The following is a 108,950-nucleotide window of genomic DNA, read 5'->3' as shown; positions in this document are numbered from 1 at the left end:
CGCTGTCCGAAGCGCGCCAGGAGATCGCCGCCCTCGCCAAGCTGGTCGAGGAGCTGGAGGTTCGCACTCTCCTGTCCGGCCCGTACGACGAGCGCGAGGCGCTCGTGACCGTCCGCTCCGGCGCGGGCGGCGCCGACGCCAGCGACTTCGCCGAACAGCTCATGCGCATGTACCTGCGGTGGGCCGAGCGGCACAAGTACCCCACCGAGGTCTACGACGTGTCGTACGCGGAGGAGGCGGGCATCAAGTCCGCCACCTTCGCGGTCAAGGCCCCGTACGTGTACGGGACCCTGTCGGTGGAACAGGGCACGCACCGCATGGTGCGCATCAGCAAGTACGACAACCAGGGACGCCGCCAGACGGCGTTCGCGGCGGTCGAGGTCGTCCCGGTGGTCGAGACCACCGACCAGATCGAGATCCCCGAGGACGAGCTGCGCGTCGACGTGTACCGGGCCTCCGGTCCCGGCGGCCAGGGCGTCAACACCACCGACTCCGCCGTCCGCATCACCCACCTCCCCACCGGCCTGGTGGCTTCCTGCCAGAACGAGCGCAGCCAGCTGCAGAACAAGGCGACCGCGATGGCGGTCCTCATGGCGAAGCTGCTCCAGCGCAAGCGGGCCGAGGAGGAGGCGCAGATCAACGCGCTCCGTGGCGACGTGACCGCGTCCTGGGGTGACCAGATGCGGACGTACGTGCAGCATCCCTATCAAATGGTCAAGGACCTGCGGACGGGCTGGGAGACCAATAACCCCGACGCGGTTCTCGATGGCGAGATCGACGGATTGATCGAAGCGGGCATCCGGTGGCGCAAGAGGCGCGAAGCGGACGCCGCCGCCGAACAGCAGAACGCCTGAGGTGAACTCCTCCGAAAGGAGGAGTAACGCCTAGGCAGTATGAGCGAGTTTCCGGATATCCCCAAGGGGTGTGCTGTGGCTCGCAGTCGGCGCGCGTAGACTCCTGACCCGTGATTCGCCTTGAGCACGTGACCAAGAAGTACGCGCGGGCCAGTCGGCCGTCGATCGAGGACATCAACGTCTCGATCGACAAGGGTGAGTTCGTCTTCTTCATCGGACCGACCGGCGCCGGGAAGTCGACGATCATCAAGCTGCTGCTCCGTGAGGAGACGCCCAACAAGGGCAAGATCTGGGTCAACGACAAGGAAGTCGTCGGCATGCGCTCCTGGCGGGTGCCGGCTTTCCGTCGGTCGCTCGGTTGTGTCTTCCAGGACTTCCGGTTGCTGCCGACCCGCACCGCCGCCGAGAACGTCGCCTTCGCCCTTGAGGTGATCGGCAAGTCCAAGACGGTGGCGCGTCGCGTGGTCCCGGAGGTCCTCGAACTCGTGGGCCTGGGCGGCAAGGAGCACCGATACCCGCATGAGCTGTCCGGTGGTGAGCAGCAGCGCGTGGCGATCGCGCGCGCGTTCGTGAACCGGCCGCTCGTGCTGCTGGCCGACGAGCCCACCGGAAACCTCGACCCGGACACCTCGGTGGAGATCATGCGCCTGCTGGACCGGATCAACCGGACCGGCACCACGATCGTCATGGTCACCCACGACTCCAACATCGTCAACCAGATGCGTCGCCGCGTCATCGAGATGGAGGGCGGGCACGTCGTCCGCGACCAGGCTCGCGGCGTCTACGGCTGACGGTACGGACGGGAGAATAGAGAAGCGATGCGCGCGAAATACGTCCTGTCCGAGGTACTGGTCGGTCTGTGGCGCAATGTCACCATGACCATCGCCATGATCGTCACCATGGCGGTCTCGCTGGCGATGCTGGGTGCGAGCCTCCTGCTGTACATGCAGGTCTCCGACATGGAGGACTACTACTACACCCGCCTTGAGGTCTCCATCTTCTTCACGAAGGAGGCCACGCAGCCGCAGATGGACGCCCTCGGCGCCGAACTCAGGGCCGACCCGCTGGTCGCCGAGGCGAAGTTCGAGACCAAGGATGAGGCCTACAAGCGCTTCCAGGAGATGTTCAAGGAAGCGCCGGACCTGGTGAACGCGGCCAAGTCCGACTCGCTCCCGGCGTCCTACCGGGTGAAACCGGCCGATCCGAACAACTCCCAGGCCATCATCGACAAGTACGGCAAGGGGCGGCAGGGCATCGTCGCCAACGCGGTGGACCAACGCAAGGTCCTCAGCAAGATCTTCGAGATCTTCGGCGGCATGCAGAAGCTGGCGCTGGTGCTGGCCATCGTCCAGGGACTGGCGGCCCTCTTGCTGGTGGCGAACACGATCCAGGTGGCGGCCTTCTCCAAACGCCGCGAAGTGGCGATCATGAAACTGGTCGGCGCGTCGAACTGGTTCGTGCAGGCGCCTTTCGTCCTGGAGGCGGTCTTCGCCGGTGTCATCGGCGCGATCCTGGCCTACCTGACGCTCATCGGGGCCAAGGTCTTCATCATCGACGGGACCTTCAAGAGCCTGTTCCAGAGCACGGTGCTGGCACCGATCCCATGGAGCAACGTGCACCTGATGTTCCCGATCCTGGCCGGCATCGCCGGCACGGTCAGCGCGATCACCGGCTGGGTCACGCTCCGATTCCAGATCAAGGTCTAGGTTTCCAGATCAAGGTCTGACTCATACGAATAGACGATGGCCCGCTCATTCGAGCGGGCCATCGTTTTTGTCCATATCGGGTAGTTCTTCCTATTCGGTCCATATGCGAGTAGGTTATCCACATGCGTCAGCGTTGGTTCCTAGGGTCTCTCGCCACCGTCACCATCGGACTGGTGCTGGCGGCCTCGGCCGCGCACGCCGACCCCGCCGACGACAAGGACCGCGCCGACCGTGAGCTCGCCTCCGCCGAGGCCGCGCTGGAGGGCGCGACCGAGCGTGCGCAGGAGGCCGTCCGGGCGCTCACCGAGGCCAAACAGAAGCTGCCGGACGCCCGTGAGCGCGCCGCCGAGGCGCAGGGCGTGCTGGCCGCCGCGCGCGTGGCCGCCTCCGCCGCCGCCGAGAAGGCCCAGGCCGCCCGGGACGTCTACGACGCGGCCAGCGTGAAGATGGACGAGGCCGAGGTCGCCGTCGACGAGGCGCGCGACGCGCTGAGCACCAGCGTGTCGCAGTCCTACCAGGGCCTGGGCGTGGTCGCCTTCAGCAGCATCCTGAACGCCGGTGGCCCCGAGGAGTTCGTCGACCGGGTCACCTACATGGACCGGCTGGCCGAGAACCAGCGCGGCGAGGTGGACGCGGTCACCCGGGCCCGCCAGAGCGCCAAGGAGCGCCAGAACGAGACCCTGGTCGCCAAGGAGGACGCCGACGAGGCGAAGGCCGCCGCCGACGCCGCGGTCGCCGAGGCGTCCTCGGCCGCGATCGAAGCCGAGAACTTCGAGACAGAGCTGAACCGGCTCATCGACCAGCGCGACTCCGCCGTCCAGGTCGCCGAGGACGAGCGGGACGACGTCATGGCGCGCTACGAGGCCGCCGAGCGGGAGAGCAGGCGCATCGAGGGCGTCCTGCAGGCCGCCGCCAACGACGTGCCGCGCTCGTCACAGGGCTCCTCGGGCTCCCACCACGACGACGGGGGCGGCCGCTTCCTGATGCCGGTGGCCGGCTGGAAGTCCAGTGACTTCGGGATGCGCTACGACCCCTACTACAACGTGTGGCAGCTGCACGCCGGGATGGACCTGGCCGCCGGTGGCGGCGCGCCCATCCACGCCGCGGCCGGCGGGCGCGTCGTCCAGGCCGGCTGGAACGGCGGCTACGGCAACTACACCTGCATCTACCACGGCAAGGGCGTCTCCACCTGCTACGCGCACCAGTCGTCGATCGGGGTGTGGGTCGGGGAGAACGTCGGGCGCGGCGACTACATCGGCGCCGTCGGGACCACCGGCGCGTCCACGGGCAACCACCTCCACTTCGAGGTCCGCGTCAACGGGACGCCCGTCGACCCCGTCAACTGGCTGCCCGGCTGCCTGTGCTGAGCCCGGCCGGGCCGCAATCCGGGTGATCGTCTCGCGCGCCTCGACTACCATGTCCTGATGCCACGGGAGCAGGGCGTCAAGACCATCGCCACCAATCGCAAAGCCCGCCACGACTACACCATCCTGGACACCTACGAGGCCGGGATCGTCCTCACCGGGACCGAGGTGAAGTCGCTGCGGGCCGGTCGCGCGTCCCTCGTCGACGCCTTCGGCGACATCCGCAACGGCGAGGTCTGGCTGCACGGCGTCCACATCGCCGAGTACACCCAGGGCACCTGGAACAACCACACCCCGCGACGCAACCGCAAACTGTTGCTGCACCGCTCCGAGCTGGTGAAACTCATCGGCAAGGTGCACGAGAGCGGGCTTACGCTCGTCCCGCTGTCCCTGTACTTTAAGGACGGCTGGGCCAAGGTCGAGCTGGGTCTGGCCAAGGGCAAGAAGACCTACGACAAGCGCCAGGACCTGGCCAAGAAGGACGCCGAGCGGGAGATCTCGCGGGTCATGGGCCGCCGCGGCAAGGGGATGGCGGACTAGCCCCCGGTCCGAGCCGGTCAGCCGCGGGCACGCGGCCGAGCAGGGAAGAGGCGGATGCGCGCGGAACGCCGCAGGTGGCTGGGTGGATGGCCGTCCATCATCGCGGTCTTCACCGTGCTGACGGTGGCCGCGCTGAGTATCTGGCTCATCACCGGCCGGGCCGAGGCGCCCCGGCCCGACGCCAACAACGACATGCCGATCGTGCCGCAGCCGGTGTCCACGACGCCCTCGGCCGCGCCGTCGCCGGTCACCGGCGGGCGCAAGTCGCCCTCGGCCTCGCCCTCGGCGTCCCCGTCGAGCAAGCCGCCCACGCACACCACCCCGCCCGAGGAGAGCGCGCCGGTGCTCAAGGCGAGCTACGACTCCGCCTACGACTGGTTCAACAACCTCGACTCCGAGATCACCCTGACCAATCCCGGGACCAAGGACGTGGTCGGCTGGACGGTCGTGCTGGTGCTGCCCAAGGGCATGACCGTGATGTCGGCCCGCGACGCCACCTTCAACGTGGACGGCGACACCGTCACCTTCACCCCGTCGACCGACGACACCGTGAGCGCCCACGACGACTTCGTGTTCAGCTTCCACGGCGCCGGGCCCCAGCAGGGCCCGGCGCGGCCGGTGTCGTGCACGGTCAACGGCGTCAAGTGCTAGCTACATCAGCTCCGGCTTGAGCGAGGCGCACGGGCAGTTCGGCTCGTCGGCCATCGCGCCCACCAGCCCGCCGAGGACCGCGCGGACCCGCTCCAGGTTCGCCGAGAACGCCGCCAGGACCTCCTCGTGCGTGACGCCCTCACCCGGCTGGACCCCGGCGTCGTAGTCGGTCACCAGGCACAGCGGCAGGTAGCACAGGCCGAGCTCGCGGGCCAGGATCACCTCGGGGTGGGCGGTCATGCCGATGATCGACCAGCCCTGCGCGGAGTACCAGACCGACTCGGCGCGGGTGGAGAAGCGCGGGCCGGGGATGACCACCTGCGTCCCGCCGTCCACCGCCGTCCAGCCCGCGCTGGCCGCCGCGGTGACGGCCTCGCCGCGCCCGATGGGGCAGTAGGGGTCGGAGAAGGACGCGTGGGCCACGCCGGGTCCGTCGAAGAAGGTCTGCTCGCGGCCGTAGGTGCGGTCCACGATCTGGTCGGGGACGACCAGCGAGCCCGGCGGGATCTCCGGGCGCAGGCTGCCCACCGCGTTGACGCCGACGACCCGGCGGGCGCCCAGGGACTCCAGGGCCCACAGGTTCGCCCGGTAGTTGACCTTGTGCGGCGGGAAGCGGTGGCCCTTGCCGTGCCGGGGCAGGAAGGCGACCTCGCGGCCGCCGAGCGCGCCTACGGTGACGGCGTCGCTGGTGGGGCCGAAGGGGGTGTCGATGGTGCGCTCCTCGGCGTCGTCGAGGAGCGAGTACAGGCCGGATCCGCCGATGACGGCGATGAGTGAAGTCACTCCCGCGAGCTTAAAGGTGGCCGCCGCCGGTGGTCCATACTTGCCGCGTGACCCCACCCGTGCGGCTCATCGCGACCGATCTGGACGGCACTCTCCTGCGCGGCGACCACACGGTGTCCGCCTACACGCTCGACGTGCTGGAGCGGGCGCGCGCGGCGGGGGTGCCGGTCGTGCCGATCACCGCGCGGTCTCCCGACGGGATCGACCGGGTCGCCGAGGGGGCGGGCCTGCGCGGCACGGCGATCATCGCCAACGGCTGCCTCGTCTACGACCTGGACGCCCGCGAGATCGTCTCGGCGGTGAGCCTGCCGGTCGCGGTGGCGCGGAAGGTCGCCGAGGCGCTGCGTGAGGCCATCCCGGAGGCGGCCTTCGCGGTCCTGGCCGGCCGGCGGGTGCACCGGGAGGCGCACTACCGGCACGCCACCCACGTGCACCGCGATCCGGTGATCGTGGACGAGCTGGCGCGCCTGTGGGAGGCCCCGCTGGTGGTGCGGTTGCAGGCGAACTCCGAGGTCACCCCGACCGAGGAGATGATGGTGATCGCGGCCGGGCTGGGGCTGTCCGGGGTGAAGTTCACCCACTCCGGCGACGACACCATGATGGAGATCGTGCCGGACGGGGTGTCGAAGGCTTCGGCGCTGGCGGAGTTCTGCGCCGGGCGCGGCATCGCCCCCGAGGAGGTCGCCGCCTTCGGCGACAACCTGAACGACCTGGAGATGCTGGCGTGGGCCGGGCGTCCCTACGCCATGGCCAACGCGCATCCGGCGGTGCTGGCGGCGGTTCCCGGGCGAGCGCCGTCCAATGTGGACGACGGGGTCGCCCGGGTGGTGGCCGGGCTACTTGGCCTGTAGCTTCGCGCGGCCGGTCCGCTCCAGCCAGTCGCGGAAGGTGAGCAGCCCGGGGAGGATCTCGCGCAGGGCGGGGATGTCGGCCGACCAGCGGGCGAAGGAGCCGGGCTCGGTGGGGACGAGGGCGGCGCGTTCTTCTTTGGGCAGCGACGAGAGGTCGATGTCCTCGCCGGCGGCCTCCAGGAGCAGGCGGACGATCTCGGGGCGCGGCAGGTCGTCCCCGGCCAGTTCGTAGGTCTTGCCGAGGTGGCGTCCGGGGTCGGCGAACATGCGCGCGGCGAAGCGGCCGATGTCCTCGGCGGCGATCAGCTGGACGGTCTGGTCGTCCCCGGCGACGCGGATGACGGGCCAGGGCGAGCGGACGCCGATGCGCGGGTCGATGTGGTTCTCCATGAACTGCACGGGGCGGAGGACGGTGGCGGGCAGGCCGCGGTCGGCGATGTGCTGCTCGATGAGGGCCTTGGGGAACCAGGCCGCGCCGGGGCGTCCGTACGCGCCGTCGGCGGCGCCCACGGAGGTGTAGACGAGGTGCTCGGCCCCGGCGGCGAGGGCGGCGTCGGCGACGTTGACGCCCATGGCGGCCTCGTCGACGAGGGTGCCGAAGTAGTTGGCGGGCTGGACGGAGAAGACGCCGTGGGCGCCTTTGGCGGCGGTGTCGAGGGAGGCGCGGTCGCGCATGTCGCCGACGGCGAGTTCGGCTCCGGCGGTTTCGAGGGCGAGCGCGGCGGGGGCGGTGGTGTCGCGGACGAGGGCGCGGACCCGGTGGCCGTCGGCGAGGAGCGCGCGGGCGGCGGCGCCGCCCTGCTGGCCGGTGGCGCCGGTGACGAGGATGAGGTGGCCGGTCATGTGGTTCTCCCGATAGAGTGGGAAGTGGAGCACTGCTCCGAAGGTAACGGAGCGCTGCTCCGTTTCGCTACGTGAGGACCGTCACATGCCCGAAGCGATCCGTGCCGACGCGCGCCGCAACCGCGACCTGCTGCTGGCCGCCGCCCGCGAGGCCTTCGCCGAGTCCGGCACCGAGGCGTCCCTGCGTGACGTCGCCCGCCGCGCCGGGGTCGGCATCGGCACCCTCTACCGGCACTTCCCCAACCGCGAGGCGGTCCTGGAGGCGCTCACCGGCGAGGACTTCGACCGGCTGGCCACCCGTGGGGCCGAACTCGCTGCGGCCGAGCCATACGGCGCGCTGCTGACGTGGCTGCGCGAGCTGGGCGCCGTCCAGCGCTCGATGAAGGGCCTGCCGGAGTCGGTGCTGGCCGCCACCCGCGACCACGCCTCCGACCTGCACGCCTCCTGCGAGGGCATGCAGAAGGCCGGGGCGTCGCTGCTGGCGCGGGCGCAGGAGGCCGGCGTGGTCCGCGGCGACCTGTCACCGCTGGAGCTGCTGGCGCTGGTCGCCGGGGTGGCCTGGGCGGCCGACTACGCCACCGGCGACGCGTTCTTCGAGCGGCTGCTGACCGTGGCGGTGGAAGGGATCCGGGCCTAGATCCGGCCCTGGCGCCGCGCTGACCGGCGGCCGTGCGTGAAATGTCAGCTCGCGGTCAGCGTCCCCCGCCAATCTCTTCTCGTACCCAGCGATGAGGAGAGAACAATGAGCGCCAAGAACGTCCTGATCTCCGGTGGCAGCATCGGCGGCACCGCCCTCGCCTACTGGCTCACCGAGTACGGATTCAACGTCACCATCGTCGAGGTCACCCCGGAGTTCCGCCGCGGCGGGCAGGCCATCGACGTCCGCGGCCCCGCCCTGGAGATCGCCCGCCGCATGGGCATCGGCGACCGCCTGGAGGCCGAGCGGCTGCGCATGCGCGGCATGTCCATGGTGGACGCCGAGGGCAACGAGATCTACCGCAACGAAGAGCACACCTTCACCGGCGGCGACCTGTCCAAAGGGGACGCCGAGGTGCTCCGCGAGGACCTCGCCCGCATGGCCGCCGACGCCGTCGGCGACCGCGTCGAGTGGATCTACGGCGACACCATCACCGCCGTCCAGCAGGACGAGCTGGGCGTCACCGTCGACTTCCGCGAGCACGACCGGCGCAACTTCGACCTCGTGATCGGCGCCGACGGGCTCCACTCCAACACCCGCCGCCTCGTGTGGGGCGAGGTCCCCTTCACCATGCTCGGCACCTACCTGGGCGTGTGGACCGTGCCCAACTTCCTCGACCTCGACAACTGGCAGATCTTCCACATGGTGCCCGGCGCGAGCTGGGGCGGCGGCATCATCAGCGTCCGCGACAACACCGAGGCCCGCTTCTACGCCGGATTCGAATCCGCCGAGCCCATCGACTACGACTACCGCGACCAGGACGCCCAGAAGCGCCTGCTCGCCTCCCGCCTGGAAGGCGTCGGCTGGATCGTGCCGAAGGCCCTGGAGCTGATGTGGGAGGCCCCCGACTTCCACTTCGACCCCATGGCCCAGGTCCACCTCGACACCTGGTCGAAGGGACGCGTCGCGCTCATCGGCGACGCCGCCCACTGCGGCTCGCCCATGTCCGGCCAGGGCAGCAGCCTCGCCCTGATCGACGCCTACGTCCTGGCCGGTGAGCTGCGCGCGGCGTCCGGCGACCACGAAGTGGCCTTCGCCGCCTACGAGAAGGAACTGCGCGAATACGTCGAGGCCAACCAGCGCCTGGCGATCCAGAACAAGGCCCGCTCCGAGGCCCAGATGCGCGGCGAGGAGCCCGACCTGATCGGCGAGGACTTCTACGAGGTCGTCACCTCGTGGACCGTCAAGGAGTACTGAGCCACCACCACGGGAGGCCCGCGTCCGTGCCCGCGACGCGGGCCCCGTCGGTTAGTCTGCCGTCCATGCTGGACGAGATCCCCGAGCACCGGGTACGCGAGATCTACACCCCGGGCGACACCGCGACCATCGAGTACTCGCCCGACCTGGACGGACTCGCCGACCCCGGCGAGATCGTCTGGTCCTGGGTCCCCTACGAAGAGGACCCCCGCCAGGGCAAGGACCGCCCCCTCCTCGTGGTCGGCCGCCACAACCGCCGCCTCCTCGCCATGATGCTCTCCAGCAAGGACCACGAGGACGACCCCGACTGGCTCGGCCTCGGCACCGGCGGCTGGGACCGCGAAGGCCGCGAATCCTACGTCCGCCTCGACCGCGTCTTCGCCCTCGACGAGGACGACATCCGCCGTGAGGGTTCGGTTCTCGACGCCGACCGCTTCGTGCGCGTGGCGGCGGCGCTGATGCGGATGCACGGTTGGGAGGCGGTACGGGCGGGGGAGAGGGGCTAGCCCGCGAGGTTCCGATCGCAGCGGTCGAGGCGCTTCCGCAGGCGGTCCCGCAGACTCACCGAGTCGATGGGGACGGCCAGGGACTGACGGAGGGCCTTGGCCGCTTCCTCGTATCGGGCGTCCCTGACGAGGTGGACGGTGAGGCGGTCGGCGACCTTCGGGTCGGCCGAACCCGCCTCGACGGCGGCGCACAGGTGGGAGAGGGCGCCGGGCAGGTCGCCCGCCTTCTCCGCGCGCAGGCCCAGGTCACCGGCCAGCACCGCCATGGTGTGCCGGTCGCTCTGCGCGGCGGCCAGCGCCATCAGCTCGCCGCGCAGGCGTTCGCCCTGGGCGGGCGCGAGCTTGCCGTGACGGTCGGTGCCATAAGACATCGCGACGAGTCCGTCGAGGACGCCGGGCCGCACCGCCAGGGGAAGGCGGGCGTAAAGGGCGACGAGGACGGGGACGTAGGGCGCCACCGCGATGTAGTCGAAGAGGGCTTCGGCGGCCTCCGGATCGTGCCGGTCGCAGACCATGGCCTTCACGTAGGACCGGAGGGTGTCGTCGCGGCGGCCCTTCTGATAGCGGGTGGTGCGGGCGAGGGTGAGCCAGGCACGTCCCGTCCGCGGGTCGGAGGCGCGGATGAGCCGGTCCAGGATCTCGCGGACGGTCTTCTCCAGCCGGGGCCAGGCTCTGGTGGGGCGGTCCCAGTCGGCGTCGATGCCGTCGGCCGCCGCTACGGCGTCGTCGAGCGCTTTGCGCGCACCGGCGTCGGCTCCCCGGAAGACCGGTTGCGGCAGGTCCAGGCGCGGCAGCAGCGTCCGGACGAACTTGGCCATGGCCGGGACGGGAATGAACAGCTCCGGCGACAGGCCCAGCGGTCCGGGGTCGAGGGAGAGCACGACCTGGGGCCCGTAGGACTCGGTTTCCTCGATGCGAGCCGGGCAGGCCGGGAGACGGCCTCCATGGTCGGCGGCGAAGCCGAGGATCGCGTGGTGCACCGTCGCCGAGATCTCTCCGTCGATGTGGCCGACCAGGGTCTTCTGGACGTAGACCGGCACCGACGTCGGGAACTCCGAGTGGGCCGGTGCGGGGACCAGCACGGCGACGAGGATGACGCGCGGGCCGGTGGCGGCGAGGAGGCGGGCGATGTCGGTGGCGTGGAAGCTTTCGCCGACGACGTGGACTTCGACCGAGCCGGGAAGCCACGCCGGTTCGGCGGCGAGGCGGGGCTGCCGGGCGGGCGTCTCACTCACCGCGGCCACCATCGTGCGGTCCGGGGCTCTGGTCCCAGGGAAGAGGAGTCATGGCGCGCTCCTGGAATGCGGCTGCTCTCTCCGCCGAATGTAGCGCTCCGCTCACGCCCGCACGCGCTGAATGACCTGCGCTTTCGTGCAGGAAACGAGGCTGAACGCGAGGTCGGCCGGAGCTCACCGCCACCGCGGCCCCGGGGATGGGGAGCTCACCGGGGAGGGACCAACTGGCTCGTGCGACCCACTCAGCGCGGCCACCGTACGTGGGGTCTGGGGCTCGGGCCCCAGGCGATGGGAGTGGCTCGGGCCCCAGGACATGGGAGCGGCTCGGGCCCCAGGAAAGAGGAGACCGGTTCCCCACCGAAGCGGGGAACCGGCCTTCAAGTCATAGGGCGTCGTGGAGCTGCCGGGAATCGAACCCGGGTCCTTCGCCGCTTCAGCAGGGCTTCTCCGTGCGCAGCTCGCTCTGCCTTTCCTCAAGCCCCACCGATCACGCGAGCAAGTCGGTGTGACGGGCTCCAGCCGCTGTTGGTTTCGGGAGAGGGGCCCTGCGGCCATTCCCCATCCCTAGTGTTCTAAATGATGGCGGTACCCGGGACGAACACGGCTCCCGGACCGCCAACTTCACTTATCGCTTAGGCAGCGAGAGCGAAGTCAGTGCGCTTAGAGTTGGCACTTGTTGGTTTCCGACACTGATTAACGAGACACTGTCGGCATCCTCGGCACGCTTCCCCTGCATCGACGTACAAAGTCGAAACCAGTCAGCCCCTATGGTTTTGTCCCCGCCCGTGGGCGGGTTCGCGATGTGCGCCACACGGGCGCGACACCACGGTAAGGGTAACGCGTGGTGGACACCGGCGCATTCCAGATACCGGGTGGGCCTGTGACCTGGGGCTATGTCTCTCCGCCGAGGTCGGAGAAGTACGCCTGGTGGAGGAGGTCGGCGCCTTCTTCGCGGTGGCGGGTGAGCTGGGCGGCGAGGTCGGCGCACCAGCGGCGGACCCAGTCGGGGCGGGCGTGGGCGCTGCGGACCAGCAGGAGGTTGATGGCCGAGCCGATGCGCGCGCTGTCGCGGCGCAGCTCCGCCACGCGCCGGGCGAGGCGGGGCGAGGTCTCGCAGACTTCGCGGTAGAGGCCGCCGGGTGACTCGGAGGCGGCGACGTGTGCGAAGAACGCGTCGCGCAGTGCGGACACGCTGTGCCGCAGGCGGACCCGCCAGGCCTCCTCCCCGTTGCCCGCCAGAGCCCAGTCGTGGCGGTCGGACGACGCGAAGTCGTTCAGCCGTTCGATGTCGGCGATGTAGTCGACTCCGTACCGGGGTGTCACCGTCATGGCGCACCTCCTCGCTGCCTACTGACCGGCCGGCGCGCCGTCCCATCGCGAAGGGAGTCCACACCGAGGCAGTGTCGGTCATACGTCAGTGGGCTTTTATCGATGATTGACCATGTCCGGGGATAATGTCCAGACCCTACGGGGTGTTCATCTGGTGAACACGGAATACGCACGACGTTCTCATGGTTGAAGGTGGTCCCACCCATGAGAATGGAGCTCGATCATGAGCCGCCGCTTCGCTCAGCTCGCCTTCACCCCGGGCGTCCGCCGCCACCAGGCCGCGCACGGCTCCGAACGCGCCTACCGCGGCATGGCCGAGGGGCCGTCGACGGCCGACGCGCTCGGCGACGACGAGCGGCTGTTCATCGGGCGGCGCGACAGCTTCTACCTCGGCACCGTCGGGGAGACGGGCTGGCCCTATATCCAGCACCGGGGCGGGCCGGAGGGGTTCCTGAAGGTCCTGGACGACCACACGCTCGCCTTCGCCGACTTCCGCGGCAACCGGCAGTACATCAGCCGCGGCAACCTCGACCACGACGACCGGGTCTCGCTGTTCCTGATGGACTACGCCGAGCAGGTGCGGTTGAAGCTCCTCGGCCGCGCCAGGGTCGTCGAGGACGACCCGGAGCTGTTCGCGCGCCTCCACACGCCCGACTACCGCGCCAAGGTCGAGCGGGCGATCGTCATCACGGTCGAGGGCTTCGACTGGAACTGCCCCCAGCACATCCCGGTCCTCTACCCCGCCGAGGTCGTCGAACGCGTCATCGGCCGGATCCAAGAGCAGGCCGAGGAGGAGAAGGCCGCCCTGCTGGCCCGCATCGCCGAACTGGAGAGAGTCTTACGGTTCGCGGACGGACGCGCCCAACCCGAGCACCCGGCGTCACCGCGCGCATAACGTGAGCTCATGGCCGAGACCCCGCACGTCCTCGTGGTCGACGACGACCCCACCGTCTCCGACGTCGTCCGGCGCTACCTGGAACACGCGGGCATCACCGTCACCATGGCCGCCGACGGCCCCACCGGGCTGCGCGAGTTCCGCCGGACCGGGCCCGACCTCGTCGTCCTCGACCTCATGCTGCCCGGCATGGACGGCATCGAGGTCTGCCGCGTCCTGCGGTCCACATCGGACGTCCCCGTCATCATGCTCACCGCCCTGGGCGAGGAGGCCGACCGCGTCCTGGGCCTGCGCGTGGGCGCCGACGACTACGTCGCCAAGCCCTTCTCGCCGCGCGAGCTGGTCCTGCGCGTCCAGTCGGTGCTGCGCCGCGCCGGGGCCATCCGCACGCCGAAGGTCACCGAGGTCCTCACCGACGGCGACCTCGTCGTGGACGCCGGAGCCCGCGTCGCCACCCTCGCCGGCGAGCCGCTCCCGCTGACCGTGCGCGAGTTCGACCTGCTCGCCCACCTCATGCGCCACCCCGGGCGCGCGTTCCGGCGCGGCGAACTCCTCGAAGAGGTCTGGGGCTGGACCTTCGGCGACCAGTCGACCGTCACCGTCCACGTCCGGCGGCTGCGCGAGAAGGTCGAGGCCGACCCCGCCGACCCCAGGCGCATCCGTACCGTGTGGGGCGTCGGATACCGCTTCGAACCGGTGGAGGCGACCGGTGCGTGACCTGATCCTCGTCGGCCTGATCGCGCTCGCGGGCTCCCTCGCGATCGCGCTGCCCGGCGCCCTCATCCTGCGTTCCCTGCGCGGGCGCAGCGTCACCGCGCACGTCGGCGGGGTCCTCGCCGTCACCGTCCTGGCCGTGGCCGCCGGGATCGTCAGCACCGCGCTGGCCATGTTCATCAGCTCCCACGACCTCACCGTGCTGCTCATCGTCATCGTCGTCGCGGGCGCGGTGAGTCTGTCGGTGGGCCTGTGGCTGGGACGGCGGCTCACCCGCCAGGCCATGTGGGCCGCCGAGGCGCGCGAGCGGGAACGGTCCCTGGAGGCCGGGCGGCGCGACCTGGTCGCCTGGGTCAGCCACGACCTGCGCACGCCCCTGGCCGGTATGCGCGCCATGGCCGAGGCGCTTGAGGACGGCGTCGTCGTCGACGGCCGCACTGTCGCCGACTTCCACCGCCGCATCCGCGTCGAATGCGACCGGATGGCCGCCCTCGTCGAAGACCTCTTCGAACTCTCCCGCATCAACGCCGGGGCCCTCCGGCTCACCATCGAGGCCCTCTCGCTGCGGGACGTGGTGTCCGACGTCGTCGCCGCCGTCGGGCCCGTCGCCGAGGCCAAACGCGTCCGCCTGCACGCCGTCGACGGCGCCTGGCCCCTCGTGCGCGGCAGTGAGAAAGAGCTCTCCCGCGTCGTGGCCAACCTCCTCCGCAACGCCATCAGCTCCACCCCGGCCGACGGGACCATCACCGTCACCGGCGGGCAGGACGCCGCCTCGGCCTGGTTCGCCGTCACCGACACCTGCGGCGGCATCGACGAGAACGACCTCCCCCGCCTGTTCGAAGTTGCCTTCCGCGGCGAGACCGCCCGCACCCCCGGCGAGACCGCCGGCGGCGGACTCGGCCTCGCCATCGTCGCCGGGCTCGTGGGCGCTCACCAGGGCGAAGTCTCCGTCGCCAATGTCGGGCGCGGATGCCGCTTCACGGTACGGATTCCGGCCGCTACCGTGTGAGCCGTGCGTCCGGTGTCGGTAGAGGTACTGTGCACTGCCCCAATCACCCGCTAACGTGCGTGGGGTAGGGCGACGTACCGCGAAGGGAGGGCACGGTGTCGGAAGAGACCGGAATGATCGACTACCGGACCGTCGCGTCCCTGTCCGGGCGGCTGCTGGTGGCGTCCCCCGTGCTCAAGGACCCCAACTTCGACCGGACCGTGGTACTGCTGCTCGGCCACGAATCCGACGGCGCCCTCGGCGTCGTCCTCAACCGCGCCACCGAGATGCCGGTGACCGACGTCCTCGACGGCTGGGACGGGCTCGTCCCCGAACCCGCCGTCGTCTTCGAGGGCGGCCCCGTGCAGCCCGAATCGGCCATCGCCGTCGCCCGCATCAGACCCGGCGTCGGCAAACCCGAGTGCTTCCGCACCTTCGCCGGCCGCCTGGGCACCCTCGACCTGGCCGCCGACCCCGAACCCCTCGCCGAGGTCATCGACGGGTTGCGCATCTTCGCCGGATACGCCGGCTGGGGACCCGGGCAGCTGGAGGGCGAGATCGACGAGGGCGCCTGGCTGGTCTTCGACGTCCTCCCCGGCGACGCCTTCGCGCCCAACCCCGAGGACCTGTGGACGATGGTGTGGCGACGCCAGGTCGGCCTGCTGGCCGCCGTGGCGATGTACCCGTCCGACCCCAGCCAGAACTGAGCCGGTCGGCCCTCCCTTGCTGTTGACAGCGGGGGCGTTCTGTTGGATCTTGATCGAATCCGTCGATCGGGAGCCGCAATCGTGTACAACCTCGTCCAGATCCGGGACGCCATCGCCGCCCACGAACCCCGCCCCATCCTCACCCGCGCCGACTTCGCCCGCGCGAGCGCCGAGCCCGCGCTCGCCCCGCTGATCGCCGGGATCCGCGCCGAGGCCGCCGCCACCGCGCCACTGCCGGAGCTCACCCGCGAGCTGTGGCGCCGCTACGCCGGGACCGGCGACCGGATGGCCTACGAACGCCGCTATTTCGCCCGTCGCGCCCGTTTGGCCGCCCGAACCGCCGACGCGCTCCTCGAACCCTCCAGCGAGGCCCTGGCGCGGCTGGACGAGGTCCTGTGGCAGATCGCCGGGGAGCACTCCTGGTGCCTGCCCGCCCACGAGCCGCACGCCGTCCTCTTCGGACGGACCGCCGACCTCGGGGTGGACCTCTTCGCCTGCGAGACCGCGCACACCCTCGCCGAAGCCGTCGGCCTGCTGGGTGATCTGCTGCCCGCCGACACGGTGTCCCATGTGGAGTCGGAGGTCCGGCGGCGGGTGCTGGCGCCCTGGCTGGACGACATCCGCCCGCAGCGCTGGGAGACCATGACCAACAACTGGTCGGCGGTCTGCGCCGGCGCGGCGGGCATGGCCGCGCTGTGGCTGGAGACCGACCCGCACCGGCTCGCCGGAGTCGTCGACCGCGTCCTGCGTGCGATGACCGTCTTCCGCACCGGCTTCGCCGGGGACGGCGGATGCGCCGAGGGCGTGTCCTACTGGGTCTACGGATACGGCTACTACGCCTACTTCGCCGAGGCCCTGCGCGAGCGCACCGGCCTCGACATCCTGCCGGGCACCGAGGCGATCGCGGCCTTCCCCGCCGCGGTGGACTTCGGCGGCGGGCGCTCGGTGAGCTTCTCCGACGGCGCCGAGGACGCCTGGATCCCCACCGGGCTGCTCACCCGGCTGCGCGACCGGCTGGGCACCCCGGTCCCCGAACTGGGCGCGGTCACCGCCTTCGCCACCGACCACTGCCACCGCTGGGCGCACCTGTCGCGGGACCTGGCCTGGACCGACCCGGCCGTCCTGGGCGTCCCCGCCGCCGACGGCACCGCCTACCTGCCGGACCTGGCCTGGCTGGTGCGCCGGTCCACCGTGGACGGCCGCCGCGCGGTCTTCGCGGCCAAGGGCGGCCACAACGACGAACCGCACAACCACAATGACCTCGGGCACTTCCTCATCGACCACGACGGCGAGCCGCTGCTGGCCGACCTGGGTGCGGGCCTCTACGACGCCGACTACTTCGGGCCGCGCCGCTACGAGTCGCTCTACCCGTCGGCGCACGGGCATTCCGTGCCGGTCGTCGGGGGAGTGGCCCAGGAGGCCGGGCGGGAGCGCGCGGCGCGGGTGCTGGAGCACGGGGAGCGCGACGGCGTCGTCCACTTCGCACTCGACCTGTCGGAGGTCTACGGCCACGGCGTGACCCGCCGCTTCGCCTGGGACGGCCGCGAGTTGTCCATCGTGGACGGCTTCGCCGCCGCTGGCCTCGACCTGGCCGAGCTCTTCGTGTCCCGGGTCGAGCCGCGGCTGTCGCCGGGATCGGTGGTGTGGCAGGGAAAGCGCGGCCGGGCCGTGCTGACCTATGACGCCGCGGCCTTCACCGCCGAGACCGAGCGCGTCGAGACCGTCGACCACCACCACCAGCGGCCGGACGTCGTCCACCGCGTGCGGCTGACCGGCCGCACCGCGCCCGAGCACCGGTTCCGCGTGGTGGTCGAGCCGGGCGGCGGCGAGGTCGGCCCAATGGGGGAGGCGGTATCCGCCACGGACGGGTGAGTCGTGCACTCGCCCGTGTCGTACGGGTTGACAACCTTGTCGCACGATCGGTAACAGTTTGAGTACCGGCCCGCGTTCACGGCATCGCCACTTGCGAGATCGTGAGCCCCGGCCGGGAGGCGGGTTCTCGGCGCGGTGGGGGCGTCGGGGGCCCGCCGTCATGCTTCGCGCGCCGGTGACCGCGCTCACATAGTCCCGCGATCCCTTGCCGGGCCGGGCTTCCCGGCCTAGCTTCTGTACGAAACCGTTTCGTACACCTCGGCCGAGGTCCTTCGCGAACCACCCACACTGAAGGATTCCCGATGAGCGATCCCTCCCCCATGGACAAGAACCCGCGCCGCTGGTGGGCCTTCGCGGTCATCGCCGGAGCGCAGCTGGTGCTGATGCTCGACGCCGTCGTCGTCAACATCGCCCTGCCGTCCGCGCAGGCCGAGCTCGGCCTCTCCGACGGAGACCGGCAGTGGGTCATCACCGCCTACACCCTCGCCTTCGGCGGCCTGCTGCTGCTCGGCGGGCGGCTCGGCGACCTCTTCGGCCGCAACCGCACCTTCGTGGTCGGCCTCATCGGCTTCGCCGCCGCCTCCGCCCTCGGCGGCGCGGCGACCACCCCGGGCGTGCTGCTGGCGGGCCGGGCCCTCCAGGGCGTGTTCGCCTCGATCCTGGCCCCGACGATCCTCTCGCTGATCGTGCTGACCTTCACCGAGGCCAGGGAGCGTGCGCGCGCCTTCGGCCTCTTCGGCATGGTCGGCGCGGCGGGCGGCTCGGTCGGCCTCGTGCTCGGCGGGATGCTCACCGAGTGGCTGAACTGGCGCTGGACGATGTACGTCAACATCCCCGTCGCGCTGGCAGCCGCCGTCGCCGGGGCCAGGCTGCTGCCCCCGGCCAAGGGCGAGAGCCGCGGGCTCGACCTGCCGGGCACCGTCCTGGGCACCCTCGGCATCGGCGCGCTGGTCTACGGCCTGTCGCGGGCCGAGAGCGACGGCTGGGACGCCCCGCTCGTCCTCGGCCTGCTGGCGGGCGCGGTAGCGTCGCTGGTGCTCTTCGCCGTCTGGCAGACGCGGGCGCGTCATCCGCTGGTGCCGCTGCGGATCTTCCGCGACCGCACCCGCGCCGGCGGCCTGCTGACGGTGTTCCTCATGCTGTGCGGCAACTTCGGGATGTTCCTGTTCAGCACCTACTACATGCAGGGCGTGCTGCACATGACGCCGCTGCGGACCGGGCTGGGCTACCTGCCGATGACCGGGCTGATGATCGCGGTGTCGATGGTGGCGATGCGCCGGCTGACGCACCTGCCGGCGGTCGCGCTGATCGTCCCCGGGCTGGCGCTGGTCGTGACGGGAATGCTGCTGCTGAGCCGCATCGACGCGCACGGCTCCTACGCCGCCGACGTGCTGGCGCCCGCGATCGTGCTGGGCGCGGGCATGGGCCTGGTGTTCGGGCGGGTCATGGCACTGTCCACATTGGGCGTGCGCCCGGCCGACACCGGCGCGGCGGCGGCCATGACCAACGTCGCCCAGCAGGTCGGCGGGTCGGTCGGCCCGGCGCTGCTGAACACGATCGCGCTGACGGTGACGGTGGCGTCCACCGACCCGCTGGAGATCGCCACGGCCGGGTTCCGCACCGGATTCCTGTGGTCGGCGGGCCTGGCGGGCACGGCGCTGCTGGCGGCGGTCCTGCTGATCCGCGCGCCCGGTCAGCCCCGGGCGGCCTCGGTCCCCGAGCGCCAACCCGAACCCGCCGCGGCCTGACACAACGGCATGACGATCGTCTCGATCAGCTCCTCGTAGAACTCATCGTCGGACAGCAGCGGCTCCATCCACCGCCGCCGCGCGCACATCGCGGGGATCACGTCGGGCAGCATCCGCACGCCGAGCACGGCAGGGGACACCTCGCCGCGCTCGGCGGCCCACTCCAGCGCCAGCCGCACCGAGTCCCGGAAAGGCCGCACGAGCTCGCGCTGGACCATCTCGCGCAGCTCGTCGTCGCGCTGCATGGCCGCCGAGATGCCCAGCACGAAGGCGTGGTCGGACTTCTTGCCGGTGACGTGGTCGTGCAGGACCATCATCAGGTCGGTCCGCAGGCTCCCGCTGGACTCGACGAGCGTGGTCGGGGGGTGCATCCGCCGCATGCACTCCAGGGTCAGCTCCGCCTTGCCCTTCCAGCGGCGGTAGATGGTGGCCTTGCTGGCGTGCGCGCGGGCGGCGACCTGGTCGATGCGCATCGCGTCGTAACCGATCTCGGTGACCAGCGCGTGCACCGCGTCCAGGATCGCCGTCTCGCGGTCGGTGTAGGTCATCGTCCAATCCTCGCGGTGGTGCCGAAGCCGCGCCGGTAGGACGACGGGCTGGTGCGCATCGCGCGCGTGAAATGGTGCCGGAAGGTGACCGGGCTGTCGAACCCGACCAGCGCCGACACCCGCGTGACCGGCAGGTCGCCGTCCTCCAGCAGCGGCAGGCTCGCCGCGACGCGCTGCGCGATGATCCACCGCATCGGCGACGTCCCCGTGCGCTTGGCGAAGTTGCGGATGAACGTGCGCGGCGCCATGTGCGCCCGGGCGGCCAGGTCGGCGACCGTCACCGGGCGGTCGAGATGGTCCAGCGCCCACGACATCGCCACGGCCACACCGTCATCGCCGGAATCGTCCACGACCGCCGACTCGATGAACTGGGCCTGCCCGCCCTCCCGGTGCGGGGCCAGGACCAGACGTCGCGCCACCGAGTTCGCCACCCGCGGGCCGTGGTCGGCGCGCACCAGATGCAGGCACAGGTCCAGCCCGGCGGCGCTGCCCGCGCTGGTGAGGACGTCGCCGTGATCGACGTAGAGGACATCGGGGTTGACGTGGACCGCCGGGAAGCGCTCGGCGAGGAGGGCGGCGTAGCGCCAGTGGGTGGTGGCCTCGCGGCCGTCCAGGACGCCGGCGGCGGCCAGGGCGAAGGCGCCGGAGCAGATGGAGACGATGCGGGCGCCTCTGTCGTGGGCTGTTCTCACCGCCTCGCTGATCGCTTCGCCGGGGCCGGTGCGAGGGGTGGGGACGGCCGGGACGATGAGGGTGTCGGCGGCGGCGAAGGCGTCCAGGCCGGCGTGGGCGGTCATGGAGAAGCCGCCGAGCATGCGCATGGGGGTGTCGGGGCGGTCGGCGCAGACGGTGAGGTCGTACCAGGGGATGTCGAGCTCGGGGCGGGGGAGGCCGAAGACCTCGACGACGGAGCCGAACTCGAAGGGGGCCATGCCTTCGGTGACGAGGACGGCGATGCGGTGGGGGTTGGGTGGGGGGAGGGGCGGCGGGAGGGGCATGGCGTGATCTTAGCGGTAGTGGGCGTTCGTGCCACTTTTCGTGATCGACTTCTTTCGGCAGGCTGGGGGCATGACTGGTTTTGAGAGCTCCGGCGCTAACACTGCCGCCAACGCTGCCGCCATCGCTCACTTCAGCCGTCGGCTTCAGTTCGAGACGGATGTTTCGGATGTGCACAGCGCGATTGAGGGCGGGCATCGGGTCACCGTGGTGGACACGCGGGGGCCCTCGTCCTGGGAGGCCGGGCGGCTTCCCGGGGCCGTGCATCTGCCTACGGGGAAGATTCGGCACCGGGCTCTGGGGGTGATTCCCACTGACCGGCCGGTGATCGTTTACTGCTGGGGGCCGGCTTGTAACGGGGCGACTAAGGCGGCGCTGGCTTTTGCGGAGTTGGGGTATGAGGTGAAGGAGATGATCGGGGGGTTCGAGTACTGGGTTCGGGAGGGGTTCGCTTATTACGACGAGGAGGGGCGGCGGCAGGAGGGGTTTGATCGGCTGGTGGCTCCGGCGGGGATGGCTGCTTGTACTTGCTGAGGGGCCCCGGCCCAGCCCCCAGCCCCCAGCCCCCAGCCCCCAGCCGTCGCAGTCTCGCTACCACACCCCCCGTTGCGCACCTCTCCCATCACCCTCACCCCGAGCCCGTCTCCTCGCACTTCTCGCCCCACCCCACGGATCGACCGTCCTCTATTCGCCACATCGGCGCTATTTGACGGTCACCCTCTGGTCAGGGCTTTCAGCCCTGGGACCCGACCAGGGGTGCGGCCCCTGGACGCCGGACCTCTCTCGGGAGGCTCCACCCACGCTCGGCCTTTGCGACGGTGAACGAGGAACCTCGGGGTGTCAAGCCAAAGAACGCGGCTTGACACCCCGAGAACCCTCGTTCGAAGAACCATCCGGCCGACCGAGGGAGGATCCTCTCCTATCCCGAGCGAGCTCCTGCGGATCTGGTCTCGGGGCGGTGTTGTCTTGCGTCCCCGGCTTGTCTTCGGCCCGGCTCTAAAACAACAGGCTCTCGTGCCCACCCGGCTTTTGACCCCGTAGCCAGCCAGTCACCTTGCCCGGGTCTAAAACAACGAGCTTCGTTTGGTGCCCGGGTTTTGACCCCGTTGCCTGCCAGTCACTGTGCCCGGCTTCAAGCCGCGTCGTGCTGCGCATCGCACCCGGCTCTGTCCTGCGTCTCGCCCTTGTCTTCGGGCGGGCTTCGTGCACGGGCTTGCGTGCCCGCCCGGGTCTTGCCTCCATAGCAGGCCGGTAGCTTCGCCCGGCTCAGTTCTGCCGCCCTCGGCTACGCATCGCACGCGGGTCTGCTCTGCGTTGTTCGCTTGTCCTCGGGCAGGCTTCGACCCGGTGCTGTGCCTGCCCGCCCGCCCGGCTTTGCCCTCGTCGCTCGCCGGTCACTTCGCCCCTGCCCTCGTCACCACCCTGCCGGTGCGAATGCCCTTCCCGACCGCCACAGGCGCCAGCCCAGCAGGGTGTACGGCACGGTCTTCGCGGGTGGTTCGTCTATTGGGCACCACATCAGGCCGCCGCATTTGTGGGGTTCGGCGTTCGTTGGTTCGCCGAAGCGTTCTTCGTACTCCGTGTGGAAGAACAGACCCATGCGTCCTGTTCCCTCTGGTGTCCAGTAGTGGAGCAGGTGGGGGTCGTCGAGGTCTTTCGGTCTGATCTTCAGGCCGATCTCTTCTGCGGCTTCGCGGCAGATGGCGGTGTCGACCGGTTCTCCCGCTTCGAGTTTGCCGGATGGGAAGTTCCATAGGCCGTCGGCGTAGCCGGTGTTCTCGCGGAGGGCGAGGAGCACTTCTTCGCCTCGGGTGAGGATCAGGAAGACGTCGACCGGGCTCGTGTAGACCATGTTCGCAGGTTAGGGGCGGGGTACGACATTTCTCCTCGGCACCGGGCAGTCGCCGCAGGCTCCTCCTCTTGGCAGGCGGATGAAGAGGCAGCAGGTGCGGCGTTGGTTCGGGGTGCGGAAGGTGTTCGCGAGGGGTGGGGTCGCCAGGAGTTCTTCGATCAGGTGGGTGGCGGGGGTGCGGAGGGTGGGTGGGAGTACGCGGGGGGTGTTGGCCAGGGCGGAGGCGATGTTGCCCCAGAGGAGGCTCGGGGCCAGCCGGTAGGCCGTGTGCAGGCTTTCGGTGAGGGGCGCGAAATGGGTGTCGAGGAGGGCCGTGCGGAGGTCTTTCGCGTGGCCGGTGGGCTTCGTCGGGACGCCCAGGCGCAGGCCGCCGGTGGGGGTGGTCCACACGGGCAGGTGGTCGGGGTCGATGAGGGGGGCGGTGCCCGTCAGGAGGGTGGCGGCCAGGACGGGGGAGATGAGCTTGGCGGCGAGGCCGAGGTGGGTGACGGAGGCTACTTCGCGTTCGTGGCCGCCTAGGGCGCGGTGGGCGTCGCTGATTTCAGGGCGGGGGTCGGTGTAGAAGGCCGTGGCGGGGCGGTGGTTCCGGGGTGGGTCTGGGTCGAGGGCGAAGAAGCCGCCGAGGGTCGCCGCCGCCGTCAGGCCGTCCGTCATCGCCCGCCTCCATGATCGTCGGCACCGGGTAGCCTCGGTGGGCGTGTGTGCGTGCGTCGCACATCACGGTGCGGAGGAGCCCCCGAGACGCCGACGGTACGGCAAGCTGGATGGGCGCGTCTGCGCGCCACCAGAAGGGACACATGGTCAGCGAGATCGCCCAGCTGCTCAGTTCGCCATGGATGTACGCCCTGGTGATGGTTTCGATCACCCTCGATGTGTTCCTCCCGGTGCTGCCGAGCGGCTCGCTGTTGATCGTCGCGGTCGTGTACTCGGTGCATAACGACGGTGGGACGCCGTTGGTGCTGCTGTTCCTGGGTGGGGCGGTGGCCTCTTCGCTCGGTGACAATGTCGCCTTCCGTCTGGTGCGGCGGGGGACGGGGCCGGTGGAGCGGCGGCTGGCGAAGATGCCGCGGGTTTCGCGGGTCAACGGGCGGCTGCGGAACGCGCTGAGAAGCCGCACGATCGGGACGATGATCTTCGCGAGGCTGGTGCCCACGGGGCGGACGGTGGCGATGGCGGTCGGTGCGACCGACCCGGAGCTGACCTTGAACCGGTACCGGCTGGGCTCGGCCGTTTCGGCGCTGGTGTGGGCGGCGTACACCGTCGGCCTGGGGTATTTGAACGCGATGCTGTTCGACACCGCGTGGGTCAGTGTCGTCACGGGGCTCGCGGCGGCCACCGCGATCGGGCTGGTGCTGGCCCGCAGCCGCCGCGCGTTGGCGCTGACCGGCTCCTAGACTCATTCGGTGCAGATCGACATCGACCGGCTCCGCGACCACCTGGACTCCACCGGCTACACCCCCGAGGGTGTGAGCGCGCGGGTCGGGACGGCCGCCGTGGCCGCGTCCGCGCGGGGGGACCATCGCGCGACGCTCGCCGCCACCGAGGGCCTCGACCCGCTGGACGCGCTGATCCGGCTGTTCACGGTGGGCGTCGCGGTGCCCGTGGCGTCGATCGACGCGGCCGTGCGGCCGCTGGTGGACGCCGAGGGGCGCGCGGCGGTGTCCCTGGAGTTCTACGAGGACTTCCGGGTGCTCTCCGACCTGCCCGCCGCGCCCGGACGCGACCTGGACGGCGAGCACGTCCTGGGCGTCGGCGGTGCCTCGGCGACGCTCGCGGCGAGCACGCTGCGGGAGCCGGTCGGCAGTGCGCTGGACGTCGGGACCGGCTGCGGGGTGCAGGCGCTGCGGCTGGCGGGGCACGCCGCGCGGGTGACGGCGACCGACCTGTCGCCGCGCGCGCTGGAGTACGCGGCGATGAACGCGCGCCTCAACGGGCAGGACTGGGAGCTGCTCGAAGGCGACATGCTGGCGCCGGTCGCGGGCCGCCGCTTCGACCTGGTGGTGTCCAACCCGCCGTTCGTGGTCGGCGCGGGGGAGTCGGCCTTCACCTACCGCGACTCCGGGCGCGCCGGTGACGGGGTGTGCGCCGAGCTGGCCGCGGCCGCGCCGAAGCTGCTGAACCCGGGCGGGACGATGCAGTTCCTGGCCAACTGGCTGCACGTGCGCGGGCAGGACTGGCGCGAGCGCGTGTCCGGCTGGTTCGCGGGCACCGGCTGCGACCTGTGGGTCGTGCAGCGCGAGGTGACCGACCCGCTGGATTACGTGCGCGTGTGGCAGCGCGACGCGTCCGTACACGACCCGGCGGCGCTGGCGGCGTGGCTGGACTGGTTCGAGGCCAATGAGGTCGAGGCCGTCGGCTTCGGCATGGTCACCGCGCGGCTGTCGGGACGCGAGGAGCCCGTCGTCGAGTGCGAGGACGTCCGGCACGCCGTGGACGGGCCCTGGTCGGCGCGCGTCGCCGAACGGCTCGGCCGCTTCGACTACCTCGCCGGTCTGGACGCCGCCGGGCTGCTGGACGCGCACCTGCGCCTCGCGCCCGGCGTCGAGCTGCGGCAGGAGGCCGAGCTGGGCGAGGAGGGCTGGGAGGTCGGGCGGCAGCTGCTCGCCCAGACCACCGGGATGCGCTACGCCGAGGAGATCGACCCGCTGCTGGTGTCGTTCCTCGGCGGCTGCACGGGGCACGCGCCGGTGCGGACGATCGTGCGGCTGCTGGCCTCGGCGCACGAGGCACCCGAGCCGTTGCTGGCGGCGTCGCTGTCGCCGGTGATCAGGCACTTCATCCAGCGGGGATTCCTACTACCCTCGGGCGCATGAAACGTCTCTTACGCGTCTTCGCGATCCTCCTCGTCACGGCGGCCGCGGTTCTTCCCGGCACACCCGCGTCCGCCTACGACGGGGCCTTCTTCCACACGCAGAGCTCCGGCAACCGGGGCGCCGACGTGCTGGCGATCCAGTACCTGCTCCAGGCGGCTGGTCAGTCCGCGCCCGCCGACGGGGTGTTCGGGTCGGGCACCGTCACCGCCGCCAAGGCCTTCCAGACCGCCAAGGGTCTGACCGCCGACGGCATCGTCGGTCCCGCGACCTGGGGCGCGCTCGTCCCGACGCTGCGCGAGGGGGCGTCCGGCGCGGCCGTGAAGGCCCTCCAGGTCCAGCTGAACGCCAAACGGCGGCTGTCACTGGCCGTCGACGGCGTCTTCGGCGGCGGCACCGCCGACGCCGTCCGCGCCTTCCAGTCGCACGCGGGGATCGGCGCCGACGGCATCGCCGGGCCCACGACCTGGAAGAACCTCGTCTGGCACTACGACTACCCCGACTGGTCGGCGAACCTGTGCGACCAGGACCCCGACGGCAACACCTCCGCCAACTGGGCCACCGCCGCCGCCGTCGGCCAGCTCGAAGCCGCCGCCCGCTCCTTCGCCGCCACCGGCCAGGGCAAGGTGCCCTACGGCGACTCCGGCTGGGAGCACGGCGGCTCCATCGGCGGTCACGCCTCCCACGCCGTCGGCCTCGACATCGACATCTGGCCCATCCGCACCGGCTCCGACCAGTGCACCGCCGGCCGCATCACCTGGCAGTCGGCCGCCTACGACCGCGCGGCCACCCGCCAGCTCGTCCAGGCGATCAGGTCGACGGCCTCCGGCCACGTCGCGCTGATCTTCTTCAACGACCCGACCCTCATCAACGAGGGCCTGACGACGCAGTACGCCAACCACGACAACCACCTGCACGTGCGCTACTGCGAGAAGGTGGAGCCGAGTGGCGGGTCCTACGACTGCTAGGTGAGGGCGCGCGGCGGCGGGCTTCGGGCCGTCGCGCGCCAATCCCGCCTGACCCGCCCCCATCGCGCTTAGGCTTACCCAAGCCGAGCCGCAGGGGGTGCCATGTCCGTCCCATCGGGACTCACCGCGACCGAGGTCGCCGAGCGCGTCGCCGACGGCCGGGTCAACGCCGCGCCGCCGAAGCAGACGGCGAGTCCGTGGCAGATCCTGGCCCGCAACCTCTTCACCTTCTTCAACGGGCTCATCGGCGTGCTGACCGTGGTCGCCCTCGTCTTCGGCGGCCCGAAGCAGGCGCTGTTCGGCCTGGTCATCGTGTTCAACTCGGCCATCGGGACGATCCAGGAGCTGCGCGCCAAGGCCGCCCTCGACAAGCTCGCCATCGTCGGGCAGGCGCCCAGCCGGGTGCGGCGCGATGGTGCCGACGCCGAGGTCGCCCCCGAGGAACTGGTCGCCGACGACCTCGTCCTGATCGGGCCGGGCGAGCAGATCCCGGTGGACGGCCGGGTCGCCACCGCCACGGGCCTGGAAGTCGACGAGTCGCTGCTCACCGGCGAGTCCGACCCGGTGGTCAAGAACCCGGGCGACGAGGTGCTCTCCGGCAGCTTCATCGCCGCCGGGTCCGGCTCGTTCACCGTGACGCGGGTGGGCGCCGACGCCTACGCCTCGCGGCTGCTGGCCGAGGCGAGCCGCTTCTCGCTGGCCGACTCGCAGCTCATGGGCGGCATCAACCGCTTCCTGAAGATCATCACGATCCTCATCGTGCCCACCGCCGCGCTGCTGATCTTCAGCCAGAGCCGCAGCGGGCAGAGCCTGCGCGACAGCATCGTCGGGACCGTCGCCGGGATCGTGCCGATGATCCCGGAGGGGCTCGTCCTGCTGACCAGCATCGCCTTCGTCGTCGGCGTGCTGCGCCTGGCGCGGCGGCAGTGCCTGGTGCAGGAGCTGCCCGCCATCGAGGGGCTGGCGCGGGTCGACGTCCTGTGCCTGGACAAGACGGGGACGCTCACCGAGCCCGGGATGGTCCTCAAGGAGGTCATCGGCATCGGCGACGGCGACCCGGAGGCGGTGCTCGCCGCGCTCGTCAAGGCCGATGACACGCCCAACCCGACCATGCAGGCCGTCGCGGCGGCCGTCCCGGCCGCACCCGCGTGGGCGGTGCGCGAGGTCGCGCCCTTCTCCTCGGCGCGCAAGTGGAGCGGCGCCGACTTCGGCGAGCACGGCGCCTACATCTTCGGCGCGCCGGACGTCGTGCTCACCGGTGAGTCGCTCGCTCGGGCGCAGGAGCTGGGCGCCGACGGTGAGCGCGTCCTGGCGCTGGTCGCCGTCCCGTCGCTGGCCGGTGGCCTGGAGGGGGCCCGGCCGCTGGCGCTGGTGGTCCTGGAGCAGCGGCTGCGCCAGAACGTGCACGAGACCCTCGGGTTCTTCGCCGAGCAGGGCGTCACCCTGAAGATCATCTCCGGGGACAACGCGGTGTCGGTCGGCGCGGTCGCGGCCGCCGCGGGCGTCCCGGACGCGCACAAGGTCATCGACGCCCGCGAGCTCCCCGACGACGTCGAGGCGCTGGCCGGGGCGCTGGAGACCTACACGGTCTTCGGGCGGGTCACGCCGCAGCAGAAGCGGTCCTTCGTGACCGCGCTGCACACGCGCGGGCACACCGTGGCGATGACGGGCGACGGCGTCAACGACGTCCTGGCGCTCAAGGAGGCCGACCTGGGCGTGGCGATGGGCTCGGGTTCGGCGGCGGCGCGGGGCGTGGCCAAGGTCGTGCTGCTGAACAACGACTTCTCCAGCCTGCCGCGCGTGGTCGCCGAGGGGCGGCGGGTGCTGGGCAACATCGAGCGGGTCTCGGACCTGTTCCTCACCAAGACGATCTACTCGATTGGGCTGGCGCTGGTGGTGGGGCTGACGGCGATCCCGTACCCGTTCGCGCCGATCCACGTGACCCTGATCGGCGCGCTGACGATCGGGATCCCGTCGTTCTTCCTGGCGCTGGCGCCGAACGGTGAGCGGTTCCGGCCGGGTTTCGTCTCGCGGGTGCTGCGGTTCGCGATCCCGGCGGGCGTGCTGGTCTCCGGCGCGACGCTGCTGGCCTACTGGTTGGCGCGCGACAACGGGGAGTCCTCGCTGCGGGAGGACAAGGCGACGGCGACGATCACGCTGTTCTGCGTGAGCCTGGCCGTGCTGGCCTTCACCGCGCGGCCGTTCACGTGGTGGCGCGGCGGGCTCGTGCTGGTGATGGGCGGGGCGTTCCTGCTGGTGCTGGCGGTGCCGTTCGCGCGCGACTTCTTCGAGCTGGGCTACGGCAACGCGTACAACACGAGCGTCGGACTGGGCATCGCCGCGGTCGCGATCGTGCTGCTGGGGCTGGTCACGTGGTTCGGCAAGAGGCGGGCGGCCGGGACCCGGCCGCCCGCCGCGAGCGCTACTTAGCCAGGGCCGCGGCGACGGCCTCGGTCAGCGTGGTGGTGGGGCGGCCGATGAGCTTCGCCAGGTCGCCGCCGTCGTACTGGAGCTCGCCGCGCGAGACGGCCGCGTCGGCGTCGGAGAGCAGGTTGGCGACGAACTCCGGCAGGCCCGCCCCGAGCAGCGCGGCCTGGTAACCGTCCTGGCCGAGGTCCTGGTAGGACACCGGGGTGCCGGTCTGCGCGGTGTACTCGGCGGCCAGCTCGGACAGGGTGAAGCCGTTGTCGCCGGCCAGCTCGTAGACCTCGGCGGGGTCCTCGGCGAGCAGGACGGCCACCGCCGCGGCGGCGTAGTCGGCGCGGGTGGCGCCGGAGATCTTGCCGTCCAGGGCCGCGCCGTAGACGGCTCCGCCGGCCAGGGACTGGGCGGCGTTCTGGGTGTAGTTCTCGAAGTACCAGCCGTTGCGCAGGAAGGTGTACCGCAGGCCGGAGGCGGCGATGTGCTCCTCGCTGGCCTTGTGGTCGGGGGCCAGGCCCACGGTGTTGGTGTCGGCGCGCAGGAGGCTGGTGTAGGCCAGGAACTCCACCCCGGCGGCCTTGGCGGCGTCGGCGACGGCGGCGTGCTGGCCGGGCCGGTCCACGTGGGTGCTGGAGGAGATGAGCAGGACCTTCGAGGCGCCCTCGAAGGCGGCGGCCAGGGTCTCCGGGCGCGTGTAGTCGGCCAGGCGGGTGGCGACGCCGAGGTCGGTGGCCTTCTCCGGGTTACGGACGGCGGCGACGATGTCCCCGGCGGGGACCCCGGCGTCCAGCAGGCCCTTGATGACGAGGCGGCCCAGGTGCCCGGTGGCGGCGGTGACGACGATCATGGATGACACTCCTCGTTAGTACTAGCGCTTTCGCGGTACGGCGAGAACGATAGTACTTTCTCAGAGTTAGTACAACCCGGGGGAGTATGATCGCGGTCATGAGCGGGACGGACGACAGCGGAGACACCGCCAAGTGGGTGGTCGACGTCTTCGACAAGAACTGCCCCTCGCGGCACACGCACGAGCTGGTGTCCGGGAAGTGGGGCTCACTGGCGCTGGTCGCGCTGCGCGAGGGGACCTACCGGTTCAACGCGCTGCGCCGCCGCGTGGACGGGGTCAGCGAGAAGATGCTGTCCCAGACCCTCCAGGGGCTGGAGCGCGACGGCATGGTCGTGCGCGAGGCGCAGAACACGATCCCGCCGCACGTGGAGTACAGCCTGACCCCGCTGGGACGCCGGGTCGCCGACCGCCAGTTCGCCATCATCGAGCTCCTCGAAGGCGAGTACGACGAGATCGTGGCCGCCCGCGAGCGCTACGACGCGAAATAGGAAGGGCCGGAGGCCATCGGCCTCCGGCCCCGCGTCCGGGCATGTGGATCAGTCGTCCGGCCAGCGCCGGTCGATGAGCCCGCCGATGATCCCGCCGATCGCCAGGTAGACGATGGCGGCCAGGCCGTAGTTCAGCAGTGCCTGGAGCCGGGCGTCGCCGAGGGTGAACATGTTCTTGAACCAGGCGGCCAGGAAGTCCGCCATGTGCTTGACCGTGTTCACGATGGTGTTGGTCTCGTTGGCCGCGAGGAGCACGAACACGATGTGCAGGGCGAGGATGAACGCGATGATGCCGAAGACCGTGGACACCACGCGGGCGGCCACCGAACCGCCGCGATAGCGGTAGCGATACAGCGCCATGATGAGCACCTTTCCGGGGGGTACGTCATCTGCTCATACCCACCCGGTCCACAGTTGACACCGCCCCGGCGGCTCCATACTCTGCGGTCACACCGTTACCTACCGGTAAGTAGGGAGTTGTCATGCGCTTGAGCCGCCTGCTGGCCGTCGCCTCGGCCTGCCTCGTCGCGTTAGTGCCCACGGCCGCACACGCCGCCGATCCCGTCGACTACGTCGCCCTCGGCGATTCCTTCACCGCCGGGCCGCTCATCCCCGGCCAGACCTGGGACGTCCCGGGCTGCCTGCGGTCCGACCGCAACTACCCGTCGCTGCTGGCGCGCGAGACCGGCGCCCGCCTCACCGACGTCTCCTGCTCCGGCGCCACGACCCACGGCTTCTGGTCGCCGCAGAGCACCTTCTGGGGCACCAACGCGCCCCAGCTCGACGCGATCGGCCCCGGCACCGATCTGGTCACCATCGGGATCAGCGGAAACGACGTCGGCTTCATGGACGTCCTGCTCACGTGCCTCTCCAAAGGCCTCGTCGACCCGTGGGGCGACCCTTGCCGCCGCCACTACGTCAAGGACGGGAAGGACGAGCTGCGCACCCGCATCGGGGACGTGGCCGAGGACGTGGCGGCCGCGCTGGACGCCGTCCACGAGCGCGCGCCCGGCGCGCGCGTGCTGCTGGTGGGCTACCCGGCGCTGCTCCCGGCGTCCGGCGGCTGCTGGTGGCGGGCCACCCTCGGCAAGGGCGACGTCCCGTACCTGGACGGCGTCAACCGCGCGCTGAACGACATGCTCGGCCGGGTCGCCGGTGAGCACGGCGCGGAGTTCGTCGACGTGTGGGAGCGCGGCCACGACATCTGCGCCCCCGGCGCCGAGCGCTGGGTCGAGGCCGTGATCCCGACCCGCCCGGCCGCGCCGGTGCACCCGAACGCCTCGGGTATGGCGGCCGTCGCCGAACGGATCGCCGAGGCCCTCTGAGCGAAGACCGCCGGGGCCGTCTAGGCGGCCCCGGCGCGCGCCCAGATGTCGTTGCACTCGGCGCACACCTCTTCGGGCACCAGGCCCAGGCGCATGCCCAGCGCGAAGATCTTGCAGCCCAGGCACAGCGCGAAGGCGGCCTCCAGGAACGCCGCCGCGGCCAGGCCGCCCAGGACGATGTAGGCGGCGGTGGTCGCGCCCACGATCACCAGCACCAGCGCGGCCAGCGACATCGCCGCGCCCATGGCCTGCGCGAAGCGCTTCGGCGGCCCGGGGACGGGCTTCGGCTCGCCCAGGCGCGGCGCGATGACGCGGGTGGCGAGCAGCCCGAGCGGGCTGAAGCGGGGCCCGGCGGCGACGCGGGCGAGGAAGCCGTAGGCGATGACGGCCGTCAGCCACGGGAGATCGGCCGCGATGGTCACCACCGAGAGCAGGACGACGCCGGCGGCCACCACCCGGGCGGCCACCTCGTTCACGGGGTTGGGAAAGGAGAACACGCGCACCTCCGCAGATCACACTGATCCTATCTGTTAACTAGGAAATGCTGCCAGTGGCGGTGCGATCTCGAATCTCGGCGGCCGTGGACGATCACCGATAGCCTCTTTTCCGTGACTTACCTCCCCGATCCCAAGCGATACGACACGATGTCCTACCGCCGGGCCGGACGCTCCGGCCTGCGCCTCCCGGCGGTCTCCCTGGGGCTGTGGCACAACTTCGGCCACGCGCGTCCCATCGAGACCCAGCGCGAGATCATCCTGCGCGCCTTCGACCTCGGCGTCACCCACATCGACCTGGCCAACAACTACGGGCCGCCGCCCGGCTCGGCCGAGGAGAACTTCGGCCGCGTCCTGGACGCCGGCCTGCGCCCGTACCGCGACGAGCTGGTCATCTCCACCAAGGCCGGGTACCTGATGTGGCCCGGGCCCTATGGCGAGTGGGGTTCGCGCAAGTACCTGGTGTCCAGCCTCGACCAGTCCCTCAAGCGCATGGGCCTGGACTACGTCGACGTCTTCTACCACCACCGGCCCGACCCCGACACGCCCCTTGAGGAGACCATGGGCGCGCTGGACGCCGTGGTCCGCGCGGGCAAGGCGCTCTACGTGGGCATCTCCAACTACACCGCCGAGCAGACCGTCGCCGCCGCGGCGATCCTGCGCGACCTGGGCACGCCGCTGCTGATCAACCAGCCCGCGTACTCGATGCTGAACCGCTGGACCGAGCGCGACCGGCTGCTGGACGCGCTGGCCGACGCCGGCGCCGGGTGCATCGCCTACAGCCCGCTCGCGCAGGGCCTGCTCACCGACCGCTACCTGAAGGGCGTCCCTGACGACTCGCGCGTCCGCACCAGCCACTTCCTGAACGAGTCGGCCCTGTCGGAGGCGACGATGGGCATGGTGCGCGGCCTCAACGACCTGGCGGCCCGGCGCGGCCAGAGCCTGGCGCAGATGGCCCTGGCGTGGGCCCTGCGCGACGAGCGCATGACCAGCGTCATCATCGGCGCCAGCAGCGTGGCGCAGCTGGAGGCCAATGTCGGCGCGGTGGCCAACATGGACTTCACCACCGAGGAGCTGAACGCGATCGACGCCCTCATCGTCGACGTCTGAGGCGAAAAGCCGCCCGTCCCGACTCCATGGCGAGGTCGGGGCGGGCGGCTCTTTTGGGGGGAAGGGTGAAGGCTCTAGCGGGCCGGACGGCGGGTGTCGAGCCGGTCGGCGATCCGGCGCAGCGTCCCGGCGGCACCGATGCGCACCCTGCCGGGGCGGCGGGGCTGGCGGGGCGGGACGACGGGCGCGTTCGGCAGGGCCGAGGTCACGTGGCGGCGGGTGGCGTCGACGGCGAGCACACCGAGCGGGTGCAGGTCCATTGAGTGTCAACTCCTCGATGGCGCGGGCCCGGTTGAGGCCCGGACGATCAGTTCGGTCGGCAGGAGCACACGGCGGTCGGCCGTCTCCCGCTTGTTTTCGAGCAGCAGCTCACCGGCGAGCGCGCCCTTGCTGACGGAGGGTTGCCGGACGGAGGTGAGCCCGGCTCGGGCGGCCTCGGGTACGTCGTCGAAACCCGTGACCGAGATGTCGGCGCCCGCGCGCAGGCCGCGAGCGGCCACCGCGTCGAGGGCACCGAGGGCGAGGACGTCGGAGCAGGCCAGGATCGCCGTGGGGCGTTCGGCCCGGTCCAGGACGTGGGCGGCCGCGGCGGCACCGGCGCCCCGGGAGTTCCCTGCGGCGTTGATCAGTGTGACCTCGGCCCAGGGGAAGACCTCGGCGACGCCGTGTGCGCGTTCGCGGTCGACGTAGTAGCGGATGGCGTCGGGGGAGTCCACGCGCAGCGGCCCGGCGGCGGTCGCCGGGGCCATGTCGGCGATCAGCACGGCCACGTCGCGGTGGCCGAGCGCGTGCAGGTGGCGGGCGGCGGCGGCCATCGCGGGCCGCTCGGCGATGCCGACCTGGATCTCGTCGCCGCGGTGGTCGTCGCGGATCTCGGTGGTCACCACGGGCAGCTGCCGGTCGCGCATCGCGGCCAGCGAGGCGTGCCACTCGGGGACGCAGTAGACGCAGAACCCGTCCACCACCGCGTCGGCGACCGCGCGTGCGCTGGCCTCTTCGTCGGTGTTGGACATGGGGATCAGCAGCATGCCGGTGTCGTGGCGTTCGACCGACTCGGCCAGGCCGCGCAGGAACTGCACCGCGTAGGGGTCGGAGAAGGCGTAGGACAGCCCGGTGGTGAACAGGACGCCGATGGCTCCGGCGCGGCCGCGGCGCAGCGAGCGCGCGGTCGGGTTGGGGCCGGCGTAGCCGAGGTCGCGGGCGGCGGACAGGATCCGGTCCCGCAGATCGGTGGACAGCTGATCGGGGCGGCTGTAGGCGTTGCTGACGGTGCTGCGCGAAACGCCGACGGCGTCGGCGACGGTCTGAAGCGTCGGTCGCATGTGGCCACCCCTTTCTGTATCGATCCAGTTCCTCTGTATCGATACAGTACGCGAGCGGCCCGTCCCGGCGCCACTCGATAGGCGGTTCCTTGCGTCACACGGGATCCCTTATGTCGCAAGGGATCCCGTGGCTTCGGCGGGTTATGGCCGGATTAGTCCAGCTGGACGGTGGTCATCTCCACGAAGGGCCGGTAGCCGAGCCGGGTGTTGACCGCGAGCATCGGCGCGTTCTTGCTGTCGTTGTTGGTGAAGGCCACCGTCGCGCCCGCCCCGGCGGCGCCGTGCAGGGCGAGGGCCTTGAGCAACGTGGCCAGCCCGCGTCCGCGGTGGCCGGGGTGGGTGCCGGTGAAGGCGGAGTTGACCCGCTCCCCGGCGCGGTGGATGTAGGTCATGGCGGCCACGTCCTCGCCGATGTAGGCGACCAGGCTCAGGCCGGTGTCCATGCGCGGGTCGGTCAGCAGGAAGTCGCGCCAGCCCTCGAACGGGATGGGCCCGACGGGATTGCCGGGGATGTCGCTCGTGGCGAGGGCGTCGGCGGTGTGCACCGCCCGCAGGTCGGCCACCTCCGACAGCGGGACGATCCGCACGTCCGCCGGGACGTCCGGGGCGGGCGGCAGTTCGGACAGCTCGCAGCGCGAGACGCGGGAGGTGCGCCCGGGCCGCCAGCCGCGCTTTTCGGCCCAGGCCAGGAACTCGGCGTTGCGCACGGCGGCCCGCATCGCGCCGCCGCCGTCCGCGCGGTGGTGGGCGACCAGGCGCTCCAGTAGGGCCGAGCCGATGCCCGCCCGCCGGGCGTCCGGCAGGACGCCGAGGCTGATGGAGCCCTCGCGCTGGGCCGACCAGGCCGGGTATCCGGTCGTGCCCACGCCCACCGCCTCGCCGTCGCGGAAGGCGATGAGGGCCCCGTACCCGCCGACGGTGGCGCGGCTGTGCGCCAGCGACCCGGTGTTGATCACCAGCGCGGGGAAGGCCTCCCGGAAGACGGCGACCATCTGCGGGTCGTAGTCCTCGGTGGCGGTGCGGATCTCGAAGTCGGTCATGGCTTCCCCTTCGGTCGATCGGCCGTCGGGAGCCTAAACCGCCGATGCTCCCGGGGGAAGTCCGGCAAGCGCTTGCCAAGCCGGTTAGGATCGCCGGATGCGCCTGCTCGTCTTCTCCAAGACCACCGGCTTCCGGCACGACTCGATCCCCGCCGGGATCGCCGCCGTGGCGCGGCTGGGGGACGAGCACGGCTTCGCCGTCGACGCCACCGAGGACGCCGCGGACTTCACCCGCGCCAATCTCGCGCGCTATGCCGCGGTGGTCTTCATGTCCAGCTCGGGCGTGGTCTTCGACGACGCCCAGCGCACCGCCTTCCGCGAGTACGTCGAGTCGGGCGGCGGGTTCGTGGGCGTGCACGCCGCGTCCACCACCGAGCGCGGGTGGGACTGGTTCGGCGAGCTCGTCGGCACGTGGTTCACCCGCCATCCCCACGTGCAGCCCGCGGTGATCGGCGTCGAGGACCGCGACCACCCGTCCACCGCCCATCTCGGTGGGACGTGGGAGCGCGTGGACGAGTGGTACGAGTTCGAGGCCAACCCGCGCGGGCGGGTGCGCGTCCTGCTCACCGTGGACGAGGGCGGCTACGAGGGCGCGGCCTTCGGCGCCGATCACCCGATCGCCTGGTGCCGCGAGGTCGGCGAGGGGCGCTCCTTCTACACCGCCCTCGGGCACACCGAGGAGTCCTTCGCCGAGCCGGCGTTCCTCGCCCACCTGCTCGGCGGCATTCGGTCGGTCACTTCACCCCGAGCTGGGTAGGCACCACCACGACGTCCACCAGCGCGCCCTTGCGCAGCAGGGTGATCTGGAGCCGGTTGCCGATGGCGGGCCCGAGCATGAGCCGCTGGAGCGTCTGCATCGAGGTCAGGTGCTCACCGGCGGCCGAGAGCAGGACGTCGCCGAGGTAGATCCCGGCGACCCCGGCCGGGCTCTCCGGGACGACCTCGACCACCCGCAGCCCGTGGCGCTGCCCGAGCCGCTCGGCGGTCTGCGGGGGCAGCGGCACCGGGACCCCGGCCACGCCCAGCCACGCGCGGCGCACGCGGCCGGTCGACATCAGCTCGCCGATGATGCGGCGGGTAGTGGCGTTGACCGGGACGGCCAGGCCCAGCCCGTATCCGGCGACGGCGGTGTTGACGCCGATGACGCGCCCGGCGGAGTCGGCCAGCGCGCCTCCGGAGTTGCCCGGGTTGAGGGCGGCGTCGGTCTGGATGACGTCGTCGATGAGCCGGACGTGCCGTCCGTCCCGCGCGGGGATGGAGCGCCCGAGGCCGGAGACGACCCCGGCGGTCACCGATCCGGCCAGGCCCATGGGGTTGCCGACGGCGATGACGAGCTGCCCGACGCGCAGGGTGTCGGCGTCGCCGAGTTCGGCGGTCGGGGCGGGCGAGCCGTGCGCGCGCAGGACCGCCAGGTCGGACAGGGTGTCGGCGCCGACCACGTCGAAGCGCGAGCTGGAGCCGTCGTAGAAGGTGGCGGTGCCGTGCTCGGCGCCGGTGACCACGTGTGCGCTGGTGAGGAGGAATCCGTCGTCGGTGAAGGCGAAGGCCGAGCCGGAGCCCTGGCCCCGGCGGCCGCGCACGGACAGCGCGGCCACGCTCGGCAGGATGCGGTCGGCGACGGTGGTGACGATGCTGCTGTAGGCGTCCATCGCTTCGGTCATGCCGAGACCAACACGCATAGACGAACTTCTATGCCTCCTGGCAGGAGGGGCACCAGAACAGGTTGCGGGCGGCCAGGTCGGCCTGCGCCACCGGCGTCCCGCAGACCAGGCACGGCATCGACGCCCGCCGGTACACGTAGACCTCGCCCCCGTGGTCGTCCACGCGCGGCGGGCGGCCCATCGCCTCCGGCGTGTGCTCCTCGCGGACGGTGTCGATGCGCGCCGCGCCCACCCCCGCGCGCATCAGCACGACCAGATCGGCCCACATCGCGTCCCACTCGTCCCGCGTCACGTTCCGGCCCTCGCGGTAGGGGTCCACGCCATGCCGGAACAACACCTCGGCGCGATAGATGTTCCCCACGCCCGCCACGACCTCCTGGTTCATCAGCAGGGCCGCGATCGAGGTCCGCGAACGCGAGATCCGCCGCCACGCCCGCTCCGGATCGGCGTCGGCCCGCAGCGGATCCGGGCCGAGCCGGTCCAGGACCGCCTCGCGCTCGGCCTCACCGATCAGCTCGCAGGCCGCCGGGCCCCGCAGGTCGGCGTGACCGTCCGAGGTGGACACCCGCAGCCGCACCTGCCCCACCGCCGCCCCGCCCGGCCCCTCGGCGAAGGCGACCTTGCCGTACAGGCCCAGGTGCACCCGCACCCACCCGGCGTCGCCGAAGCCCAGGAACAGGTGCTTCCCGAAGGCCTCCGCCGCCTCGAAGACCGAGCCGTCGAGCAGCTTCGCGCTCGCCGCGAACCTCCCTTGTGGACTCGTGACCGAGGTCACACGGCCACCGAAGCGGTCGGTGTAAGTCCCGGCCAGGCGATGGATGACGTGGCCCTCGGGCATGGCGCTCCAATGATCGGGCTATCGGACGGTGCCCGGCAAAACTACTCTTTCCCGGACGCGGCTCCGCCGCCGACGAAGCCCCCACATCGCCAGGAGGCCCATATGCCGCGCCCCTACCCGCGATTCCCCACCGTCCACGGCGACACCGTCGTCTTCGGCGCCGATGACGACCTCTGGCGGGTCCCACTGGCGGGCGGCCGCGCCGAGCGGCTCACCGTCGGCCGCGCCACCGGCCCGTCCGCCTTCTCCCCGGACGGCACCCGCCTCGCCTTCGTGTCCACCGCGCGCGGCACCGCCGAGATCCACCTCCACCACCCCGGCACCGGCGAGACCACCCAGCTCACCTGGCAGGGCGCGCCCGCGGTGACCTGGCTCGGCTGGACGCCCGATGGCACCGCCGTGCGCTACACCCTCCCCGCCGCCGTCGGCCTGGCCATGTGGGAGGTGCCCGCCGAGGGCGGAGCGCCACGCCCGGCCGGCACCGGCGGCACCGCCGCCGGGGAACGCTTCGTATGGCACGGCTGGTACGACCCCGCCTACTGGAAGCGCTACCGGGGCGGCGCCACCGGCAAGACCTGGTGGGACCCCCACGGCACCGGCGACCCCGCCCGCGTCCTCACCGGCCTGCCCGGCAACGTCGGCGCGCCCGTCGAGGCCTTCGGGCGGCTGTTCTTCGTCGCCGACCATGAAGGCACCGGCAACGTCTACAGCCTCGGCGCCGACGGCGGCCTGCGCCGCCACACCGACCACGACGACTTCTACGCGCGCGGCCTCTCCACCGACGGCTCCCGGCTGGTCTACCACGCCGGCGGCGAGCTCTACGCCATCGAGACCCCCGACGCCGACGGCCACCCCCGCCGCATCGACGTCGAGATCGCCCTCGGGCCGCGCCCGCCGCGCCTCGTCGACGCCGCCGCCCACGCCCGCGACGCCACCCTCTCCCCGGACGGCACGCGCGTCGCGGTCACCGTGCGCGGCGGGCTCTACGACCTCCCCGTCGCGCCCGGGCCCGTCCGGCGCCTCGGCGACCCCGCCACCCGCCACCACACCGTCCGCCACCTCGGCGACACCATCGCCGCGCTCGCCTGCGACGCCGGTCCCGAGGAGCGGCTGACCACCCTGGCCACCGAGTCGTGGACGGCCGTGGAGGCCGATCTCGGCTCCATCGTGGAGTACGCCGTCAGCCCCGACGGGCGGCGCGCGATCGTCGCCGACCAGCGCTACCGCCTCCACCTCGTCGGCCTTGAGGACGGCTCGGTGCGCGAGCTGGACCGGTCCCCGCACGGCGCCCTGCTGGACGCCGTCTGGCACCCCGGCGGCTCCTGGATCGCCTACCGGTACCCCGAAGAGGGCACCGAACCCGAGGGCGAGGCCCGCGCGAGCGTCCGGCTGCGCAATGTGGACACCGGCGAATGGAGCGCGGCCGCCGAACGGCTCGTGCACGACTCGCGGCCGAGCTTCGACCCCGACGGCCACTACCTGTACTTCGTCTCCGTCCGCGACTTCGCGCCCGTCTACGACGCCCTGCACCTCGACATGGCCTTCCTCAAGGGATCGCGGCCCTACGCGGTGGAGCTGCGGCCCGGCCTCGGCTCGCCCTTCGAGCCCGGCGAGCGCGAGGGCACCGGCGTCGAGCTGGACGGCATCACCGGGCGCGTGCACCGCTTCCCGGTGCCCGACGGGCGCTACAAGCGCGTCCTGGGCCTGCCGGGCGGGCGCGCGCTGCTGCTGTCCGGTGTCGCCCACGACCAGCTGGACCGCCGCCGCCCGGCCGGGACGGTCGCCGACACCCTGGAGCGCCTCGACTTCGCCACCGCCGCGCTCACCAAGATCGCCGACCGCGTCGCCGACGTCGAGGTCTCCCGCGACGGCTCGACGATGCTGTACCGCTCCGGCGACCGCCGCCGCGTCCTGCCGTCCGGCGCCTCCGGCGAAGGCGAGGCCGGGTACCTGGACCTGGGCCGCATCACCGCGCGCGTCCGCGACGCCGACGAGTGGCCGCAGATGTTCCGCGAGGCCTGGCGCGCCCAGCGCGAGCACTTCTGGACCGCCGACATGTCCGGCATCGACTGGGACGGCGTGTGGGAGCGGTACGCGCCTCTGCTGGAGCGCCTGCGCAGCCGCCGCGAACTGCACGACCTGATCATGGAGATGCACGGCGAGCTGGCCACCTCGCACGGCTACGCCGAGTTCGCCCCGCCCCTCGACGGCCTGCGCGAGGCGCCCGCCCACCTCGGCGTCGACTGGGCCGCCGACTGGAGCGTCGAGCGCGTCCTGCCCGGCGACCCGTGGAACCCCGAGCGCGGCTCGCCGCTGCGCGCGGCCGGGATCGTCCCCGGCGACAAGATCACCATGGTCAACGGGCGTCCCGTGTCCACCGGCGGCCCGCCCGAGCTGCTCGTCGGGCAGGCCGGGAAGCCCGTCGAGCTGACCATCGCCGGACGCGGGCCCGTCACCGTCGTCCCCCTCGCCGACGAGACCGGGCTGCGCTACCGCGAGTGGGTGGAGGCCAACCGCCGCCGCGTCCACGAGGAGACCGGCGGGCGCGTCGGGTACGTCCACCTGCCGAACATGATGCCGGAGGGCTACGCCACCTTCATGCGCCACTACCTGTCGGAGTACTGGCGCGAGGCGCTGATCGTGGACGCCCGCTTCAACGGCGGCGGCCACCTGTCGCCGCTGGTGCTGGAGAAACTCGCCCGCCGCCGCATCGGGCAGGTCCAGTTCCGCGAGGGACGCACCCAGCCCTACCCGCTGGAGTCACCCCGCGGACCCCTGGTCGCCCTGGTCAACGAGTTCTGCGGCTCCGACGGCGACATCTTCGCCCAGGCCTTCCGCCTCTTCGGGCTCGGGACCCTCATCGGCACCCGCACCTGGGGCGGCGTGGTCGGCAGCACCCACCGGCAGGTCCTCGCCGACGGCTCCGCGACCACCCAGCCCGCCATGGCCCTGTCCTTCGACACCGTCGGCTGGGGCGTGGAAGGGCACGGTGTCGACCCCGACCTGGAGGTCGTGCTCACCCCCGCCGACCGCGCCGCCGGGCGCGACCCCCAGCTCGCGGCGGGCATCGAGCGCGCCCTGGCGGACCTGGCCGAACGCCCGGCCTACGAGCACGACGTGCGGCCCAAGCCGGTACGGCGGCAGCCACCGCTGCCGCCGAGGGCGGTTGGGTGAGGGTGCTGAGCACGGGTGACGGAGAGTGGGACGCGTACCGCCTTCGCCACCGCGCTCGGCCGAATGACCGCCGGGTGGAGTGAGCGCCCGTGGGCCGTGCCGCTGATCTGCCTCACCCGGGACATCGAGTACCGCGACGGAACCCGGGGAGTGGGCACCCACCGGGGCCTGTTCCCCGGCGAGGCGGGAGTGCACGGCGATGAGGGAGTGCGCGGCGATGAGGTGCACAACCAGGTCTTCTCCTTCGACCGGCCCACCGCTCACGCCTTCGCCGCGACCGGGGAGCCGGGCGAGGTGGCGGCGAAGGCGGCGGATTGGCTCGCGGGACTGCCGGTGTGGGCCGTGTAGGGCCGCTTCGCCACCGGCGCCCGGGTGCCGTCGAGGGCCGCGTGGCGCGCGGCCACCGCCGGTGCCGCCGACGTGCCCGGATGGGCACGTCGGCCCGACCGGCCGACCGTTAGGTCGCGTCCGGCGCGAAAGCCCGTACCTCCTGTGCGCATCGGCAGGCCACGGCCAGCTTCGCCGCCCACTCCAGGGCTTCTTCGCGGGTGGCGACGTCGACGACCGAGAAGCCGCCGACGTGGTTCTTCGCGTCGGCGAAGGGGCCGTCGGTGACGGTGCCGTCGACCGCCACCACGCTGGCCGTCCCGGGGTCGAGGAGACCGCCGCCGAAGACCCAGACCCCCGCGGCCCTGGCCTCGTGGACGACCGCGACGGCGGCCGCTGCGACCTCCGGGAGGTCGGCGTCCGAGATGATCATCTGCCCGTCATTGAACGAGATCATGTATTCGGTCATGATCTGACATCTATCAGGCCCCTGCGACATTTCCCTTCAGCCCGAGCTCGCCCGCCAGGAACGCGATGTGGTCGGCGTGCAGGTCGCGGGCGCGCCCGGCGGAGGAGCCGCCGTGGCCGGATTCGGCCTTGCGGCGCAGGACCGCCTTCGACCCGGCGTCCTGGAGCGCGGCGGTGAGCTTGCGGGCGTGTGCGGGGTCGACGCGGGTGTCGTGGTCGAGGACGGTCAGCAGCGCCGAGGGGTAGCGCACGCCCGGCCGGATCCGGTTCAGCGGGGAGATCGCCACCAGGGCGGCGAAGTCCGCGGGGTCCTCGGCGGTGCCGAAGCCGTCGACCCACTGCCCGCCGACGCCGTACTCCTCGTAGCGGACCATGTCCAGCATCGGCATGTTCATCACCGCCGCCGCGTACAGGTCCGGTGCCTGGGTGATCGCCGCGCCGACGGTCAGGCCGCCCTTGCTGCCGCCGGTGGCGGCCAGCAGCTCCGGGCTGGTCAGGCCGAGGTCGGTCAGGTGGCGGGCGCAGGCGACGAAGTCGTCGATGGGGTTCTGCTGCTCGCGGCGCATCCCGCCCAGGAACCACTCGGCGCCGTACTCGCCGCCGCCGCGCAGGTTCGTCCACGCGTACCGCCCGCCGGACAGTACCCACGCCAGCCGGTGCGCGCGGTACTCCGGCGGCCAGGACACGCCCCAGCCGCCGTAGCCCTCCACGACCGTCGGCAGCGGCCCCTCGGCGCCGGCCGGGGAGAGCACGAACATCGGGACGCGCGTGCCGTCGGCCGAGACCGCGAACTCCTGCCGGACCTCCACGCCGGGGACCGGCACGGGCGCCGGGCCGGGGCCGGGGACGAGCCGGGTGCCGTCCAGGCGCAGCAGGTGCGGAGGCGTGACGGGGTCGGTGAAGGACACCAGCCCGTTCCCGCCGAGCCGCGCGGTGCCCGGGCCGGGCAGGGCGACCGGCACGGGCGGGCCGTCCACGGGGTACAGGGTCAGGCGGCTCACCACGTGGTGCCGGTGGGCGGCCAGGACGCCGCCGTCCAGCACCGCCACGTCGTACAGGACGTCGCCCGACTCCGGGATCAGGTCGCGCCACTCCTCCTCGCCGGCCTCCACGACCCGCCCGTTGGGCGCGCCGTCGGTGGTGAGCAGCAGCAGGCGCCCATCGGCGTCGAAGAAGGCCGTGGACAGCACGTCGCGTCCGATGTGGACGTCGGTGCGCCCGCCGGTGGCCAGGTCGAGCACGAACACGTCGGAGCGGATGTTCGAGCCGTGCACCAGCGTCACCGCCAGGCGCGTCCCGGCGATCGACAGCCGGTACTCCGCCCCGGGCACGCCCTGCCCGGCCAGCACGCGGACGTCGTCGGCCCACGGGGTGCCCGGCGCGTGCCGCCACAGCTCGCCGTCGCGGGAGTAGACGAAGGCCGAGGCGTCCGGCAGCCACGCCACGTCCCCGACCCAGCCGACCGGGTCGGGCGCGTCGACCTCGGCGCCGCTGTCGACGTCCAGGACGCGCAGGGCGCACCGGTCGTCGCCCATCCGGCTGGTGTGCACCGCGATGAGCCGCCCGTCGGGCGAGGGGGAGTGGCCGTCGAGGCCGACGGTCCCGTCGGCGGCCAGCTCCAGCGGGTCCAGCAGCACCCGCTCCTCGCCACCGACTGTGACGATGAGCACGGGCTGCTCGTCCTCGGGCCCGCGCAGGGTGTGGAACCGGCGGTCGCCACCGGCGCGCGGCAGGCCGATCGCCGGACGCTCCAGCGACGCCAGCAGCCGCAGCGGACCGGCGGTGTCCAGCTCGGCGAACCGTGCCGCCGCAAGGGCGTCCTGCGCCTCCTGCCAGGCGGCGGTCTCGGGGTGGGCGGGATCCTCCAGGATCCGGAAGGGGTCCAGAACCCGCACGCCGTGCCGTTCCACGACGGCCTCGGAGCGGGTGATGACGGGGTGGGTCATCCCGACACCCTAGCAACGTCTAGAGGGCGAGTCTGGTTCACTGGTCGGATGGCCACCTCTCCCAAGCTCCGCGCCCTCGCGCACCCGGTACGCCTGCGCATGCTCTCGCTGATGTGGGCGGAGCCGATGTCGGCGGCCGAGCTCGCGCGCGTCCTGGGCATCGGGCACGGCCTGGCCACCCAGCACCTGCGGGTCCTGGACAAGACCGGCTACGTCGAACTCGTCGAGGTCCGCGCCAAGCGCGGCGGGCGCGAACGCCTCTTCAAGGCCGTCCACGGCCTGCCCCTCAGCGAGCAGGCCGCCGAGGGCGGGCTCCCGCTGCTGGTGGAGAGCCTGGCCAACGCCGCCCGCGCGCGCGTCCCCGCGCACACCACCGGACGGCCCCTGCTCGCCGTGGACGGCGAGCTGTGGCTGGAACCGGAGGTGTGGAAAGAGGTCTACGACAGCCTCGTGACCGCCATCGGGCGCATCCACGAGTCCGCCGTCCCCGCCCACACCCCCGGCGCCGAACGCGTCAGCGTCACCGCCATCGCCTTCGCGATGAAGGACGAGGCGGCATCGGCTTCGGGTGCGGTCAGCAGCCGTACCACGGCTCCGCCCGCAGCGAGCTGACCTGCCACCCGAACTCGTCGGTGTCGCCGTCGTACCCGCTGGCGTAGATCCGGTAGTCGCCCCGGTAACCGGCGTCGGCGTACAGACACCAGGTGTAACCGGAGTTGTTCGTCGCCCATGAGATCGCATCGTTCAGTACGCCGCCCGCGGTCTCGTTGAGGTCGTAGGCGCCATTGCTCAGGGACAGTTTGCGTCCATCGGGATTCCACACGCAGAAGCGCTCGGAATCGCAGGAGTCCTCGGTGAGGGCCGCCGACGCCGGTGGCGCCACGGCGATCGCGAGCGCGACGGCCACGGCCCACCCCACGAGGCGCATGGTCTTGGACATGGTTCCCCCAGTTGATCTTGGAACTGACTCGAAAGCTAACGAGCCGCGACCGACTTGGGGGCGCAATCCCAATAGCTGTCGTGAATTCGACCTCGGGAAGCGCTTGCCGCCGAAGTTGCGGCCGCCCCCGCGACCCCGGTCGTACGCGACCCCCGGCAGGTGTCGACTCCGGGACGACGCGCGGGCACGAACCGCGTCCATACCGTGCGGGGCATGAAGAAGTCACTCCTCGCCCTGGCCGCGCTCGCCGCCGCCGTGCTGATCCCCGCCCCCGCCTCGGCCGCGAGCGCCGTGGACGTCACCGTCACCCCCGGCGGGCTCACCGCCCCAGTGTCGGCGCCGTGGGGACGCGTGTCGATTCGCGTCACCGCCCACGACCCCGAGGGCGCGTGGCCGGGCCTGGTCCGCCTCAAGCCGGGCGTCGCGCTGGGCGACTATCTCGACGACCTCACGCGCGCCTTCGCCGACGGGCCGGACGCCCTGGCGGCCGCGCGCGAGGTGGAGGCCGACGTGACCGCCTACGGCGGCCCGGCCCTGCGCGACGGCGACACCGGGACGCTCACCGCCGACTTGAGCCGGGGCGTCTACCACCTGATCGATTACAAGGACGTCGGCCGCCCGGGGCTGGCCGCACGCGTCCGGGAACTGCGCGTGGGCGGCACGCGCGCGTCGGCCTCCGTCGACGCCTCCGGGCTGGTCCTGATCCACGACACCCCGTCGGGCGCACGCTTCGCGGCCCCCGCGCGCCTGCCCGCCGGGCGGCCGTTCGCGGTGGTCAACCTGAGCGGGCAGATGAACGAGGCGATCCTGATGCCCCTGCGTGACGGCTTCGGTGGGGCCGAGGTCCAGGCCTTCTTCACCGACATGCGCACCTCGCCCTATCCCTTCGCCGGGACGCCGCAGGGCTCGGTGGTCCTGTCGCCGGGACGCGCGCTGAGCGTGGACGTCCCGCTCGCGCCGGGCCGCTACGCGCTGGTGAGCTGGGCGCACGACCACGAGACCGGCGCGTTCCACACCGCACAGGGCATGTGGGCGGTCGTCGAGGTCGCCTAGGCGGCGAGGACGCCCAGCTCGTCGGGGGAGTGCCCGGCGGCGGTGATCGTGCGGTCCCGCATCGCCAGGAACACCGGGAACGAGTCGACGCCGAAGGCGGGCGCCACGGTCCCGTAGCGGACGCGGGCGGTGCGGGCGAAGGTCCCGGCGGTGGCCATGAGCTCGGCCGACTCGGGTGAGTCCTCGCCGTCGAAGACGAACACGAGGGTCTCGGCGGCCTCGCGCCCGGCGCGGGCGGCGGCCAGCTCGGCCAGCAGCGGCGGGCAGGAGTGGCACCCGGCGGCGAACATCGCCACCACGGTCTCGCCGGACAGGTCGGCGGCGCTCAGCTCGCGGCCCTCGGCGTCGGTGGCGGCGAAGTCGGCGGCCTCGACGCCGGTCGCCGGGAGGTAGCTCTGCGGGGACAGCGTCCGCTCCAGCTCACGGACGCGCTTGACCAGCCGGGCCAGGACCGCGCCGAGGAAGGCGGTCAGCACGGCCAGCAGGACGACGGCGGCGGTGAGGGTGGCGATCACGGCTGCTTTCCGATTCGTGAGGGACGGCCACCGGGGTGGGACGAACCCCGGCGGGAGAGGCGGGGCCGCGGCGGGACGAGCCGCGGCCCCACCCGGCTAGCAGATGTTCTGCGTGGTGATGCAGCGCGTGGCGCCGGTGTCGACGGTGCCGCCGTAGCAGGTCACGCGGTACTCGCACTGCTTCTTGATCCAGCGCTGGCCGTCCTCGCACTTACAAGAACCGCAGTCGTACCAGCCCTTGGAGCCGTTCTCCGGAACGCAGGCGCCGGCGACGGCCTTGCCGACGAACGCGGAGAGCAGCTTGTCGGAGAACTTGTTGAGAGCGCGCATGTGGAGCTCCTTCCCGATCGGAACAGGTCGGAGAGGAACGTAGATCAACCGGCACACCAAAAGCGATCATCGACGGTGTTCTGGTAACGGTTTCTATGCGTTCGGTGTGCCGTCACGATGCGTAAGCGCCGGGTAGGCGAAGATCCATCCGTTTTGACCTGGCGGGTTTCGGAGATCTCTTTCGGAATCCGCCGTATGCGCTCGGCGTGCCGGGCGAGCTCACGTTCGCCGTAGCCTCCGGCGGGCGGTTCGTGCGACTGCGCGACGAGCCACGCGTCCAGGGACAGGTGGGCCGGCGAGGGCATGGCGATCCTCATGACCGGATAACGAGCGGCGGCCCCCTCGGTTCCGCCGGAGTTCGCCCGGGGGTGCGACGATGGCGGCATGACCGAGGAACCAGAATCGGGTTCGTACGTCGAGCCGGGCGCCGAGTTCAAGCGCGATCAGCGCTACATCACCACCCGCGTCACCGCCGACGGCCGCGACGGGTATCCCGTCGAGGCGGGCCGCTACCGGCTCGTGGTGAGCCGCGCCTGCCCGTGGGCGAACCGGGCGATCATCGTCCGCCGCCTGCTGGGGCTGGAGAACGCGATCTCGATGGGCGTGTGCGGACCGACGCACGACAAGCGCAGCTGGACCTTCGACCTCGACCCCGGCGGCCGTGACCCCGTCCTGGGCATCGAGCGCATCCAGGAGGCGTACTTCAAGCGCGACCCGGAGTACCCGCGCGGCATCACCGTCCCCGCGATCGTGGACGTCCCCTCCGGCGCGGTCGCCACAAACGACTTCGCGCAGATGACCCTCGACCTGTCCACCGAGTGGACCGCCCACCACCGCCCGGGCGCGCCCGAGCTGTACCCGGAGGCCCTGCGCGAGGAGATCGACGAGATCGGCTCGGTGATCTACCGGGACGTGAACAACGGCGTCTACCGGGCCGGTTTCGCCGGTTCGCAGCGCGCCTACGAGGCCGCCCACCGGCGCCTGTTCGAGCGGCTGGACCGGCTCGCCGAGCGCCTGTCGGACCAGCGGTACCTGGTCGGCGACACCATCACCGAGGCCGATGTCCGGCTGTTCACCACGCTGGTCCGCTTCGACGCGGTCTACCACGGCCACTTCAAGTGCAACCGCGCGAAGCTGGCCGAGATGCCGGTGCTGTGGGCCTACGCGCGCGACCTGTTCCAGACCCCCGGCTTCGGCGACACCGTGGACTTCGACCACACCAAGCGCCACTACTACGAGGTCCACCGCGACATCAACCCGACGGGGATCGTGCCGCTGGGACCGGACCTGCGCGGCTGGCTGAGCCCGCATCACCGCGAGCAGCTCGGCGGGCGCCCCTTCGGCGACGGGACGCCGCCCGGCCCGACGCCGGTGGCCGAGACGGTGCCGCTGGCGCACACCCCGTGGGGCGCGGACTAGGCGGGCGAGGTGGCTAGGCGGGCAGCACTTCTAGACGGGCAGCGCGTCCCCGAAGACGTGCGCCCGCAGGTCCTCGCCGCGCAACGCGAGATCGCCGGTGCGCCACAGCCACCGCCAGACCTCGGGCCGGTGGACGCCGCGCACCGGTGGCTTCGCGCCGGCCGCGCGGCGGACCGCCACCGACAGGTCGAACAGCCGGGTCAGCAGGTCGGCGGAGGCCTCCTGGAGGGTCGAGCCGTGCCCGCGCGTCACGCCGACCAGGACCAGGCGGCAGCCGTCGGGATGCTCGTCGAGTTCGAGGCCGGGGCTCCACTGGGTCTGCGCGTCGCTCATTCGAGGAAGTGTGATCATTTCCGGCGCGCGCGGCAATGGCCGAGACCGGATCGTTAGGAACCGGTGACGGCGGGTGCCGGACGTCCCGGGCGGAGCCGGGCGAAACCGGCGCCGCCCGGGAAGGGATCACTTCGCCGGAGGCGTCACGTCGGCGGCGGTGACGACGCCCTCGTCGAGGGCGGTGACCTCGGTGCGCGCCGAGGCCCGGCCGGCGGCCGTCTCGCGGAGCAGTACGTAGGTCCCGGCCACGGTCAGCTTCTGCTCCTGCCGGAACGAACCGGCCTCGTCGGAGCCGGTCAGCGTCTTGGCGTAGGCGACGGTGTCGCGGCCGAGGATCTTCGACCGCGCTCCGGGCGTGAGGCCCTTGAGGTCCTCGGCGAACAGCTGCGCGGCCAGCGGCAGGATCACCGAGGCGTCCACGGCACGCCGCCTGCCCTGGGAGTCGATGATGATCCCGGTGCCCTTGGCGCGGTCGCCGTAGACCTCGGTGACGCCCTTCAGGTCGAGGAAGGTGTCCATGATCCCCTCCAGGGACCTGGGCGTGCTGCCGAACCCGCGCGGGGCGGTGACGTCGGCCAGCACCTCCGAAACCGGGCGCCCGGACTCGTCGCGGAACCGGAACTGCTCGCCCAGCCACCACACGGTCTGCGCGGCCGACAGGTCCCGCAGCGCGGGGAACTTCCTGCCACGGGTCAGTTTCGCCCGGACGTTGATCGGTGCCATCGGTCCTCCTCTCAGTGGTGGTTGGCCCAGTGGGTCGTGGTCTTCACCCGGAACCCCCGCCACTCCGCGCCCTGCGGCTGCATGTCGTACAGGTGCGCGGTGGGCGGCAGGTGGTTGTTCTGGCTCAGGTAGGCCATGTGCTGCTGGCCCATCCCGGCGAAGCGCACGTTGTTGTTGACGGCGTGGGTCACGCGGTTGACGAAGTACAGGTTGCGCCACAGGCCGAGCTTGACGTACTTCTCCATGAAGGTGCCGTGCGGCAGGAGGTTCAGCTGGTTCTGCTGCGGGGGGAGCAGGCCGCCATCGTGGGCGCTGCGGGCGATCAGGAGGTTGAGGATCGCGTTGGCCAGCGCCAGCAGCGCCGGGGTGTGCGGCAGCGTGACGCCGACGATCTGGTCGCCCAGGTAGCCGTCGATGGGCAGGCCGGTGATGAACCCGTCCACGGCGGCGGTGTGCTGGTGGACGAGCAGGGAGAGCGCGGTCTCCTCGGCCGTGGCGGCCAGCGGGGCGGCCTGCTCGGTGTGGCGCACGTCCTTCGCGAAGCCCCAGGCGATCTTGAGGTAGCGCTGGACGGGCAGTCCGTAGTAGGCGACCCGGTCGGCCAGCTCGGCGACGGGCGCGCCCCCGTTGAGGCAGTTGGCGAGCAGCAGCATGCCCACGGCGAGCTTGGGGAAGATCGACTCGCTGGCGTGGTTGGTGTGGTTGGGCGCGGCCTGGATGCCGAACAGGTTGAACCTGGCGTTGTTCTCGGTGTTGTAGGCGGCCATCATCTGCGGGTAGTTGTTCCAGTTGTCGCAGGCGAAGACCTCGTAGACGAAGCTGGTGAGCCCGGTGGCGGCGCGCACGTGTTCGAGGCGCACGTGCGTGTGGTCCTCGCCGAGGACGTTGATGCCCGCGACGTTGGCCGGGGAGAACTCGACCCAGGTGTGCGCGGGCACGCCCGGCCCGACGGCGACGGCCCCGACGTGGTCGGTGTTCCCGTTGGCATGTGCGTTGACGGCGGCCCAGTTCGCGTAGTCGCGGATGAAGCCGTCGGTGACCCACGCGAGGGTCGCGGGCGTGATGTTGGGATCGCCCGGGTCGATCTGTACTCCGTTCACCCAGATCATCGGGCGGCCCCGGGGCGGTCGTGGAGGCGCATGGCTTCCCCCTTCGGAAGGCTGTGTCCTGAAAAACATATGGACGCCCCGGTTCGGCCGCAGCCGGTGCCGGGGCGTCCTGGCGGACACTGTGGACTGTCCAAAGGGGATGTATCCGGGTCTTCGCGGGTACTCCCGGCGCGTCCGCCTTCCCGCCGGGCCGGGGTGTGTTAGACGACGCGCTTGCGCACCCACCAGAAGCAGAACCCGGCCAGCAGCACCGTCAGCCCGATGAAGACGCCCGCCTCGGCCCACTGGAGGGACCAGAAGTGCGTGGACGGGTGGTAGACCACGTCCTGCTGGAGTCCGAGGCCGCTGACCCACTTCTCGCAGATCCCGTAGGCGCTGTCGCGGCCGCAGGAGGCGGCGTCGGCGGGTCCGGTGAAGACCCGTCCGTCCGGCCACAGGGTCTGGTTGGTGAGTATCCACGCGCCCTCGGGGCCCTTCCCCGTGACCTCCATGCTGGTGTCCTGGTTGATCAGCAGGTCGCCCAGGCGGTCCATGTCCAGCGGTGCGGTGGTGTGCACCGGCGTGACGAGCCGCTCGCGCAGCCACGCCGGGAACGAGGCCACCACCAGGGCGTAGACGCCGAGGGTCGCCGCCATCGCCGGTACGGTGCGCCGGATGACCGCGCCGAGCGTCACGCCGAGCAGGAACGCGAACAGCGCGTAGGCGACCGGGACGACGCCGCGCCCACCGAAGACGAGCGGGGTGATCCGGTCACCCCGCACGGTGTCGACGTGCCCGGCCCAGGCGGTGACGGCCCAGGCGAGGACGCCGGTGACGGCCGCGGTGGCGGTGCCGGTGACGGCGATCCTCGCCGCCAGCCAGCGGGTCCGCGTCACCGACTGGTTCCAGGCGAGGTTGTGGGTGCCCGTCTCCAGTTCCCGCGCGACCAGGGGAGCGCCCCAGAACGCGCCGATCAGCGGCGGCACCAGGTACGCCAGCGCGAGCCCGGTGACGTAGACCGCCGCCGGCGCGCCCGTCTGGGCGTCCCGCAGGAACGCCTTGACCGCGTCGGTGCAGTCGGTCCCGCACACCGCGACGGTGTCGGCGTAGGAGGAGGCGAGGGTGAGGCCGGTGAAGGTGAGGGCCAGGCCGAGCAGGACCAGGGCCCCGGCGGCGTAAACGGTCTGGAGGCGCAGCTGGCGCCAGGCGAACCAGTACATCAGGCCATCTCCAATGCGGGCCGGGCGTCGCTGGACATGTAGGCCAGGACGAGGTCCTCCAGGCTCAGCTTCTCCACCTCGTAGGCGGGATCGGGTTCGGGTGCGGGGCCGCGCAGGATCACCGTCGACTGGCGTCCCACGTGGCTTTCGGCGATGACGTCCCCGGGCAGGTCGGCGGTGTCGCGGCGGGGCCCGGTGAGCCGGTGGTGCCCGGCGAGCAGGTCCTCCACCTCGCCGTCGGCGCGCACCCGCGAGTCCACCAGCACGATCAGGTGGTCGCAGACGCGTTCCAGGTCGGAGACGACGTGAGAGGAGAGGATGACGCTGCCCTCGTGCTCGGCGATGTGCGCCATGAGGCCCTGCATGAACTCGCGCCGGGCGAGCGGGTCGAGGGCGGCCACCGGCTCGTCCAGGATCAGCAGTTCGGGACGCTTCGCCACGGCCATGGTCAGCGCGAGCTGCGCGCGCTGCCCGCCGGACAGCCGCCCGGCGCGCTGGTCGAGTTTGAGTCCCAGCGACTTCAGCCGCTCCCGGGCCATGGCGTCGTCCCAGCGCGGGTTGGTCTTGGCGCCGAAGCGCAGGTGGTCGCCGACGGTGAGCCCGGCGTAGACGGGGGTGTCCTGCGCGACGAAGGCGACCTTGGCCAGCTGGCCGGGACCGGAGCCCGGCCGCCCGCCCAGGACCTCGATCTCACCGGCGGTCGGCGGCAGCGCCCCCGCGGCGATGCGCAGGAGCGTCGACTTGCCCGCCCCGTTCGGGCCGACGAGTCCGACGACCTTCCCGGAGGGGACGGTGATGGTGCAGTCGGACAGCGCGGTGCGCCGTCCGTAGCGTCGGGTGAGTCCCCGGGTCGTTAAAACCGGTTTCATGCCGGCTCCTCAGTTCTGGTCTCGGTGTGCTCGCGGAAGGTGGTCACGAAGAGGGCTTCGACGCTTTCGGCGTCCAGCCCGGCGGCGGTGGCCCGGTCCAGCCAGGTGCGCAGCTCGCCGCGCAGCGCGTCGTGCGCGGCCAGGGACGAGTCGGTGATCCGGTGGGTGATGAAGGTGCCGACCCCGGGTTTGGCGGCGGCGAGGCCCTCGTGTTCGAGCTCGCGGTAGGCCTTCAGTACCGTGTTCGGGTTGATGGCCAGCCGCGCGACGACCTCCTTGACGGTCGGCAGCCGGTCGCCCTCGGTGAGCATCCCCAGCCGTACGGCCCGCCGGACCTGCTGGACGAGCTGCATGTAGGGGGAGACACCCGAGCGGCCGTCGAGGTGGAACTCGATCACCACGTACTCCATTTATCTAGGGTCCTAGTACTTTAAGAGAACAGAACTTCGTCCGTCAACAGTGGACGGCGTACGGAGAAAGACCGCCGGGCCGGGCCCGACGGTCCCCTCACCATGCGTTCTACCTGCTGGAATACCGCAGTTCGACGGCCCCGCCGCTGCCGATCGGGCGCGTCCCGTCCAGCGTCAGCCGCTCCGGCCGCCCGCCCTCGAACACCGGACGCCCCTCGCCCAGCACGAGCGGGTAGACCTTCACGATCAGCTCGTCGATCTCACCCGCCAGCGCGCCCGCCAGGCGCCCGCCGCCCAGCAGCCAGATCCCGCCGCCCTCGCGCGACTTCAGCTCCCGCACCGCCGCCACGGCGTCCCCGGGCACGACCGTGAGCCCGTCCACCGCCCCCAGCGTCGAGGAGAACACGTACTGGTCCAGATGCGAGTACGGGCTCGTCACGCCCTCGGCCAGACCCGGCTCCCACGCCCCACGGCCCATCAGGACGGCGTCGAAGCGGCCCGAGGAACCACCCACGCCCATCGGCTCGTGCAGATGCGCCGGCAGCGTCTCCGGGTACTCGCCCACGAGGTACTCCGCCATCCCGTCGGGCAGCGGGAAGAACGGCGCCAGCGAACCCGATGGATCGGCGATGAAACCGTCCAGGCTCGTGGCGATGAAATAGGTCAGTCTGCGCATCTCATACCCATAGCAGCGCCAGCGCCGCCAGCGGCACCAGCCCCTGCACCACCGCGCCCTGGAGCATCCGCCGGTCGGTCACCACCAGCACCAGCGCGGCGGCCACCATCGAACCGCAGCAGAAGGCCACCAGGACGCGCTCGCCGGTGACCACCCCGATGACCACGCCCACGGCCAGGAACAGGTTGTAGAAGCCCTGGTTGAACGCCCACGGCCGGACGCCCTCGGCGTCGGCGGGCGCCACCCGGAACCGGGCGCGCACCTTCGCGTCCCGCGGGAACAGGACGGCCTCCAGCACGAAGATCAGCACGTGCACGGCGGCGGCCACCAGGGCCAGGATCACGGCGACGACGTTCATGCCGCCATCCTCGTCCCCGGCGCGGCGAATGTCGCGGTAACCGCCGAGCCGGAGCCCACCGGCACATATCGTGGAGCCCATGTCCAGCACCGGCGCCGCGGAACCCGCCGTCACCGGCCGGACCTGGCGGGCCCTGTCGGTGCTGCTGGCGGGCATGTTCATGGCCCTGCTGGACACCACCATCGTCAATGTCGCGCTACCGCCGATCCGCAACAGCCTGAACGCCTCCGAGGCGACCCTGTCCTGGATCATCTCCGGCTACGCCCTCGCCTTCGGCCTGGCGCTGATCCCCGCCGGGCGCTTGGGGGACCGTCTCGGCCACAAGTGGGTGTTCTTCGCGGGCCTGAGCCTGTTCACCCTCGCCAGCCTCGCCTGCGGCTTCGCCCGCAGCGACCTCCAGCTCGTCGTCTCGCGCGTCGCGCAGGGCCTGGCGTGCGGCGTGTACGTCCCGGCGGTCACCGCCTTCATCCAGCTGCTGTTCCCGCCCAGGGCGCGCGGGCGGGCCTTCGCGGTCATGGGCTCGGTCATCGGCGTGTCCACCGCCCTCGGGCCGATCCTGGGCGGCCTGATCATCCAGGCGGCGGGCGAGGAGAACGGCTGGCGCCTGGTGTTCTGGGTGAACCTGCCCATCGGCGTCCTCACGCTGATCGCGGCGGCCGTCCTGCTGCCCCGCAAGTCCGCCTCGCAGACCCTGTCCGGTGGCGTCGACTGGCTCGGGCTGCTGCTGGTCACCGGCGGCCTGGTCGCCGTGCTCGTCCCGCTCATCCAGGGCGAGGACGCCGGCTGGCCCCCGTGGACGTTCCTGTCCATCGCGGGCGGCCTGCTGCTCCTGGTCTCCTTCGCGCTGTGGGAGAACGCCTACGCCCGGCGCGGGCGCGGCCCGCTCGTCCCGCCGGGGTTGTTCCGGCACCGCGCGTTCACCGGCGGGGTCGTGCTCGCGCTGATCTACTTCGCCGCCTTCACCAGTATTTTCTTCGTCATCTCGCTGCTGTGGCAGGCCGGGCTCGGGCACACCGCCCTGGAGACCGGGCTGGTGTCGCTGCCCTTCGCCATCGGCAACATCATCGGCGCGGCGCAGAGCAACCGGCTCGCCAAGCGCTACGGCCGGACCGTCCTCATCGCCGGTGCCGCCCTGGTCACCGCCGGGCTGACGGCGGTGTGGCTGGTGCTGCTGCTGACCCCCGCCGACGGGCTCAGCCACTGGCAGTTCCTGGTCCCGCTGTTCGTGGCCGGTCTCGGCAACGGCTTCTTCATCGCGCCCAACACCTCCTTCATCGTGGCCACCGTCGCCCCCGCCGAGGCGGGCGCGGCCAGCGGCGTGGTCGCCGCCGTCCAGCGCATCGGCAGCGCCATCGGCATCGCGGTGGTGGGCAGCGTCCTGTTCGGGACGCTCGTGGTGCGCGGCAACACCCCGGCGGCGGTCGCGACCGGCTTCAGCGAGGCCGCCACCAACGCCATCCTGGTCAGCGCCTGCCTGAGCCTGGCCGCGCTGCTGCTCGTGCTGGCCCTGCCGCGCCGGGTCCGTTAGCCCTGGGGATGACCTCCCCGGGCGTAACGCGGTGAGCCGATCCCGCCCCTGAGGCCATGTCCCGCGCCCGCTCGCGGCCGAGCCTTGGGGCATGAGCATCCGACGACGGCTCCTGCTGCCCCTCGCGGCCGGGATCGCCCTGTCCGCGATACCCGTCGCGCCCGCCGCGGCCGCGCCGCCCGAACTGACCCCGGAGTCGGCGAAGGCCTTCTTCGACGACACCCTGCCGGGGCTGCTGACGCAGGCCGACATCCCCGGCGCCTCGGTGACCGTGGTCGCCGGTGGACGCGAGACCTACTCGGGCGGCTACGGGACGGCCGATCTGGCGTCCGGCCGCCCCGTGGAGCCCGGGACGGCCTTCTTCAACGCCAGCACCGCCAAGCTCTGGACCGCCACCGCCGTGATGAGCCTGGTCGATCGCGGGCGGCTCGACCTGGCCGCCGACGTCAACGAGTACCTCGACTTCGAGGTCCCCGACACCTACCCCGGCAGGCCCGTCACCCTGCGGAACCTGCTCACCCACACCGCCGGTTTCGACGGCCTGGTCCTGGGCACCGGCGCGCGGACGGCCGCCGACGTCCTCCCGCTGCGCGACTACGTCCGCGAGCACATGCCCGCCCGCGTCCGCCCGCCCGGCGAGGTCGCCGTCTACGACAACTACGCCCTCGCCCTCGCCGGGTACGTCGTCGAGGCCGTCTCCGGCGTGCCCTACGCCGACTACCTGCGCGACGAGGTCTTCGCGCCCCTCGGCATGACCTCCAGCACCGCCGTCCAGCCTGCCCCCGAGCCGATCGCCGCCCTCCTCGCCACCGGCTACGGATCCGGCCGCGAACCCATCGGCGGCCAGTACGGCCACGACGTCCCCGCCGGGGGCGGGACCGTCACCACCGCCCCCGACATGGGCCGCTTCATGCTCGCCCACCTCGGCGACGGCGGCGGCGTGCTGAGCCCGGCGTCGGTCGCCCTCATGCGGCAGCGGCAGTGGGCCAACCACCCCGGCCTGCCCGGACTCGGCCTGGTCTGGATGGAGCAGTCCATCGGCGCCGAGCGGCTCCTCGAACACGGCGGCGACGTCCCCGGCTTCCACGCCGGGCTGGCGCTCCTGCCCGAGCGGAACACCGGCGTGTACGTCACCTACAACGGCGACGGGAACGGCCACAACCTGCGCGCCGAGCTCATCGACGCCTTCGTGAGCCGCTTCTTCCCCTCCACCGGCAACCCGCCGCCCGCCGCGCCCGGCGACACCGACGGCCTCGCCGGCACCTACCAGAGCGCCCGCACCCCCAGCACCGACCCGACCCGCGTGGCGAACCTCTTCTCGTCCCTGACCGTCACCGCCGACGGGGGACGCCTCGACGTCGGCGGCGTGGAGTACACGCCGCTGGCCGGGGACCTCTGGTCCGGCGCCGACGGCACCGTCATCGGCTTCCGCCGCGAAGCCGACGGCGAGGCGCGGTACCTCTTCTTCGACGGCTTCCCGGCCGAGGCCTACGAACGCGCCGCCTGGTACCGGGAGCCGCTGCCCCACGCCGTGATCATCGCGCTGACGCTCCTGGCGCTGCCGGTGACCGCCGTCTGGTGGCTCATCGCCCTCCTCCGGCGCAGGCGGGCCACTCCCGCTCCCACGGCCGCCAAGCTCGCCCGCGCCACCGGCTGGGCCTTCGTGGCGTCCCTGGCCGGAGTCGTGGCCGTGATCGCCGTGGCCGCCTCCGACGTGGACCGCCTCGGCGTCGGCCTCCTCGTCGGCGGCTCGCCCCTCCTGAACGCCATACCCGCGCTGCTGACCCTGGCGGCCGTCGTGAGCGCCGCCGCCGTCGGCTTCACCGCCGCCGCCTGGCGCGCGGGGTGGTGGGGGACCGCCACCCGCGTCCACTACACCGCGCTCACCGTGCTGATGGTGGCCTTCAGCGCCGTCGCCGGGTACTACCAGCTGCTCGGATGGCCGTTCACCGCGCGACTGTGACAGGCGCGCGCGGGCCGGTCCGCTTCCCGCGACCGGCCCGCGCGGCACCCTTCAGCCGAGCGACTCCAGGTCGACGCAGTTGGGGCGGTAGGGGAAGCCGGGCCGGACGTCCTCGTCGACCAGGTTCACCCCCGGTGACCCGGCGGGCGTCCGGTAGACCAGCGGGAAGGCGTCGATGGTGGTCGATGACGGCTTGTTCGGGTCGGGACGGTCGACGATCGCCCAGACCCTGGCCTCGGCGTAGGCGGTCTTGTCGCCGGGGTGGAACACCGCCGGCGGCAGCCCGAACTGATCGCCCAGGCCGGTGGCGTAACCGATCTGCACGAAGTTCTCGCCGTGCGAGCTGTCGCCCAGGCTCAGCAGCTCCGGATCGAAGTTGAAGGTGGCCGCGCCCTTGGCCGAGTTGTCGATGACGTCGACGCGGTAGGCCACGTAGTCGAAGCCCGCTCCGGCGGCCACGGCCCCCGACGGCTGCCCGTTGGTCTCGCGGTCGGGCACGCCCTGGCATCCGCCGATCTGCCGGTAGGCGATCCGGACCAGCGGCGGGTCCGAGCAGCCGCTCACCAGCGGCACCACGGACAAGATGACGGCGACGGCCAGCAGCCGTCCCCACAGTGACTTGAGCATCCGGTTCCCCCTCGGATCGCATCCCTTCGGACGACCGGAAGCCTATGAACGCGATGACCCGCGGGAGAAGGACCCGGTCCGCTCAGCGGACCGGCCCCAGCCGCCGCCCGACGTCGGTGGCGGCTTGCACGAGCGTGTCCGGCACCGAGCTCGGCAGCCGCGTCCCCGGCACCATCGTGGACACCACCGCCACCACCCGCCCGTCCGGCGCGAACACCGGCGCGGCCACGCATCGCACGGCCGAGGGCTCGGTGTGCGAGGCGACGAGGAACCCTCGGTCCGACACCGAGGCGCGGACCCGGCGCCACTCCAGCCGCGACAACGGCGCCTCGGTCTCGGCGGCGTCGAAGCACTTCAGCAGCAGCTTCGAGGCGGCGTCCTCGGGCACGATCGAGTTGAAGCCCAGGGCGTTCATGCGCGGCAGCATGTCGCCCGAGCAGGCGATGAGCCGCTCCCGGCGCTCGGCGTCCAGGCACACCCCCGCCACCGGCGCACCGGTCACCGCCGCCAGCTTCCGCGCCACGGGCGCGATCGCGTCCCGCAGCCCCGGATAGGGCCGCCACGCCCCGCCGAGCACCGCCACCAGCCGTCCGACCACGTAGCGGTCGCCGTGCCGCTCCACCGCCCCGAGCGCGGCCAGCTGCGTCAGCAACCGGTGCGCCGTCGGCTTCGGCACGCCCGCCCGCCGCGCCAGCTCCGACAGCCCCACCGGCCCGTCACCGCGCGCCAGCACCGCCAGCAGCGCGAACGCCCCGGCCAGCACTCCCCGCCCACCGGCGGTCACCTCTTCGTCCACCGGGTCACCCCCGGCTTCCATGATGCGCCCGCGGACGGTCTAGAGCCAGCCGCGTTCCCCGGCCAGCCGCGCGGCCTGAAAGCGCGTCGACGCGCCGAGCCGCTCCATCAGGGACGCCACGTGCTTGCGGTAGGTGCGCACCGACACGCCCAGCTCGCGGGCGGCCGTCTCGTCCTTGCTGGAGCGCGACAGCAGGTCCAGGACCAGCCGCTCGGCCTCGTTGAGGCCGTCCCCGGCCGGTTCGAGGTCGGTGGCCCGGTCCCAGAGCCGCTCGAAGAGGTCCAGCAGCGTCGCCACCACCCCCGGCTGCCGCACCACCAGCGCGCCGTTGGCGGGATTGCCCGGGTCGAGCGGGACGAAGGCGACGGCCCGGTCGAAGATCAGCGTCGGCTGGACCTGCTCGTTGACCACGCGGTGATGGTCACCGGCCCGGTGGATCACGGTCATGTGGGCGCGCATCGCCGGGCTGGCGAGGGCGTCGCGGTGGACGATCGTGCGGTAGATCTTGCCGCGGCGCAGCCGGTCGAGCGTCCGCTGCTGCTGCCCCGGCTGGACGTGCCTGCGCTCGGCCGAGGCGATGGCCAGGCACTCGTCGGAGGCCTCCCGCACCTCGGCGATGCGCGCGTAGACCCGGTCGATGTCCTCGACGCGCTCGATGAGCTCGACCGGCTCGCCGGTGGCGCGCTCGCGCAGCAGGGACGGCAGGACGTCGCGGACGGCGCCGATCTCGCGCATCCGCTCGCGCGTCTCGGCGATCCGGCGCTCGATGAGGTCGTCCAGCGCGCGCTCGGGGTCGCGGGCGTGGAGGACCTCGTGGCCGGAGATCAGGCCGAGCTCGGCGAGCGCGTCCACGACGGCGACGAGATCCGCGGCGCAAAGCCCGAGGTCGGTGGCCGCTTCGGCGCGGTTGACGCCGTCGGGGCGGCGCAGGAGATAGCGGTAGACGCGCTCGTCGCGCGCGCTGATGCCGAGTGCGTCCAGATCCATCCCGAACTCTCCTCGCGATGCAGCTTCGTGAAGCCCGCTTTCCGCTTCCTGCAAGCGTTTTCGCTGTTCAATCACGGTCGGCACGGGTGATCGTAGCGGGGAGACAAGGCAACGACCACTCTGGAGAACTCGCTATGACCGACATCCTGATCTCCGGCGCCAGCATCGCCGGATTGTCGCTGGCGCACTGGCTGCGCCGGCACGGTTTCGCCGTCACGGTGGTGGAGCGCGCGCCGGCTCCGCGGCCCGGCGGGCACGCCGTCGACCTGCGCGGCGCGTCCCGCGAGGTCGCCGAGCGCATGGGCGTGACGGAGGCGATCCTGGCCGCCCGCGTGCACGAGCGCGGACTGGCCTATGTGGACGCCCGGGACCGGGTGACCGCGACGATGCCCGCCGAGGCCCTCGGCGGCGAGGGCGCCGTCGCCGAGATCGAGATCCTGCGCGGCGACCTGACCGACATCCTGTACCGGGCGGCCGGTCCCGTGGAGTACCTCTTCGGCGACTCCATCGCGCACCTGACCCAGGACGCCTCGGGCGTCTCGGTGATCTTCGAGCGCTCCGGGTCCCGCCGCTTCGACCTGGTCATCGGCGCCGACGGGCTCCACTCGAACGTCCGCAAGCTCGTCTTCGGGCCCGAGGACCGCTTCGTGCACCACCTGGGCGCCTACATGGCCTACTTCACCATCGGCACCCGCCTCGACCTGGACGGCTGGTTCCGGATGCACTCGATCCCCGGCCGCAAGATGGCCGCGATCCGGCCGGAGGCGCCGGGCCGCGCCAAGGCCATGTTCGCCTTCGCCGCCAAGCGCCTCGACTACGACCGGCGCGACCAGGAGGCGCAGCGGGCGATCCTGCGCGAGCGCTTCGCCGGTTCCGGCTGGCACGTGCCGGACCTGCTGCGCGCGCTGCCCGACTCGCCCGACTTCTTCTTCGACGAGGTCGCCCAGGTCCGCATGGACACCTGGACGTCCGGTCGCGTCACCCTGCTCGGGGACGCCGCCTACTGCGGCTCGCCCCTCTCGGGCAACGGCACCGCCATGGCGATGGTCGGGGCCTACCTGCTCGCGGGTGAACTGGCCGCGGCCCGCGGCGACCACCGGGTGGCCTTCGCGTCCTACGAGAACCTCATGGGCCCCTACGCCGCCGAATGCCGCAAGCTCCCGCCCGGCGGCGTCAACGGCTTCCTGCCGAAGGGCCGGGCCGCGATGTGGATGCGGGACCGGGTGATCTCGATGATGACCTCCCGCGCCCTGAAGAAGCCCGCCGAGAAGACCGCCCGCAAGGCCGACCGCGTCGAGCTGCCCGAGTACCGGGTGCCCGCCGGAAGGTAGCCGGGACGGGCCGGTTCCCGCCGGGGGACCGGCCCGGTTCGGGGGTGGAGCGCGCGAGGTTTCGGCACTACTGTGGCATCGCGGAGTTCGGAAAGGCCCACGGATCGGACTCCGCGCGTGCCCTGTCAGCCGCGGCCACCGCGGTGACGTTCCCGGACGCCGCGTGCCCGCGGCCGGTGACGACGCCCGCGGGCCGCACACCCGCGCCGACGGGCCGCGCACATCGCGTGGAACGAGAGGTGTGTCTTGCGCCGAACGCCCATCGGGCTCATCGTCACCGCCGCCGTCGCCACGGTGGCGCTCGCCTTAGTACTCCTGCTGGACGTGCGCGTGTCCGGCCGCGACCGCGTCGGGGACGCCGTGTCGGTGGCGCGCGAGCGGCTGGCCGCGGTGACCGCGGAGATCGCCACCGCCGTGCGGGAGCGCGCCGACGCGCTGTCGCGGTCGGAGGCGCCGCTGGCGGAGCTTCAGTCGATCGTCGTGCACGTCGTCGCCGGTCATTCCGGTGTCTCCCATGTGGACTTCCCCGGAGCCGGTCCGGGGGAGCGGCAGGTGGACGTGGTGCTCGTGGTCGAAGAGGAGATCGACCGCGACTGGGGCGGCGAGGCGTCCACACTGCGGGTCGGAAGCTGCGTCCGCTTCGGGCCGGCGGGCTTCGCGGGGATCGACTGCGGGGCGGTGTGGGAGCTGATCCCGTCGAAGGGCGAGCGGCCGCAGATCCTGGTCCCGGGAGGCGCGGGATGAGGTGGTTCCGGGTCGCCCTCGTCGCGGTCGTGGCGGTGGAGCTGGTGGCGATGCTCGCCGTGATCGGCTACCGGAGCTTCGGTCCGCCGGACGATCCCGGGGATGTCGCCCTGGGGCTGAGCTACCGGGTCGCGAGCGGGTTCGTGGCGGACGCCGACGACGGACTCCGCGATCTGGCGGCGCACTACCGCGAGGGATTGGGCGCCGAGGCCGATCTGCGGGACAAGGTCGCCGCGGTGGTGGCCGTCGTCAAGACCGACGCGGACCAGCCGTGGAAGGCGACCGGCTACCTCCTCGCCATCACCCCCACCGGCGATCCGGACTTCCCCGACGGCCGCGTGCTCGTGACGGTCGGCGTGTACGTCGAGGTCACCGTCGGGGAGACCACCGTGACGGCCGGGCTCTGCGAGGACCTGAACATGACCCTCGGCCAATGGGATATGCGCCCGCCCACGCCCGCGTCCTGCGACGGCCGGTGGGGGAGGGACGGGCGTCCGGTCCCCGGGTACGGGCTCATGTCCTGATCGAGCAGGGTGCCGGCATGCTCATCCACGTGCGTGTTCTCCCGCGCCGCACCGTGCCACCGCCGGTCCGATCAACCGATGGCGGCCCGCGAAACCGCTCGCCAAACTTGCCGGTGAACGCCTACATCCATGATTCGGGGGACATGGGGTGCTGCGCATTCATTTCACGGGCGAGGATCTCGCCCGGACCCGCCTGGCGTCTTCGGCGGATCCGCTGTGGGAGCTCGTGCTCGCCGTGGACATGCTGCGCGGTCAGCGCGGTGACCTGTTCTTCACCGACTGGCGGCGGCGGACGGCGGAGGCGCTGCGACGCGGTCCGATGGCCCGGGAGCTGCGCTTATGGTTGGTGCTGACGCCGACGATGGGGTGCTTCCCGGATTTCCTGACGCCGGGGGAGTCGCTGCGCGGGTTCGAGCACGGCATCGAGGCCGTCCGCTCGACTCCGGTGTCCGTGCTGGCCCGTGACCTGCGGCGGCTGGACGCTCCCCGGGCGGCGCATCCGTTGCTGCGGCGGCTGTCCGAGGGTGACGCCGGGTTGCTGGCGGCACTTGGTGACGGCATGCGGGCCTTCCACGAGGCGGCGATCGTCCCTTATGGACCGGGCATGGCGGCGGCGGTGGAGCGCGACCGTGCCGCGCGGGTGGCCGCGATGACCGGCGGCGGTGTCGAGGAGCTGCTGCCGAAGGCCACCTGGTCGGACGCGGGCTGCTGCTGGTGCCCTCGTACTTCTGCGTCGTGCACCCCGTGACGTTCTTCGATCCGGCGCTGCCGCCGGCCCTGATCTACCCGGTCGCCAAGACCGGCGTGGTGGTGGCCTCGCCGAATCCGGGACTGCCGCCGCGCTCGGGCACACCCGGGCCGCCGCCCTGGAGGCGCTCGGATCCGGTTGCGGCACCACCGAACTCGCCCGCCGGGTGGGCGTGTCACCGGCGTCGTCGAGTGAGCACCTGAAGGTCCTGCGGGACGCGGGCCTGGTCATGAGCCACCGCGACGGGCAGTGCGTGCTGCACCGGCCGACCCGGCTGGGCCGCGCGCTGCTGGACGGGCACTGAGCGCGCACGGAAAAGGGCCGTAGCGGCGGGCAATTCCGCTACGGCCCCGCTCCGGGAACGGTCGGCGACTCCGGTCACCGCGGACGCCCGGACCCCCGTTCGGCACCGCGCCGATCGATCGGCGCGGCCGCGGTTCCCGGGCCGATGCCACCGCCGTCGGCGATGGCGCGCCCGCCGGTCAGAAGGTCTGCCACGCGCAGTCGTACCAGGCGGTGGACGTCGTCGACGCCATCTTCAGCAGCCGCGCCGACTCCTCCCCGTACTCGCCGTCGATCACGGCACCGGCCTGGTACTGCGCGTTCCTGAGCGCCTTCTCGGTCTTCGGGCCGAAGCTGCCGTCGATCACGATGTCCCGCGAGTAGCAGTACTTCAGCGCCTGCTGCAGCGCCCGCACGGCCGAGTTCTTGCTCCCCCGCCGCAGCCAGCAGTGGCGGCTCCCGTTCGCGGCCTGCGGAACCCACACGGCGCCCCCGCCGGTACCGGGCCGGTGCGATCCCTGGTAGACGCACTCCGGCATCGCCGCGGCCGCCGGTCCCGCGGCCACCGCGGTCGTCGCCAGCGCGCACAGCAGCGCGGCGGTCACGGCCGCGACCCGTAGTTCGATGCGCATTCTCGTTTCCTTCCCCCTCGGATTCCTCCACGGAAGCGCCCCGGCGGGGAAACGGAAAGGCCCTTCGGCCAGAACCGAAGGGCTCGGCGGGGGCGATCGGGGAAACGACGAAGGCCGTTGCCCTGTTTCCACAGGTCAACGGCCTTCACAAAGGGTGGAGCTGAGGGGACTCGAACCCCTGACCCCCACACTGCCAGTGTGGTGCGCTACCAGCTGCGCCACAGCCCCTTGCTGCTCGTGCCCCTTGGTGCCGGGCACTCGCAGAACTTTACACGCCCCCTCGTCGGCCGGTCGAGGGGGTATCCGGTGGGCGGGGAGTGACCCCGGTGTCACCGTCGTGAACTGGGGTGTCGCTTCAGTGAATACGGTGGCGTTGACCATGGCGCGACCAGGTAGTTAACTTTTCTTAATATTTCTGGACGGCCCTCCCCTGCCGTCCGGCGTAGCGAGGAGTCAACACGTGAACCGGCAGCGCATTCTTCTTCTCTTAGCCCTACTCGGGGTCCTCCCGATGCTCGTGGTCGTGCTGGTGGTCACCCGGGCCGAGTCGCACGGGTCCGCCTCGGACCCGGCCAGCCGGACCTACCGGTGCTTCCTGGAGGGACCCGAGACCCCCCAGTCGGCGGCGTGCCAGGCGGCCATCACGGTCGGCGGGACGCAGGCGGTCTACGACTGGAACGAGGTCAACATCGCCAACGCGAACGGGCAGCACCGGCAGCTCATCCCGGACGGCAAGCTGTGCAGCGCGGGCCGTGACAAGTACAAGGGCTTCGACCTGCCCAGGGCCGACTGGCCGGCCACCACCGTCCAGAGCGGCGGGGCCTACACCTACAAGTACAAGTCGACGGCCAACCACCCCGGAACCTTCGAGCTGTACATGACCAAGGCCGGGTTCGACCCGACGCAGCCCCTCAAGTGGTCCGACCTGGACGCCACGCCCTTCAAGAAGGTGCTGAACCCGCCCATCGTGAGCGGCGCGTACAACATCGCCATCAACTTCCCCCAGCGCACCGGACGGCACATCGTCTACGCGATCTGGCAGCGCACCGACTCCGCCGAGGCGTTCTACGCCTGCTCCGACGTCGACTTCGGCGGCGGCCCGACCACCACGCCCACGACCCCGACGCCCGGATCCTGCACCAACCCGGCGTGGTCTCCGGCGGCCACCTACACCGGCGGCAACGTCGTCTCCCACAAGGGCCGCAACTGGAAGGCCAAGTGGTGGACGCAGAACGAGGAGCCCGGAACCACCGGCCAGTGGGGCGTGTGGAGCGACCAGGGCGCCTGCTGACCCGACCCACCCATGACCCCCGGACGCGGGCGCGGCCCCATCCAACGGCGGTGAAGATCCGCGCCCGCGCGCCGGGAACGCTCCGATAGGGCACAATCTCGGCGTGCGTCGAACAGCGCTACTCGGGACACTGCGGCATCCCGCCCGCATCGTGCCGCTCGGTTTCCTGGCCGCCATCGCGGTCGGCACCGGGCTGCTGATGCTGCCCGTCGCACGCGCCGGGGACGGCGCGGCGCCACCGCTCACCGCGCTGTTCACCAGCACCAGCGCCGTCAGCGTCACCGGGCTCGTCACCGTCGACACCGGCACCTACTGGACGCCCTTCGGCCAGGTCGTCATCCTCGTGCTGGTGCAGGCCGGGGGATTCGGCATCATGACCGGCGCGTCCCTGCTCGGGCTGCTGGTCGCCCGCAGGCTCCGGCTGCGCGACAAGATGGCCGCCGCCTCGGAGTCCAAGCAGCTCGCCCTCGGCGACATCCGCCGCGTCGTCGTGCGCATCGCCGCCTTCACCTTCGCCGTGGAGGGCGCCGTCGCCCTCGTCCTCTTCCTCCGCTTCAAGACCGGCTACGGCCAGGGCTGGGGCGCCTCGGCCTGGAACGCCGTCTACCACTCCGTCTCCGCCTTCACCAACGGCGGATTCTCACCCCACGCCGACAGCCTCGCCCGCTACGTCACCGACCCGCTGGTGTGCCTGCCGATCGTGCTCGCCGTCATCATCGGCGGCATCGGCTTCCCCGTCCTGGCCGATCTGGCCCGCCGGCGCGGCTCGCCCGCGAAGTGGACGGTCCACACCAAGCTCACCGTGCTGGCCACCGCCGTCCTGCTCTTCATCGGCTTCGCCGGGTACCTCGCCCTGGAATGGGACAACCCCGACACCCTCGGCGAATACGGCGTCGGCGGCAAGCTCCTGCCCGCCTTCTTCTCCGGCGCCATGCCCCGGACCGGCGGGTTCAGCACCATCGACACCGGCGCCCTGCGCCCGGAGACCCTCGCCGTCACCGACGGCCTCATGTTCATCGGCGGCGGCAGCGGCGGCACCGCAGGAGGAGTCAAGGTCACCACCTTCTTCCTGCTGGCCTTCGTCATCTGGGCCGAGGTCCGCGGCGAGCCCGACGTCTCGGTCTTCAAGCGCCGCATCGGCCACACCGTCCAGCGGCAGGCCCTCGCCGTGGCCCTTCTCGGGCTGGCCTGCGCGTCCACCGGGACGCTCCTGCTGCTGCTGTTCACCGACTTCGGCCTCGACCAGGTCATGTTCGAGGCCCTCTCGGCCTTCGGGACCGTCGGGCTGTCCACCGGCATCACCGGCGACCTGAACGCCGCCGCGCAGACCGTCCTGGTGGTCCTCATGTACGTCGGCCGCGTCGGCACCATCGCCGTCGCCACCGCCATGGCGCTGCGCGTCCGCAACCGCCTCTACCGCTACCCGGAGGAGCGACCCATTGTCGGCTAAGAGGAAGAGGCTCATCCAGCCCGACGCCGGGACGGTCGCCGTCATCGGCCTCGGCCGCTTCGGCGGGGCCGTCGCCGAGTCCCTGGTCCGCATGGGACACGAGGTCCTGGCCATCGACGAGCGCGCCGACATCGTCCAGCAGTGGTCGGACCGCCTCACCCACGTCGTCCAGGCCGACGCCACCGACGCCACCGTCCTCGCCCAGCTCGGCATCGGCGAGTTCGACCGCGTCGTCGTCGCCATCGGCACCGACATCGAGGCCAGCGTGCTGACCGTGCTCGCCGTCGAGGAAGCCGGAGTCGGCGAGATCTGGGCGAAGGCGATCACCGCCAAACACGGCCGCATCCTGCACCGAGTGGGCGCGCATCACGTCGTGTATCCGGAGGCGGCGATGGGTGAGCGAGTGGCGCACTTGGTCACCGGCCGCATGATCGACTTCATCGAATTCGACGACGGATTCGCCATAGTGAAGACGCGCGCTCCACAAGAGGCCGTCGGGCGAACCCTCGCCGAGGCGCAATTGCGGACCAAGTACGGTGTCACCGTCGTCGGAGTGAAACGGCCGGGCGAGGACTTCACCTACGCGCGCCCGGACACCCCCATCGCCGAGGGCGATCTCATCATCGTCTCCGGCCCGACGATGCACGTCGAGACCTTCGCCGCCATCACCTGAATTCCCTTTGTCCGCATTGCATCCAATGCGGACGGTGAATATCTGGCCGCTCAGGGTGAAATACCGGCCCCGCTCTTGAGCACGCACCGTGAGGCGGCCAGGATAGCCGTGGCACCCGCAGAGTTGTCCGCAAATGAGAGCGAGACCGCATCATGGCCCGTGGCGATTCGTCCAGGCGCGCGACTGTGCAATCGGTCCGCGTGCAGCTAATGCTGCCCATCGTCATCGCGCTGGTGGGCCTGGTCGCACTCGGAACGATCCAGGTCCGCAACGCCCTTGTCGAAGCCTCCGACGCCGATCGCGCCGAGGTGCTGGCCAACCTCGCCGGCAAGACCTCCAGCGTCGTCCAGGAGCTCCAGCGCGAAGCGAACGAGACCCTGGCCTTCAACCAGCGCAATGGCGTCGGTAAGCCCCTTCTCGACGCGCAGCGCGCGCGTACCGACAAAGCCATCACCGACTTCAAGTCCGCCGGTGAGCGCGCGTCCACCGCCGCCCCCGACTTGCGCGGCTCCCTCACCTCCGCCCAGTCCGGCCTGCTCCAGCTCGACACCGCCCGCGGCGACGCGATCTCCACCGAGTCCAACTCCCGCACCAGCGGCCTGGACAGCTACAACAAGATCGCCGTGCAGATCCTGCGCGTCGCCGACGCCCTGCCCGACCAGATCGCCAACCCGGACCTGGCCGGACAGGCCCGCGCGACCGCCGCCATCGCCACCGCGAAGCAGTTCACCGCCCACGAGCTGGTCCTGGTCCGCGACATCCTCGCCCGCGGCGAGTACAACCCCGGCAAGCTCAGCGTGATCGCCGACGTCATCGGCCAGACCACCGGCCGCATCAGCGAGTTCTACCGTTACGCCCACCCGGTCATCCGCACCACCTACGACACGATCGCCGACTCCGTCGACTGGCGGACCGTGCAGGAGTACCAGCAGACCATCCTCAAGGGCCTCGACCCGGGCGAGGTGGCCTGGAAGGCCATCTCCACCGAGTCGTGGACCGTGGCGATGTCCAACACGCTGCTGCGGCTCTACTACGTCGAGCTGGACGTGACGTCCTGGATGGAGGACAGCGCCAACGAGCTGACCGTCTCCGCCGAGCAGCGCGCCATCGCCACCGGCGCCATCGCCCTCGGCGTCACCGTGGTCACCCTGACCATCGCGATCATGTTCGCCGTGCGGACCTCCCGCCGCCTGCGCCGCCTGCGCAGCAACGCCCTCACCGTCGCCGACCAGTCCCTGCCGGGCGCCGTGGCCGACGTCGCCGCCGCCGGCAACTCCGACGAGGTCGGCCGCCGCCTGCGCGACGCGATGGAGGCCGCGCCCATGGCGCACGGCCGCACCGACGACGAGATCGGCCAGGTGGCCGTCGCCTTCGACGCCGTCCACGAGCAGGCCCTGCGACTCGCCGCCGACCAGTCGCTGCTGCGCCTGGACGTCGAGGCCCTCTTCATCGCCCTGGCCCGCCGGGGACAGAGCCTCGTGCAGCGGCAGCTGCGCCTCCTCGACGAGTTCGAAGAGGCCGAGACCGACCCGGACGTCCTGGCGCGCCTGTTCGCCCTGGACCACCTGGCCGCCCGCATGCGCCGCAACGAGGAGAACCTCCTCGTCCTCGCCGGTGGCGACCCCGGCCGCCGCTACACGTCCCCGGAGCCCGTCGCCAGCGTCATCCGCGCCGCCGCCGGTGAGATCGAGGACTACACGCGCGTGGAGATCGAGGGCGCCGGCGACGTCCCCATCAGCGCCCACGCCGTCGGTGACCTCGTGCACCTGCTCGCCGAGCTGCTGGAGAACGCCGCGGTGTTCTCCCCGCCGACCTCGCAGGTGCGCGTCACCATCCGCCGCAGCGTCAACGACCTGGCGATCTCCATCGCCGACGAGGGCATCGGCATGCCCGCCGAGCAGCTGGAGTCGGCCAACGAGCGGCTGCGCGAGCCCTCGGCGCTGACCTCGGCGACCGCCGGGACGATGGGTCTGCTCGTGGTCGCGCGGCTCGCCGCCCGCCGCGACATCGAGGTCCAGCTGCACAGCACCGCCGGCAAGGGCACCCTGGCGATGGTCCGGGTCCCCGACTCGATGATCGCCGCCGGGCGCTCCATCATGGACGACGACTTCGACGCCCTGCCCGAGCCGCCCACCGCCACGGCCGTGCCGCTCCCGGCCCGCAACCGGCCCATGCCGGTCGCCGGACGCCCGCCCGGAAAGGTCACCGATGCCGGTGGACGCCCCCGCGCGATCGCCGCCGCGCCCGAGCCGCGCCCGGTCGTCGTTCCCGAACGCCGCCCGGCCGCCGCGCCCGAACCGGCCCCGTTCCAGCCGACTCTGCCGCGCCAGCGCGTGAGCGAGCCGATCGCGATGTCCGACAAGCCCGCCATCGTCCCGATGGCCGGCTGGTTCCGGCCCACCACCGGCTCCGGCGACATGCCCTCGGTGGCGCCCGGTGCCCTCGAATGGCGCGCCACACCCGGCGACAGCGCCTACGCTCAGGTCCAGAAGGTCCTGGCCGAACCGGCCCCGGCGACGGCCGCCGCGGCCACCGGTGGACTGCCGCAGCGCCGCCCCGGCGCGCGGCTGCTGCCCGGCTCGATCGACGAGCACCTCCCCACCGGGCCGCGGGTTGTGGCCTCCGCCGCCGAGATCACCGGCGGCATCGACCCCGATGAGATCCGCGCCCGCCTGTCGGGTCTGGCCAGCGGCACCGCCGCCGGCCGTGAGGACGACCCGATCGGCGGACGCTTCGCGAGCTCCACCACGCAGTTGCGCAATAACCCCCATCCCCCCTCCCGAAGGACGGACCAACGATGACTCGATCGATGCCGCCCGGCAATGGCGCACACGCGGGCGCGGTCGGTGAGCTCGACTGGTTGCTCACCTCGTTCACGCAGAAGGTGCCCGATGTCGCGCACGCGCTGACGGTTTCTGTCGACGGTCTGGCCCTCGCCGCCTCCGCGGGCCTGCCCACCGACCGTGCCGACCAGCTCGCCGCCATCACCAGCGGTTTGGCCTCCCTGACCACCGGTGCCTCCCGTGTGCTCGCCGCAGGGCGTGTCCGGCAGGCGGTTGTGGACATGGACGGTGGTGTGCTGTTGCTGATGGCGGTTGGGGACCGGGCGCAGGTGGCCGTCCTGGCCGCCGCCGGTTGCGACCTGGGCCTCGTCGGCTATGAGATGGCGCTGCTCGTCAAGCGGGTCGCCAGCGCCCTTGAACCCGCCATCCGCCGCGCCGCGGGCAGCGCACCGCCCGTCGGGGAGCGCTGATGAACCGTCGCCGTCTGTTCAAGCTCGCGGCGGCACTGGGCACGGTCGGACTGACCGCCGCCTGCTCCGACGCGGTCGGCGACAAGCCGGTGAACTCCGCGACCGAGTGGAACAAGGGCCGCCTCGCCATCGGCACCGGTGGCACCAGCGGCGTGTACTACCAGTTCGGTGGCGCCCTCGCCGACGCGATCAACGCCTCGCTGCCCGGCGCGGTGGCCACCGCGCAGCCGACCGGCGCCTCCATCGACAACATCCGCCGGCTGGCCCGCGGCGACGCGGCCATGTGCCTGTCGGGCGACGGCGTGCCCGCCGACGCCCTGGCGGGCACCGGTGAGTTCTCCGACCAGAAGCAGCAGATCCTGTCGCTGGCGTCGGTGTTCCCCGGCATCCTGCACCTGGTCTGCCGCGACGACATCGGCACCGACCCCCTCACCGGCGCACCCCGCCAGAAGGTGAAGGACGTCGAGGGCCTGCGCGGCCTGCGCGTGGCGCGCGGCAACAAGGCGTCCGGTGACGACCTGTTCTCCCGCCGCGTCCTGGAGGCCGCCGGACTCAAGATCGAATCCGACATCGTCTCGCAGAACATCTCCGTGAACGCCGCGATCGAGAAGATGAAGATGCCGCGCTCCAGCGCGGACGCCATCGACGCCTTCTTCGCCTCCTCCGGCGTTCCCAACACCCCCATCCAGGCCCTGCTGGCCACCGGCGGCTACCACCTCGTCCCCATGGGCCAGGTCGCCGAGAAGCTGGCGAACGAGTACGGCGGCTACCGCCAGACCACGATCAAGGGCAAGGAGTACAAAGTCGAGGACGTCGCCTCCGTAGAGGCGCCGACCCTGCTGCTGGTCCGCCAGGACATGCCCGAGCAGCTCGCCTACGACATCTGCAAGGCCCTGTTCGACCACCAGAAGGACATCGGCGCGCTGGTGCCGGTGGTGAACGATTTGACGAAGTCGAACGCGTCGAACACGAAACCGGTGCCCTTGCACAAGGGCGCGGAGAGGTACTTCGCGGAGAACCCGCAGTAGCGGGACGTGTTGTGGCGAACGCGCGGTGGGCCGGGTGGCCCACCGCGCGGTTTGGGTTGGGTGGGGGCTTTGGTGGGCGGGGTGACGGGCGGGGCCGCGTGACGCCGTGGCTGGCTGGCTGGTTCGGGTAGGACCGCCGGGTGCCGGGCGGCCAGAGCGGGCAGTGCCGGAAGCACGTGACCGGCAGACCCGTACCCCTGTACCCCGCATCGCGATCCCCGGGCGACCTTCGCGCCGCATCAGGAGCACGTGACCGGCGGCCCAGGCGTCTCGGTCCTCTAGGTGTTGTCCGGAGGCGCGCGAGGACCCCGAACGGCGACGATGGTCTAGGCCGCGATCGCCGACGGCACCGCCGACCGTTCGTGTGCAGGCGTGAGTGAGGCCGTGTCATCCCGGCGCGCAGCGAGGCCGGGAGGCCCGAGCTCGCCCACCCGCTCACGGTACGAGAAGTACATGACCGGCGCCCTGGATTCAGGCGCGAGTGTGGGGAGTGTCCTTCGCACGGAGAGCCTCGCGCATACCCGGCACACCGTGGACCCGCCGTTTCGTGCGCGGCTCAGATGAGGCGGCCTCACGTGTCGGCCCGTCGGCCGGTCTGGCCCCAGAGGCCGGGGTGGTCGGGAGCGGTCGGGAGTGGCCGGAGGCGGTCTGGGGCGGCCGAGTGAAACCCCCTCACTCGTCTCCCTTGAAGCACGTCCCCATCCCACCGGGCACCCGAGGGCGATTCACTTGCCATCCGGCGGATCCGTCGGCTTGCGCGTGGCTCGCATGAAGCGGCCTCACATGTCGACTCGCCTTCCCGGCGATCGGAGAGGCCGAGGTGGTCAAGATGGCCGAGGTGTCCGGGGTCGCCGGGGTCGGTTGAGCCGGTCAGGGCCGTCGGGTGAAACCCGCTCACTCGTCTCCCATCGGAGCACGCCTCACCCCACCGGGCACCCGAGCACGCTTCACCCGCCCTCCCGCCCTCCCGCCGCCCTTCCGTCCTCGCGCCCTCCCGTCCGCCTGTCTGGCGGATCCGGCGGCTCGTTGCGGCTCGGTTGCAGCGGCATCACCTGTCGGCCTGTCCGCCCCAGGGGCCGGGGTGGTCGGGGCGGTCGGGAGTGGCCAGAGGCGGTCAGGGGCGGCCGAATGGAACACCCTCACTCGTCTCATCCCGGGCGCGGACTCGTCCTTGTCGGGCACCCGAGCACGCTTCACCTGTCCGTCCGGCGGATCTGCCAGTCCGCATGTGGCGCGCATGAAGCGGCCTCACATATCGACTCGCCCCTCCCCGCGGTCGGAAAGGCTGAGGCCGGCCGGAGAGGCTGAGCCGGTCGGGAGGATCGGGCCGGTCGGGTCAGCCGAGGGGCAGGCCGTTCGGGAGCGGGGTATTTGAGAGGGCAGGTCGTTCGAGCTGTCTGGGGCGGCCGGTGTCGTCGAGACGGCCAGGCGGCCAGGTGAAACACCTTCGCTCGCCTTGAGTTCTTCTTGTTCCGGGCCGGTCTCGTCCTGCCGGGCTTCTGAGAACAACTCACCCGCCCATCCGGCCGATCCACCGGTTCGCATGCAGCTCACATGAAGCTGCCTCATCGGCCTGTCCGCCCCCGTCGGGGAGGCCGAGGTGATCGGGGTGATCGAGGCGGTCAGGGGCAAGCGTGGCCGAAGCGGCCAGCGTGGCCGAGGCGTCCGGGGTTGCCGGGGACAGTCGACGGCAGTCGGGGGTGGTCGTGAGTGGTCGAGGTGGCCAGGCGAAACACCTTCACTCGTCTCCCCTCGGAGCACGCCTCACCCCACCGGGCACCCGAACAAGCTTCACCCGCCCGCCCGTCCGGAAGAACCCGCCCGGCAGAACCCCTACCCCCGCCACCCCGAAGTGATCGCCATCCGCCGCCGCCAGTCCGCCAGCAGCGCGCGTCCGCGCTCGCTCTCATCCCGCGAATGGAAGTCCACCAGCTCGCGGATCCGCGACAGCATCGCCCCGCGCAGCACCGGCCAGACCGGTCGCTGGATCCCGTACCCGTGGTACAGGTGCGGCAGCGCCGGGACGCAGTCGGGCCGGTGGGTGCGCACCGACCATTCGCACCAGGCGAGGTCTTCGACGGGGCGGCCGAGGTGGGCCGATTCCCAGTCGAGGACGGCGGTGATCTCGCGGAGCCCGTCGCCGAAGATGACGTTGGCGGGGGTGAAGTCGCCGTGGACGAGGACGCCCTGCCCGGGCAGCGGCAGGACGGCCGGGGGGACGGCGTGGACGCGGGCGAGCATGCGGCCGCAGGCGGCCAGGACGGGGGCGGCGGTGTCGGGTTCGAGCAGCTCGCGGCCGTGTGCGCCGGGCATGAGCCGCATGGTGACGTAGTCCTCACCTTCGTCCAGCAGCGCCGGGACGGGGACGACGGAGGCGATGGCGCGCAGGACGGTGGCCTCGCGGGTGCGCCTGGTGGAGGCGTCGGGGCCGCGGTACCTCTTCGTCACGGAGGTCTCGTCGCTGGTGGTGAGGTGGTTGTACCCGTCCGCGAAACGGTCCTCCGTGGACTCCATGGCCACGCATGATGCCAGTACGCCACGCCGATCATTTTGCCAACCCCGACAACGCGTAGAGGACCGTTGGGGCTATTCTGCGATCGCCGGGCCATCGGCGTGCCCTGCCGCAGTCCGCACATAACGAGAGACGCCACAGGAGGCCGACAGGTGACCACCGTTTCACCGAAGCCGATCGTCGCGCGGCCCTGGCCGGTGCGTCGTGAGCCCAAGGGATCGTGGCTGGCGCGAACCATCCGCACCACGGACGCGAAGCAGATCGGGATCATGTACCTGGTCACGTCCTTCGCGTTCTTCGGCATCGGGGGCTTCCTGGCCCTGCTGATGCGCGCGGAGCTGGCTCGCCCGGGCCTGCAGTTCCTGTCGGCCGAGCAGTTCAATCAGCTGTTCACGATGCACGGCACGATCATGCTGCTGCTGTTCGCCACCCCCGTGGTGTTCGCGTTCGGCAACTACATCGTCCCGCTGCAGATCGGCGCGCCCGACGTGGCGTTCCCCCGACTCAACTCCTTCGCCTACTGGCTGTACCTGTTCGGCGGGACCCTGGTGATCCTCGGGTTCGCCACCCCCGGTGGCGCCGCCGACTTCGGCTGGTTCGCCTACCAGCCGCTGTCGGACGTCGTGAACTCCCCGGGTGTGGGCGCCGACCTCTGGTTCGTGGGCCTGCTCATCTCCGGTCTGGGCACGATCCTGGGTTCGGTCAACCTGGTCACCACGATCCTGACGCTGCGCGCGCCGGGCATGACCATGTTCCGGATGCCGATCTTCACCTGGAACCTGCTGGTCACCGCGCTGCTGGTGCTGATGGTCTTCCCGATCCTGGCCGCCGCGCTGTGCATGGTGCTGGCCGACCGTCACCTCGGCGCGCACGTCTTCGACGTGGAGACCGGCGGGGCGATGCTGTGGCAGAACCTCTTCTGGTTCTTCGGGCATCCCGAGGTGTACATCGTCGCCCTGCCGTTCTTCGGGATCGTCTCCGAGATCATCCCGGTGTTCAGCCGCAAGCCGATCTTCGGTTACAAGACCCTGATCGGCGCGACGCTGGCCATCGCGGCCCTGTCGATGGCGGTGTGGGCGCACCACATGTTCGCCACCGGCCAGGTGCTGCTGCCGTTCTTCTCCTTCATGACGTTCCTGATCGCGGTGCCCACCGGCATCAAGTTCTTCGACTGGATCGGCACGATGTGGAAGGGGCAGCTCACCTTCGAGGCGCCGATGCTGTTCTCCATCGGCTTCATGGTGACCTTCCTCTTCGGCGGCCTGTCCGGCGTCCTGCTGGCCTCGCCCCCGATCGACTTCCACGTCTCCGACACCTACTTCGTGGTGGCGCACTTCCACTACGTGCTGTTCGGGACGATCGTGTTCGCCGTCTACGCCGGTGTGTACTTCTGGTTCCCGAAGATGTTCGGCCGGATGTACGACGAGCGGCTGGCCAAGGTCCACTTCTGGCTGACCATGATCGGTTTCCACACGACCTTCCTGGTGCAGCACTGGCTGGGCAACGAGGGCTTCCCGCGTCGCTACGCCGACTACGCGCCCGAGGACGGCTTCACCACGCTGAACACGATCTCCTCGGTGGGCGCCTTCATCCTGGGCGCCTCGACCCTGCCGTTCATCTGGAACATGTACAAGTCGTACAAGGCGGGCCGCGTGGTGAACGTGGACGACCCGTGGGGCTACGGCGGCTCCCTGGAGTGGGCGACCAGCTGCCCGCCCCCGCTGCGCAACTTCGACAAGATGCCGCGCATCCGCAGCGAGCGCCCGGCCTTCGACGCCAAGCACGGCGAGGCCCTGGCCGCGCTCGAAGCGGCCAACGGCAAGGCCATCGGCCACTAAGGCCGCGTGACACCGAAACCGCCGGTCCCCGTCTGGGGGCCGGCGGTTTTTCAGTGCCCGGCGAGGGTGAACATCACCCAGTCGTTGAGGATGTGCGTGCCGGTGGACACCCAGATGTTCTTGGTGCGCAGGTAGGCGGCGGTGAGGACGATCCGCGCGATGCCGATCCCGACGACGGCCTGGATGACGTTCCAGTCGTAGGTCGGCAGGTGCAGCGCGCCGAACATGACCGCGGTGGCGATCCAGGAGACGATGACGGCCTTGCGCCGGTCCATGCCGACCCGGTTGTAGAGCCAGTAGAGCAGCGCCAGGAACGGCAGGATGGTCAGCAGCTCCTCGCCGAAGAGCTGGATGGCCGTGCGCGGGTAGAACATGATCCGCTCGACGGTGCTCATGTCGGCCAGGGCGTCGGCGTTCGGGTTGGCGTGGGTGTCGGTGACGCCGCTGAGGATCGTCGCGGTGATGACGCTGACCAGCAGGTTCAGCACCAGGTAGAACAGCATCGTGCCGATCTCGGTGAGCCCGACGCGCCGGAAGATGGCCTTCCAGTGCCCTCGCGCGGCCCAGATCAGCGCGGCCAGCGGGAGTCCGGTGAACAGGATCGTGGGGATGAACGCCGTCACGACGCCGGTCAGCGGGATGAGCGTCAGGGACGCGAAGCCCGCCGCGACGGCGGCGACCACCACCCACCACCGCCCGCCGGTGATCGTGACCGGCTCGCCGGCGTAGTAGGGGAAGTCGGTGCCGGGACGTTCCAGGACGCCCAGCCGCGTCCGCGCCGGTTCGGCCATGGGTGCCTCCCTCCACGATGGTCGGCCCAGTTTCCCGCATGATCCGGCACGTTTCTCGCGTTTCGCCGGTGTGGGCGCTCACCCGCGCTTGAGATTGAACTAAACCGTGTAGTTCAATCTCTGCATGGCCACCCCGCGCCCGGCGTCCCTCGTCGCCGCCACCCTCCCCACCTCCCTCGGCGTCTCCGCCGCGAGCCTGCTGCTCCCGACCGCCGCCGGGGCCCTGGACGTCCCGGTCACGGCCGTGACCGCCCTGCTCTCGGCCTACGGCTGGGGCATGGCCCTCGCGATGCCCGTCACCGCCGCCATCGCCACCCGCCGCGGCATGCGCGCGGCCACCCTCACCGGCGCCGCCGCCCTCGTGCTCGGCGCGGGCCTCGTCCTCGCCGCCCCGGGGCTGCCGCTGATCACCGCCGGGCGCGTCGTCCTCGCCTACGGCGCGGGCGCGCTCACGGTGGCCGCGATGGGCGCCGCCCGCGACATCCCCGCCCCCGGCCGCCGCCAGCGCGTCCTGAGCGCCGTCAGCGCGGGCATCGGCCTGTCCGGCGCCGTCGGGCCGCTGCTGGGCGCGCTGCTGGCCGACGCGTGGGACTGGCGCCCGGCGCTGGCCCTGCCCGTCCTGAGCCTCCCGGCGGTCCCGTTCCTGCTGCCCGGCCTGGCGCGGGCGCCGCAGCGGCGGGCCCGGATCCGCCCCGACCGCCGCTTCTTCACCGCCTCGGCGGCGATGCTCTCGCTGAGCACCGTCTACTTCGCGCTGGTCTACGCCGTCCCGCAGCTGCTCATGGCGGGCACGGGCCTGAGCCGGACGGCGGTGGGCGCGCTGCTGGTCGTCCCCGGCCTGCTCGGCGCGGGCGCCTCCTGGGGCATGGCCCCCGTCGCGTTGCGGCTCGGGGCGCGCCGGGCCGCGCTGATCCTGGGCGCGGTCGCCGCGTCCTCGGCGGTGGCGGCCGCGACCGGCCCGACGGCGCTGGTGCTGGCGGGGTCGGCCGCGTCGGCCTTCGCCTCGGCGGCCGGGATGGGCGTCCTGGTGGCCGCCGCGACCGAGAAGCTGGCCCCGGACAGCCGCCCCGGCGGCGTCGGCCTGTTCAACTTCGCCTTCCAGCTCGGCAGCGTCGCCGGGCCCCTCCTGGCCGCCCTGCTCGGCCCCGCCCTGGCGCTGGTCGCGCTGCTGCCGCTGATCGCCCTGGCGGTCACCAAGGGTGCCCGGGCGCTAGCCTGGCCCGCATGACCGTCGACGAGCTGGGCATCCCGGTCCTGTCCGACCCGAGCGGGGCCTCGCTGCGCAAACGCCGGGACATGGCCGGGGCGGCGGTCGCGGAGTTCCTCCAGGAGGGCTACGCGGCGGCGTCCATGGACAAGATCGCCAAGCGGGCCGGGGTCTCCAAACCGACCGTCTACCAGCACTACGGCAGCAAGGAGCGGCTGTTCCTGGCCGTCATCGCCGACGTCCTCACCCGCGCCTACGCCGACGTCCCGCCGCTGGCCGCGGCCGATGACCTGGCCTCGGCCGAGGCCGCCCTCACCGGCTACCTGACCGCCTGGACCCGCCGGGTCCTGGCCGAGGACGTCATCGCCCTGCGCCGCCTGGTCATCGGCGAGGTCGCCCGCTTCCCGCAGCTGGGACGCCTGTGGTTCCGCGTCACCGGCGAGCTCATGGACGCCCCCCTCGAACGCGCCCTCGCCGACCTCACCGCCAAGGGCGTCCTGGACGTCGCCGAGCCCGCGCTGGCCGTCCGGCAGCTCATCGGCCTCACCCTGGCCGGCCCGCAGCTCGTGGTGACGTTCCTGCCCGGCGAGGAACCGGCGCGCCTCGACGCCACCGTGGCGGCGGGCGTGGCGGTCTTCTGCGGGCATTACGCTGCCGTGGCGTCCCGCCCGTAGGCTTGTCGCCATGACTCGCGCTCTGATCGTCGTGGACGTCCAGATCGACTTCTGCGAGGGCGGCTCGCTCGCCGTCTCCGGCGGCACCGAGGTGGCCCGGGCGGTCACCGAGGCGCTGCGGACGAACGGCCGCTGGGACCACGTCGTCGCCACCCGCGACCACCACATCGACCCCGGCGCCCACTTCAGCGCCGAACCCGACTACGTCGACTCCTGGCCCGTGCACTGCGTCGTCGGCACCGACGGGGCGAAGTTCCACCCCGAGTTCGACCACTCGGGCGTGGAGGCCGTCTTCGACAAGGGCGCCTACGCCGCCGCCTACTCCGGTTTCGAGGGCAGCAGCGACAGCACCCGCCTGGCCGACTGGCTGCGGGCGCGCGAGGTCACCGACGTCGACGTGGTCGGCATCGCCACCGACCACTGCGTGCGCGCCACCGCGCTGGACGCCGCCCGCGAGGGCTTCACCACGACGGTCCTGCTGGACATGACCGCCGGGGTGGCGAAGGCGACCACGGAGACCGCCCTCGCCGAGCTGCGGGCCGCCGAGGTCGCCCTCGTGGGTTCGCCGATCGTGCGCTAACGCATCAGCACCGGGATCGCCGGGTCGCCCTGGGACAGCTTCAGGCCCTCCCACGGGATCGAGATCAGGCATTCCCGCAGGTGGTCGCGCGCCTCGGTCAGGTCCGGCAGCCCCTCCACGCGCTCACCGGCGCGCACGAGCGGACGCTGGAGCAGCCGGTCGTGCGGCTGCGGCTCCGGCGCGCCCTGCGAGACCACGACCTCCTCCACGGCCGTACCGGTCGGCTTGTGCCGCCGGACGGCCGTCTTGCGCCCGCCGACGGTCGCCTTGTTCTCCGAGCGCTTGACCACCGGCCGCCCGTCGACCTCGACCAGCTTGTAGACCAGGCCCGCGGTGGGCGCGCCCGAACCGGTCACCACGGCCGTGCCCGCGCCGTAGATGTCGACCGGTGTGGCCGCCAGCGACGCGATGGCGTACTCGTCCAGGTCGCCCGAGACCACGATCTTGGTGTCGACCGCGCCCAGCGAGTCCAGCAGCTCACGCGACTGCTGCCCCAGCACGTGCAGGTCACCGGAGTCGATGCGGATCGCCCGCAGGTTCGGCCCGGCCGTCGCGATGGCCCGCCGGATGCCCTCGGTGATGTCGTAGGTGTCCACCAGCAGCGTGGTGTCGGTGCCCAGGGACGCCACCTGCGAGGCGAAGGCCTCCGGCTCCGAGTCGTGCAGCAGCGTGTACGCGTGCGCCGACGTGCCCGCCGTGGGGATCCCGTAGCGCAGGCCCGCCTGGAGGTTCGAGGTCACCGAGAAGCCCGCCAGGTAGGCCGCGCGGGCCGCCGCCACCGCGCCCTCCTCGTGCGCCCGCCGCGAGCCCATCTCGATGATGGGACGCCCACGCGCGGCGGTCACCATGCGCGCCGCCGCGCCCGCGATCGCGCAGTCGAAGTTCAGCACCGACAGCGCCAGGGTCTCCAGCAGCACGCACTCGGCGAAGGAGCCGGTCACCGTCAGGATCGGCGAACCGGGGAAGTAGAGCTCGCCCTCGGTGTAGCCGTCGATGTCGCCGGTGAAGCGGTAGTCGGCCAGCCAGGCGAGCGTGCGCTCGTCCACGACCTCGGCGCGGGACAGGTACTCCAGCTGCTCCTCGTGGAAGCGGAAACCGGCGAGGTGGTCCAGCAGCCGCCCGATGCCGGCCACGACGCCGTAGCGGCGGCCGTTGGGCAGGCGGCGGGCGAAGACCTCGAAAACGCACGCGCGGTCGGCGGTGCCGTCGGCCAGCGCGGCCTGGACCATCGTCAGTTCATAGTGGTCGGTGTACAGCACCGGGCTGGGCGCGGAGATCATGGCTCAAGAGCCTACTTCCCCGATGCGATAGCCACTCCGCTTCGAGGATGTGGCCCGACACTCACTGTTCATTCGCGTTTCACACTCGCCCCGCCCGGTGTTGGCGCGCTCGCGCATAGGCTTCCCGAGCCCTCCCCTCTGGACCGAAGGTCCCGCCCCATGCGTATCGCCGTCTTCGTCGAGGACGCCCGCGCCCGCGCGGCCGCCCACTCCATCGTCACCGCGGCGCGCGACGCCGGGCACGACGCGGAGGTGCTGGCCGACCTGGTCGCCCCGGGGGAGGCGGTGGCCGACGCCGATCTCCCCGACCTGCTGGAGTCGCGCGTCCGCGCCCGGCTGGCCGGCGCCGACCGCCTCGTCCTGTTCACCGACCGCACCCCCTACGGGCAGCGGCTGTCGCGGTCCTTCTCGCGCGAGCTGCCGGTGACGCTGGTCCAGGACCGCCACCACGCGATGGTGTGGCGGGTGGAGGGCGCGGCGGGGGAGCGGGACGCCTTCGCGGCCACCGGACCGGCCGCCGTGTGCGTGTGGGGACCCAAGGGCGTGCGGGACGCAGGTCCCGACACCGCCGTGGCCGTCACCGGCTTCCCCGGCCTGTCCGACGACCCGGACCTGCTGCGCGCGGCCCGCTCGGCGGTGCACCGGCGCGGGCGGACCGGCCCGCTGCGGATCCTCATCGCCGACGAGCCGCCCGGCAAGCCCTCGCAGTGGCGCGAGGCGGCCCGCGAGCTGCGCGCGCACGGCGAGGTCGACGTCCGCGTCGAACCCGGCCCGCCCGATGTGGACGGCTACGACCTCGTGATCACCGCCCTGTCCACGCTGTACCCGGCGACGCTGCTGGCGGGCGTCCCCCTCGTCCACTACACGACCGGCCCGTGCGTGTTCCCCCCGCTGCGGCACCCCCTCGTCCGCTCCGCCGCCACCATCGGCGAGCTCGGCGAGATCGCGCTGCGGCTGGCCGCCGACGGCGTCTTCCGCGGCAACGCCGCCGGTGAGCCCGTCGAGCACCACCTCGCCTTCCTCGCCGACCCCGCCGCGCGCATCGTGGACGCCGTCACCGCCGCGGCCATGCCCGGCCCGCGCCCGGCCGCCGCGCCCGTCAAGCGCTCGCGGACGCTGTCCGAGCGGGCCCTGGACGACCTGCGCGAACGCGTGCGGCGGCCGCGCTCGCTGGCCGTGCTCGGCACCGACTTCACCTACCAGACCGGCGTGGCCGTCCCGGTCCTGACGTACACGCGCGAGCTGGTCGCCTCGGCGCCGGTCGACGTCCGCTACGTCGACGTCACCGCCTTCACCACCCTCGACGAGATCGCCGCGGCCATCGAGGGCTGCGAGACGGTCCTGATCAACAGCCTGGCGTTCTTCTGGCGGCACGCCATTGGCGGGCGCTTCGCCGAGCGGCTGCTCGGCACCGGCGTCCCCACCGTCGTCTACGCCCACGAGACCGCCTACGTCTACGCCCACGAGGCCGCCACCAGGGGCGAGCGGCACGAGCTGCTGGAGCGGCTCATGCCGCGCCTGCGGCTCCTGTGCGTCTCGCGCGCGCAGGCCGACTTCTACCGCGGCCTGGGCGCCGTGGACCCCCTCGTCGTGTACAACACCGTCCCCGACGACGACCGGCCGCCGCACGCGTCGGCCGGGGTGGGGGAGCGGCCGCGCGTGGTGATGGTGGGCAGCGTCCAGGACCGCAAGGGCGCCGACCTGTTCAGCCGCGTCGCCGAACGCGCCCACCTGGACGGGCTGCCCTGGGACTTCGCCTGGTACGGGCAGCGCTCGGCCCGCCTAGGGGCGAACGCGATGCTGTCCCCGCTGGTCGACTGGCGCGGCGCCCTGCCGCGTCGCCGCGTCCGCGAGGAACTGGCCGCCGCCGACGTCCTGCTGCTGCCCAGCCTCGACGACCCGATGCCGCTGGCCGTGGTGGAGGCCGTCCAGCAGCGCCTGCGGATCGTCACCTACGACAAGATCGGCTCCCGCGAGATCCTCGGCGGCGTGCGCGGCTACCGCGCCTTCGGCGAGTACACCCCGGGCGCGGCCCTGGACGCCGTCGCCGCCGTCCTCGACGACGAGGTCGACGCCGGCGCCTACGCCGAGATCGCCGACCTGTTCGCGCCCGCCCGGTTCGCCGAGCGCATGTCCCTCGCCCTGAGCCTCTAGGAGCCGACCACCGTGTTGAGGAAGCTGCTGAAGCGCATCGACCGCCGCGTCGACCGCGCCGCCGAGAAGGCCTTCCGGAGCGGCACCGAGCAGGCGATCGCGGACCTGCGGCTGCGCACCGCGCGCGGCGTCGACGAACTCCACGACGCCCTCGCCGGGCTGCGCGCCGAACTGGAGGAGACCCGCGCCGAGGTCGCCGTCCTGCGCGACGCCCTCACCGCCCGCGAGGCCACCGGCTGAGGAACCACCCCGCGAATCCGCTAACCGCCGCAACGCCCGTTTCCTGCCTCCTGCGACCCCATCGTCCGGCCCCATACCCCGCCACCCCATCCCCCGAACGCCGACCGTCGGCCCACGCGGGTGGCACGGGAGTGGCACGATGGAGGCATGGGAGCACCACTGGCGAGTCCGGACGTCGTGACGGAACACGAGGAGCGAATCGACCCCGATCGTCCCTGGACGACGGTCGTCCACAACGACCCCGTGAACCTGATGAGCTACGTGACCTGGGTGCTGCAGAAGCTCTTCGGATACAACCGCGACAAGGCAGAGCGGCTCATGCTCGACGTCCATAACAAGGGCCGCGCCACCGTCTCCTTCGGTGCCCGCGAGCGCATGGAATTCGACGCCACCCGCCTCCACGCGCACGGCCTCTGGGCCACCGTAGAGCGCCAGTAGACCGCCGCAGAGGACCCCCATTGAGAGCCTTCATTCGTGAGGGCCACGAGTGCGTGGCCAGTTTCGAACCGTCCGAGGCCGAGGCCATCCGCGACACCGCACAGCGCATCGCCGGTCTCGTCCGCGCCCACGACACCGACGACCCGGTGACGCTGCGGCTGTTCCCGGACGCCTACAACGACTCCCGCGACGACGCCGCCGAGTTCCACCGGCTCACCGACTCCGAGCTGTCCGGCACCAAGATCGCCCAGATCGATGTGCTCCTGGACACCCTCCCCGCCGAGGGCGGCGAGGTCCGCCTCGGCGACGAGACCGCCGAGGCCTGGCTGCGCGCCATCACCGACATCCGCCTCACCCTCGGCATCCGTCTCGACATCAGCGAATCCACCGATGTCATCGGCGAGATCCAGGACGCCGTCCTCGCCGACGAGGCCTCACCACGTGCGGCGGCACTGGGCTTCTACTACCTGCTGACCGAACTCCAGGAGTCCCTGGTGCACTCGGTCGCGGGGTGGTGACCGGAAACAAAGCGGGTAGGCTGTCGGACGTGCTGAGGATCGACCGTGCGCTCGTGGCCGCGATGGTCGCGCATGCCCGCCGGGACCACCCGGACGAGGCGTGCGGCGTCATCGCGGGTCCCGCCGGGTCCGACGCACCCCTCCGCCACATCGAGATGATCAACGCGGAGCGCTCGCCGACGTTCTACCGTTTCGACGCGAGCGAGCAGCTGGCCGTGTGGCGCGAGATGGACGACCGGGACGAAGAGCCCGTCGTCATCTACCACTCCCACACCGCCACCGAGGCCTACCCCTCCCGCACCGACGTGAAGTTCGCCGGCGAGCCCGGCGCGCACTACGTGCTGGTCTCCACCCGTGCCGAGGAGACCGCCGACGTGCGCTCCTTCCGCATCGTGGACGGGGAGATCACCGAGGAGCCGATCGAGCTCACCGGCGACGAGCTCGCCGTCCAGACGTACAAGATCGGGCACACGCCTACCTCGATCGTGTACGACTGTGCCGACCGGCACTGACCTCTGAGCCGTCCCCGCGGCGGCGTGTCGGTGCCCGCGCCCGACCGATTCATCACCCTCCCCGTGAAAGAGAACGACCATGGCTGTCGAAGTCCGCATTCCCACCATCCTGCGCACCCACACCTCCGGCGAGAAGATCGTCCAGGGCTCCGGTGACACCCTTCAGGCCCTGTTCACCGACCTGGACTCCCGTCACAACGGGCTCGCCGGGCGCGTCATCACCGCCGAGGGCGGCCTGCACCGCTTCGTGAACGTCTACGTCAACGACGAGGACGTCCGCTTCACCGGCGGTCTCGGCACCACGCTGAAGGACGGCGACTCGGTCACGATCCTCCCGGCCGTGGCGGGCGGCTGACGGTCGCCATGGCGCGGTACGACTCGATACTCGACGCGCTCGGCGACACGCCGCTGGTCGGGTTGCCGAAGCTGTCCCCGAGCGCCGAGGTGCGCCTGTGGGCGAAGCTGGAGGACCGCAACCCGACCGGCAGCATCAAGGACCGCGCCGCGCTGTCCATGATCACCGCCGCCGAGGCCGACGGGCGGCTCGTCCCGGGATCGACGATCCTGGAGCCGACCTCCGGCAACACCGGCATCGCGCTGGCCCTGGTCAGCCGCCTGCGCGGGTACCGGCTCATCTGCGTCATGCCGGAGAACACCTCCGAGGAGCGGAGACAGCTCCTTGAGCTCTACGGGGCACAGGTGATCCCCTCTCCGGCGGCCGGTGGCTCCAACCAGGCCGTGGCGGTGGCCCGCAGGCTCGCCGCCGAGAACCCCGACTGGGTGATGCTCGACCAGTACTCCAACGCGGCCAACGCCGCCGCGCACACCGCCGGCACCGGGCCGGAACTGCTGCGGGACCTGCCCACCATCACCCACCTCGTGGCGGGCCTGGGCACCACCGGGACGCTCATGGGCACCGGCCGGTACCTGCGCGAGCACAAGCCGGACGTGACCATCGTGGCGGCCGAACCCCGCTACGGCGAGCTCGTCTACGGCCTGCGCAACCTCGACGAGGGCTTCGTGCCCGAGCTCTACGACGAGAAGGTGCTCAGCCGCCGCATCTCGGTCGGCACCTCCGACGCGCTGCGCCGGACCCGCCAGCTCGTCGGCGAGGAGGGCGTGTTCGCCGGGCCGTCCACCGGCGCCGTCGTCCACGCCGCGCTGGTCGTGGCCAACGAGGCCGTGCGGGACGGCAGGCGCGCCGACATCGTGATCATCGTCGCCGACGCGGGGTGGAAGTACCTGTCCACCGGCGCCTACACCGGGACGCTCGACGAGGCCGCCGAGGCGCTCGACGGGCAGCTCTGGGCGTGACCGTCCCCTCCACGGGGACGGTCCTGCATGGTTGCGTTATCCCAGGTCACGAGTAGAGTCGGGCAGCATGAGCATTCAGACCTCGCCGCGAACGCCGATGGTGCCGACCGAGGCGCCGCGCACCGCCCAGGGGGCACCGGGCACGCAGCCCGTGCCGGACGTGCGGCTGCGCAGGCTCATGGGCGTGTGCGCGTGGGCCCTGTGCCTGGCCGTGTGCGGCCTGATCCTGGGCCTGATCGACCTGATCCTCATCCTCGGCGGCAAGACCCCGGGCTGGTTCGAGCCGGCCATCGTCGTCACCGGCCTCGTCGGGCTCGGGCTGGCCATCGCCGCCTTCCCGATGACCCGGGCGCGGCAGACGCCGTGGCTGCTGCTGGCGTCCAGCACGGTGGTCTTCGTGACCGGCATCGTGCTGACCGCACAGGCGTCCTGACATCGGCGGTGGCCCGGCGTGGGCCGGGCCACTTCCCCCTCCCACCCCCTAGCACAGCAGCGTCGCGACGTGATCGCGCTCACCTGTCACCTTCGTGACAACCGCCGCGCCGACGACTGCCACGAACCGTGTTCGGCGCGTACGCTCCCGTAGGTGACGGACGCACCTATCGGGATCTTCGACTCCGGCGTCGGCGGTCTGACGGTGGCCCGTGCGGTCCTCGACCAGCTGCCCGCCGAGAGTCTCCTCTACGTGGGCGACACCCTGAACGTCCCCTACGGCCCCAAGCCGATCGCGGACGTGCGGCGCCACTCCCTCGCCGCCTGCGACCACCTCGTCGACCAGGGCGTCAAAGCCCTCGTCATCGCCTGCAACACCGCCAGCGCGGCCTGCCTGCACGACGCCCGCGAGCGCTACTCGATCCCCGTCGTCGAGGTCATCCGCCCCGCCGTGCGCCGGGCCGTGGCCGCCACCCGCAACGGGCGCGTCGGCGTCGTCGGCACCAACGCCACCATCAACTCCGGCGCCTACGCCGACGCCTTCTCCGCCGCCCCGCACCTGACCGTCACCTCCGTCGCGGCACCGGCTTTCGTGGACTTCGTCGAGCGCGGAGTGACAACCGGACGACAGCTACTCGGGCTGGCATCGGCCTACCTTGAGCCGCTACAACGTGCGGATGTCGACACCGTTGTCCTCGGATGCACGCACTATCCGTTGCTTGCCGGGCTCATCGGCCTGGTGATGGGAGACGACGTGACGCTGGTTTCGAGCGCGGAGGAGACGGCCCGGCAGCTCTACCGGGTGCTCACCGACAAGGGCCTGCTCGCCGACGGCGGCGGTACCCCGGTGCACCGTTTCCTCGCCACCGGTGACGCGGCCGCCTTCGCCCGGCTGGCGCGGCGGTTCCTCGGTCCGCAGCTGGCCGATGTGCGGGCCGACGCTTTCGGCGAGGTGACGCGATGAGTCGGATCATGGAAGAACCGGACGGGCATTGCCGAGATACCGGGATATCGGGCGGTCACGACGAGGTGGGGTCCACGTGAAACTGACGATCATCGGCTGCGCGGGGAGCTTCCCCGGCCCCGAGTCGCCGTGCTCGGCCTACGTCGTGGAGGCCGACGGGTTCCGGCTGCTCATCGACTTCGGCTCGGGTTCCCTCGGGGCGCTCCAGCGGCACATGGACCCCCATTCGATCGACGCGATCATGCTCACGCATCTGCACGCCGATCACGTCCTGGACGCCTGCACGTACGTGGTGATGCGCCGGTACGCCCCGGGCGCGCCCTTCCCGCGCATCCCCGTCTACGGCCCGCGCGACACCGAGGCGCGGCTCATGGAGGCCTACGGCGGCGCGGGCGAGGAGCACATCGCGCCCTCCCTGCGCGACGTCTACGCCTTCCATCCGATGGCGCCCGGCTCCTTCGAGCTCGGGCCCTTCGGGGTGACGGTGGACCTGGTGTCGCACCCGGTGGAGACCTACGGCGTCCGGCTCACCCACAATGGACGGTCCCTGGCCTACTCCTCGGACTCCGGTCCCTGCGAGGCCCTGGTGCGCCTGGCGCAGCACAGTGACCTGTTCCTGTGCGAGGCGTCCTACCTGGAGGGCCGCGACAACCCGCCGAACGTCCACCTCACCGGCAAGGAGGCGGGCGAGCACGCCACGAAGGCGGGGGTCGGCAAGCTGGTGCTGACGCACCTGGTGAAGGCCTGGGGTTCGGAGGAGCGCACCCTCGCGGAGGCGGCCTCGGCGTTCACCGGTCCCATCGACCTGGCCCGTTCGGGGGCCGAGTACTTGATCTAGCCGCCCTCGACCGCCCGCGCGACCCGGCCGTCGCGCAGGTACGTTTCCGGGCGGTGGAAGTCGAAGTGCGCCCCGCACTGGCGCAGTTCCACCTCACCCGGCCGCTCGCCGCCCCCGAGGAGGTCGCGCGGCCCGGTGAGGTCGACCCACCGCTCCACATTGGGCGGACGCTTCCAGCCCGGCGCGGTCAGGGCCGCGCCGGCGAAGTCGGCCGAGGTCACCGGTGAGCCGACGGTGACCAGGAGCGGGATCTCAATCCCTGAATGGGTCCACAGTGTCTCGTAGGCGACAATCGCCCCGAGCCCGTGCGCGATCACCACGTCGGCGCCACCGAACCGCCGCGCCACCCGGTCCACCACCGCCTCCCGTGGCCGGAAGCCGCCCTCGGTCCGCAGGAACCGCGTCGTCTCCCGCGCGTAGGCCGCCACGAAACCGTGCGTGGACTTGCCCGGCAGGCCCCGCCGCCCGGCCAGGATCGCCGCGGCCGTCTTGGGCGTCACCCGCATCCGGCCGGCCTCATCGCGCAGGTCGGGCAGCCGCGCGGCCAGGAACGCCCGTGCGAAGGACCACGCGTCGGCGTCGAGCCGGTCGGTGTTCAGCGGCTCGGCGTAAACACCGGGCTTGCGCAGCAGATCGGCGTAGTAGGCGACGGAGACCTCCGAACGCACCCGCAGCCGGATCTCGGCCCCCCACCGCGCCGACAGCACGGCGGCGATCCCGAGCGGGTCGCCGGGACGGTACTGATGGACCCCGTGGACGCCGACGATTCGCCTCATCCCAGGGATTGTAGGGCGAAACCGCGGGGTCACTGTCCATTGAGGAGAGACGTGGCATGAACCGGATAGCCTCCTCCGCATGACCGATGAGTTGCGCGCCAGTCCCGCTCTGCTGGCCGTGCTGTCCCGTGACACCCTCGCCGTGGCCAAGAACCGCCGGGACGCGCTGCGCACCCTGCGGTCGGACGCGCTGATCCCGGCTTCGGCCTTCGGGAACATCAATCCCGCCGCGTCCGCGTCGTCCGCCTACGAGGACGTCTACGAGGCGGCCGGAACCGGCGTGGAGGGCATCGCCGACGTCCTGGACCGGGACGCCGACCTGGTCCTGCGCACCGCTTTCGCCTACCAGGAGACCGACGCGGACGAGGCCCGCAAGCAGGCCGAGGCCTGCCGCTGCGGGACGAGGGAGCCACTGTGAGCCTGAACGACACCGCCACCACAGTCGTCGTCGACCGGCGGCACTGGAACCTGGCCGCCGACCCGGCCCGCATCGACCTGGCCGCGGCGGCGTGGGAGACCTTCTCCATGGCCGCCGACGGCTCCGCCGGTGACCTGGAGTCGGCCGCCCGCGCGGTCTTCGACGCCGGATGGCAGGGCGAGGCCCGGGGGTCCTACGAGACCCACAAGTCGGCCGTCCGTAACAAGCTCGCCTCGATGAAGGAGGCGGCGGCGAACGTGGCGGCGCCATTGCGGGCGATCGCCGACCTGCTGCGCAAGAAGCAGCTGGAGCTGTCCGGCGCCGAGAGCGCGATCCGCGGCCAGATCCGCAACGTCGCCGGGGACAGGACGATCAACTTCCTCACCGAGACCACCGAGCAGGCGACGAAGGTCCAGAACGCCGTCCAGACGGCCAAGGACCTGCGGGAGGCGCTGGAGGAGTCCGTCCGTGCCGAGACCTCACGGTTGTTCTCGGCGCGTACGGCCTGGACGACGATGGTGAACGGCCTGGGTGCGTACGCCGCCCCACCCGAGCCGAAGACCCCGGGTGGGGTCATCCGCCTGCCGGACGGGACGTACGCGATCAACGGCAGCGCCGGGAACGACCTCATCACCGTCAACAAGGGACCCAACGGCGAGACGGTGGTGCTGGTCAACGGCGTCAAGACGACCTTCGCGCCCGGCACCCAGCTGACCGTGCGGGGTGGCGGCGGGGACGACATGATCGGGATCAACGACCCGTCCAGCCGCATCACCGTGTTCGGTGGGGAGGGCAAGGACACCCTGATCGCCGGTCCCGACCAGAAGAGCAACAGCGGCCAGCACACGTTCATCGCCGGTGACGGCGACGACCTCGTGCTCACCGGTGGCGGCCACACCTACATCACCACCGGCGATGGCGATGACGTGGTGGACGCCGGGAACGGCGACGACACCGTCTACTCCGGGGCCGGAAAGGACCGGGTCACCACGCGCGGCGGCAACGACTTCGTGTCCCTCGGCGAGGGAGGCGGCAAGGCCGACACCGGCGACGGCGCCGACACGATCATCGGCGGCTCGGGCCGTGACGAGGCCTACGGCGGCAAGGGCAACGACACGATCGTCGGCCTCGGGGGCGATGACTATCTCGACGGCCAGGACGGCGATGACGTCATCTCCGGTGGCGGCGGCAAGGACATCATCTACGGCCTGAACGGGAACGACACCCTCGACGGCGGCGACGGCAAGGACTACCTGGAGGGTGGCAAGGGCGACGACCGCATCAGCGGCGGCAGTGGCGACGACCTGCTGTCCGGTGGCCGCGACAACGACACCCTCGACGGCGGCGACGGTGACGACGTCATGTACGGCGGCCTCGGTTCCGACCGGGTCTGGGGCGGCCAGGGCAAGGACACCGCCTACATCCAGCCCGAGGACGCCGCCTATGACACCGAGAAGGTGCAGCTGGTCGAGGTGGCCAACGCCGACTCCATCCAGGCGCGTGGCACCGACGACTTCGAGGAGCGCATTCGCGCCGACCTCGACCTGTACGCGGCCTCGCCCACCGGCAAGCAGATGATCGAGAACCTGACCGGCAAGATCAGCGAGACCCACCACGACTGGCTGCCGGGCGAGCGCGAGGTGGTCATCAAGGAGTTCGACAAGGATAACGGCACCGAGATCTCCTGGCAGGTCTTCGGCCTGGGCGGTGACGCCAACATCCAGATCAACCCGAACTACACCGGCACCGGCCTCGACCCCTCCGACCCCGACTACGAGCGGAAGTTCAAGCCCCCGTCGGCGGTGCTCTACCACGAGCTGGCGCACGCCTACGACTCGCTGAACGGCACCGGTGAGCCCGGCGTCGAGATCGGCGGCGACGACGACGGCGTGCGCAAGGCCGAGCGGCAGGCGGTGGGCCTGCCGATCAACGACCTCATGGACACCGGCGGCTTCAAGAAGGACCCGGGCCGGCACGTGGACGAGGAGCACCCGATGCAGTTCACCGAGAACGGCATCCGCGAGGAGTTCAACTGGGGTAGGCGGGAGACCTACTCCTGAGCGGTGAGCCGCTTCAGCACCGCCCCGTGCAGCAGCCCGTTCGTCGCCACGGCCGAGCCGTGCGACGGGCCGGGCGTGCCGTCCAGGGCGGTGAAGCGGCCACCGGCTTCTTCGATGATCACCGAGAGGGGCGCCAGGTCCCAGAGGTTCACCTCGGGTTCGGCGGCGATGTCGACCACGCCCTCGGCGAGCAGCACGTAGCTGTAGAAGTCGCCGTAGGCGCGGTCGCGCCAGGCGTCGGTCATCAGGCCGACCATGTTCTCGCCCATGCCGTGCTCGAACCATGAGGTGACCGAGGAGATGGAGACCGAGGCGTCCTCGACCTTGGCGACGGCCGAGACGCCGAGACGCTCGGCGCGGGAGCGGTCCTTGCCGGCGTAGGCGCCGACGCCCTTGGCGGCCCACCAGCGGCGGCCGAGGGCGGGGGCGGAGACGAGCCCGACGACGGTCTCATCGCCCTCCATGAGCGCGATGAGGGTGGCCCACACCGGGACGCCGCGGACGTAGTTGGCGGTGCCGTCGATGGGGTCGATGACCCAGCGGCGTCCCGAGTGCCCCTCGCTCCCGAACTCCTCCCCGATGATCGAGTCGCGGGAGCGGTAGCGGCCCAGGGTCGCCCGGATGGCCTTCTCCACCGCGAGGTCGGCGTCGGTCACGTGGGAGGTGTCCGGCTTGGTGTCGACGTGGAGGTCGTTGGCGCGGAACCGGGCGGTGGAGATCGCGTCGGCGGTGTCGGCGAGGACGTGCGCCAGTCCCAGGTCATCGGTGTAGTCGGCCATGGCGGGAATGTATCGCACACGGAAAAAGCGCCCACCGGACGATGATCCGGTGGGCGCCTGGTGGGACGGTCAGGCCTGCGCTTTGAAGCGCTTGAGCCGCAGGCTGTTGGTGACCACGAAGACCGAGGACAGCGCCATCGCCGCGCCCGCGATCATCGGGTTGAGCAGGCCCGCCGCGGCCAGCGGCAGGGCCGCCACGTTGTAGGCGAAGGCCCAGAACAGGTTGCCCTTGATGGTGCGCAGGGTCTTGCGGGACAGGCGGATCGCGTCGGCGGCGGCCCGCAGGTCGCCGCGGACCAGGGTCAGGTCGCTGGCCTCGATGGCGACGTCGGTGCCGGTGCCCATGGCCAGTCCGAGATCGGCCTGGGCGAGGGCGGCGGCGTCGTTGACGCCGTCGCCGACCATGGCGACCGTGCGGCCCTCGGCCTGGAGGGCCTTGACCACGTCGACCTTGTCCTTGGGCAGGACCTCGGCGTGCACGTCGTCGATGCCGACCTGCTTGGCGACGGTCTCGGCGACCGCGCGGTTGTCGCCGGTGAGCAGGACCGGGCGCAGTCCCAGGGCCTTGAACCGGGCGACGGCTTCGGCGCTGGTGGGCTTGAGGGTGTCGGACACCGCGAGCAGGCCGCGCACCTCGCCGTCCCAGCTGGCCGCGACGACGGTCTTGCCCTCGGCCTCGGCGGCGTCCTTGGCGGCCTGGAGACGGTCGTCGAGGTACTGGCTCCACTCCGCGAGGAGCTGCGGGCGTCCGACGGTGACGGCCTTGTCCTCGACCATGCCGTTGACGCCGAGCCCGGCGACGTTCTCGAACTGCTCGACGGCGGGCAGCTCGCCGAGGCGCTGGGTGGCGCCGGTGGCGATGGCCTGGGCGATGGGGTGCTCGGAGGCGTGCTCCAGGGCTCCGGCGATGCGCAGGAGCTCGTCGGCGTCCTGGCCGTCGGCGGGGATCACGTCGACGAGGGCCATCTTGCCGGTGGTGACGGTGCCGGTCTTGTCGAGGACGACGGTGTCGACGCGGCGGGTGGACTCCAGGACCTCCGGGCCCTTGATCAGGATGCCGAGTTGCGCGCCGCGTCCGGTGCCGACCATGAGCGCGGTGGGCGTGGCCAGGCCGAGGGCGCAGGGGCAGGCGATGATCAGGACGGCGACGGCGGCGGTGAACGCGGCGGCCGTGCCGTTGCCGAGGACGAGCCAGGCGCCCAGGGTCAGCAGGGCGATGCCGATGACGATCGGCACGAACACGCCCGAGATGCGGTCGGCGAGGCGCTGGACGGCGGCCTTGCCGTTCTGGGCGTCCTCGACGAGCTTGGCCATCTGCGCCAGCTGGGTGTCGGCGCCGACGCGGGTGGCGCGGACGAGGAGGCGTCCCCCGGCGTTGACCGTGGCGCCGGTGACGTTGCTGCCGGGGCGGACCTCGACGGGCACCGACTCGCCGGTCAGCATCGACTCGTCGACGGCGCTGGAGCCCTCGACGACGACGCCGTCGGTGGCGATCTTCTCGCCGGGGCGGACGACGAACTCGTCACCGGCGCGCAGGTCCTCGATGGGGACGAGGCTCTCGACGCCGTCGCGGACGACGGAGACCTCTTTGGCGCCCATCGCCATCAGGGCGCGCAGGGCCGAACCGGCGCGCCGCTTGGCGCGGGCCTCCAGGTAGCGGCCGAGGAGGATGAAGGCGGTGACGCCCGCCGCGGCCTCCAGGTAGATGTTCGAGGCGCCGTCGCCCCCGCCGATGTCGAAGCTGAAGCCGTGGGTCATGCCGATCATGCCGGCGTCACCGAAGAACAGCGCCCACAGCGACCAGCCGAAGGCGGCGATGGTGCCGACGCTGACCAGGGTGTCCATGGTCGCCGCGCCGTGCTTGAGGTTGGTCCAGGCGGCCTTGTGGAAGGGCCAGCCGCCGTAGGTGACGACGGGGAACGTCAGCATCAGCGACAGCCACTGCCAGGCGTCGAACTGGAAGGCCGGGACCATCGCCAGCGCGATCACCGGGACGGCCAGGACCAGCGAGATCAGGGTGCGCTGCTTGAGCGCGGCGAGCTCCGGGTCGGCCTCGGCGGCCTCGTCCGGCTCGTCCTTCTTCGGCGGCTTCGGGAGGGCCGCGCCGTAGCCGGTCTTCTCGACGGTGGACACGAGGTCCTCGGGCGTCACGGAGCCGTCGTAGCTGACCTTCGCCTTGGCGGTGGCGTAGTTGACGGTGGCGGTGACGCCGTCCATCCGGTTCAGCTTCTTCTCGATGCGCGCGGCGCAGGAGGCGCAGGTCATCCCGCTGATCGCCAGCTCGATCTGACGGTCGGCCGGGGGCGGGGCCTGATCGGTACGGGAAGTCATCTCTATCGCTCCTTGTAGAACTCATTGTCGCCCGAGCGGGGGCGGGCCCGCCGTTCGGTCTGGGAACACGGAGGCGGGCCTCACCCACACCCGGCTTCAGGCGACGAGCCGGTATCCGGCCTCGTCGACGGCCTTCGCCACGGCGTCCACCGCGATCGGAGCCGTGCTGGACAGGGTGACCGTGCCGGCCTTCAGGTCCACCGAGACCGAGGTCACACCGTCGATCGCGCCGACCTCACCGCTGACCGAGTTGACGCAGTGCCCGCAGGTCATGCCCTCGACCGAGTAGGTGACGGTGATGCCGTCGGTGACGCCCACGGCGGAGGTGGCGGTGGTGTCGGTGGCGCAGGTGTCGCACATGCTGGGAAGCTCCTTCGTAAGTACCCCAGGGGGGTATCTGATGAAGAGAACCTAGCATACCCCTGGGGGGTTGGCAACGGCCGGGAGTGGATCACACTCGCGGCATGGACGGCTTTCACATCACACCCGCGACGCCCGCCGACACCGGCGAGCTGCTGACCCTGCAATACGCCGCCTACATCACCGAGGCGCGCCTGTACGAGAAGTGGGACCTGCCGCCGCTCACCGAGACCCGCGAGCAGCTGGAGCGCGTCATCGCGTCCGGCGAGGTCTACAAGGCCGTCATCGGCGCCCGCGCCGTCGGCAAGATCCGCGTCCGCCCCGACGGGGAGGTCGCCCACGTCGGCCGCATCGCCGTGGCCCCCGACCTCCAGGGCATGGGCGTGGGCACCCGCCTACTGGCCGCCGCCGAGGACTTCGCGCCCGCCGGCACGCGCCGCATGGCGCTGTTCACCGGGCACAAAAGCGTGCCGAACATCCGCCTCTACGAGCGCCTCGGCTACCGCGAGACGCACCGCGTGCCGGTGGACGAGCAGGTGACGCTCGTCCACCTGGCGAAAGAGCTCGTCTAGAACCCCGTTGGTCAGATGGAGCCCGGTCAGTACCGCTCGACCAGGTGCTCCCGCCCCGCGGGCGGCTCGTAGGACTCCGGCCAGAAGTCGGTGACACTCGCGATCCGCCCGTCCGGCGCCGCCTCGAAGAACATCACCGCGTCGGAGGTCTCTCCATCCAGCCGCGCCTTCACCCACGACGCCGCCCGCTCGTCATCACCGGTGAGCCGGTGGATGGAGATGTGCCAGTCGCCCGGGTACTCCATGTTCAAGCGGAGGTAGTTGTCCTTGCCGAGCACGCGCTCCCGGGTCTGCGGGAGCTCGTAGCGGACATCGTCGGCGAGCAGAGCGGCGAAGGCGTCCCAGTCCCGGGCCTCGGCGGTCTCCCAGTAACGGCGAACGGTGTCGGTGAAGGTCATGGTGGGGAGGGTAGGCGGGGGGTACGACGAAACGCCGGGGTTGACGGGGCGGGGTTGATGGGCGGGCGAGACGGGGTGGGGGAGTGGTGAGCGAGTGGTGGGGACGGCGGGGTGACGGCGCCCGGGCATTGGCCGTGCGGCACGTGGGTTCGGCGGCGCGGCGGACCATGCCACCGGCGACGGCCATCGGCCGCCGTCGGCTCGATCGGAGCGTGCCGAAGCCCGCCCAATTCACTGGAGCGTTCCCGCACGGCGGCCCGGTGTCGAGGCGGCGGTGTCCGGCGGGTCGTGCTCGCCCAAAGCGGCACGCCTGACTGCCCGTCTCGGCACCTCAGTCGGCGGCCGGGCTCGTGAGTGGCCATGCCGCGTTGCCTTCGTGTGCCCCGGTTGCTCTGGGCGATCGCGAGGCGGTTCACTCGGCCACGTCACCGGCGAAGCCCGTCGGCCGCCGTCGGCTCGATCGGAGCGTGCCGAAGCTCGCCCGGCTCACCGGAACCTGCCCGGATGGCGGGCCCAGCGTCGAGGCGGCGGTGACCGGCGGATCGTGCTCGCCCAAAGCGGCACGCCCTGGCCACCCGCCCCACATGGCACCTCGACTCGTCGCCCCGGCCCACGAGGCACTCCTGCCCGTGCTGGTCGGCGCGCCCGCCGGTGAGCGTGCCTTCACGACAGCGGCTGTTCGCCACGGCCGCCCATGATCGGCACAGCACGCTCGCATCGGTGCCGCGCCCGCATGTCGACCCGACGCGAGGTCGGGCACGTGAGCTGCTTGTTCGCCGTGTGAGTGTGGTGGCCGGTCCGCTCGACGTGCGGCCGGGTGCAAAGGTGTCACGTGCGGCGACTCGTTCGTCCGCCTCTACGGCAGCCTGTGGAGGCAACAGCCCCGACGCTTGGCCACAGGCACGGCCGTGGCCGCTCTTCGTAGCCACAGCCTCAGTCGGTGCACACCAGAGCGCCCCGGAAATCCCGGCGCCCGTCGGCCGGCGGGCGAATTCCGCCCACGCGACCCAACCGCGACCCGGCTCAATCACAAAACGAGGCCGCAAAACAGGGCTGCATCCAGTCCCGACACTCGGCCCGACCGGGCCCGCAAAACCAGGCCCCAGCTCAGCCCGTTCCAGTCCGGCCAGGTCTAGCCCAGCCCGGTCAACCCAGCTCAGCCCCGAACCCGGCACCCTTCCCGGTGTTCGCGCTTCCCGGCTCTGGTGGCGGTGCCTGCCGCCAGAGCCGGGAAGGGCCTGGGAGGTCGGCTCTGGGAGTTACCCAGAAGTGCCGGTTCACTCCCTATAACGACCGGTTCCGCCACAAGTTACGCGGCGAATCCATTCCGATACTCATACCTCATTCCCGCGACCGCGAGACGGCTCATCCAACCGGCACCAGCGCTTCCTCGCGCTGGTGCCAGGCGATGACCATCGCCCGGCGTTCGCGGGGTGTCGTTCCGCCCCAGACTCCGTGTGTGTCTCCGGTGTCCAGGGCCCAGGCGAGGCACGCTCCACGGACGGCGCAACCCCCGCAGACCGCGACGGCTATGTCGGGTGCCTCTGTGGCCGCCGGGAAGAAGGTCTCGGGATCCACCGAACGGCAGTTTCCCCGAATCCTCCATGTCTCGTCGGCCGGTCGCTCGGCCCTCGCCCTCAGCAGGCGAAGGTCGGTGCGTGCCGCGGCCACTTCTTCTGGGCGCGGCATCCTCGCTCGGGTCATCGACCCACCTCCCCGTGTGGTGGTGTCCTATGTGGACGGACGTCCGGACCGCGTGCGGCACGGGTGTCCGTGACGGGGGAGCGAGTACTTCTCCCGTCGGTGGTGTGTTCTATCCCACATGCGGACGAGGGGGCAATGGGCGAGGCCGAATCGAGACCGTTCAACCAGGGACGAACAGCCCGAAACGGGTCAGAACAGGGTGGGCGCACCGCCTTGTTCGAGGCCGTTCCCGCCACCTCGAACGGTCACCGGATCGACCCGTTCGGTAAGGAACGCGGCATCATTTCGGACGTTACCGACCGCGGCGGACACCGGACGCGCCTCAAGCGCGGCGATCAGCTCCAGCGACGGCGGGCGCAAGTGGTCCTCGGCGCCCTCGGCCTCGCCGAGCCAGGACGCCCAGGCGTCCGGCGGCAACACCAGCGGCATGCGCTCGTGGATGTCCTCCAGGCCACCGTGCGCGGCGGCGGTCAGGATCGTCGTCGTCATGATCGGGCCCTCGCCCCAGGTCTCCCACAGCCCGGCGAAGACCATCGGCTCGCCGTCGTCGTAGGTGATGAAGTACGGCTGCTTGGACCCGTCCTCCAGCTTCTGCCACTCGAACCACCCGTCGGCGGGGACGAGGCAGCGGCGGCGCTTGAAGGCGTTCTTGAAGGAGCCCAGGCTCGTCACCGTCTCGGAGCGCGCGTTGAACATGCGCCCGCCCATCGACGGGTCCTTCGCCCAGGACGGGATCAGCCCCCACCGTGCGGCCGACACCGCGCGCGACTCCAGGCTCCGCGACACCCGCACGATCGGCACCCGGCGGGTCGGCGCGAGGTTGAAACTGGCCTCCAGGGCACCGTCGGTGTCATCGACGGCTTCGAAGAGCGCCGCCAGATCCGTCGCGCTCCGCGTCGACGCGTAACGACCACACATGCCGGAAACAGTACGCTGAAGCCCGTGACGGAGAAGACCACCGCGTACACACCGTGGCAAACCCCGCGGGCCGACGGGCCGGTGCGCGCCACCGTGTCCCTCCCCGGATCCAAGTCGATGACGGCGAGGGCGCTGGTCCTGGCCGCCGCCGCCCAAGGGCACGGCAGCCTCGTCCGCCCGCTCCAGGCACGCGACACCAACCTCATGGCCGCCGCCCTGCGCGCCATGGGCGTCGGCGTGAACACCGCCCAGGAGAACCTGTGGCTGGTCCGCCCCGAGGCCCTCACCGGTCCCGCCGACGTCGACTGCGGCCTCGCCGGCACCGTCATGCGCTTCGTGCCGCCGCTGGCCGCCCTGGCCACCGGGCCCATCTCCTTCGACGGCGACCCCCACGCGCGCAAGCGCCCCATGGACGCCCTGCTCAAGGCCCTCACCGACCTCGGCGTCGCCATCGACGACGGCGGACGCGCCGCCCTCCCCTTCACCATCAACGGCACCGGCGCCGTGCGCGGCGGCGAACTCGTCGTCGACGCCTCCAAGACCTCCCAGCTCGTCTCCGGGCTGCTGCTGGCCGCCTCCCGCTTCGAACGCGGACTCGTCCTGCGCCACGAGGGCCCGCCCGTCCCGTCCGCGCCGCACATCGCCATGACCATCGCGATGATGCGCGCCGCCGGAGCCGCCGTCGACGACTCCCGCCCCAACATCTGGGAGATCGAACCCGGCCCCCTCAGCGGACGCGCCTGGGAGATCGAGCCCGACCTGTCCAACGCCGCCCCCTTCCTCGCCGCGGCCCTCGTCACCGGGGGAGAGGTCACCGTCACCGGCTGGCCCCACAACACCACCCAGCCCGGCGACGCCCTCCGCGGCCTGCTCACCCAGATGGGCGGCACCTGCGTCCTGGACGAGCGCGGCCTCACCGTCACCGGCACCGGGCACGTGCGCGGCATCGACGCCGACCTGTCCGACGTCTCCGAGCTCACCCCCGCCATCGCCGCCCTCTGCGCGCTCGCCGACGCGCCGTCCACGCTGCGGGGCGTGGCGCACATCCGCGGCCACGAGACCAACCGGCTCGCCGCGCTGGCCGCCGAGCTCACCGCCGTCGGCTGCGGGGTCGAGGAGACCGAGGACGGCCTGCGAATCGCGCCGCGCCGCCTGCGCGCGGCCACCTTCGGGACCTACGCTGATCATCGGATGGCGCAGGCCGGGGCGATCCTCGGCCTGGTCACCGACGGTGTGGTCCTCGACGACGTGTCCTGCACGACGAAGACCCTCGCCGACTTCCCCGGGATGTGGACGAGAATGCTGGAGGACGGGTCCTGACGAAACGACGGCGCGAATACGACGAGGACGACGTCCGCATCCGGCCGTCCGGCCGCTCCCGGCCGCGCACCAAGATCCGTCCCGCCCACGACGACGCCGCCCCCGGCCTGGTCATCGCCGTCGACCGGGGGCGCTACACCTGCCGCGTGGAAGACCGCGACGTCACCGCCATGCGCGCCCGCGAACTGGGCCGCAAGGGTGTCGTGGTCGGCGACCGGGTGGCCCTGTCCGGCGACACCTCGGGACGCGACGGCAGCCTCGCCCGCATCGTGCGCATCGAGCCCCGCTTCGGGGCCCTGCGCCGCACCGCCGATGACGACGACCCGACCGAGCGCGTCCTGGTCGCCAACGTCGCCCAGCTCGTCATCGTCACCTCCCTCACCGACCCGCCGCCCCGCACCGGGTTCATCGACCGCTGCCTGGCCGCCGCCTTCGACGCCGACATCGCCCCCCTGCTCTGCCTCACCAAGGCCGACCTGGGCGAACCCGCCGAGGCGGCCCTGGCCGAGCTGCGCGAGTACTACGCCGACCTCGACCTGCCGTACGTGACGACCGCGCCCGACCACCCCATCGAACCCGTCACCGACCTGCTCACCGACCGCCTGTCGGTGCTCATCGGCCACTCCGGCGTGGGCAAGTCGACCCTCGTCAACCGCATCGTGCCGGGCGCCACCCGCGACGTCGGGCGCGTCAGCGCCATCGGCAAGGGACGCCACACGTCCACCAGCGCCGTCGCCCTCGAACTGCCCGGCGGCGGCTGGATCGTCGACACCCCCGGCATCCGCTCCTTCGGGCTCGCCCACGTGTCGGCGGAGTCGCTGCTCCACGCGTTCACCGACCTCGTCCCGGGGCTCGAAGAGTGCCCGCGCGGCTGCGACCACACCGGCGACAACGAGGAGTGCGGACTCGACGAGCTGGTCGCCGAGGGACGCGCGCGGCCGGAGCGGCTGGCGTCGTTCCGGCGGCTGCTGGCGGTGAAGCTGGAGCCGGAGCAGTACTGAGGGGCCCCGAATGCCGGACCCGCTGGTTGAGAGCCAGCTGTTTTGGCAATTGAGTGGGCCACCGGCGTCGCGCGCCCTCGGCGCCGGGGCGACTCGGGGGCTCCCGTGCATCATCCGTCCCACCGTGTGGTCGCCATCCCCCGTTGGCTGAAGCCGTCCGGGCACGTCTCATCCGGCCGCTCCGGTTACGGGCGCGGCCCACGCGCCCGCCACCTCCCGTCCACCAGCGCCTGCGCGCCGCGTGGACGCAACCTCTCCACCGGTGAGGTTTTCGTCACTCACCCCCATGGAATGAGCGGCCACCCCCGCTTGTTGTCGCACCAGTAAGGGATGAAGGGAGCCACCCGACGTGATGACCAAGGTGCGCAACCAGCCCGGCGGCCCGGGCCCGGCGGCACGAGACGAGACTGGCGAGCAGCTGCGCCGCCTTCTGGCCGGACCGGCCTGGCCGGTCACCGGTACTCCGGTCGAGCCGAGCGGCGTATCCTCAGCGGGGATGATCAACCCGAGGGGGAACACTTTGCCGCAGGCGCCCGACGCTCCGGAAACGGCCGATGAGCGGGCGGCTCGCTTCGAACGCGACGCCATGCCCTTCGTCGACCAGTTGTACGGCGCCGCCCTGCGCATGACCCGCAACCCCGCCGACGCCGAGGACCTCGTCCAAGAGACCTTCCTCAAGGCCTTCGCCGCGTTCCACCAGTTCCGCGAGGGCACCAACCTCAAGGCGTGGCTGTACCGCATCCTCACCAACACCTACATCAACTCCTACCGCCGCAAGAAGCGCCAGCCCCAGCAGTCTCCCGCCGAGGAGATCACCGACTGGCAGCTCGCCGAAGCCGAGTCCCACACCTCCAGCGGCCTCCGGTCCGCCGAGACCGAGGCGCTCGACCGGCTCCCCGACAGCGACGTGAAGGAAGCGCTCCAGCGCCTCCCCGAGGACTTCCGCCTGGCCGTCTACCTGGCCGACGTGGAAGGCTTCGCGTACAAGGAGATCGCCGACATCATGGGCACCCCCATCGGGACCGTCATGTCGCGCCTGCACCGCGGACGCCGGCAGCTCCGGGACATGCTCCAGGGCTACGCGGCGGAACGGGGCTTCACGCACTCGGGCGCCACCGCCACGGACCTGGAAGGGGCCTGAGGTGAGCTGTGGGGAGCCCCATGAAGTCGACTGCCGTGAGGTTCTGTCCGAGGTTTACTTCTACCTGGACGCGGAGTGCGCGGACGCGCGCCGGAAGATCATCCAGCATCATCTCGATGAGTGCTCGCCCTGTTTGAGGGAGTTCGGGATCGAGCAGGAGGTTCGGGCGCTGGTGCACCGGTGCTGCTCTTCGGAGGTGGCGCCGAACGGGTTGAAGGATAGGTTGCGGGCGAAGTTGTCGGGGTTGGATTTTCCGCGGTAGGGGGCCACCCCGGGCCGCACCGGCCTCGTCGTGCCTCTCCGTCTTGGCCCGGTCCCTTCCGTCCCACTGTGGTCGTTCGGGTTGCTGGCCGCGGATCTTCTGGCGTTCGGGCTTGCTCTATCGCCGCCCCGGGCCGCACTGGCCTTGTCGTGCCTCTCCCGCTGGCCGGTCCCTTCCATCCCCACCGTGGTCATTCGGGTTTCTGCCCGCGGATCTTCCGTCGTTCGGCCTCGCTCTATCGCCACCCCGGCCCGCACCACCCTTCTTCGCGCCTCTCCCCCTTGGCCCGTCCCCTTCCATCCCCACTCTGATCGTTCGGGTTACCGGCCGCGGATCTCCCGTCGTTCGGCCTCGCAGACGGTGAACGAGGAACCTGGGGGTGTCAAGACGGAAGAACATGTCTTGACACCCCCAGAACCCTCGTTCTCATGACCCGTCAGGCCGCACGCCAGAAGATCCAGCTCTCTTCGGGAAAGGTTGTGCGGGGCCTCGTCTGTCGTGACGGCCAGGCTTGCAAGCTGCGGGTCAGGTCAAGAGCCCTACCCTGCTACGCATCGCACCCGGCTCCAGCCATCGTCACCGGCTTACCTTCGGGCGGGCTTCACCCACCGCTGGCGTCCCCACACCGCCAGGACTTCGTCTCACCCCCACCGCACCAGGCTTCGCATCACACCCGGCCGGTCTTACGTCTACCGCCCTCACCCCGGGCTGGCTTCACCCATCGCTGTTTGCCCGGCCCGGGTCGACACCTCGTCACCGGCCGGTCTTCGCGTGGCGTCGGTTCTTACGCACCATGCTGCGCATCGCACTCAGGGGTCTATCGTCCCCGGCCCTCGCCTCGGGTGGGCTTCGTCGATCGCCACTCGCCCGTCCTGGCCGGATCTTCGCCGCTTGCTTCGTGCACGGGGCTGCGCATCGCATCCGGCTTGATTGCCGTCACCGGCTTTGTTCTCGGGCAGGCTTCGCCCATCGGTGCCTGGGCGGGCCGGGTCTTGCGTTCGCGGCTGGCCGGTCTCTTGGCTCGGCTTCGTACTTTCGCGTGGCTCCGCATCGTGTCCGGCTTGGTCGTCTCGCCGTTGCTGCTGCGGCTCGCCACCGCCACCGCCACCGCCACCGCCATGCCGTGCTGTCGTCGCCGTCGCTTCGGCGTCCGACGCTGCTCCTGCAGCCCGCCCTGTTCTTGCTTCCGCCCTGCTCGCTCGTGTTCGGGTTGCCCCAGCCCCCGCCCGAGCCCCGGTCGCAGCCCCAGTTCTGGTCCCGGCCCCGGCCCTGGCTCCGCCCCAGCCCGAGCCACAGTTTTGGTCCCGGCCTCCGGCTCCGCCCCAGCCCCAGCTCCGGTCTCAGCCCAGTCCCGCCCGTCCACTACGCGCCGGCGGGGCTCGGTTCTGCCGTCGGTGCGGTCGGTGCCGTCTCCCCGTTCTTGTCGACCTGTTCCTCCAGCGCGTCTTCTGCTGCCGCGATGGCGGCGGTCGCCAGTTCGGTGGCTACGGGGTCGGCGGCGCGGTGGATGTCGTTGGCGGCGAGCATGCCGAGGGCGACGTTGAGGGCGGCGGCGCGGAGTTCTTCGCGTTCGATTCCTTCTTCTTCGAAGAAGAGGAACCAGCTGGTGTGGGCGGTCATGATCGCCTGGAAGCCTCGGAGGCGGCTTTCCAGGTCGGCGTCGGGGCCGGTCATGAGGTTGTTCATGCGGTTCATGAAGGTCTTGAACCGGCTCTTCTCATCCAGGCGGCGCATGGTGGGCTGGTTCTCGTGGACGAACTGGATCATCTTGTGGCGTTCGCTGATGATGTCCATGTAGCGGGTGAGGAGCTCGCGGCGGAGGCGGGGGGTGGGCTCCTGGGTTTCCGCCCAGTCCAGCAGGGCCTTGACGGCGTCGCCGAAGTCGACGAAGTAGCTGGTGAGGATGTCGTCCTTGGTCTTGAAGTGGTAGTAGAGGGCGGCCTTGGTGACGCCGAGTTCCTCGGCGATCTCGCGCAGGGAGGTCTTCTCGTAACCCTGTCGCAGGAACAGGTCGAGCGAAACCCGCTGAATGCGTTCTCGCGTGCTCGTCATCACAACCTCGGATACTTACTTGACGACCGGCTAGTGGCGAATCTAGTTTCACAGAGTACTTGCCGGTCGGCAAGTAAGCCTGCTTGAGAGGATCGTACCCATGTCTCAGGCTACCGACGCCGCACCGCCGCCGAAGCTGCGGCGGGAAGTCCTGGTCGTCCTGCCTGGTCTGATGCTCGCGATGTTGCTCGCGATGCTGGACAACACCATCGTCGGTACCGCCATGCCCGTGATCGTCGGCGAGTTCGGTGGTTACGCGCACATGTCGTGGGTGGTGACCGCCTACATTCTGGCGGCGACGATTTCGACGCCCCTGTACGGCAAGCTCGGCGACCTTTACGGCCGCAAGCGACTCTTCATGTTCTCCATCGCGTTGTTCCTGGTGGGGTCGGCGGCTTCGGGCGCGGCTCAGAACATGGGGCAGCTCATCGGGTTCCGTGGCCTGCAGGGCCTGGGTGCCGGTGGTCTGATGGTCGGTGTGATGGCCATCATCGGTGACCTGGTTCCGCCGCGTGAGCGCGGCAAGTACCAGGGTCCGATGGCGGCGGTCATGATGCTCGCCATGATCGGCGGACCGTTCCTGGGCGGTGTGCTCACGGACTCGCTGAACTGGCGCTGGACGTTCTACATCAACCTGCCGCTGGGTATCGCGGCGCTGCTGGTCGTCGGTTTCACCCTGCACCTTCCGCGGCACCGGAACGAGGCGAAGATCGACTACGCGGGCATCATCCTGCTGTCGATCGCGGCCGGCGCGATGGTCCTGCTGACCACGTGGGGCGGCACCGAGTACGAGTGGGACTCCTGGCAGATCATCGGCCTGGGCGTGGTCTCGGTGGTGGCGCTGATCGCGCTGGTCGTCGTGGAACGCAGGGCGGCCGAGCCGGTGCTTCCGCTGCGGCTGTTCAAGGACCGCAACTTCGTCCTGATCAACGCCGTCGGCTTCCTGCAGGGCTTCGCGATGTTCGGTGCGATGACCTTCATCCCGATGTACCTGCAGATCGTGAAGGGCCAGAGCCCCACGGGTTCGGGTGTCTCGTTCATCCCGATGATGCTGGCGGCCATGGTCGGCTCGCTCCTGTCCGGCGCGATCCTGACCAAGACCGGCAAGTACAAGATCTTCCCGATCCTGGGCAGCGTCACCATGATCGTCGGCATCTACCTGCTGACCACGATCGAGGTGGCCACCCCGCTGCTCAAGACGAGCCTGTTCCTCATCGTCTTCGGCGCCGGTCTGGGTCTGATCATGCAGGTGGCGATGGTGGTGGCGCAGAACTCGGCGCCCCAGCGCGACATCGGCGTGGCCAGCTCCACCTCGACGTTCCTGCGCAGCATCGGCGGCTCGTTCGGTGTGGCCCTCTACGGCGCGATCTTCGCCAACGAGCTGAAGAACAGCCTCACCGGCAAGCTCCCGCCCGAGGCGCTGGCCAACTTCACCGGCGGCGGCCAGGGCATGGACCCCAAGGCCATCCAGAACCTCCCGGAGCCCATCCACGGCTACGTGACCAGCGGTGTCACCGACTCGATCGTGACGATCTTCTACTGGAGCATCCCGTTCGCCGCAGCGGCCCTGCTCTGCGCGCTCTTCCTCAAGGCGGTCCCACTGCGGACCAGCCAGGCGCCCAAGGGCGACGGCGGAGGAGAGCCGGAGAAGGCCGACGTGATGGCGGCCGCGCACTAAGCCGCCCCACAAAGCCACACCCAGGGAGAGGTAGGCCCCGGGAACCGCGAGGTTCCCGGGGCCTCGTTTCGCGCCCGAGCGCATATGCGACCGCATACGGGGACAGCGACCGATCGGGTGCCGTCGATACCTTCGCGGCATATCCGGCACGGGGGCCGGACCGCCTTCGTGCGGCCGAGAGGAGACGACATGAAGAAGATCGGCAGGATCGGGGACGCGTTGCTGCGCCGGTTCGTACCCAAGGGCGAGGCGCACGCCGCGTGCCCGGCGTGCAGGAGCACGGCCAACTGCACCTTGATCTCGCAGGACACGTGGTGTGACGGCGGGCGTCTGCGAAAGAAGTGCTGCTACCGCGGCTCCGGCTGCCAGGAGGGCGGCTACTGCACCAGCTGGATGCTCTGCGGCACCGGCTGCTGACCGGAGCCCCATGCCCCGCCCGGGTGAGGTCTCCCCGCTACCGCGGTGGGTTCCCGGGCGTGAAGAAGCGGCCGTGCCCCAGGGCACGGCCGCTTCGGCGTATGTCAGAAGGCCTTCGCGGTTCAGAGGGTCTCGGTGACCTTCTTCAGCCCGCGCGGCGCGTCCGGGTTCTCGCCCCGGGTCAGCGCCAGCGCCAGCGCCAGGCGCTGGAGCGGCAGGATGTCCAGCAGTGGCGCGTAGCGCTCGTCCACGTCCGGCGTCGGCACGTTCACCACACCGGGGACGTCGGCGCCGATGGTGACGACGTCCGCGCGGCGCTCACCCAGCCGGCCGAGCACTTCGCGCATGGTCTGCCCGCCGGGCCCGTTGCCGACCACGGCCAGCACCGGGACGTCCGGGTCGGCCATCGCCAGGGGCCCGTGCAGCAGGTCGGCGCCGGAGAACGCCAGGCCGGACAGGTAGCTGGTCTCCATGAGCTTCAGCGCCGCCTCGCGGGCGGTGGGGTACGCGTAGCCGCGGCCGGTGGTGATCAGCCGCTCGGCGAAGCGGTAGCGGGGCGCGAGCTCGACGGCGGTGTCGTCGGCGAGGACGGCGCGGGCCAGCTCGGGGAGCTTGCCGAGCTCGGCGCGTTCCGAGGCCGGCAGGGTCCCCTCGCCGCGGATCGACTCGACCAGCATCAGCAGCGCCAGCAGCTCGGCGGTGTAGGTCTTGGTGGCGGCCACCGCGCGCTCGTGGCCGGCGGAGACGTCGATGTGCAGCTCGGCGGCGGCGGCCAGGGGCGAGGCGGGGTTGTTCGTCACGGCCAGGGTCTGGGCGCCGGACTCGCGGGCCACGCGCAGGACCTCGCCGATGTCGGGGGAGCCGCCCGACTGGGACACGCCGACGACGAGGGCGTCCTTCATGTCGGGACGGGCGCCGTAGACGGTGATCGCGCTGGGGGAGGCCAGGCCGGCGGGGATGCCGAGACGGATCTCGGTCAGGTAGGCGGCGTACAGGGCGGCGTGGTCGGAGGTGCCGCGCGCGGTGAAGATGACGTGGCGGGGCTTCTTGCGCGCGATCGCCGCGGCGACCTCGCCGATGGCGCCGGCGTGGTTGTCGAGCAGCTCGGCGTAGACGCCCGGCTGCTCCTCGATGTCGGCCGCCATGCCGGAACCGCGATGGGCGCTCACGCCCTCACCGGTCGCTCCGGCGGGTCGGGTCGTTCCCACTTGCTCGGTCATGCGGTTCTCCCTGCTCAAGCGTGCCTGCGTGATCATGCGCGAAGCAAGCATATTGTGCGCGAAAGCGAGCAGTCACGTGGCATCGGCGGGAGATTTCCGCGCGTGGGCATCCCTGGGACCGGCGTTTCGCCGGTGAGCTGCGGATACGCCGCTTGGGTGAGTGCGCGATGTCGCCCCGGGCGTCTCACGAGGCGATCATGTCATGCGCGAAGCGGGTGCGTTATGGCTTTCGGCGGTGCGCGGGACGGGCGCCGCCCGCCCCGCCGGAGGCGTCTAGAGCTCCATCCGCCAGCCGATGAGGGAGATCCCCTCGGCGGGTGACCAGTCCTTCTCGGGGGTGCGCGTGAAGCCCAGGCGCTCGTAGAGCCGGATGGCGGCGAAGGCCACGTCGGAGCGGCTGCACAGGACCAGCGCGCGGCATCCGGCGTCCCGGGCGCGGTCGACGCAGGCGCGCACGAGCGTCTCGCCGACGCCCCTGCCCTGCGCGGCGGGGTCCACCGCGAGCATGCGGAACTCCGCCTCGCCCTCCTCGCACAGCTCGGTCAGCGGCGTGCCGTAGGGGCAGTAGGCGACGGTGCCGAGGACGTCCTGGGAGGCCGCGTCGACGGCGACCAGCAGGTCGCACTGGGTCGCCCGGGTCTCGGCGTCGGCGAGCTTCTTGGCGTAGAACTCGGCGTCGCCGGTGAAGTGCCCGCCCTCGCGGTAGGCGGTCACGGAGATGCGCCCGGCCGCGGGGTAGTCGGCCGGGGTCGCCACGCGTACTCGGACGTCCATCAGTCGAGGACCGCGATCAGGTCGCCTTCCTGGACCACATCGCCTTCGTTGACCGCGATGCTGGTGACGGTGCCGCCGTCCTCGGCCAGGACCGGGATCTCCATCTTCATCGACTCAAGAATGGCGATCGGCTCGTCGGCCTCGATGACGTCGCCGACCTTGGCGACGATCTTCCAGACGTTCGCCACCATCTCGGCGCGGATCTCCTCGGCCATCTCGACTCCCATGTCGTGTGGTTCGTACTCCGACGATCACAGTAGGCGGCCTCGGCGTGAGCGCTCCAGGGGGCAGCCAATATCGTGTAGGGCTGGACCTAGCACGGTGAGGAGTGATTCCCATGGCGAAGAAAGCGCGTAAGCGTCGTGCCCGCAAGAAGAAGGGCGCGAACCACGGTCGTCGTCCGAACGCCTAGTGGTACGCGCGAACGGCCCCGCTCGTGACAACGAGGGGGCCGTTCGGTGTTTTCCGGGTATTACACGGCGGCCGGGATGTGCCCGCCGCCGGCCACCTCCAGGATCGAGCCGGTGACGTAGGTGTTGCCCGCGAGCGCCACCACCGCCGCGGCGACCTC

At 71.5% G+C, this 108,950-nt stretch carries 115 protein-coding genes, 1 tRNA gene, 1 other RNA gene and 1 pseudogene (2 of these 118 cut by a window edge); 67 read left to right on the top strand and 51 right to left on the bottom strand.

Annotation, left to right across the window (positions count from 1 at the left end; genetic code table 11):
- From prfB to QSK10_RS05130, 6 genes are all read left to right on the top strand, one after another.
- Nucleotides 1–854, top strand: the 3' portion of a protein-coding gene (gene prfB, locus QSK10_RS05155) for a peptide chain release factor 2 (RefSeq protein ID WP_285661419.1). 280 nt of this gene lie to the left of the window's left edge; only the last 854 of its 1,134 coding nucleotides appear in the window; its start codon lies beyond the left edge, outside the window; it ends in the stop codon at nucleotides 852–854.
- 110 nt (nucleotides 855–964) lie between these two features.
- The gene (gene ftsE, locus QSK10_RS05150; protein WP_285661418.1) at nucleotides 965–1,645 is read left to right on the top strand and encodes a cell division ATP-binding protein FtsE; all 681 of its coding nucleotides are present in this window, start codon (nucleotides 965–967) and stop codon (nucleotides 1,643–1,645) included.
- A gap of 27 nt (nucleotides 1,646–1,672) precedes the next feature.
- Entirely contained in the window at nucleotides 1,673–2,560 is an 888-nt protein-coding gene (ftsX, locus tag QSK10_RS05145) for a permease-like cell division protein FtsX (RefSeq protein WP_285661417.1), read from the top strand.
- 122 nt (nucleotides 2,561–2,682) lie between these two features.
- Entirely contained in the window at nucleotides 2,683–3,927 is a 1,245-nt protein-coding gene (locus QSK10_RS05140; RefSeq protein ID WP_285661416.1) for a M23 family metallopeptidase, read from the top strand.
- A gap of 57 nt (nucleotides 3,928–3,984) precedes the next feature.
- Nucleotides 3,985–4,464: an SsrA-binding protein SmpB gene (gene smpB / locus QSK10_RS05135; RefSeq protein ID WP_285661415.1), complete on the top strand. Its 480-nt coding sequence runs from the start codon at nucleotides 3,985–3,987 to the stop codon at nucleotides 4,462–4,464.
- Between the two features lie 54 nt (nucleotides 4,465–4,518).
- Nucleotides 4,519–5,115 carry a cellulose binding domain-containing protein gene (locus tag QSK10_RS05130; protein ID WP_285661414.1) on the top strand — a complete coding sequence of 199 codons (597 nt, stop codon included), beginning with the start codon at nucleotides 4,519–4,521 and terminating at the stop codon, nucleotides 5,113–5,115.
- On the opposite strand, the gene QSK10_RS05125 is transcribed toward QSK10_RS05130, so the two are convergent.
- Nucleotides 5,116–5,898, bottom strand: a complete 783-nt coding sequence (locus tag QSK10_RS05125; protein ID WP_285661413.1) for an S-methyl-5'-thioadenosine phosphorylase — start codon at nucleotides 5,896–5,898, stop codon at nucleotides 5,116–5,118.
- Between the two features lie 47 nt (nucleotides 5,899–5,945).
- Between QSK10_RS05125 and QSK10_RS05120 the strand changes: the two genes are divergently transcribed.
- Nucleotides 5,946–6,749: an HAD family hydrolase gene (locus tag QSK10_RS05120; protein ID WP_285661411.1), complete on the top strand. Its 804-nt coding sequence runs from the start codon at nucleotides 5,946–5,948 to the stop codon at nucleotides 6,747–6,749.
- Here QSK10_RS05120 and QSK10_RS05115 read toward each other — a convergent pair.
- Nucleotides 6,735–7,592 carry an NmrA family NAD(P)-binding protein gene (locus tag QSK10_RS05115; RefSeq protein WP_285661410.1) on the bottom strand — a complete coding sequence of 286 codons (858 nt, stop codon included), beginning with the start codon at nucleotides 7,590–7,592 and terminating at the stop codon, nucleotides 6,735–6,737. The genes QSK10_RS05120 and QSK10_RS05115 overlap by 15 nt on opposite strands.
- Before the next feature lie 85 nt (nucleotides 7,593–7,677).
- On the opposite strand from QSK10_RS05115, the gene QSK10_RS05110 reads away from it, so the two are divergent.
- The 3 genes from QSK10_RS05110 to QSK10_RS05100 all read left to right on the top strand — a co-directional run bounded on the left by QSK10_RS05110 (nucleotide 7,678) and on the right by QSK10_RS05100 (nucleotide 9,992).
- Nucleotides 7,678–8,229, top strand: coding sequence for a TetR/AcrR family transcriptional regulator (locus tag QSK10_RS05110; protein WP_285661409.1), 552 nt, complete (start codon nucleotides 7,678–7,680; stop codon nucleotides 8,227–8,229).
- 105 nt (nucleotides 8,230–8,334) lie between these two features.
- On the top strand, nucleotides 8,335–9,486 hold the full coding sequence (locus QSK10_RS05105; RefSeq protein WP_285661408.1) for an FAD-dependent monooxygenase: 1,152 nt from the start codon (nucleotides 8,335–8,337) through the stop codon (nucleotides 9,484–9,486).
- A 65-nt stretch (nucleotides 9,487–9,551) separates the two neighbouring features.
- On the top strand, nucleotides 9,552–9,992 hold the full coding sequence (locus tag QSK10_RS05100) for a type II toxin-antitoxin system PemK/MazF family toxin (protein WP_285661407.1): 441 nt from the start codon (nucleotides 9,552–9,554) through the stop codon (nucleotides 9,990–9,992).
- Here QSK10_RS05100 and QSK10_RS05095 read toward each other — a convergent pair.
- The 3 genes from QSK10_RS05095 to QSK10_RS05085 form a co-directional block, all read right to left on the bottom strand.
- Nucleotides 9,989–11,227: a tetratricopeptide repeat protein gene (locus tag QSK10_RS05095; RefSeq protein ID WP_285661406.1), complete on the bottom strand. Its 1,239-nt coding sequence runs from the start codon at nucleotides 11,225–11,227 to the stop codon at nucleotides 9,989–9,991. The two genes, QSK10_RS05100 and QSK10_RS05095, sit on opposite strands and share 4 nt — an antisense overlap.
- A gap of 392 nt (nucleotides 11,228–11,619) precedes the next feature.
- Nucleotides 11,620–11,993, bottom strand: a transfer-messenger RNA (tmRNA) gene (ssrA, locus tag QSK10_RS05090).
- A 125-nt stretch (nucleotides 11,994–12,118) separates the two neighbouring features.
- Entirely contained in the window at nucleotides 12,119–12,556 is a 438-nt protein-coding gene (locus QSK10_RS05085; RefSeq protein WP_285661405.1) for a hypothetical protein, read from the bottom strand.
- A gap of 223 nt (nucleotides 12,557–12,779) precedes the next feature.
- Here QSK10_RS05085 and QSK10_RS05080 point away from each other — a divergent pair, with 223 nt between their 5' ends.
- The 6 genes from QSK10_RS05080 (at nucleotide 12,780) to QSK10_RS05055 (ending at nucleotide 19,480) form a co-directional block, all read left to right on the top strand.
- Nucleotides 12,780–13,451: a pyridoxamine 5'-phosphate oxidase family protein gene (locus QSK10_RS05080; protein ID WP_285661404.1), complete on the top strand. Its 672-nt coding sequence runs from the start codon at nucleotides 12,780–12,782 to the stop codon at nucleotides 13,449–13,451.
- A gap of 9 nt (nucleotides 13,452–13,460) precedes the next feature.
- Nucleotides 13,461–14,168, top strand: a complete 708-nt coding sequence (locus QSK10_RS05075) for a response regulator transcription factor (protein ID WP_285661403.1) — start codon at nucleotides 13,461–13,463, stop codon at nucleotides 14,166–14,168.
- Complete coding sequence (locus QSK10_RS05070) at nucleotides 14,161–15,174, top strand: sensor histidine kinase (protein ID WP_285661402.1); 1,014 nt, start codon at nucleotides 14,161–14,163, stop codon at nucleotides 15,172–15,174. The genes QSK10_RS05075 and QSK10_RS05070 overlap by 8 nt, the downstream gene beginning before the upstream one ends.
- A 95-nt stretch (nucleotides 15,175–15,269) precedes the next feature.
- Nucleotides 15,270–15,860, top strand: coding sequence for a YqgE/AlgH family protein (locus tag QSK10_RS05065; RefSeq protein ID WP_432705292.1), 591 nt, complete (start codon nucleotides 15,270–15,272; stop codon nucleotides 15,858–15,860).
- 81 nt (nucleotides 15,861–15,941) lie between these two features.
- Nucleotides 15,942–17,732 (top strand): heparinase II/III domain-containing protein, encoded by a 1,791-nt coding sequence (locus tag QSK10_RS05060; RefSeq protein WP_285661401.1) that lies wholly within the window; start codon nucleotides 15,942–15,944, stop codon nucleotides 17,730–17,732.
- Nucleotides 17,733–18,034: 302 nt separating this feature from the next.
- Nucleotides 18,035–19,480: an MFS transporter gene (locus tag QSK10_RS05055; RefSeq protein WP_285661400.1), complete on the top strand. Its 1,446-nt coding sequence runs from the start codon at nucleotides 18,035–18,037 to the stop codon at nucleotides 19,478–19,480.
- Here the strand turns inward: QSK10_RS05055 and QSK10_RS05050 are convergent.
- On the bottom strand, nucleotides 19,426–20,028 hold the full coding sequence (locus tag QSK10_RS05050; protein WP_285661398.1) for a TetR/AcrR family transcriptional regulator: 603 nt from the start codon (nucleotides 20,026–20,028) through the stop codon (nucleotides 19,426–19,428). The genes QSK10_RS05055 and QSK10_RS05050 overlap by 55 nt on opposite strands.
- Nucleotides 20,025–21,026, bottom strand: coding sequence for a helix-turn-helix domain-containing protein (locus QSK10_RS05045; RefSeq protein ID WP_285661397.1), 1,002 nt, complete (start codon nucleotides 21,024–21,026; stop codon nucleotides 20,025–20,027). Before QSK10_RS05045 ends, QSK10_RS05050 begins: the two co-directional genes overlap by 4 nt.
- Before the next feature lie 70 nt (nucleotides 21,027–21,096).
- On the opposite strand from QSK10_RS05045, the gene QSK10_RS05040 reads away from it, so the two are divergent.
- Nucleotides 21,097–21,558, top strand: a complete 462-nt coding sequence (locus tag QSK10_RS05040) for a rhodanese-like domain-containing protein (protein ID WP_285661396.1) — start codon at nucleotides 21,097–21,099, stop codon at nucleotides 21,556–21,558.
- Nucleotides 21,559–22,438: 880 nt separating this feature from the next.
- On the opposite strand, the gene QSK10_RS05035 is transcribed toward QSK10_RS05040, so the two are convergent.
- Nucleotides 22,439–22,876: an NUDIX hydrolase gene (locus tag QSK10_RS05035; protein WP_285661395.1), complete on the bottom strand. Its 438-nt coding sequence runs from the start codon at nucleotides 22,874–22,876 to the stop codon at nucleotides 22,439–22,441.
- A gap of 9 nt (nucleotides 22,877–22,885) precedes the next feature.
- Nucleotides 22,886–23,530, bottom strand: coding sequence for an IucA/IucC family C-terminal-domain containing protein (locus QSK10_RS05030; protein ID WP_285661394.1), 645 nt, complete (start codon nucleotides 23,528–23,530; stop codon nucleotides 22,886–22,888).
- 143 nt (nucleotides 23,531–23,673) lie between these two features.
- Here QSK10_RS05030 and QSK10_RS05025 point away from each other — a divergent pair, with 143 nt between their 5' ends.
- The 4 genes from QSK10_RS05025 to QSK10_RS05010 all read left to right on the top strand — a co-directional run bounded on the left by QSK10_RS05025 (nucleotide 23,674) and on the right by QSK10_RS05010 (nucleotide 29,084).
- Nucleotides 23,674–24,270, top strand: coding sequence for a DedA family protein (locus QSK10_RS05025; protein ID WP_285661393.1), 597 nt, complete (start codon nucleotides 23,674–23,676; stop codon nucleotides 24,268–24,270).
- Between the two features lie 9 nt (nucleotides 24,271–24,279).
- Complete coding sequence (locus QSK10_RS05020) at nucleotides 24,280–25,689, top strand: N5-glutamine methyltransferase family protein (protein WP_285661392.1); 1,410 nt, start codon at nucleotides 24,280–24,282, stop codon at nucleotides 25,687–25,689.
- Nucleotides 25,686–26,654: a penicillin-insensitive murein endopeptidase gene (locus QSK10_RS05015; RefSeq protein ID WP_285661391.1), complete on the top strand. Its 969-nt coding sequence runs from the start codon at nucleotides 25,686–25,688 to the stop codon at nucleotides 26,652–26,654. Before QSK10_RS05020 ends, QSK10_RS05015 begins: the two co-directional genes overlap by 4 nt.
- Before the next feature lie 102 nt (nucleotides 26,655–26,756).
- Complete coding sequence (locus tag QSK10_RS05010) at nucleotides 26,757–29,084, top strand: HAD-IC family P-type ATPase (RefSeq protein ID WP_285661390.1); 2,328 nt, start codon at nucleotides 26,757–26,759, stop codon at nucleotides 29,082–29,084.
- On the opposite strand, the gene QSK10_RS05005 is transcribed toward QSK10_RS05010, so the two are convergent.
- The gene (locus QSK10_RS05005; protein ID WP_285661389.1) at nucleotides 29,077–29,922 is read right to left on the bottom strand and encodes an NAD(P)H-binding protein; all 846 of its coding nucleotides are present in this window, start codon (nucleotides 29,920–29,922) and stop codon (nucleotides 29,077–29,079) included. The genes QSK10_RS05010 and QSK10_RS05005 overlap by 8 nt on opposite strands.
- A gap of 98 nt (nucleotides 29,923–30,020) precedes the next feature.
- On the opposite strand from QSK10_RS05005, the gene QSK10_RS05000 reads away from it, so the two are divergent.
- Nucleotides 30,021–30,410: a winged helix-turn-helix transcriptional regulator gene (locus QSK10_RS05000; RefSeq protein WP_285661388.1), complete on the top strand. Its 390-nt coding sequence runs from the start codon at nucleotides 30,021–30,023 to the stop codon at nucleotides 30,408–30,410.
- 48 nt (nucleotides 30,411–30,458) lie between these two features.
- Here the strand turns inward: QSK10_RS05000 and QSK10_RS04995 are convergent, their stop codons facing one another.
- Nucleotides 30,459–30,770 carry a hypothetical protein gene (locus QSK10_RS04995; RefSeq protein WP_285661387.1) on the bottom strand — a complete coding sequence of 104 codons (312 nt, stop codon included), beginning with the start codon at nucleotides 30,768–30,770 and terminating at the stop codon, nucleotides 30,459–30,461.
- A 122-nt stretch (nucleotides 30,771–30,892) separates the two neighbouring features.
- Between QSK10_RS04995 and QSK10_RS04990 the strand changes: the two genes are divergently transcribed.
- Nucleotides 30,893–31,735 carry an SGNH/GDSL hydrolase family protein gene (locus QSK10_RS04990; RefSeq protein WP_285661385.1) on the top strand — a complete coding sequence of 281 codons (843 nt, stop codon included), beginning with the start codon at nucleotides 30,893–30,895 and terminating at the stop codon, nucleotides 31,733–31,735.
- 20 nt (nucleotides 31,736–31,755) lie between these two features.
- Here the strand turns inward: QSK10_RS04990 and QSK10_RS04985 are convergent, their stop codons facing one another.
- The gene (locus tag QSK10_RS04985) at nucleotides 31,756–32,232 is read right to left on the bottom strand and encodes a DUF4395 domain-containing protein (protein ID WP_285661384.1); all 477 of its coding nucleotides are present in this window, start codon (nucleotides 32,230–32,232) and stop codon (nucleotides 31,756–31,758) included.
- Between the two features lie 111 nt (nucleotides 32,233–32,343).
- On the opposite strand from QSK10_RS04985, the gene mgrA reads away from it, so the two are divergent.
- A complete protein-coding gene (gene mgrA, locus QSK10_RS04980; protein WP_285661383.1) occupies nucleotides 32,344–33,339 on the top strand; it encodes an L-glyceraldehyde 3-phosphate reductase in 996 nt (331 codons plus the stop codon).
- 74 nt (nucleotides 33,340–33,413) lie between these two features.
- Here mgrA and QSK10_RS04975 read toward each other — a convergent pair whose 3' ends face one another.
- The 3 genes from QSK10_RS04975 to QSK10_RS04965 all read right to left on the bottom strand — a co-directional run bounded on the left by QSK10_RS04975 (nucleotide 33,414) and on the right by QSK10_RS04965 (nucleotide 35,701).
- Nucleotides 33,414–33,599: a hypothetical protein gene (locus tag QSK10_RS04975; protein WP_285661382.1), complete on the bottom strand. Its 186-nt coding sequence runs from the start codon at nucleotides 33,597–33,599 to the stop codon at nucleotides 33,414–33,416.
- Between the two features lie 6 nt (nucleotides 33,600–33,605).
- Entirely contained in the window at nucleotides 33,606–34,661 is a 1,056-nt protein-coding gene (locus QSK10_RS04970; RefSeq protein WP_285661381.1) for a LacI family DNA-binding transcriptional regulator, read from the bottom strand.
- Between the two features lie 152 nt (nucleotides 34,662–34,813).
- Nucleotides 34,814–35,701 carry a GNAT family N-acetyltransferase gene (locus QSK10_RS04965; protein WP_285661380.1) on the bottom strand — a complete coding sequence of 296 codons (888 nt, stop codon included), beginning with the start codon at nucleotides 35,699–35,701 and terminating at the stop codon, nucleotides 34,814–34,816.
- Between the two features lie 97 nt (nucleotides 35,702–35,798).
- Here QSK10_RS04965 and QSK10_RS04960 point away from each other — a divergent pair, with 97 nt between their 5' ends.
- Nucleotides 35,799–36,458 (top strand): ThuA domain-containing protein, encoded by a 660-nt coding sequence (locus QSK10_RS04960; protein WP_285661379.1) that lies wholly within the window; start codon nucleotides 35,799–35,801, stop codon nucleotides 36,456–36,458.
- Here the strand turns inward: QSK10_RS04960 and QSK10_RS04955 are convergent.
- The gene (locus tag QSK10_RS04955; RefSeq protein WP_285661378.1) at nucleotides 36,436–37,362 is read right to left on the bottom strand and encodes a S1C family serine protease; all 927 of its coding nucleotides are present in this window, start codon (nucleotides 37,360–37,362) and stop codon (nucleotides 36,436–36,438) included. The two genes, QSK10_RS04960 and QSK10_RS04955, sit on opposite strands and share 23 nt — an antisense overlap.
- Before the next feature lie 28 nt (nucleotides 37,363–37,390).
- A complete protein-coding gene (locus QSK10_RS04950; RefSeq protein WP_285661377.1) occupies nucleotides 37,391–38,200 on the bottom strand; it encodes an Fpg/Nei family DNA glycosylase in 810 nt (269 codons plus the stop codon).
- Nucleotides 38,201–38,302: 102 nt separating this feature from the next.
- On the opposite strand from QSK10_RS04950, the gene QSK10_RS04945 reads away from it, so the two are divergent.
- Nucleotides 38,303–41,374, top strand: a complete 3,072-nt coding sequence (locus QSK10_RS04945; protein WP_285661376.1) for a S41 family peptidase — start codon at nucleotides 38,303–38,305, stop codon at nucleotides 41,372–41,374.
- A 15-nt stretch (nucleotides 41,375–41,389) separates the two neighbouring features.
- Nucleotides 41,390–41,722 (top strand): hypothetical protein, encoded by a 333-nt coding sequence (locus tag QSK10_RS04940; protein ID WP_285661375.1) that lies wholly within the window; start codon nucleotides 41,390–41,392, stop codon nucleotides 41,720–41,722.
- 109 nt (nucleotides 41,723–41,831) lie between these two features.
- Here QSK10_RS04940 and QSK10_RS04935 read toward each other — a convergent pair whose 3' ends face one another.
- On the bottom strand, nucleotides 41,832–42,170 hold the full coding sequence (locus QSK10_RS04935; protein WP_285661373.1) for a YciI family protein: 339 nt from the start codon (nucleotides 42,168–42,170) through the stop codon (nucleotides 41,832–41,834).
- 13 nt (nucleotides 42,171–42,183) lie between these two features.
- Nucleotides 42,184–44,115 (bottom strand): prolyl oligopeptidase family serine peptidase, encoded by a 1,932-nt coding sequence (locus QSK10_RS04930; protein WP_285661372.1) that lies wholly within the window; start codon nucleotides 44,113–44,115, stop codon nucleotides 42,184–42,186.
- 48 nt (nucleotides 44,116–44,163) lie between these two features.
- Between QSK10_RS04930 and QSK10_RS04925 the strand changes: the two genes are divergently transcribed.
- The gene (locus QSK10_RS04925) at nucleotides 44,164–44,727 is read left to right on the top strand and encodes an ArsR/SmtB family transcription factor (protein ID WP_285661371.1); all 564 of its coding nucleotides are present in this window, start codon (nucleotides 44,164–44,166) and stop codon (nucleotides 44,725–44,727) included.
- On the opposite strand, the gene QSK10_RS04920 is transcribed toward QSK10_RS04925, so the two are convergent.
- Nucleotides 44,690–45,055, bottom strand: coding sequence for a peptidase inhibitor family I36 protein (locus QSK10_RS04920; RefSeq protein ID WP_285661370.1), 366 nt, complete (start codon nucleotides 45,053–45,055; stop codon nucleotides 44,690–44,692). The genes QSK10_RS04925 and QSK10_RS04920 overlap by 38 nt on opposite strands.
- A gap of 213 nt (nucleotides 45,056–45,268) precedes the next feature.
- Between QSK10_RS04920 and QSK10_RS04915 the strand changes: the two genes are divergently transcribed.
- A complete protein-coding gene (locus QSK10_RS04915; RefSeq protein ID WP_285661369.1) occupies nucleotides 45,269–46,108 on the top strand; it encodes a hypothetical protein in 840 nt (279 codons plus the stop codon).
- Here QSK10_RS04915 and QSK10_RS04910 read toward each other — a convergent pair.
- From QSK10_RS04910 to QSK10_RS04900, 3 genes are all read right to left on the bottom strand, one after another.
- Complete coding sequence (locus tag QSK10_RS04910) at nucleotides 46,105–46,623, bottom strand: redoxin domain-containing protein (RefSeq protein WP_285661368.1); 519 nt, start codon at nucleotides 46,621–46,623, stop codon at nucleotides 46,105–46,107. The two genes, QSK10_RS04915 and QSK10_RS04910, sit on opposite strands and share 4 nt — an antisense overlap.
- Nucleotides 46,624–46,719: 96 nt before the next feature.
- A complete protein-coding gene (locus tag QSK10_RS04905) occupies nucleotides 46,720–46,953 on the bottom strand; it encodes a hypothetical protein (RefSeq protein ID WP_285661367.1) in 234 nt (77 codons plus the stop codon).
- Nucleotides 46,954–46,997: 44 nt separating this feature from the next.
- Entirely contained in the window at nucleotides 46,998–47,270 is a 273-nt protein-coding gene (locus QSK10_RS04900) for a hypothetical protein (RefSeq protein ID WP_285661366.1), read from the bottom strand.
- Nucleotides 47,271–47,337: 67 nt separating this feature from the next.
- Between QSK10_RS04900 and QSK10_RS04895 the strand changes: the two genes are divergently transcribed.
- Nucleotides 47,338–48,372: a glutathione S-transferase family protein gene (locus tag QSK10_RS04895; RefSeq protein ID WP_285661365.1), complete on the top strand. Its 1,035-nt coding sequence runs from the start codon at nucleotides 47,338–47,340 to the stop codon at nucleotides 48,370–48,372.
- A 30-nt stretch (nucleotides 48,373–48,402) separates the two neighbouring features.
- Here QSK10_RS04895 and QSK10_RS04890 read toward each other — a convergent pair whose 3' ends face one another.
- The 8 genes from QSK10_RS04890 to QSK10_RS04855 all read right to left on the bottom strand — a co-directional run bounded on the left by QSK10_RS04890 (nucleotide 48,403) and on the right by QSK10_RS04855 (nucleotide 54,049).
- A complete protein-coding gene (locus tag QSK10_RS04890; RefSeq protein WP_285661364.1) occupies nucleotides 48,403–48,705 on the bottom strand; it encodes a hypothetical protein in 303 nt (100 codons plus the stop codon).
- Nucleotides 48,706–48,831: 126 nt separating this feature from the next.
- Nucleotides 48,832–49,428, bottom strand: a complete 597-nt coding sequence (locus QSK10_RS04885) for a hypothetical protein (protein WP_285661363.1) — start codon at nucleotides 49,426–49,428, stop codon at nucleotides 48,832–48,834.
- 11 nt (nucleotides 49,429–49,439) lie between these two features.
- On the bottom strand, nucleotides 49,440–50,528 hold the full coding sequence (locus QSK10_RS04880) for a hypothetical protein (protein WP_285661362.1): 1,089 nt from the start codon (nucleotides 50,526–50,528) through the stop codon (nucleotides 49,440–49,442).
- Nucleotides 50,529–50,737: 209 nt separating this feature from the next.
- Nucleotides 50,738–51,736: an ABC-2 membrane transporter-related protein gene (locus tag QSK10_RS04875; protein WP_285661361.1), complete on the bottom strand. Its 999-nt coding sequence runs from the start codon at nucleotides 51,734–51,736 to the stop codon at nucleotides 50,738–50,740.
- Nucleotides 51,736–52,605 carry an ABC transporter ATP-binding protein gene (locus tag QSK10_RS04870; RefSeq protein WP_285661360.1) on the bottom strand — a complete coding sequence of 290 codons (870 nt, stop codon included), beginning with the start codon at nucleotides 52,603–52,605 and terminating at the stop codon, nucleotides 51,736–51,738. The genes QSK10_RS04875 and QSK10_RS04870 overlap by 1 nt, the downstream gene beginning before the upstream one ends.
- Nucleotides 52,602–53,003 (bottom strand): GntR family transcriptional regulator, encoded by a 402-nt coding sequence (locus QSK10_RS04865; RefSeq protein WP_285662922.1) that lies wholly within the window; start codon nucleotides 53,001–53,003, stop codon nucleotides 52,602–52,604. Before QSK10_RS04865 ends, QSK10_RS04870 begins: the two co-directional genes overlap by 4 nt.
- 121 nt (nucleotides 53,004–53,124) lie before the next feature.
- Nucleotides 53,125–53,691 (bottom strand): dihydrofolate reductase family protein, encoded by a 567-nt coding sequence (locus QSK10_RS04860; protein ID WP_285661359.1) that lies wholly within the window; start codon nucleotides 53,689–53,691, stop codon nucleotides 53,125–53,127.
- Between the two features lies 1 nt (nucleotide 53,692).
- On the bottom strand, nucleotides 53,693–54,049 hold the full coding sequence (locus tag QSK10_RS04855) for a DUF1304 domain-containing protein (protein ID WP_285661358.1): 357 nt from the start codon (nucleotides 54,047–54,049) through the stop codon (nucleotides 53,693–53,695).
- Nucleotides 54,050–54,128: 79 nt separating this feature from the next.
- On the opposite strand from QSK10_RS04855, the gene QSK10_RS04850 reads away from it, so the two are divergent.
- Nucleotides 54,129–55,577 carry an MFS transporter gene (locus tag QSK10_RS04850; protein WP_285661357.1) on the top strand — a complete coding sequence of 483 codons (1,449 nt, stop codon included), beginning with the start codon at nucleotides 54,129–54,131 and terminating at the stop codon, nucleotides 55,575–55,577.
- A 91-nt stretch (nucleotides 55,578–55,668) separates the two neighbouring features.
- Nucleotides 55,669–57,540, top strand: a complete 1,872-nt coding sequence (locus QSK10_RS04845; protein WP_285661356.1) for a serine hydrolase domain-containing protein — start codon at nucleotides 55,669–55,671, stop codon at nucleotides 57,538–57,540.
- 51 nt (nucleotides 57,541–57,591) lie between these two features.
- On the opposite strand, the gene QSK10_RS04840 is transcribed toward QSK10_RS04845, so the two are convergent.
- From QSK10_RS04840 to QSK10_RS04830, 3 genes are all read right to left on the bottom strand, one after another.
- Nucleotides 57,592–58,167, bottom strand: a complete 576-nt coding sequence (locus tag QSK10_RS04840) for a hypothetical protein (RefSeq protein WP_285661355.1) — start codon at nucleotides 58,165–58,167, stop codon at nucleotides 57,592–57,594.
- 82 nt (nucleotides 58,168–58,249) lie between these two features.
- Nucleotides 58,250–58,963, bottom strand: a complete 714-nt coding sequence (locus QSK10_RS04835) for an IclR family transcriptional regulator (protein ID WP_285661354.1) — start codon at nucleotides 58,961–58,963, stop codon at nucleotides 58,250–58,252.
- A gap of 39 nt (nucleotides 58,964–59,002) precedes the next feature.
- A complete protein-coding gene (locus QSK10_RS04830; protein WP_285661353.1) occupies nucleotides 59,003–59,950 on the bottom strand; it encodes a helix-turn-helix transcriptional regulator in 948 nt (315 codons plus the stop codon).
- A gap of 134 nt (nucleotides 59,951–60,084) precedes the next feature.
- Here QSK10_RS04830 and QSK10_RS04825 point away from each other — a divergent pair, with 134 nt between their 5' ends.
- From QSK10_RS04825 to QSK10_RS04805, 5 genes are all read left to right on the top strand, one after another.
- Entirely contained in the window at nucleotides 60,085–61,281 is a 1,197-nt protein-coding gene (locus QSK10_RS04825; RefSeq protein WP_285661352.1) for an FAD-dependent monooxygenase, read from the top strand.
- Between the two features lie 246 nt (nucleotides 61,282–61,527).
- Nucleotides 61,528–62,025, top strand: a complete 498-nt coding sequence (locus tag QSK10_RS04820; RefSeq protein ID WP_285661351.1) for a hypothetical protein — start codon at nucleotides 61,528–61,530, stop codon at nucleotides 62,023–62,025.
- Entirely contained in the window at nucleotides 62,022–62,549 is a 528-nt protein-coding gene (locus tag QSK10_RS04815) for a hypothetical protein (protein WP_285661350.1), read from the top strand. The genes QSK10_RS04820 and QSK10_RS04815 overlap by 4 nt, the downstream gene beginning before the upstream one ends.
- Nucleotides 62,550–62,697: 148 nt before the next feature.
- The gene (locus QSK10_RS04810; protein ID WP_285661349.1) at nucleotides 62,698–63,297 is read left to right on the top strand and encodes a hypothetical protein; all 600 of its coding nucleotides are present in this window, start codon (nucleotides 62,698–62,700) and stop codon (nucleotides 63,295–63,297) included.
- On the top strand, nucleotides 63,212–63,601 hold the full coding sequence (locus QSK10_RS04805; protein ID WP_285661348.1) for an ArsR/SmtB family transcription factor: 390 nt from the start codon (nucleotides 63,212–63,214) through the stop codon (nucleotides 63,599–63,601). Before QSK10_RS04810 ends, QSK10_RS04805 begins: the two co-directional genes overlap by 86 nt.
- A 178-nt stretch (nucleotides 63,602–63,779) precedes the next feature.
- Here QSK10_RS04805 and QSK10_RS04800 read toward each other — a convergent pair whose 3' ends face one another.
- Together QSK10_RS04800 and QSK10_RS04795 are read right to left on the bottom strand one after the other, a co-directional pair.
- A complete protein-coding gene (locus tag QSK10_RS04800; protein ID WP_285661347.1) occupies nucleotides 63,780–64,211 on the bottom strand; it encodes a peptidoglycan-binding domain-containing protein in 432 nt (143 codons plus the stop codon).
- 155 nt (nucleotides 64,212–64,366) lie between these two features.
- A tRNA-Ala gene (locus QSK10_RS04795) sits at nucleotides 64,367–64,439 on the bottom strand.
- 232 nt (nucleotides 64,440–64,671) lie between these two features.
- Here QSK10_RS04795 and QSK10_RS04790 point away from each other — a divergent pair.
- The 6 genes from QSK10_RS04790 to QSK10_RS04765 all read left to right on the top strand — a co-directional run bounded on the left by QSK10_RS04790 (nucleotide 64,672) and on the right by QSK10_RS04765 (nucleotide 71,906).
- Nucleotides 64,672–65,502: a lytic polysaccharide monooxygenase auxiliary activity family 9 protein gene (locus tag QSK10_RS04790; RefSeq protein ID WP_285661346.1), complete on the top strand. Its 831-nt coding sequence runs from the start codon at nucleotides 64,672–64,674 to the stop codon at nucleotides 65,500–65,502.
- A gap of 103 nt (nucleotides 65,503–65,605) precedes the next feature.
- A complete protein-coding gene (locus QSK10_RS04785; RefSeq protein WP_285661345.1) occupies nucleotides 65,606–66,952 on the top strand; it encodes a TrkH family potassium uptake protein in 1,347 nt (448 codons plus the stop codon).
- Nucleotides 66,942–67,625: a potassium channel family protein gene (locus QSK10_RS04780; protein WP_285661344.1), complete on the top strand. Its 684-nt coding sequence runs from the start codon at nucleotides 66,942–66,944 to the stop codon at nucleotides 67,623–67,625. The genes QSK10_RS04785 and QSK10_RS04780 overlap by 11 nt, the downstream gene beginning before the upstream one ends.
- Before the next feature lie 209 nt (nucleotides 67,626–67,834).
- A complete protein-coding gene (locus tag QSK10_RS04775) occupies nucleotides 67,835–70,426 on the top strand; it encodes a sensor histidine kinase (RefSeq protein ID WP_285661343.1) in 2,592 nt (863 codons plus the stop codon).
- A complete protein-coding gene (locus tag QSK10_RS04770; protein ID WP_285661342.1) occupies nucleotides 70,423–70,878 on the top strand; it encodes a roadblock/LC7 domain-containing protein in 456 nt (151 codons plus the stop codon). The genes QSK10_RS04775 and QSK10_RS04770 overlap by 4 nt, the downstream gene beginning before the upstream one ends.
- Complete coding sequence (locus QSK10_RS04765; protein WP_285661341.1) at nucleotides 70,878–71,906, top strand: TAXI family TRAP transporter solute-binding subunit; 1,029 nt, start codon at nucleotides 70,878–70,880, stop codon at nucleotides 71,904–71,906. Before QSK10_RS04770 ends, QSK10_RS04765 begins: the two co-directional genes overlap by 1 nt.
- A 1,833-nt stretch (nucleotides 71,907–73,739) precedes the next feature.
- Here QSK10_RS04765 and QSK10_RS04760 read toward each other — a convergent pair.
- The gene (locus tag QSK10_RS04760; RefSeq protein WP_285661340.1) at nucleotides 73,740–74,420 is read right to left on the bottom strand and encodes a phosphotransferase family protein; all 681 of its coding nucleotides are present in this window, start codon (nucleotides 74,418–74,420) and stop codon (nucleotides 73,740–73,742) included.
- Nucleotides 74,421–74,570: 150 nt separating this feature from the next.
- Here QSK10_RS04760 and ctaD point away from each other — a divergent pair, with 150 nt between their 5' ends.
- The gene (gene ctaD, locus QSK10_RS04755) at nucleotides 74,571–76,256 is read left to right on the top strand and encodes an aa3-type cytochrome oxidase subunit I (protein WP_285661339.1); all 1,686 of its coding nucleotides are present in this window, start codon (nucleotides 74,571–74,573) and stop codon (nucleotides 76,254–76,256) included.
- A 50-nt stretch (nucleotides 76,257–76,306) separates the two neighbouring features.
- On the opposite strand, the gene QSK10_RS04750 is transcribed toward ctaD, so the two are convergent.
- Nucleotides 76,307–77,047: a CPBP family intramembrane glutamic endopeptidase gene (locus tag QSK10_RS04750; protein ID WP_285661338.1), complete on the bottom strand. Its 741-nt coding sequence runs from the start codon at nucleotides 77,045–77,047 to the stop codon at nucleotides 76,307–76,309.
- Nucleotides 77,048–77,171: 124 nt separating this feature from the next.
- Here QSK10_RS04750 and QSK10_RS04745 point away from each other — a divergent pair, with 124 nt between their 5' ends.
- From QSK10_RS04745 to QSK10_RS04735, 3 genes are read left to right on the top strand one after another with little or no spacing between them, the layout of a single operon-like run.
- On the top strand, nucleotides 77,172–78,275 hold the full coding sequence (locus tag QSK10_RS04745; RefSeq protein ID WP_285661337.1) for an MFS transporter: 1,104 nt from the start codon (nucleotides 77,172–77,174) through the stop codon (nucleotides 78,273–78,275).
- Complete coding sequence (locus QSK10_RS04740; protein WP_285661336.1) at nucleotides 78,272–78,928, top strand: TetR/AcrR family transcriptional regulator; 657 nt, start codon at nucleotides 78,272–78,274, stop codon at nucleotides 78,926–78,928. The genes QSK10_RS04745 and QSK10_RS04740 overlap by 4 nt, the downstream gene beginning before the upstream one ends.
- Before the next feature lie 10 nt (nucleotides 78,929–78,938).
- Nucleotides 78,939–79,508: an isochorismatase family protein gene (locus QSK10_RS04735; protein ID WP_285661335.1), complete on the top strand. Its 570-nt coding sequence runs from the start codon at nucleotides 78,939–78,941 to the stop codon at nucleotides 79,506–79,508.
- Here the strand turns inward: QSK10_RS04735 and QSK10_RS04730 are convergent.
- Complete coding sequence (locus tag QSK10_RS04730; RefSeq protein ID WP_285661334.1) at nucleotides 79,505–80,788, bottom strand: nicotinate phosphoribosyltransferase; 1,284 nt, start codon at nucleotides 80,786–80,788, stop codon at nucleotides 79,505–79,507. The two genes, QSK10_RS04735 and QSK10_RS04730, sit on opposite strands and share 4 nt — an antisense overlap.
- A gap of 159 nt (nucleotides 80,789–80,947) precedes the next feature.
- Between QSK10_RS04730 and QSK10_RS04725 the strand changes: the two genes are divergently transcribed.
- The 10 genes from QSK10_RS04725 (at nucleotide 80,948) to QSK10_RS04680 (ending at nucleotide 88,198) form a co-directional block, all read left to right on the top strand.
- Nucleotides 80,948–82,942 carry a glycosyltransferase family 4 protein gene (locus QSK10_RS04725; protein WP_285661333.1) on the top strand — a complete coding sequence of 665 codons (1,995 nt, stop codon included), beginning with the start codon at nucleotides 80,948–80,950 and terminating at the stop codon, nucleotides 82,940–82,942.
- A 12-nt stretch (nucleotides 82,943–82,954) separates the two neighbouring features.
- Nucleotides 82,955–83,182, top strand: a complete 228-nt coding sequence (locus QSK10_RS04720; protein ID WP_285661332.1) for a hypothetical protein — start codon at nucleotides 82,955–82,957, stop codon at nucleotides 83,180–83,182.
- A gap of 147 nt (nucleotides 83,183–83,329) precedes the next feature.
- Entirely contained in the window at nucleotides 83,330–83,620 is a 291-nt protein-coding gene (gene clpS / locus QSK10_RS04715; protein WP_285661331.1) for an ATP-dependent Clp protease adapter ClpS, read from the top strand.
- Nucleotides 83,621–83,640: 20 nt separating this feature from the next.
- Nucleotides 83,641–84,138 (top strand): DUF2017 family protein, encoded by a 498-nt coding sequence (locus QSK10_RS04710; RefSeq protein ID WP_285661330.1) that lies wholly within the window; start codon nucleotides 83,641–83,643, stop codon nucleotides 84,136–84,138.
- A gap of 29 nt (nucleotides 84,139–84,167) precedes the next feature.
- The gene (locus tag QSK10_RS04705; protein WP_285661329.1) at nucleotides 84,168–84,650 is read left to right on the top strand and encodes a M67 family metallopeptidase; all 483 of its coding nucleotides are present in this window, start codon (nucleotides 84,168–84,170) and stop codon (nucleotides 84,648–84,650) included.
- A gap of 79 nt (nucleotides 84,651–84,729) precedes the next feature.
- Nucleotides 84,730–85,005, top strand: a complete 276-nt coding sequence (locus QSK10_RS04700) for a MoaD/ThiS family protein (protein ID WP_285661328.1) — start codon at nucleotides 84,730–84,732, stop codon at nucleotides 85,003–85,005.
- A gap of 8 nt (nucleotides 85,006–85,013) precedes the next feature.
- Nucleotides 85,014–85,964, top strand: coding sequence for a PLP-dependent cysteine synthase family protein (locus QSK10_RS04695; RefSeq protein WP_285661327.1), 951 nt, complete (start codon nucleotides 85,014–85,016; stop codon nucleotides 85,962–85,964).
- A 67-nt stretch (nucleotides 85,965–86,031) separates the two neighbouring features.
- Complete coding sequence (locus QSK10_RS04690) at nucleotides 86,032–86,397, top strand: hypothetical protein (protein ID WP_285661326.1); 366 nt, start codon at nucleotides 86,032–86,034, stop codon at nucleotides 86,395–86,397.
- Nucleotides 86,398–86,550: 153 nt separating this feature from the next.
- Nucleotides 86,551–87,360 (top strand): glutamate racemase, encoded by an 810-nt coding sequence (murI, locus tag QSK10_RS04685; protein WP_285661325.1) that lies wholly within the window; start codon nucleotides 86,551–86,553, stop codon nucleotides 87,358–87,360.
- Between the two features lie 76 nt (nucleotides 87,361–87,436).
- Nucleotides 87,437–88,198 carry an MBL fold metallo-hydrolase gene (locus QSK10_RS04680; RefSeq protein ID WP_285661324.1) on the top strand — a complete coding sequence of 254 codons (762 nt, stop codon included), beginning with the start codon at nucleotides 87,437–87,439 and terminating at the stop codon, nucleotides 88,196–88,198.
- Here the strand turns inward: QSK10_RS04680 and QSK10_RS04675 are convergent.
- Nucleotides 88,195–88,974, bottom strand: coding sequence for a hypothetical protein (locus tag QSK10_RS04675; protein ID WP_285661323.1), 780 nt, complete (start codon nucleotides 88,972–88,974; stop codon nucleotides 88,195–88,197). The two genes, QSK10_RS04680 and QSK10_RS04675, sit on opposite strands and share 4 nt — an antisense overlap.
- Nucleotides 88,975–89,053: 79 nt before the next feature.
- On the opposite strand from QSK10_RS04675, the gene QSK10_RS04670 reads away from it, so the two are divergent.
- On the top strand, nucleotides 89,054–89,392 hold the full coding sequence (locus QSK10_RS04670; protein WP_285661322.1) for a hypothetical protein: 339 nt from the start codon (nucleotides 89,054–89,056) through the stop codon (nucleotides 89,390–89,392).
- On the top strand, nucleotides 89,389–91,452 hold the full coding sequence (locus QSK10_RS04665) for a M91 family zinc metallopeptidase (RefSeq protein WP_285661321.1): 2,064 nt from the start codon (nucleotides 89,389–89,391) through the stop codon (nucleotides 91,450–91,452). The genes QSK10_RS04670 and QSK10_RS04665 overlap by 4 nt, the downstream gene beginning before the upstream one ends.
- Here the strand turns inward: QSK10_RS04665 and QSK10_RS04660 are convergent.
- The 3 genes from QSK10_RS04660 to QSK10_RS04650 form a co-directional block, all read right to left on the bottom strand.
- A complete protein-coding gene (locus QSK10_RS04660) occupies nucleotides 91,443–92,231 on the bottom strand; it encodes an inositol monophosphatase family protein (RefSeq protein WP_285661320.1) in 789 nt (262 codons plus the stop codon). The genes QSK10_RS04665 and QSK10_RS04660 overlap by 10 nt on opposite strands.
- Before the next feature lie 69 nt (nucleotides 92,232–92,300).
- Nucleotides 92,301–94,562, bottom strand: a complete 2,262-nt coding sequence (locus QSK10_RS04655; protein WP_285661319.1) for a heavy metal translocating P-type ATPase — start codon at nucleotides 94,560–94,562, stop codon at nucleotides 92,301–92,303.
- Nucleotides 94,563–94,658: 96 nt separating this feature from the next.
- On the bottom strand, nucleotides 94,659–94,862 hold the full coding sequence (locus QSK10_RS04650) for a heavy-metal-associated domain-containing protein (protein WP_285662921.1): 204 nt from the start codon (nucleotides 94,860–94,862) through the stop codon (nucleotides 94,659–94,661).
- Nucleotides 94,863–95,026: 164 nt separating this feature from the next.
- Between QSK10_RS04650 and QSK10_RS04645 the strand changes: the two genes are divergently transcribed.
- Complete coding sequence (locus QSK10_RS04645) at nucleotides 95,027–95,494, top strand: GNAT family N-acetyltransferase (protein ID WP_285661318.1); 468 nt, start codon at nucleotides 95,027–95,029, stop codon at nucleotides 95,492–95,494.
- 26 nt (nucleotides 95,495–95,520) lie between these two features.
- On the opposite strand, the gene QSK10_RS04640 is transcribed toward QSK10_RS04645, so the two are convergent.
- From QSK10_RS04640 to QSK10_RS04630, 3 genes and pseudogenes are all read right to left on the bottom strand, one after another.
- Complete coding sequence (locus QSK10_RS04640) at nucleotides 95,521–95,892, bottom strand: nuclear transport factor 2 family protein (RefSeq protein ID WP_285661317.1); 372 nt, start codon at nucleotides 95,890–95,892, stop codon at nucleotides 95,521–95,523.
- A gap of 1,401 nt (nucleotides 95,893–97,293) precedes the next feature.
- Nucleotides 97,294–97,596 (bottom strand): annotated as a pseudogene (locus QSK10_RS04635) (WhiB family transcriptional regulator); the annotation flags it as partial.
- Nucleotides 97,597–97,785: 189 nt separating this feature from the next.
- A complete protein-coding gene (locus QSK10_RS04630; RefSeq protein WP_285661316.1) occupies nucleotides 97,786–98,514 on the bottom strand; it encodes an SOS response-associated peptidase in 729 nt (242 codons plus the stop codon).
- 24 nt (nucleotides 98,515–98,538) lie between these two features.
- Between QSK10_RS04630 and aroA the strand changes: the two genes are divergently transcribed.
- The 4 genes from aroA to rsrA all read left to right on the top strand — a co-directional run bounded on the left by aroA (nucleotide 98,539) and on the right by rsrA (nucleotide 102,238).
- Nucleotides 98,539–99,834 carry a 3-phosphoshikimate 1-carboxyvinyltransferase gene (aroA, locus tag QSK10_RS04625; protein WP_432705291.1) on the top strand — a complete coding sequence of 432 codons (1,296 nt, stop codon included), beginning with the start codon at nucleotides 98,539–98,541 and terminating at the stop codon, nucleotides 99,832–99,834.
- Nucleotides 99,835–99,908: 74 nt separating this feature from the next.
- Nucleotides 99,909–100,835, top strand: coding sequence for a ribosome small subunit-dependent GTPase A (gene rsgA, locus QSK10_RS04620; RefSeq protein WP_285662919.1), 927 nt, complete (start codon nucleotides 99,909–99,911; stop codon nucleotides 100,833–100,835).
- A 352-nt stretch (nucleotides 100,836–101,187) separates the two neighbouring features.
- Nucleotides 101,188–101,976 (top strand): sigma-70 family RNA polymerase sigma factor, encoded by a 789-nt coding sequence (locus tag QSK10_RS04615; protein WP_285662918.1) that lies wholly within the window; start codon nucleotides 101,188–101,190, stop codon nucleotides 101,974–101,976.
- A gap of 1 nt (nucleotide 101,977) precedes the next feature.
- Nucleotides 101,978–102,238, top strand: a complete 261-nt coding sequence (gene rsrA, locus QSK10_RS04610; protein ID WP_285661315.1) for a mycothiol system anti-sigma-R factor — start codon at nucleotides 101,978–101,980, stop codon at nucleotides 102,236–102,238.
- A 1,362-nt stretch (nucleotides 102,239–103,600) separates the two neighbouring features.
- Here the strand turns inward: rsrA and QSK10_RS04605 are convergent.
- Complete coding sequence (locus QSK10_RS04605) at nucleotides 103,601–104,290, bottom strand: TetR/AcrR family transcriptional regulator (RefSeq protein ID WP_285661314.1); 690 nt, start codon at nucleotides 104,288–104,290, stop codon at nucleotides 103,601–103,603.
- 100 nt (nucleotides 104,291–104,390) lie between these two features.
- On the opposite strand from QSK10_RS04605, the gene QSK10_RS04600 reads away from it, so the two are divergent.
- Nucleotides 104,391–105,968, top strand: a complete 1,578-nt coding sequence (locus QSK10_RS04600; RefSeq protein ID WP_285661313.1) for an MDR family MFS transporter — start codon at nucleotides 104,391–104,393, stop codon at nucleotides 105,966–105,968.
- 189 nt (nucleotides 105,969–106,157) lie between these two features.
- Nucleotides 106,158–106,385 carry a hypothetical protein gene (locus tag QSK10_RS04595; protein WP_285661312.1) on the top strand — a complete coding sequence of 76 codons (228 nt, stop codon included), beginning with the start codon at nucleotides 106,158–106,160 and terminating at the stop codon, nucleotides 106,383–106,385.
- Nucleotides 106,386–106,507: 122 nt separating this feature from the next.
- Here QSK10_RS04595 and QSK10_RS04590 read toward each other — a convergent pair whose 3' ends face one another.
- From QSK10_RS04590 to QSK10_RS04580, 3 genes are all read right to left on the bottom strand, one after another.
- Complete coding sequence (locus QSK10_RS04590) at nucleotides 106,508–107,530, bottom strand: SIS domain-containing protein (RefSeq protein ID WP_285662917.1); 1,023 nt, start codon at nucleotides 107,528–107,530, stop codon at nucleotides 106,508–106,510.
- Between the two features lie 348 nt (nucleotides 107,531–107,878).
- On the bottom strand, nucleotides 107,879–108,379 hold the full coding sequence (locus QSK10_RS04585; protein WP_285661311.1) for a GNAT family N-acetyltransferase: 501 nt from the start codon (nucleotides 108,377–108,379) through the stop codon (nucleotides 107,879–107,881).
- Nucleotides 108,379–108,594 carry a biotin/lipoyl-binding carrier protein gene (locus QSK10_RS04580; RefSeq protein WP_285662916.1) on the bottom strand — a complete coding sequence of 72 codons (216 nt, stop codon included), beginning with the start codon at nucleotides 108,592–108,594 and terminating at the stop codon, nucleotides 108,379–108,381. Before QSK10_RS04580 ends, QSK10_RS04585 begins: the two co-directional genes overlap by 1 nt.
- 122 nt (nucleotides 108,595–108,716) lie before the next feature.
- Here QSK10_RS04580 and QSK10_RS34235 point away from each other — a divergent pair, with 122 nt between their 5' ends.
- The gene (locus QSK10_RS34235) at nucleotides 108,717–108,791 is read left to right on the top strand and encodes a 50S ribosomal protein bL37 (RefSeq protein ID WP_432705315.1); all 75 of its coding nucleotides are present in this window, start codon (nucleotides 108,717–108,719) and stop codon (nucleotides 108,789–108,791) included.
- 60 nt (nucleotides 108,792–108,851) lie between these two features.
- Here the strand turns inward: QSK10_RS34235 and QSK10_RS04575 are convergent, their stop codons facing one another.
- Nucleotides 108,852–108,950, bottom strand: partial view of an SDR family oxidoreductase gene (locus tag QSK10_RS04575; RefSeq protein ID WP_285661310.1) — the 3' end only. The gene runs 624 nt beyond the window's last position; only the last 99 of its 723 coding nucleotides appear in the window; the start codon falls outside the window, past its right edge — the gene reads right to left on this strand; it ends in the stop codon at nucleotides 108,852–108,854.

Origin of the sequence: Actinorhabdospora filicis (genome assembly GCF_030269765.1) — a bacterium.
GTDB classification, from domain to species: domain Bacteria; phylum Actinomycetota; class Actinomycetes; order Mycobacteriales; family Micromonosporaceae; genus Actinorhabdospora; species Actinorhabdospora filicis.
Note: the sequence above shows the minus strand (reverse complement) of the source record. Positions and strands in the feature narration are given on the sequence as shown.

What these genes read in the sequence shown, in the direction of transcription:
- QSK10_RS05140 (WP_285661416.1), top strand. Translation starts at nt 2,683, where the DNA reads ATGCGTCAGCGTTGGTTCCTAGGGTCTCTCGCCACCGTCACCATCGGA.
- QSK10_RS05035 (WP_285661395.1), bottom strand. Translation starts at nt 22,876, where the DNA reads ATGGTCTACACGAGCCCGGTCGACGTCTTCCTGATCCTCACCCGAGGC.
- QSK10_RS05080 (WP_285661404.1), top strand. Translation starts at nt 12,780, where the DNA reads ATGAGCCGCCGCTTCGCTCAGCTCGCCTTCACCCCGGGCGTCCGCCGC.
- QSK10_RS05040 (WP_285661396.1), top strand. Translation starts at nt 21,097, where the DNA reads ATGACTGGTTTTGAGAGCTCCGGCGCTAACACTGCCGCCAACGCTGCC.
- QSK10_RS04745 (WP_285661337.1), top strand. Translation starts at nt 77,172, where the DNA reads ATGGCCACCCCGCGCCCGGCGTCCCTCGTCGCCGCCACCCTCCCCACC.
- QSK10_RS04730 (WP_285661334.1), bottom strand. Translation starts at nt 80,788, where the DNA reads ATGATCTCCGCGCCCAGCCCGGTGCTGTACACCGACCACTATGAACTG.
- QSK10_RS04950 (WP_285661377.1), bottom strand. Translation starts at nt 38,200, where the DNA reads ATGCCCGAGGGCCACGTCATCCATCGCCTGGCCGGGACTTACACCGAC.
- QSK10_RS05050 (WP_285661398.1), bottom strand. Translation starts at nt 20,028, where the DNA reads ATGACCTACACCGACCGCGAGACGGCGATCCTGGACGCGGTGCACGCG.
- QSK10_RS04645 (WP_285661318.1), top strand. Translation starts at nt 95,027, where the DNA reads ATGGACGGCTTTCACATCACACCCGCGACGCCCGCCGACACCGGCGAG.
- QSK10_RS04815 (WP_285661350.1), top strand. Translation starts at nt 62,022, where the DNA reads ATGAGGTGGTTCCGGGTCGCCCTCGTCGCGGTCGTGGCGGTGGAGCTG.
- QSK10_RS04870 (WP_285661360.1), bottom strand. Translation starts at nt 52,605, where the DNA reads ATGAAACCGGTTTTAACGACCCGGGGACTCACCCGACGCTACGGACGG.
- smpB (WP_285661415.1), top strand. Translation starts at nt 3,985, where the DNA reads ATGCCACGGGAGCAGGGCGTCAAGACCATCGCCACCAATCGCAAAGCC.
- QSK10_RS04590 (WP_285662917.1), bottom strand. Translation starts at nt 107,530, where the DNA reads ATGGCGGCCGACATCGAGGAGCAGCCGGGCGTCTACGCCGAGCTGCTC.
- QSK10_RS04975 (WP_285661382.1), bottom strand. Translation starts at nt 33,599, where the DNA reads ATGGACCTGCACCCGCTCGGTGTGCTCGCCGTCGACGCCACCCGCCGC.
- QSK10_RS04955 (WP_285661378.1), bottom strand. Translation starts at nt 37,362, where the DNA reads ATGACCGAAGCGATGGACGCCTACAGCAGCATCGTCACCACCGTCGCC.
- clpS (WP_285661331.1), top strand. Translation starts at nt 83,330, where the DNA reads ATGGGAGCACCACTGGCGAGTCCGGACGTCGTGACGGAACACGAGGAG.
- QSK10_RS05025 (WP_285661393.1), top strand. Translation starts at nt 23,674, where the DNA reads ATGGTCAGCGAGATCGCCCAGCTGCTCAGTTCGCCATGGATGTACGCC.
- QSK10_RS04930 (WP_285661372.1), bottom strand. Translation starts at nt 44,115, where the DNA reads ATGACCCACCCCGTCATCACCCGCTCCGAGGCCGTCGTGGAACGGCAC.
- QSK10_RS05010 (WP_285661390.1), top strand. Translation starts at nt 26,757, where the DNA reads ATGTCCGTCCCATCGGGACTCACCGCGACCGAGGTCGCCGAGCGCGTC.
- QSK10_RS04960 (WP_285661379.1), top strand. Translation starts at nt 35,799, where the DNA reads ATGCGCCTGCTCGTCTTCTCCAAGACCACCGGCTTCCGGCACGACTCG.
- QSK10_RS04935 (WP_285661373.1), bottom strand. Translation starts at nt 42,170, where the DNA reads ATGACCGAATACATGATCTCGTTCAATGACGGGCAGATGATCATCTCG.
- QSK10_RS04695 (WP_285661327.1), top strand. Translation starts at nt 85,014, where the DNA reads ATGGCGCGGTACGACTCGATACTCGACGCGCTCGGCGACACGCCGCTG.
- QSK10_RS04675 (WP_285661323.1), bottom strand. Translation starts at nt 88,974, where the DNA reads ATGAGGCGAATCGTCGGCGTCCACGGGGTCCATCAGTACCGTCCCGGC.
- QSK10_RS05055 (WP_285661400.1), top strand. Translation starts at nt 18,035, where the DNA reads ATGAGCGATCCCTCCCCCATGGACAAGAACCCGCGCCGCTGGTGGGCC.
- QSK10_RS04855 (WP_285661358.1), bottom strand. Translation starts at nt 54,049, where the DNA reads ATGAACGTCGTCGCCGTGATCCTGGCCCTGGTGGCCGCCGCCGTGCAC.
- QSK10_RS04775 (WP_285661343.1), top strand. Translation starts at nt 67,835, where the DNA reads ATGCTGCCCATCGTCATCGCGCTGGTGGGCCTGGTCGCACTCGGAACG.
- QSK10_RS04725 (WP_285661333.1), top strand. Translation starts at nt 80,948, where the DNA reads ATGCGTATCGCCGTCTTCGTCGAGGACGCCCGCGCCCGCGCGGCCGCC.
- QSK10_RS04690 (WP_285661326.1), top strand. Translation starts at nt 86,032, where the DNA reads ATGAGCATTCAGACCTCGCCGCGAACGCCGATGGTGCCGACCGAGGCG.
- QSK10_RS04915 (WP_285661369.1), top strand. Translation starts at nt 45,269, where the DNA reads ATGAAGAAGTCACTCCTCGCCCTGGCCGCGCTCGCCGCCGCCGTGCTG.
- QSK10_RS04925 (WP_285661371.1), top strand. Translation starts at nt 44,164, where the DNA reads ATGGCCACCTCTCCCAAGCTCCGCGCCCTCGCGCACCCGGTACGCCTG.
- QSK10_RS05015 (WP_285661391.1), top strand. Translation starts at nt 25,686, where the DNA reads ATGAAACGTCTCTTACGCGTCTTCGCGATCCTCCTCGTCACGGCGGCC.
- QSK10_RS04945 (WP_285661376.1), top strand. Translation starts at nt 38,303, where the DNA reads ATGCCGCGCCCCTACCCGCGATTCCCCACCGTCCACGGCGACACCGTC.
- QSK10_RS04845 (WP_285661356.1), top strand. Translation starts at nt 55,669, where the DNA reads ATGAGCATCCGACGACGGCTCCTGCTGCCCCTCGCGGCCGGGATCGCC.
- QSK10_RS04615 (WP_285662918.1), top strand. Translation starts at nt 101,188, where the DNA reads ATGACCAAGGTGCGCAACCAGCCCGGCGGCCCGGGCCCGGCGGCACGA.
- QSK10_RS05105 (WP_285661408.1), top strand. Translation starts at nt 8,335, where the DNA reads ATGAGCGCCAAGAACGTCCTGATCTCCGGTGGCAGCATCGGCGGCACC.
- QSK10_RS04655 (WP_285661319.1), bottom strand. Translation starts at nt 94,562, where the DNA reads ATGACTTCCCGTACCGATCAGGCCCCGCCCCCGGCCGACCGTCAGATC.
- QSK10_RS04830 (WP_285661353.1), bottom strand. Translation starts at nt 59,950, where the DNA reads ATGGATCTGGACGCACTCGGCATCAGCGCGCGCGACGAGCGCGTCTAC.
- QSK10_RS04800 (WP_285661347.1), bottom strand. Translation starts at nt 64,211, where the DNA reads ATGCGCATCGAACTACGGGTCGCGGCCGTGACCGCCGCGCTGCTGTGC.
- QSK10_RS04860 (WP_285661359.1), bottom strand. Translation starts at nt 53,691, where the DNA reads ATGCGCAGACTGACCTATTTCATCGCCACGAGCCTGGACGGTTTCATC.
- QSK10_RS04700 (WP_285661328.1), top strand. Translation starts at nt 84,730, where the DNA reads ATGGCTGTCGAAGTCCGCATTCCCACCATCCTGCGCACCCACACCTCC.
- QSK10_RS04595 (WP_285661312.1), top strand. Translation starts at nt 106,158, where the DNA reads ATGAAGAAGATCGGCAGGATCGGGGACGCGTTGCTGCGCCGGTTCGTA.
- QSK10_RS04995 (WP_285661387.1), bottom strand. Translation starts at nt 30,770, where the DNA reads ATGGCGCTGTATCGCTACCGCTATCGCGGCGGTTCGGTGGCCGCCCGC.
- QSK10_RS04660 (WP_285661320.1), bottom strand. Translation starts at nt 92,231, where the DNA reads ATGGCCGACTACACCGATGACCTGGGACTGGCGCACGTCCTCGCCGAC.
- QSK10_RS05100 (WP_285661407.1), top strand. Translation starts at nt 9,552, where the DNA reads ATGCTGGACGAGATCCCCGAGCACCGGGTACGCGAGATCTACACCCCG.
- QSK10_RS04630 (WP_285661316.1), bottom strand. Translation starts at nt 98,514, where the DNA reads ATGTGTGGTCGTTACGCGTCGACGCGGAGCGCGACGGATCTGGCGGCG.
- QSK10_RS04825 (WP_285661352.1), top strand. Translation starts at nt 60,085, where the DNA reads ATGACCGACATCCTGATCTCCGGCGCCAGCATCGCCGGATTGTCGCTG.
- QSK10_RS05130 (WP_285661414.1), top strand. Translation starts at nt 4,519, where the DNA reads ATGCGCGCGGAACGCCGCAGGTGGCTGGGTGGATGGCCGTCCATCATC.
- QSK10_RS04990 (WP_285661385.1), top strand. Translation starts at nt 30,893, where the DNA reads ATGCGCTTGAGCCGCCTGCTGGCCGTCGCCTCGGCCTGCCTCGTCGCG.
- QSK10_RS04585 (WP_285661311.1), bottom strand. Translation starts at nt 108,379, where the DNA reads ATGGACGTCCGAGTACGCGTGGCGACCCCGGCCGACTACCCCGCGGCC.
- QSK10_RS04765 (WP_285661341.1), top strand. Translation starts at nt 70,878, where the DNA reads ATGAACCGTCGCCGTCTGTTCAAGCTCGCGGCGGCACTGGGCACGGTC.
- QSK10_RS05000 (WP_285661388.1), top strand. Translation starts at nt 30,021, where the DNA reads ATGAGCGGGACGGACGACAGCGGAGACACCGCCAAGTGGGTGGTCGAC.
- QSK10_RS04770 (WP_285661342.1), top strand. Translation starts at nt 70,423, where the DNA reads ATGACTCGATCGATGCCGCCCGGCAATGGCGCACACGCGGGCGCGGTC.
- ftsX (WP_285661417.1), top strand. Translation starts at nt 1,673, where the DNA reads ATGCGCGCGAAATACGTCCTGTCCGAGGTACTGGTCGGTCTGTGGCGC.
- QSK10_RS04640 (WP_285661317.1), bottom strand. Translation starts at nt 95,892, where the DNA reads ATGACCTTCACCGACACCGTTCGCCGTTACTGGGAGACCGCCGAGGCC.
- QSK10_RS05030 (WP_285661394.1), bottom strand. Translation starts at nt 23,530, where the DNA reads ATGACGGACGGCCTGACGGCGGCGGCGACCCTCGGCGGCTTCTTCGCC.
- QSK10_RS05085 (WP_285661405.1), bottom strand. Translation starts at nt 12,556, where the DNA reads ATGACGGTGACACCCCGGTACGGAGTCGACTACATCGCCGACATCGAA.
- QSK10_RS04605 (WP_285661314.1), bottom strand. Translation starts at nt 104,290, where the DNA reads ATGACGAGCACGCGAGAACGCATTCAGCGGGTTTCGCTCGACCTGTTC.
- QSK10_RS04750 (WP_285661338.1), bottom strand. Translation starts at nt 77,047, where the DNA reads ATGGCCGAACCGGCGCGGACGCGGCTGGGCGTCCTGGAACGTCCCGGC.
- QSK10_RS04670 (WP_285661322.1), top strand. Translation starts at nt 89,054, where the DNA reads ATGACCGATGAGTTGCGCGCCAGTCCCGCTCTGCTGGCCGTGCTGTCC.
- QSK10_RS04740 (WP_285661336.1), top strand. Translation starts at nt 78,272, where the DNA reads ATGACCGTCGACGAGCTGGGCATCCCGGTCCTGTCCGACCCGAGCGGG.
- QSK10_RS04735 (WP_285661335.1), top strand. Translation starts at nt 78,939, where the DNA reads ATGACTCGCGCTCTGATCGTCGTGGACGTCCAGATCGACTTCTGCGAG.
- QSK10_RS04885 (WP_285661363.1), bottom strand. Translation starts at nt 49,428, where the DNA reads ATGGCACCGATCAACGTCCGGGCGAAACTGACCCGTGGCAGGAAGTTC.
- QSK10_RS04600 (WP_285661313.1), top strand. Translation starts at nt 104,391, where the DNA reads ATGTCTCAGGCTACCGACGCCGCACCGCCGCCGAAGCTGCGGCGGGAA.
- QSK10_RS04920 (WP_285661370.1), bottom strand. Translation starts at nt 45,055, where the DNA reads ATGTCCAAGACCATGCGCCTCGTGGGGTGGGCCGTGGCCGTCGCGCTC.
- QSK10_RS04840 (WP_285661355.1), bottom strand. Translation starts at nt 58,167, where the DNA reads ATGCTCAAGTCACTGTGGGGACGGCTGCTGGCCGTCGCCGTCATCTTG.
- QSK10_RS05110 (WP_285661409.1), top strand. Translation starts at nt 7,678, where the DNA reads ATGCCCGAAGCGATCCGTGCCGACGCGCGCCGCAACCGCGACCTGCTG.
- QSK10_RS05075 (WP_285661403.1), top strand. Translation starts at nt 13,461, where the DNA reads ATGGCCGAGACCCCGCACGTCCTCGTGGTCGACGACGACCCCACCGTC.
- QSK10_RS04850 (WP_285661357.1), top strand. Translation starts at nt 54,129, where the DNA reads ATGTCCAGCACCGGCGCCGCGGAACCCGCCGTCACCGGCCGGACCTGG.
- QSK10_RS04905 (WP_285661367.1), bottom strand. Translation starts at nt 46,953, where the DNA reads ATGCGCGCTCTCAACAAGTTCTCCGACAAGCTGCTCTCCGCGTTCGTC.
- QSK10_RS05005 (WP_285661389.1), bottom strand. Translation starts at nt 29,922, where the DNA reads ATGATCGTCGTCACCGCCGCCACCGGGCACCTGGGCCGCCTCGTCATC.
- QSK10_RS04760 (WP_285661340.1), bottom strand. Translation starts at nt 74,420, where the DNA reads ATGGAGTCCACGGAGGACCGTTTCGCGGACGGGTACAACCACCTCACC.
- QSK10_RS04890 (WP_285661364.1), bottom strand. Translation starts at nt 48,705, where the DNA reads ATGAGCGACGCGCAGACCCAGTGGAGCCCCGGCCTCGAACTCGACGAG.
- QSK10_RS05115 (WP_285661410.1), bottom strand. Translation starts at nt 7,592, where the DNA reads ATGACCGGCCACCTCATCCTCGTCACCGGCGCCACCGGCCAGCAGGGC.
- QSK10_RS04970 (WP_285661381.1), bottom strand. Translation starts at nt 34,661, where the DNA reads ATGCGACCGACGCTTCAGACCGTCGCCGACGCCGTCGGCGTTTCGCGC.
- QSK10_RS05045 (WP_285661397.1), bottom strand. Translation starts at nt 21,026, where the DNA reads ATGCCCCTCCCGCCGCCCCTCCCCCCACCCAACCCCCACCGCATCGCC.
- QSK10_RS04580 (WP_285662916.1), bottom strand. Translation starts at nt 108,594, where the DNA reads ATGGCCGAGGAGATCCGCGCCGAGATGGTGGCGAACGTCTGGAAGATC.
- QSK10_RS04900 (WP_285661366.1), bottom strand. Translation starts at nt 47,270, where the DNA reads ATGAGGATCGCCATGCCCTCGCCGGCCCACCTGTCCCTGGACGCGTGG.
- QSK10_RS04875 (WP_285661361.1), bottom strand. Translation starts at nt 51,736, where the DNA reads ATGTACTGGTTCGCCTGGCGCCAGCTGCGCCTCCAGACCGTTTACGCC.
- QSK10_RS04965 (WP_285661380.1), bottom strand. Translation starts at nt 35,701, where the DNA reads ATGACCGACTTCGAGATCCGCACCGCCACCGAGGACTACGACCCGCAG.
- QSK10_RS04895 (WP_285661365.1), top strand. Translation starts at nt 47,338, where the DNA reads ATGACCGAGGAACCAGAATCGGGTTCGTACGTCGAGCCGGGCGCCGAG.